At 44.9% G+C, this 115,343-nt stretch carries 99 protein-coding genes and 1 pseudogene (2 of these 100 only partly in view); 60 read left to right on the top strand and 40 right to left on the bottom strand.

Features of this window, described 5'->3' with window-relative positions:
- From EWM62_RS11420 to EWM62_RS11365, 12 genes are all read left to right on the top strand, one after another.
- Positions 1-17, top strand: partial view of a penicillin-binding protein gene (locus EWM62_RS11420; protein WP_129876799.1) — the final stretch only. The gene continues 2,074 nt to the left of window position 1, outside the view; only the last 17 of its 2,091 coding nucleotides appear in the window; its start codon lies off the left edge, out of view; its stop codon occupies positions 15-17.
- Positions 14-1,474 (top strand): UDP-N-acetylmuramoyl-L-alanyl-D-glutamate--2,6-diaminopimelate ligase, encoded by a 1,461-nt coding sequence (locus EWM62_RS11415; RefSeq protein WP_129876798.1) that lies wholly within the window; start codon positions 14-16, stop codon positions 1,472-1,474. The genes EWM62_RS11420 and EWM62_RS11415 overlap by 4 nt, the downstream gene beginning before the upstream one ends.
- A 51-nt stretch (positions 1,475-1,525) precedes the next feature.
- Entirely contained in the window at positions 1,526-2,767 is a 1,242-nt protein-coding gene (gene mraY / locus EWM62_RS11410) for a phospho-N-acetylmuramoyl-pentapeptide-transferase (protein ID WP_129876797.1), read from the top strand.
- Between the two features lie 78 nt (positions 2,768-2,845).
- The gene (murD, locus tag EWM62_RS11405) at positions 2,846-4,201 is read left to right on the top strand and encodes a UDP-N-acetylmuramoyl-L-alanine--D-glutamate ligase (protein ID WP_129876796.1); all 1,356 of its coding nucleotides are present in this window, start codon (positions 2,846-2,848) and stop codon (positions 4,199-4,201) included.
- A gap of 80 nt (positions 4,202-4,281) precedes the next feature.
- The gene (locus EWM62_RS11400) at positions 4,282-5,427 is read left to right on the top strand and encodes an FtsW/RodA/SpoVE family cell cycle protein (protein WP_129876795.1); all 1,146 of its coding nucleotides are present in this window, start codon (positions 4,282-4,284) and stop codon (positions 5,425-5,427) included.
- 72 nt (positions 5,428-5,499) lie between these two features.
- Positions 5,500-6,603 (top strand): undecaprenyldiphospho-muramoylpentapeptide beta-N-acetylglucosaminyltransferase, encoded by a 1,104-nt coding sequence (gene murG / locus EWM62_RS11395; RefSeq protein ID WP_129876794.1) that lies wholly within the window; start codon positions 5,500-5,502, stop codon positions 6,601-6,603.
- A gap of 51 nt (positions 6,604-6,654) precedes the next feature.
- Complete coding sequence (murC, locus tag EWM62_RS11390; RefSeq protein ID WP_129876793.1) at positions 6,655-8,010, top strand: UDP-N-acetylmuramate--L-alanine ligase; 1,356 nt, start codon at positions 6,655-6,657, stop codon at positions 8,008-8,010.
- On the top strand, positions 8,003-8,920 hold the full coding sequence (locus tag EWM62_RS11385; RefSeq protein WP_203235031.1) for a cell division protein FtsQ/DivIB: 918 nt from the start codon (positions 8,003-8,005) through the stop codon (positions 8,918-8,920). The genes murC and EWM62_RS11385 overlap by 8 nt, the downstream gene beginning before the upstream one ends.
- Before the next feature lie 4 nt (positions 8,921-8,924).
- Positions 8,925-10,274: a cell division protein FtsA gene (ftsA, locus tag EWM62_RS11380; RefSeq protein ID WP_129876792.1), complete on the top strand. Its 1,350-nt coding sequence runs from the start codon at positions 8,925-8,927 to the stop codon at positions 10,272-10,274.
- A gap of 211 nt (positions 10,275-10,485) precedes the next feature.
- Positions 10,486-12,084 (top strand): cell division protein FtsZ, encoded by a 1,599-nt coding sequence (ftsZ, locus tag EWM62_RS11375; RefSeq protein WP_129876791.1) that lies wholly within the window; start codon positions 10,486-10,488, stop codon positions 12,082-12,084.
- Between the two features lie 130 nt (positions 12,085-12,214).
- Positions 12,215-13,453, top strand: coding sequence for an aminotransferase class I/II-fold pyridoxal phosphate-dependent enzyme (locus tag EWM62_RS11370; protein ID WP_129876790.1), 1,239 nt, complete (start codon positions 12,215-12,217; stop codon positions 13,451-13,453).
- Between the two features lie 353 nt (positions 13,454-13,806).
- Positions 13,807-13,983 carry a histone H1 gene (locus tag EWM62_RS11365; RefSeq protein WP_129876789.1) on the top strand — a complete coding sequence of 59 codons (177 nt, stop codon included), beginning with the start codon at positions 13,807-13,809 and terminating at the stop codon, positions 13,981-13,983.
- 286 nt (positions 13,984-14,269) lie between these two features.
- Here the strand turns inward: EWM62_RS11365 and dapA are convergent, their stop codons facing one another.
- Positions 14,270-15,148, bottom strand: coding sequence for a 4-hydroxy-tetrahydrodipicolinate synthase (gene dapA, locus EWM62_RS11360; protein ID WP_129876788.1), 879 nt, complete (start codon positions 15,146-15,148; stop codon positions 14,270-14,272).
- A gap of 538 nt (positions 15,149-15,686) precedes the next feature.
- A complete protein-coding gene (locus EWM62_RS11355; RefSeq protein WP_129876787.1) occupies positions 15,687-17,525 on the bottom strand; it encodes a UbiD family decarboxylase in 1,839 nt (612 codons plus the stop codon).
- Between the two features lie 50 nt (positions 17,526-17,575).
- Between EWM62_RS11355 and EWM62_RS11350 the strand changes: the two genes are divergently transcribed.
- Entirely contained in the window at positions 17,576-18,028 is a 453-nt protein-coding gene (locus EWM62_RS11350; RefSeq protein WP_129876786.1) for a DoxX family protein, read from the top strand.
- Between the two features lie 313 nt (positions 18,029-18,341).
- Positions 18,342-19,181, top strand: coding sequence for a sulfite exporter TauE/SafE family protein (locus EWM62_RS11345; protein ID WP_129876785.1), 840 nt, complete (start codon positions 18,342-18,344; stop codon positions 19,179-19,181).
- An 11-nt stretch (positions 19,182-19,192) separates the two neighbouring features.
- Here EWM62_RS11345 and EWM62_RS11340 read toward each other — a convergent pair whose 3' ends face one another.
- Positions 19,193-20,035: an isocitrate lyase/PEP mutase family protein gene (locus tag EWM62_RS11340; protein ID WP_129876784.1), complete on the bottom strand. Its 843-nt coding sequence runs from the start codon at positions 20,033-20,035 to the stop codon at positions 19,193-19,195.
- Between EWM62_RS11340 and dctA the strand changes: the two are divergent.
- A pseudogene (dctA, locus tag EWM62_RS11335) lies at positions 20,036-21,360 on the top strand (C4-dicarboxylate transporter DctA).
- A 52-nt stretch (positions 21,361-21,412) separates the two neighbouring features.
- Here the strand turns inward: dctA and EWM62_RS11330 are convergent.
- Positions 21,413-21,913 carry a hypothetical protein gene (locus EWM62_RS11330; RefSeq protein ID WP_129876783.1) on the bottom strand — a complete coding sequence of 167 codons (501 nt, stop codon included), beginning with the start codon at positions 21,911-21,913 and terminating at the stop codon, positions 21,413-21,415.
- A gap of 192 nt (positions 21,914-22,105) precedes the next feature.
- The gene (locus EWM62_RS11325) at positions 22,106-22,888 is read right to left on the bottom strand and encodes a carboxypeptidase-like regulatory domain-containing protein (RefSeq protein WP_129876782.1); all 783 of its coding nucleotides are present in this window, start codon (positions 22,886-22,888) and stop codon (positions 22,106-22,108) included.
- Between the two features lie 257 nt (positions 22,889-23,145).
- On the opposite strand from EWM62_RS11325, the gene sucD reads away from it, so the two are divergent.
- From sucD to EWM62_RS11290, 7 genes are all read left to right on the top strand, one after another.
- On the top strand, positions 23,146-24,021 hold the full coding sequence (gene sucD, locus EWM62_RS11320) for a succinate--CoA ligase subunit alpha (protein ID WP_129876781.1): 876 nt from the start codon (positions 23,146-23,148) through the stop codon (positions 24,019-24,021).
- A 219-nt stretch (positions 24,022-24,240) separates the two neighbouring features.
- Positions 24,241-25,758: a serine hydrolase domain-containing protein gene (locus tag EWM62_RS11315; RefSeq protein WP_129876780.1), complete on the top strand. Its 1,518-nt coding sequence runs from the start codon at positions 24,241-24,243 to the stop codon at positions 25,756-25,758.
- A 322-nt stretch (positions 25,759-26,080) separates the two neighbouring features.
- On the top strand, positions 26,081-26,452 hold the full coding sequence (locus tag EWM62_RS11310; protein WP_129876779.1) for a methionine-R-sulfoxide reductase: 372 nt from the start codon (positions 26,081-26,083) through the stop codon (positions 26,450-26,452).
- A gap of 685 nt (positions 26,453-27,137) precedes the next feature.
- A complete protein-coding gene (locus tag EWM62_RS11305; protein WP_129876778.1) occupies positions 27,138-28,112 on the top strand; it encodes a ribonucleoside-diphosphate reductase small subunit in 975 nt (324 codons plus the stop codon).
- A 136-nt stretch (positions 28,113-28,248) separates the two neighbouring features.
- Complete coding sequence (locus tag EWM62_RS11300) at positions 28,249-30,624, top strand: ribonucleoside-diphosphate reductase subunit alpha (protein WP_129876777.1); 2,376 nt, start codon at positions 28,249-28,251, stop codon at positions 30,622-30,624.
- Between the two features lie 152 nt (positions 30,625-30,776).
- Positions 30,777-30,983: a cysteine-rich CWC family protein gene (locus EWM62_RS11295; RefSeq protein WP_129876776.1), complete on the top strand. Its 207-nt coding sequence runs from the start codon at positions 30,777-30,779 to the stop codon at positions 30,981-30,983.
- Positions 30,984-31,151: 168 nt separating this feature from the next.
- Positions 31,152-32,033, top strand: coding sequence for a hypothetical protein (locus EWM62_RS11290; RefSeq protein ID WP_129876775.1), 882 nt, complete (start codon positions 31,152-31,154; stop codon positions 32,031-32,033).
- A gap of 280 nt (positions 32,034-32,313) precedes the next feature.
- Here EWM62_RS11290 and EWM62_RS11285 read toward each other — a convergent pair whose 3' ends face one another.
- Positions 32,314-32,649 (bottom strand): hypothetical protein, encoded by a 336-nt coding sequence (locus tag EWM62_RS11285; RefSeq protein WP_129876774.1) that lies wholly within the window; start codon positions 32,647-32,649, stop codon positions 32,314-32,316.
- Between the two features lie 114 nt (positions 32,650-32,763).
- Between EWM62_RS11285 and EWM62_RS11280 the strand changes: the two genes are divergently transcribed.
- From EWM62_RS11280 to EWM62_RS11220, 13 genes are all read left to right on the top strand, one after another.
- On the top strand, positions 32,764-33,285 hold the full coding sequence (locus EWM62_RS11280; RefSeq protein ID WP_129876773.1) for a hypothetical protein: 522 nt from the start codon (positions 32,764-32,766) through the stop codon (positions 33,283-33,285).
- An 84-nt stretch (positions 33,286-33,369) separates the two neighbouring features.
- Complete coding sequence (gene fabG / locus EWM62_RS11275) at positions 33,370-34,113, top strand: 3-oxoacyl-[acyl-carrier-protein] reductase (protein WP_129876772.1); 744 nt, start codon at positions 33,370-33,372, stop codon at positions 34,111-34,113.
- A gap of 200 nt (positions 34,114-34,313) precedes the next feature.
- Positions 34,314-34,985 carry a hypothetical protein gene (locus tag EWM62_RS11270; protein ID WP_129876771.1) on the top strand — a complete coding sequence of 224 codons (672 nt, stop codon included), beginning with the start codon at positions 34,314-34,316 and terminating at the stop codon, positions 34,983-34,985.
- A gap of 188 nt (positions 34,986-35,173) precedes the next feature.
- The gene (locus tag EWM62_RS11265) at positions 35,174-35,857 is read left to right on the top strand and encodes a hypothetical protein (protein WP_129876770.1); all 684 of its coding nucleotides are present in this window, start codon (positions 35,174-35,176) and stop codon (positions 35,855-35,857) included.
- 261 nt (positions 35,858-36,118) lie between these two features.
- Positions 36,119-36,811, top strand: coding sequence for a hypothetical protein (locus tag EWM62_RS11260; protein ID WP_129876769.1), 693 nt, complete (start codon positions 36,119-36,121; stop codon positions 36,809-36,811).
- Positions 36,811-37,053, top strand: a complete 243-nt coding sequence (locus tag EWM62_RS11255; RefSeq protein ID WP_129876768.1) for a DUF3253 domain-containing protein — start codon at positions 36,811-36,813, stop codon at positions 37,051-37,053. The genes EWM62_RS11260 and EWM62_RS11255 overlap by 1 nt, the downstream gene beginning before the upstream one ends.
- A gap of 86 nt (positions 37,054-37,139) precedes the next feature.
- Complete coding sequence (locus EWM62_RS11250; RefSeq protein ID WP_129876767.1) at positions 37,140-39,281, top strand: vWA domain-containing protein; 2,142 nt, start codon at positions 37,140-37,142, stop codon at positions 39,279-39,281.
- Between the two features lie 143 nt (positions 39,282-39,424).
- The gene (locus EWM62_RS11245) at positions 39,425-40,270 is read left to right on the top strand and encodes an endonuclease/exonuclease/phosphatase family protein (protein ID WP_129876766.1); all 846 of its coding nucleotides are present in this window, start codon (positions 39,425-39,427) and stop codon (positions 40,268-40,270) included.
- Positions 40,271-40,363: 93 nt separating this feature from the next.
- Positions 40,364-42,370 (top strand): NAD-dependent DNA ligase LigA, encoded by a 2,007-nt coding sequence (ligA, locus tag EWM62_RS11240; RefSeq protein WP_129876765.1) that lies wholly within the window; start codon positions 40,364-40,366, stop codon positions 42,368-42,370.
- Positions 42,371-42,375: 5 nt separating this feature from the next.
- Complete coding sequence (locus tag EWM62_RS11235; protein ID WP_129876764.1) at positions 42,376-43,314, top strand: hypothetical protein; 939 nt, start codon at positions 42,376-42,378, stop codon at positions 43,312-43,314.
- A gap of 12 nt (positions 43,315-43,326) precedes the next feature.
- Positions 43,327-44,304: a Gfo/Idh/MocA family protein gene (locus EWM62_RS11230; protein ID WP_129876763.1), complete on the top strand. Its 978-nt coding sequence runs from the start codon at positions 43,327-43,329 to the stop codon at positions 44,302-44,304.
- A complete protein-coding gene (locus EWM62_RS11225; RefSeq protein ID WP_129876762.1) occupies positions 44,304-46,412 on the top strand; it encodes a M48 family metallopeptidase in 2,109 nt (702 codons plus the stop codon). Before EWM62_RS11230 ends, EWM62_RS11225 begins: the two co-directional genes overlap by 1 nt.
- Positions 46,413-46,431: 19 nt before the next feature.
- Entirely contained in the window at positions 46,432-46,941 is a 510-nt protein-coding gene (locus EWM62_RS11220; RefSeq protein WP_129876761.1) for a hypothetical protein, read from the top strand.
- A gap of 73 nt (positions 46,942-47,014) precedes the next feature.
- Here EWM62_RS11220 and EWM62_RS19480 read toward each other — a convergent pair whose 3' ends face one another.
- Complete coding sequence (locus tag EWM62_RS19480) at positions 47,015-47,188, bottom strand: DUF6496 domain-containing protein (RefSeq protein WP_183551407.1); 174 nt, start codon at positions 47,186-47,188, stop codon at positions 47,015-47,017.
- 154 nt (positions 47,189-47,342) lie between these two features.
- Here EWM62_RS19480 and EWM62_RS11215 point away from each other — a divergent pair, with 154 nt between their 5' ends.
- A complete protein-coding gene (locus EWM62_RS11215) occupies positions 47,343-48,437 on the top strand; it encodes an AI-2E family transporter (protein ID WP_129876760.1) in 1,095 nt (364 codons plus the stop codon).
- Between the two features lie 46 nt (positions 48,438-48,483).
- Here EWM62_RS11215 and EWM62_RS11210 read toward each other — a convergent pair whose 3' ends face one another.
- A complete protein-coding gene (locus EWM62_RS11210; RefSeq protein WP_129876759.1) occupies positions 48,484-48,789 on the bottom strand; it encodes a hypothetical protein in 306 nt (101 codons plus the stop codon).
- Between the two features lie 28 nt (positions 48,790-48,817).
- On the opposite strand from EWM62_RS11210, the gene EWM62_RS11205 reads away from it, so the two are divergent.
- Complete coding sequence (locus EWM62_RS11205) at positions 48,818-49,774, top strand: MBL fold metallo-hydrolase (protein ID WP_129876758.1); 957 nt, start codon at positions 48,818-48,820, stop codon at positions 49,772-49,774.
- 2 nt (positions 49,775-49,776) lie between these two features.
- Here the strand turns inward: EWM62_RS11205 and EWM62_RS11200 are convergent, their stop codons facing one another.
- From EWM62_RS11200 to EWM62_RS11185, 4 genes are all read right to left on the bottom strand, one after another.
- Entirely contained in the window at positions 49,777-50,373 is a 597-nt protein-coding gene (locus tag EWM62_RS11200; protein ID WP_129876757.1) for a tetratricopeptide repeat protein, read from the bottom strand.
- 100 nt (positions 50,374-50,473) lie between these two features.
- Positions 50,474-51,181, bottom strand: coding sequence for a 2OG-Fe(II) oxygenase (locus EWM62_RS11195; RefSeq protein WP_129876756.1), 708 nt, complete (start codon positions 51,179-51,181; stop codon positions 50,474-50,476).
- Positions 51,182-51,326: 145 nt separating this feature from the next.
- The gene (gene dacB / locus EWM62_RS11190) at positions 51,327-52,742 is read right to left on the bottom strand and encodes a D-alanyl-D-alanine carboxypeptidase/D-alanyl-D-alanine endopeptidase (RefSeq protein WP_129876755.1); all 1,416 of its coding nucleotides are present in this window, start codon (positions 52,740-52,742) and stop codon (positions 51,327-51,329) included.
- Positions 52,714-54,180: an APC family permease gene (locus EWM62_RS11185; RefSeq protein ID WP_129876754.1), complete on the bottom strand. Its 1,467-nt coding sequence runs from the start codon at positions 54,178-54,180 to the stop codon at positions 52,714-52,716. The genes dacB and EWM62_RS11185 overlap by 29 nt, the downstream gene beginning before the upstream one ends.
- Positions 54,181-54,329: 149 nt before the next feature.
- Here EWM62_RS11185 and EWM62_RS11180 point away from each other — a divergent pair, with 149 nt between their 5' ends.
- Positions 54,330-56,570, top strand: coding sequence for a sodium-translocating pyrophosphatase (locus EWM62_RS11180; RefSeq protein WP_129876753.1), 2,241 nt, complete (start codon positions 54,330-54,332; stop codon positions 56,568-56,570).
- Between the two features lie 68 nt (positions 56,571-56,638).
- Here EWM62_RS11180 and EWM62_RS11175 read toward each other — a convergent pair whose 3' ends face one another.
- Positions 56,639-56,872, bottom strand: a complete 234-nt coding sequence (locus EWM62_RS11175; RefSeq protein WP_129876752.1) for a putative signal transducing protein — start codon at positions 56,870-56,872, stop codon at positions 56,639-56,641.
- Between the two features lie 74 nt (positions 56,873-56,946).
- Here EWM62_RS11175 and EWM62_RS11170 point away from each other — a divergent pair, with 74 nt between their 5' ends.
- The 7 genes from EWM62_RS11170 to EWM62_RS11140 all read left to right on the top strand — a co-directional run bounded on the left by EWM62_RS11170 (position 56,947) and on the right by EWM62_RS11140 (position 61,984).
- Positions 56,947-57,225, top strand: a complete 279-nt coding sequence (locus EWM62_RS11170; protein WP_129876751.1) for a hypothetical protein — start codon at positions 56,947-56,949, stop codon at positions 57,223-57,225.
- A gap of 1 nt (position 57,226) precedes the next feature.
- Complete coding sequence (locus EWM62_RS11165; protein WP_129876750.1) at positions 57,227-57,649, top strand: DUF4348 domain-containing protein; 423 nt, start codon at positions 57,227-57,229, stop codon at positions 57,647-57,649.
- Between the two features lie 61 nt (positions 57,650-57,710).
- A complete protein-coding gene (locus EWM62_RS11160; RefSeq protein ID WP_129876749.1) occupies positions 57,711-57,917 on the top strand; it encodes a hypothetical protein in 207 nt (68 codons plus the stop codon).
- Positions 57,918-58,258: 341 nt separating this feature from the next.
- A complete protein-coding gene (locus tag EWM62_RS11155; RefSeq protein WP_129876748.1) occupies positions 58,259-59,779 on the top strand; it encodes an amino acid permease in 1,521 nt (506 codons plus the stop codon).
- 71 nt (positions 59,780-59,850) lie between these two features.
- Positions 59,851-61,023: an MFS transporter gene (locus tag EWM62_RS11150; RefSeq protein WP_129876747.1), complete on the top strand. Its 1,173-nt coding sequence runs from the start codon at positions 59,851-59,853 to the stop codon at positions 61,021-61,023.
- A gap of 4 nt (positions 61,024-61,027) precedes the next feature.
- The gene (locus tag EWM62_RS11145; protein ID WP_129876746.1) at positions 61,028-61,597 is read left to right on the top strand and encodes a MarC family protein; all 570 of its coding nucleotides are present in this window, start codon (positions 61,028-61,030) and stop codon (positions 61,595-61,597) included.
- Positions 61,598-61,648: 51 nt separating this feature from the next.
- Positions 61,649-61,984, top strand: a complete 336-nt coding sequence (locus EWM62_RS11140) for a hypothetical protein (RefSeq protein ID WP_129876745.1) — start codon at positions 61,649-61,651, stop codon at positions 61,982-61,984.
- 4 nt (positions 61,985-61,988) lie between these two features.
- On the opposite strand, the gene EWM62_RS11135 is transcribed toward EWM62_RS11140, so the two are convergent.
- The 5 genes from EWM62_RS11135 to guaA all read right to left on the bottom strand — a co-directional run bounded on the left by EWM62_RS11135 (position 61,989) and on the right by guaA (position 69,253).
- Complete coding sequence (locus EWM62_RS11135) at positions 61,989-62,390, bottom strand: glycosyl-4,4'-diaponeurosporenoate acyltransferase CrtO family protein (RefSeq protein ID WP_129876744.1); 402 nt, start codon at positions 62,388-62,390, stop codon at positions 61,989-61,991.
- Between the two features lie 275 nt (positions 62,391-62,665).
- The gene (locus EWM62_RS11130; RefSeq protein ID WP_129876743.1) at positions 62,666-65,071 is read right to left on the bottom strand and encodes an ABC transporter permease; all 2,406 of its coding nucleotides are present in this window, start codon (positions 65,069-65,071) and stop codon (positions 62,666-62,668) included.
- 237 nt (positions 65,072-65,308) lie between these two features.
- Positions 65,309-66,511: an RsmB/NOP family class I SAM-dependent RNA methyltransferase gene (locus tag EWM62_RS11125; protein ID WP_129876742.1), complete on the bottom strand. Its 1,203-nt coding sequence runs from the start codon at positions 66,509-66,511 to the stop codon at positions 65,309-65,311.
- Positions 66,508-67,560 carry an ABC transporter substrate-binding protein gene (locus tag EWM62_RS11120; RefSeq protein ID WP_162499829.1) on the bottom strand — a complete coding sequence of 351 codons (1,053 nt, stop codon included), beginning with the start codon at positions 67,558-67,560 and terminating at the stop codon, positions 66,508-66,510. The genes EWM62_RS11125 and EWM62_RS11120 overlap by 4 nt, the downstream gene beginning before the upstream one ends.
- 163 nt (positions 67,561-67,723) lie before the next feature.
- Positions 67,724-69,253, bottom strand: coding sequence for a glutamine-hydrolyzing GMP synthase (gene guaA, locus EWM62_RS11115; RefSeq protein WP_129876740.1), 1,530 nt, complete (start codon positions 69,251-69,253; stop codon positions 67,724-67,726).
- Positions 69,254-69,354: 101 nt separating this feature from the next.
- Here guaA and EWM62_RS11110 point away from each other — a divergent pair, with 101 nt between their 5' ends.
- Positions 69,355-69,882 (top strand): GNAT family N-acetyltransferase, encoded by a 528-nt coding sequence (locus EWM62_RS11110; RefSeq protein WP_129876739.1) that lies wholly within the window; start codon positions 69,355-69,357, stop codon positions 69,880-69,882.
- Positions 69,883-69,889: 7 nt separating this feature from the next.
- Here EWM62_RS11110 and EWM62_RS11105 read toward each other — a convergent pair whose 3' ends face one another.
- From EWM62_RS11105 to EWM62_RS11060, 10 genes are all read right to left on the bottom strand, one after another.
- Entirely contained in the window at positions 69,890-70,246 is a 357-nt protein-coding gene (locus EWM62_RS11105; protein WP_129876738.1) for a VOC family protein, read from the bottom strand.
- A gap of 47 nt (positions 70,247-70,293) precedes the next feature.
- Complete coding sequence (locus EWM62_RS11100; RefSeq protein ID WP_129876737.1) at positions 70,294-72,753, bottom strand: DUF5686 and carboxypeptidase regulatory-like domain-containing protein; 2,460 nt, start codon at positions 72,751-72,753, stop codon at positions 70,294-70,296.
- 138 nt (positions 72,754-72,891) lie between these two features.
- Positions 72,892-73,881: an L-glyceraldehyde 3-phosphate reductase gene (mgrA, locus tag EWM62_RS11095; RefSeq protein WP_129876736.1), complete on the bottom strand. Its 990-nt coding sequence runs from the start codon at positions 73,879-73,881 to the stop codon at positions 72,892-72,894.
- A gap of 107 nt (positions 73,882-73,988) precedes the next feature.
- Entirely contained in the window at positions 73,989-75,284 is a 1,296-nt protein-coding gene (locus tag EWM62_RS11090; RefSeq protein WP_129876735.1) for a bifunctional folylpolyglutamate synthase/dihydrofolate synthase, read from the bottom strand.
- A 109-nt stretch (positions 75,285-75,393) separates the two neighbouring features.
- Positions 75,394-76,203: an energy transducer TonB gene (locus tag EWM62_RS11085; RefSeq protein WP_129876734.1), complete on the bottom strand. Its 810-nt coding sequence runs from the start codon at positions 76,201-76,203 to the stop codon at positions 75,394-75,396.
- Positions 76,204-76,279: 76 nt separating this feature from the next.
- Positions 76,280-76,681, bottom strand: a complete 402-nt coding sequence (locus EWM62_RS11080) for an ExbD/TolR family protein (protein ID WP_129876733.1) — start codon at positions 76,679-76,681, stop codon at positions 76,280-76,282.
- Positions 76,678-77,391 carry a MotA/TolQ/ExbB proton channel family protein gene (locus EWM62_RS11075; RefSeq protein WP_129876732.1) on the bottom strand — a complete coding sequence of 238 codons (714 nt, stop codon included), beginning with the start codon at positions 77,389-77,391 and terminating at the stop codon, positions 76,678-76,680. Before EWM62_RS11075 ends, EWM62_RS11080 begins: the two co-directional genes overlap by 4 nt.
- A 50-nt stretch (positions 77,392-77,441) precedes the next feature.
- Positions 77,442-78,536 carry an HU domain-containing protein gene (locus EWM62_RS11070; protein WP_129876731.1) on the bottom strand — a complete coding sequence of 365 codons (1,095 nt, stop codon included), beginning with the start codon at positions 78,534-78,536 and terminating at the stop codon, positions 77,442-77,444.
- Between the two features lie 38 nt (positions 78,537-78,574).
- On the bottom strand, positions 78,575-80,383 hold the full coding sequence (locus EWM62_RS11065; RefSeq protein ID WP_129876730.1) for a porin family protein: 1,809 nt from the start codon (positions 80,381-80,383) through the stop codon (positions 78,575-78,577).
- 13 nt (positions 80,384-80,396) lie between these two features.
- Positions 80,397-83,531 (bottom strand): tetratricopeptide repeat protein, encoded by a 3,135-nt coding sequence (locus tag EWM62_RS11060; RefSeq protein WP_129876729.1) that lies wholly within the window; start codon positions 83,529-83,531, stop codon positions 80,397-80,399.
- 215 nt (positions 83,532-83,746) lie between these two features.
- Between EWM62_RS11060 and EWM62_RS11055 the strand changes: the two genes are divergently transcribed.
- A complete protein-coding gene (locus EWM62_RS11055) occupies positions 83,747-84,868 on the top strand; it encodes a DUF922 domain-containing protein (protein WP_129876728.1) in 1,122 nt (373 codons plus the stop codon).
- Here EWM62_RS11055 and EWM62_RS11050 read toward each other — a convergent pair.
- The 7 genes from EWM62_RS11050 to EWM62_RS11020 form a co-directional block, all read right to left on the bottom strand.
- On the bottom strand, positions 84,865-85,242 hold the full coding sequence (locus EWM62_RS11050) for a response regulator (RefSeq protein ID WP_129876727.1): 378 nt from the start codon (positions 85,240-85,242) through the stop codon (positions 84,865-84,867). The genes EWM62_RS11055 and EWM62_RS11050 overlap by 4 nt on opposite strands.
- Before the next feature lie 637 nt (positions 85,243-85,879).
- On the bottom strand, positions 85,880-86,782 hold the full coding sequence (locus EWM62_RS11045) for a nucleotidyltransferase family protein (RefSeq protein WP_129876726.1): 903 nt from the start codon (positions 86,780-86,782) through the stop codon (positions 85,880-85,882).
- Between the two features lie 64 nt (positions 86,783-86,846).
- Positions 86,847-87,962: a M42 family metallopeptidase gene (locus tag EWM62_RS11040; protein WP_129876725.1), complete on the bottom strand. Its 1,116-nt coding sequence runs from the start codon at positions 87,960-87,962 to the stop codon at positions 86,847-86,849.
- Between the two features lie 214 nt (positions 87,963-88,176).
- Positions 88,177-88,593: a GNAT family N-acetyltransferase gene (locus tag EWM62_RS11035; protein ID WP_129876724.1), complete on the bottom strand. Its 417-nt coding sequence runs from the start codon at positions 88,591-88,593 to the stop codon at positions 88,177-88,179.
- Positions 88,594-88,796: 203 nt separating this feature from the next.
- A complete protein-coding gene (locus tag EWM62_RS11030; RefSeq protein WP_129876723.1) occupies positions 88,797-89,330 on the bottom strand; it encodes a hypothetical protein in 534 nt (177 codons plus the stop codon).
- A 45-nt stretch (positions 89,331-89,375) separates the two neighbouring features.
- Entirely contained in the window at positions 89,376-89,936 is a 561-nt protein-coding gene (locus EWM62_RS11025; RefSeq protein ID WP_129876722.1) for a hypothetical protein, read from the bottom strand.
- 214 nt (positions 89,937-90,150) lie between these two features.
- Positions 90,151-91,692: an acyl-CoA carboxylase subunit beta gene (locus EWM62_RS11020; protein WP_129876721.1), complete on the bottom strand. Its 1,542-nt coding sequence runs from the start codon at positions 91,690-91,692 to the stop codon at positions 90,151-90,153.
- Positions 91,693-91,799: 107 nt separating this feature from the next.
- On the opposite strand from EWM62_RS11020, the gene EWM62_RS11015 reads away from it, so the two are divergent.
- The 5 genes from EWM62_RS11015 (at position 91,800) to EWM62_RS10995 (ending at position 96,282) form a co-directional block, all read left to right on the top strand.
- Positions 91,800-92,132, top strand: a complete 333-nt coding sequence (locus EWM62_RS11015; protein ID WP_129876720.1) for a hypothetical protein — start codon at positions 91,800-91,802, stop codon at positions 92,130-92,132.
- Between the two features lie 147 nt (positions 92,133-92,279).
- Positions 92,280-93,956, top strand: coding sequence for a SulP family inorganic anion transporter (locus tag EWM62_RS11010; protein ID WP_129876719.1), 1,677 nt, complete (start codon positions 92,280-92,282; stop codon positions 93,954-93,956).
- Between the two features lie 28 nt (positions 93,957-93,984).
- Positions 93,985-94,710 (top strand): carbonate dehydratase, encoded by a 726-nt coding sequence (can, locus tag EWM62_RS11005; protein ID WP_129876718.1) that lies wholly within the window; start codon positions 93,985-93,987, stop codon positions 94,708-94,710.
- A 136-nt stretch (positions 94,711-94,846) separates the two neighbouring features.
- Positions 94,847-95,572: a YoaK family protein gene (locus EWM62_RS11000; RefSeq protein ID WP_129876717.1), complete on the top strand. Its 726-nt coding sequence runs from the start codon at positions 94,847-94,849 to the stop codon at positions 95,570-95,572.
- Between the two features lie 41 nt (positions 95,573-95,613).
- Positions 95,614-96,282 (top strand): carbonic anhydrase, encoded by a 669-nt coding sequence (locus EWM62_RS10995; protein ID WP_129876716.1) that lies wholly within the window; start codon positions 95,614-95,616, stop codon positions 96,280-96,282.
- 236 nt (positions 96,283-96,518) lie between these two features.
- On the opposite strand, the gene pruA is transcribed toward EWM62_RS10995, so the two are convergent.
- A complete protein-coding gene (pruA, locus tag EWM62_RS10990; protein ID WP_129876715.1) occupies positions 96,519-98,156 on the bottom strand; it encodes an L-glutamate gamma-semialdehyde dehydrogenase in 1,638 nt (545 codons plus the stop codon).
- A 249-nt stretch (positions 98,157-98,405) separates the two neighbouring features.
- Between pruA and EWM62_RS10985 the strand changes: the two genes are divergently transcribed.
- Positions 98,406-98,666, top strand: coding sequence for a hypothetical protein (locus tag EWM62_RS10985; RefSeq protein ID WP_129876714.1), 261 nt, complete (start codon positions 98,406-98,408; stop codon positions 98,664-98,666).
- 267 nt (positions 98,667-98,933) lie between these two features.
- Here EWM62_RS10985 and EWM62_RS10980 read toward each other — a convergent pair whose 3' ends face one another.
- Positions 98,934-99,728, bottom strand: coding sequence for a hypothetical protein (locus EWM62_RS10980; protein WP_129876713.1), 795 nt, complete (start codon positions 99,726-99,728; stop codon positions 98,934-98,936).
- Positions 99,729-100,171: 443 nt separating this feature from the next.
- On the opposite strand from EWM62_RS10980, the gene EWM62_RS10975 reads away from it, so the two are divergent.
- From EWM62_RS10975 to EWM62_RS10965, 3 genes are all read left to right on the top strand, one after another.
- Positions 100,172-100,534, top strand: a complete 363-nt coding sequence (locus tag EWM62_RS10975) for a helix-turn-helix domain-containing protein (RefSeq protein ID WP_129876712.1) — start codon at positions 100,172-100,174, stop codon at positions 100,532-100,534.
- 116 nt (positions 100,535-100,650) lie between these two features.
- Entirely contained in the window at positions 100,651-103,428 is a 2,778-nt protein-coding gene (locus tag EWM62_RS10970) for a TonB-dependent receptor (RefSeq protein WP_238989332.1), read from the top strand.
- An 81-nt stretch (positions 103,429-103,509) separates the two neighbouring features.
- The gene (locus EWM62_RS10965; protein WP_129876710.1) at positions 103,510-104,967 is read left to right on the top strand and encodes a hypothetical protein; all 1,458 of its coding nucleotides are present in this window, start codon (positions 103,510-103,512) and stop codon (positions 104,965-104,967) included.
- Between the two features lie 80 nt (positions 104,968-105,047).
- Here EWM62_RS10965 and EWM62_RS10960 read toward each other — a convergent pair whose 3' ends face one another.
- The gene (locus EWM62_RS10960) at positions 105,048-106,343 is read right to left on the bottom strand and encodes a hypothetical protein (protein WP_129876709.1); all 1,296 of its coding nucleotides are present in this window, start codon (positions 106,341-106,343) and stop codon (positions 105,048-105,050) included.
- Between the two features lie 265 nt (positions 106,344-106,608).
- On the opposite strand from EWM62_RS10960, the gene EWM62_RS10955 reads away from it, so the two are divergent.
- Both EWM62_RS10955 and EWM62_RS10950 read left to right on the top strand, forming a co-directional pair.
- Positions 106,609-106,953 carry a hypothetical protein gene (locus EWM62_RS10955; RefSeq protein ID WP_129876708.1) on the top strand — a complete coding sequence of 115 codons (345 nt, stop codon included), beginning with the start codon at positions 106,609-106,611 and terminating at the stop codon, positions 106,951-106,953.
- Positions 106,954-107,171: 218 nt separating this feature from the next.
- A complete protein-coding gene (locus EWM62_RS10950; protein WP_129876707.1) occupies positions 107,172-108,893 on the top strand; it encodes a GMC oxidoreductase in 1,722 nt (573 codons plus the stop codon).
- Between the two features lies 1 nt (position 108,894).
- On the opposite strand, the gene EWM62_RS10945 is transcribed toward EWM62_RS10950, so the two are convergent.
- Entirely contained in the window at positions 108,895-110,229 is a 1,335-nt protein-coding gene (locus EWM62_RS10945; protein ID WP_129876706.1) for a rhodanese-like domain-containing protein, read from the bottom strand.
- Between the two features lie 462 nt (positions 110,230-110,691).
- On the opposite strand from EWM62_RS10945, the gene EWM62_RS10940 reads away from it, so the two are divergent.
- Positions 110,692-113,382 carry a valine--tRNA ligase gene (locus EWM62_RS10940; RefSeq protein WP_129876705.1) on the top strand — a complete coding sequence of 897 codons (2,691 nt, stop codon included), beginning with the start codon at positions 110,692-110,694 and terminating at the stop codon, positions 113,380-113,382.
- Between the two features lie 108 nt (positions 113,383-113,490).
- The gene (locus EWM62_RS10935) at positions 113,491-115,311 is read left to right on the top strand and encodes an ATP-binding protein (protein WP_129876704.1); all 1,821 of its coding nucleotides are present in this window, start codon (positions 113,491-113,493) and stop codon (positions 115,309-115,311) included.
- Here EWM62_RS10935 and EWM62_RS10930 read toward each other — a convergent pair.
- A protein-coding gene (locus tag EWM62_RS10930) for a type I restriction enzyme HsdR N-terminal domain-containing protein (protein WP_129876703.1) crosses the window boundary here: on the bottom strand, positions 115,308-115,343 show its 3' portion. The gene runs 423 nt beyond the window's last position; the window shows 36 of its 459 coding nt (coding positions 424-459); its start codon lies off the right edge, out of view; its stop codon occupies positions 115,308-115,310. The genes EWM62_RS10935 and EWM62_RS10930 overlap by 4 nt on opposite strands.

Below are 115,343 nucleotides of genomic sequence, written 5' to 3'. Positions count from 1 at the left end.
CCATAGAACTGCAATGAGATATTTGAGCGATATATTAGAGGGTGTAGCATTTACCGAATTACAGGGAAGTGCCGATGTGGAAATCTCCGCCGTTGTGTTCGATTCGCGCCAGGTGGTGCCGGGCTGCATGTTTGTAGCTGTTAAAGGCACCTCGGTAGATGGGCACGATTATATTGAACAAGCTATTAAGGATGGCGCCATCGCCATTATTTGCGAAGAACTCCCGGCCCACACAGCCGGCGAGGTAGACTTTTTAATGGTGGCCGATTCTGCCAAAGCCCTGGCAACGCTTGCAGCAAATTTTTACGAAAACCCATCATCAAACCTTAAATTGGTTGGCGTTACCGGTACAAACGGTAAAACTACCATTGCTACTTTATTATACAAGCTGTTTATTGATATGGGCTATAAATGCGGCCTGCTTTCTACAGTAGAGAACCAGGTGAACGGCCGTATCATCCCGTCAACCCATACCACGCCCGACCCGGTTGCCTTGAATAAACTGCTGAGCGATATGGTAGACGAAGGCTGCGATTATTGCTTTATGGAAGTAAGCTCGCACGCCATAGCGCAGCACCGTATCGATGGTTTAAGCTTTTCGGGCGGCATCTTCTCTAACCTTACCCACGACCATTTAGATTATCATAAAACATTCGACAGCTACCTGAAGGCTAAAAAAACATTTTTTGATAACCTGCCAAAAAGCGCCTTTGCGTTAACTAATGGGGATGATAAAAATGGTAATGTGATGCTGCAAAATACATCGGCACATAAAAAAACCTATGGTTTAAAAAGCATGGCCGATTATAAGGCCCGCATTATAGAAAACCAGTTTGGTGGCCTGCTCTTGAATATAGATAACGAGGAAGTTTGGTTTAAGCTGGTGGGTACATTCAACGCTTATAACCTTTTGGCGGTTTACGCCGCGGCTTTATTGCTGGAGCAGGACAGGTCGAAGGTATTGGTAAGCCTGAGCAAATTAACCGGCGCTGAAGGCAGGTTTGAATATATAGTTGGCCCTAACAAGGTTATAGGTATTGTTGATTACGCCCACACACCGGATGCTGTGCAGAACGTATTAAGCACCATCCACGATATCCGCAAGGGGAGCGAAAAAGTAATTACCGTTATAGGCTGCGGCGGCGACAGGGATAAAACCAAGCGCCCGGTAATGGCAAAAGTTGCCAGCGAATGGAGCGACAAGGTGATCCTTACATCGGATAACCCCCGCACGGAAGACCCTGCCCAGATCATAAAAGATATGGAAGCAGGTATCGACCCGGCCTTTAAACGCCACACCGTAAGCATTGCCGACAGGCGCGAAGCGATAAAAACCGCCTGCATGTTTGCGCAGCCGGGAGATATTATCCTGCTTGCCGGGAAAGGCCACGAAAAGTACCAGGAAATAAATGGCGTAAAAAACCATTTTGACGATATGGAAGAGTTGTCCGGTCAGTTTAATGAGATGAAGTAATTTGAGAATTTGAAAATGATAAGTTAATCTGTGAAATCATAACAAAAGCCAATGCTATATTACCTGTTTACCTATCTGAGCAAAAATTACAGTATCCCCGGGATAGGTGTTATGCAATACATCACCTTCCGGATGGCTATGGCGGTAATTGTATCGTTATTGGTAACCACGGTTTATGGCCGCAGGCTGATTGATTATTTGCGTTTTAAACAGGTAGGCGAAACCGTACGTAACCTTGGTTTAGAGGGCCAAATGCAAAAATCGGGTACACCTACAATGGGTGGTATCATCATTATTTTGGGTATCCTGATCCCTACGCTGTTGTTTGCCAAACTGGATAACATCTACATCATTATGATGCTGGTTACTACCATTTGGTTAGGCTTAATAGGTTTCCTGGACGATTATATCAAAGTATTTAAAAAGAACAAAGAAGGACTTGCCGGCAAATTTAAAATTACAGGCCAGGTAGGTTTAGCGCTGATTATAGGGTGGACGATGTACTTCCATACCAATATCACCATAAGGGAAGAAGTTAAGCTGCCGGTTCAGCACGATGTACCGGTCGATTTTCATATGCGTGGCGATAAGGCGATTTACACCCAGGATGTGAAATCTACCAAAACCACCATGCCATTTTACAAGAACAACGAGTTTGATTACGCCAAGGTACTTAAGTTTATAGGCCCCGGTTACGAGCATTATGCCCTGATGGTATTTATGCTGTTTGTGATCATCATTATAACAGCAGTATCAAACGGTGCAAATATCACCGATGGTATTGATGGCCTGGCAACCGGCACATCGGCCATTATAGGGCTTACGCTGGCTATTTTGGCTTACGTATCCAGTAATATATTTTTTGCCGATTACCTGAATATCATGTACATCCCCAACTCGGCCGAGCTGGTAATTTTTGCCGGCGCTTTTGTGGGGGCATGTGTAGGTTTCCTTTGGTATAATTCGTACCCGGCCCAGGTTTTTATGGGTGATACGGGCAGTTTGGCCATAGGTGGTATCATAGCGGTATTTGCCATCATCATCCGTAAGGAGTTATTGGTGCCGGTATTATGCGGTGTGTTTTTGGTAGAGAATCTGTCGGTAATTATGCAGGTAAGCTGGTTTAAATATACCCGCAAAAGATTTGGCGAAGGCCGCAGGATCTTCCTGATGGCGCCGCTGCATCACCATTACCAAAAGAAGGGCTTCCATGAATCCAAAATTGTAACCCGTTTCTGGATCATTTGCATCTTCCTGGCGATAATAACGGTGATAACGTTGAAGCTGAGATAAAAAAGTCCATGGTCCATAGCTAATGGCCCATGGCAAAAAAAAAATGTAAGATTAACTATGGTCTATCGACCATCGACTATGGACAACAAAACAGGAACAAACATCAAATTAGCCATCCTTGGCGCCGGCGAAAGCGGTGTTGGGGCGGCATACCTGGCCTTGCAGCAGGGGTATGATGTTTTTGTATCAGATTTTGGGCCGGTTGCCGACCATTACAAACAGCAGCTGCAGGACTGGAACGTGAAGTTTGAGGAAAATGGCCATACCGAAGCCGAGATCCTGAAGGCCGCCGAAGTGGTAAAAAGCCCCGGCATACCTGATAAGGCACCAATAGTGAAAAAGCTGGTAGAGAACAACATCCCGGTGATATCCGAGATAGAGTTTGCAGGCCGCTATACCAATGCCAAAATGATATGTATAACGGGCTCTAACGGTAAAACCACAACCGCCAGCCTTACCTACCATATCCTGAAGAACGGGGGCTTAAACGTAGGCCTTGCCGGTAATATTGGTAAAAGCTTTGCCTACCAGGTGGCTACCGAAAAGTTTGAATACTACGTACTGGAGATAAGCAGCTTTATGCTGGATAGCATGTACAGGTTTAAGGCGGATATAGCGGTGTTGCTGAACATTACACCCGATCATCTGGACCGTTACGAATACAAGCTGGAGAACTACGCGGCATCCAAATTCAGGATAACGCAGAACCAAACCGGCCAAGACCATTTTATTTACTGCGCCGACGATGCGGAAACAAAAAAGGTAATGGAAGGCAAATTGATATCGGCAAAACAACTGCCTTTCTCGATAGAAAAAAAGATTGAAACGGGAGCATATCTCGATAGCGATAACCTAATTATAAACGTACACCAACAACATTTTCAAATGTCAATAAACGAACTGGCCCTGCAGGGTAAGCACAACATCTATAACTCAATGGCATCTGGTATTGTTGCCAAAGTGCTTGAGCTGCGCAACGAAGCGATGCGCGAGAGCATGGGTAACTTCAGGAACATTGAGCACAGGCTGGAATCTGTTGGGAAGATCTCGGGCATCAGCTTTATCAACGATTCAAAAGCTACCAATGTAAACTCTACCTGGTACGCGCTGGAGAGCATGACCAGCGATGTGGTTTTGATATTGGGCGGTGTTGATAAAGGCAACGATTACAGTATGCTTAAGCAACTGGTTAAGCAAAAAGTAAAGGCCATAGTATGTTTAGGTAAAGATAATAAGCGCATCCACGATGCATTTGAAGACGATGTGGAAGTGATAGTGAATACATCATCGGCAGCCGAGGCGGCACAGGTGGCTTACCACCTGGCAACCAAAGGCGATACAGTATTGCTATCGCCCGCCTGCGCCAGCTTCGATCTGTTCAAGAACTATGAGGACAGGGGCAGGCAGTTTAAAGATGCGGTGAAGGAGTTGTAAGTTTAGATACAAGAAATTAGAGTCAGGAATCAAGAAGAAAAATCGGTGGAATCACATAATCGGTGTAATCCAAAAAACATATGAATCAAATACTCAGTAACGTAAAAGGGGACCGGTGGATATGGCTTATCGTCATCCTGCTTTCTATTTTATCACTGCTGGCTGTGTACAGCTCAACAGGTACCCTGGCATACATAAAAGGAAAGGCCAACGAAACATACCTGGTTAAGCATATGGCCATGCTTTTTGGCGGTATAGCTTTGATGTATATCTCGCACCGGATAGACTACCGTTATTACGCCGGTATCTCCAAAATACTGATGGTGATCACCATCCCTTTACTGTTATATACACTTGTATTTGGTAACCACGTTAACGATGCCAGCCGGTGGATCTCGATACCCGGTACGGGCTTAACCTTCCAGACTTCCGATTTGGCCAAGCTTGCGCTCATCACTTATCTGGCACGCACGCTATCGCGCAAGCAGGAAAATATAAAAGATGTAAAAAACTCATTTATCCCCATTATGGGCTCGGTTTGTTTGGTATTTATACTGATAGCCCTGGCTAACCTTTCAACGGCTTTGATGCTTTTTGGAGTAAGCATATTATTGTTAATCATAGGCCGGATCAGTATTAAGCAAATAGCAGTGGTTTGCCTGGCAGGGGCTATATTACTCACAGGGGTTATCATGTTAGGGCCTCGCCGCCAGACTTATATTTCGCGGATCCACGCCTTTATGCACCCGGAACTGGCTACAGCCGATAAATCGTTCCAGTCCGACCACTCTAAAATTGCCATAGCAACAGGTGGGGTTTTGGGCAAGGGGCCGGGTAACAGTACCGAGCGTAACTACCTGCCGCACCCATATTCGGATTTTATTTATGCAACCATTGTGGAAGAATATGGTTTAATAGGCGGTATAGCCCTGGTAGCTATTTACCTGTTTTTATTGTACAGGTGTATCAAAATTGTAACCAAAGCCCCCAAAGCGTTCGGTGCGCTGTTAGCCGCGGGGCTAAGTTTTAGCTTAACCATACAGGCATTTGCCAACATGGCGGTAGCAGTAGGCCTGGGGCCGGTAACAGGGGTGCCATTACCGCTGGTAAGTATGGGCGGTACATCCATATTGTTCACCAGCGTGGCGTTTGGTATCATACTATCGGTAAGCAGGGATATTGATGAACCAAAGAAAGTTGTAGTAGGGGAGATAAGCGTAGCGTAGATAATATTTCGGATTTCGAATTTTCGATTTCGGGTTTAAATGAAGCTTTTTAGAATTTAGAATTTTAATAAAATGTCAAAAAGGATCATCATTAGCGGCGGCGGTACCGGGGGGCATATCTTCCCGGCTATTGCTATTGCCAATGCTTTAAAAAAGCTCGATCCGGCTACCGAGATATTATTTGTTGGCGCCAGCGGCCGTATGGAGATGGAGAAAGTGCCGGCGGCAGGCTATAAAATTATTGGGTTGGATATACAGGGCATCCAGCGTAAATCGCTTTGGAAGAACGTGATGTTCCCTATAAAGCTGATGAGAAGTGTGCGTAAAGCGATCCGGATCATAAAAGATTTTAAGCCCGATGCCGCGGTAGGTGTGGGCGGATATGCCTCGGGGCCACTGTTATATGCCGCATCGTTAAGAGGGATCCCAACATTGATACAGGAACAAAACTCCTACGCGGGTATCACCAATAAATGGTTGGGCGCAAAGGCCAAAAAGATCTGCGTAGCGTTTGACGGGATGGAGAAATTTTTCCCCTTTGATAAAATTATTAAAACCGGGAACCCTATCCGCAAGGAATCGGTAAATATTGCCGGTAAGCATATGCAGGCGCTTGAACTGTTTAAACTGTCGTCGTTTAAAAAAACAATACTGATAACCGGCGGCAGCCTTGGCGCGCGCACTTTAAACAACAGTATACTGGCAGGCATTGATAAACTTATAGCTGCAGATGTACAGGTAATATGGCAAACAGGTAAGTTTTACCATAAAACCATTTCAGAACAATTAGGGCCAAATCATCACGAGAGTATTTACGTGGTAGAGTTTTTAAACCGTATGGACTTGGCTTACGCCGCCGCCGATGTAATTATATCAAGGGCAGGTGCAGGCACCATAGCCGAACTTTGTGTGATCAAAAAACCGGTGATACTGGTACCATCGCCAAACGTGGCCGAAGACCACCAGACCAAGAACGCCCTGGCGCTGGTTGAAGAGAATGCCGCCGTTTTTGTGGCCGATAGGGACGCCGAAACAAAACTGGTTGACAAAGTAATAGCATTGTTATGCGATAAGGACAGGCAAAAAAAATTAAGCAATAACATTGGTAAACTGGCCATGCCCGATGCCGATGAGGTAATTGCAAAAGAAGTTATCCAAATAACAAACAACAATTAGATGGCTAACCCTCCCGGATACTGGGAGGATAGCCTTTTTTGAAAAAGACAAATGGAATTAAACAACATAAAAAGAGTTTACCTAATAGGGATTGGCGGCATAGGCATGAGCGGCCTGGCGCGCTATTTCCACCATTTAGGCTGTGTTGTTTGCGGGTACGATAAAACCCACACCCCCCTAACCGACGACCTGCACAACGAAGGTATTTGCGTGGTGTTTGAAGACAGGGCCGATTGGATCCCCATGAGTTTCCAGGAGTTGGATGGGGATACGCTTATCATTTACACTCCGGCCATTCCAAAAGATTCCGGGATCCTCAATTTCTTCCGCCGCAGGGGCTTCCAGTTATACAAACGCTCGCAGGTGCTGGGTATCATCAGCAAAAGTATGTACACCATTGCGGTTGCAGGCACACATGGTAAAACCACCACATCCTGCATGATAGCGCATATCCTTAAGGATTCGGGCAAGGATTGTTCGGCGTTTTTGGGTGGCATATCGTCAAACTACCAAACCAATGTGCTTTATGGCGACAACAATATTGTTGTGGTTGAAGCCGATGAGTACGACCGCTCGTTCCTGACGCTGCATCCCGATATCGCCATCATCACATCGATGGATGCTGACCACCTGGATATTTACGGCGACCATGCTCATCTCGAAGAATCCTTTAAGCTGTTTGCTTCGCAGCTTAAACAGGGCGGCACCCTTATATACCATAAAGGGTTGCCATTGGGCAGCGGTCTTACCTACGCCATGAATGATGAGGCGCAAGCCATGGCCACCAATGTACGTATCGAAGAAGGTAACTTCTACTTTGATTTTAACGATGGCAGCACCAGTATCCCCAATATAAAAATGGGTATAGCGGGCTTGCATAATATCGAGAACGCGGTTGCGGCAATTGAAGCTGCCCTGCATGTAGAGGTGTCTGCTGAAGCCATACACGAGGCATTAGGCTCGTTCAAAGGCGTTAAACGCCGCTTTGAATACATTGTAAAAAATGAAGGACATATATACATTGACGACTATGCCCACCACCCCGAAGAATTAAGGGCGGCCATAACATCGGTAAAACGTTTGTATCCCGATAAAAAACTGACGGTTATTTTTCAACCGCACCTATTTACCCGCACCCGCGACTTTGCCGATGGCTTTGCCGAAGTGCTGGATATGGCCGATGAACTGCTGATGCTGGATATTTACCCGGCGCGCGAACTGCCGATAGACGGAGTGGATAGTGATATGATACTCAACAGGATGAAAATGTTGAATAAGCGCAAATGTGGAAAACAAGAAAGCATTGAAATTGTGCAGTTCGAAAAACCTGAGCTACTTTTAACAGTAGGCGCCGGCGATATAGACCAGTTGGTTCAACCTTTAAAACACGCGTTGCAAAATGTTTAAAAAACGTATATGGAAACCGCTTTTAATTGGCTTTGGCTGGCTTATCAGCCTGGCCGGCCTGGTGGTGCTTATGAGTTTTATCGAGGTTAAAAAGGCCGAGCTTACCTGCAAAAAAGTGAATGTTTACATCCCCGGCAACCAATATTTTATTGACAGGCAAGAAATTGACAACATACTGCAAACCACCAGCCATAACCTGATAGGGCGGCGGTTAGAGAATATTGATATCCACGGGCTCGAAAACAAATTAAAGGTTAATCCCTTTGTTGAGTTTGCAAAGGTATATATAGAGATGGACGGCACCCTGCAGGTTGAAGTGAGCCAGCGCCAGCCCATACTGCGCGTAATGAACCGCTTTGACCAGGATTTTTACGTAGACCAGCACGGGTTAAAAATTCCGCTGTCGCCAAACTTTACCGCAAGGGTATTGGCGGTTAATGGTTACATCGACGAGCTGTTTGCCAATAAGGTAGATTCGCTGCACACCGCGCTGGCAAAAGAGGTTTTTAAAACAGCCGATTTTATCAGGAAAGATTCGCTTTGGGATGCGCAGATAGCGCAGCTGTATGTAAACCAGGACCATGAAATTGAACTGATACCCAGGGTTGGCAACCAGCGCATTTTGCTGGGAAACGCCGACTCGCTGAGCACCAAATTCAATAACCTTAAAGTATTTTATAAGCAGGCTTTGCCTTTGGTTGGGTGGGATGCTTATAAGCTGATCAATATCAAATACATAAACCAGGTGATAGGGGTAAAAAACGAAACCTTGCTGGATTCGCTTAAGCGCCGCCGCGAGTTTATGGCCGACTCGTTAAAAAAGGCCCAGGTTAAACCCGATACAGCAAACATAAACTACGCGCCTGTTTTAACAGATACTACAGGTAAAAAGACATCTATTAAAAACTAATTATATGGACAAAAGTTCAACACAGGAAAAAAGTTCGCCAATTGTAGTAGGCCTGGATATAGGAACCACTAAAATTTGCGCGATAGTTGGCCGCAGGAGCAAAAACGGCAAGATAGAGGTGCTGGGGATAGGGAAGGCCGAATCGGCCGGTGTAACGCGTGGCATGGTATCAAATATTGACAAAACGGTACAGGGCATCTCTGCTGCGGTTGACATCGCGGGTACGCAGTCAAACGTCGAGATCAGGATAGTGAACGTGGGTATTGCCGGCCAGCATATAAAAAGCTTACAGCACAGGGGTTTAATTACCCGTAAGGATTTGAGCTCCGAAATAAGCCGTAAGGATATTGATAAGCTGGTTGAAGACATGTACAACCTGGTAATGCCCCCGGGCGAGGAGATCATCCATGTTTTACCGCAGGAGTTTACGGTAGATAACGAGCCGGGCGTAAAAGACCCTATAGGCATGGCAGGGGTGCGTTTGGAAGCAAACTTCCACATCATATCGGGCCAGGTAACCGCTATAAAAAACATTGTAAAATGCGTTAATAAAGCCAACCTGGAAAGCCAGGAGCTGATACTGGAACCTTTAGCCTCGTCGGAATCTGTGTTGAGCGACGAAGAAAAAGAAGCCGGTGTGGTGTTGGTTGATATAGGTGGCGGCACAACAGATGTAGCCATCTTCCACGAGGGTATTATCCGCCACACCGCGGTTATCCCCTTTGGCGGTAACAGCGTAACCGAGGATATCCGCGAGGGCTGCTCGGTAATGCGCAACATTGCAGAACAACTTAAGGTAAGGTTTGGATCTGCCCTGGCAGAAGAGAACAAAGAGAACGAGATAGTTTGCGTACCGGGTCTGCGCGGCCGCGAGCCGAAAGAGATCTCGGTTAAGAACCTGGCCTTTGTTATCCAGGCCCGTATGGAAGAAATTGTAGAGCATGTGTACTACGAGATCAAATCATCCGGCTACGAAAAGAAACTGATAGCAGGCATAGTGGTAACCGGCGGTGGCGCGCAGTTAAAGCACCTGACCCAATTAATTGAGTATGTAACCGGATTGGATTGCCGCGTGGGATACCCCAATGAGCATCTGGCTAAAAATGAAGTATTGCCAAAAAACACCTACGAAGAATTACAAAGCCCAACCTTTGCAACCGGTATAGGCCTGTTGATTAAAGGCATCCAAAAAATGGAGTATATGGGCATGGCGCAGGCACCGGCAGCAGCGGCTGTTAAAGCCGAAAAAGCCAAGTACACCGACGACCGTAAGTTTGGTTTGCTGGGCAAGATCCTGGAATCGGGCAAAAAATTTATTAAGGACGATATAAAGGACGAGGACTTTTTGAAGTAAGGGGAAGTGAGGCCCCCTCTAAATCTCCCCCGATAGGGGAGACTTTAAAGCCCTCCCCGAAGGGGAGGGCTGGGTGGGGCTGGATTTATTCACATCCATAAACTTTTCCACATTGTGCACATTTGTGGAAAAACCTTGTGGAAAAAGTCATAATATTACAATAAGAAAATCTATCTATTCACCAGAATACATATAGCTGAAAATAAGGATTATGCAGTTTGAGATGTTAAAGGAAAAATCGTCTATCATCAAAGTAATTGGTGTTGGCGGCGGTGGCGGAAACGCGGTAAACCATATGTACAGGCAGGGAATTACCGGTGTCGACTTTATAATTTGTAATACCGATGCCCAGGCGCTTGAGCTAAGCCCTATCCCAAACAAAGTTCAGTTGGGCGCAAGCCTTACCGAAGGTATGGGTGCCGGTTCGATACCCGAAGTAGGTAAAAACTCGGCCATCGAAAACATCGACGATATCAAACAGATGCTGGGCTCTAACACCAAAATGCTGTTTATTACAGCTGGTATGGGTGGCGGTACCGGTACAGGCGCAAGCCCTATCATTGCAAAGGCTGCCCGCGAGCTGGATATCCTTACCGTGGGCATCATCACAACGCCATTCTCTTTCGAAGGCAAACGCCGTAAAATGCAGGCCGACGCAGGTATGGAAGAGCTGAAGAAATATGTAGATTCTTTCCTGGTGATCTCTAACGACAGGCTGCGCCAGATCTTTGGCAACTTAACCCTGGGTTCGGCATTTGCACAGGCCGATGATATTTTAACTACGGCTGCAAAAGGCATCGCCGAGATCATAACATTGCCGGGCTATATAAACGTCGACTTTAAGGATGTGCGCACGGTGATGAAAGACAGCGGCGTATCTATCATGGGCAGTTCATCGGCCGAAGGCGAAAACCGCGCTTTAAAGGCAGTAGAAGGTGCATTATCATCTCCGCTGTTAAAAGATAACGAAATTGAAGGTGCACGTTACATCTTATTAAATATCAGTTCGGGCGACAAAGAAGTTACCATGGACGAGGTGAGCATTATTACCGATTACATACAGGAAGAAGCCGGTTTGGCTGCCGACCTGATATGGGGTAACTGCCGCGACGAAAATTTGGGGGATAAGCTATCGGTTACCATTATAGCTACCGGTTTCCAAACTAAAGACGAGCGCGAGAAAGAGAACAGCAACAAAAAGATAGTATCGATGCTGGTGCCCGAGAGCGAGCCATTGGTAAAACCGGTTAACGAATTTATTACCCCGGTTAAAGCTGATGCTGAAATGGATGCGCAGCCATATATGAAACTAAAGGATGAGCCAAAACAAACCGGCTTATTTGATCTGTTTGCACGTGCCGAAGAGCAGGACGCCGAGGATAACGTAGTTAAATACGACCTTAATGATGAAACACCTGCTGCCGAAGAACAGGAACCGGCTGAGTTTACCTTTAAGGTTACCGAAACGGTGATGAACTTTGAACCCGTTACCGCCCAGGTACAGGCCGAGCCAGAACCAGAACCGGAAATTGTTAATGCCGACGAGAACAAAACAGACGAATCGATAGAAGAGCAATTGCGCAAATCGCGCGAGCGTATCATGCGCTTGAAGGACCTGAGCATGAAATTACGTAACGGCAACATCCAGGAACTGGAGAATATCCCTGCTTATAAACGTAAAGAAATCGCCCTTCAGCAAACTCCCGCATCTGATGAAAGCCAGGTGTCGAGGTTCTCGTTACTGCCTGATAGCGACGGCAAAACAGAGATCAGGAACAACAATTCTTTTCTGCACGATAATGTTGACTAATTGATCTAAACCCATTATATGAAAGCCCCTCGCAACAATGCAGGGGCTTTTTTGTTATAACATCTTAACACGGTATTAACGGCTTTTTTTAGGCTGAATTTTACAAACATTTATATATAAAATACTCACTTTGGATCTGTTTGATAAGATAAACAAAAGCATGGGTGGCCCGATAGGGCAGCACCAAAAGTGGTCGCACGGATATTTTTCGTTCCCCAACCTGGAAGGCGAAATAGCCCCCCACATGATATTTAACGGCAAAAAGCAACTGGTTTGGAGCCTTAATAATTACCTGGGCCTGGCCAATCATCCCCAGGTACGCGAGGCCGACGCGCAGGCCGCGGCCGACTATGGCATGGCCTACCCAATGGGCGCCCGTATGATGTCGGGCAATACCCGCCAGCACGAAGAGCTGGAAGATAGCCTGGCTAAGTTTGTAGGCAAAGATGCAGCCTTCCTGTTAAATTATGGCTACCAGGGCATGGTATCTATTATTGATGCCATGGTTGACCGTAACGACGTGATCGTTTACGATGCCGAATCGCATGCCTGTATAGTTGATGGCGTGCGCCTGCACATGGGTAAGCGCTTTGTTTATAAGCATAACGATATCGAAAGTTTTCAAAAGCAGATGGAACACGCGCAACGTATAACTGCGGCAAGCGGTGGCGGCATACTGGTAATAACCGAAGGTGTGTTTGGGATGTCGGGCGCGCAGGGTAAATTAAAAGAGATCATATCATTTAAGGATAAGTATAAATTTCGCCTGCTGGTTGATGATGCGCATGGCTTTGGCACCATGGGCAAAACGGGTTCGGGCACACACGAGGCGCAGGATTGCATTGAAGGGGTGGATCTGTACTTTGGCACTTTTGCAAAATCAATGGCGGGTATAGGGGCCTTTATAGCCTCTGGTAACGAGATCATCAATTACCTGCGTTACAATATGAGGTCGCAAACGTTTGCCAAAGCCTTGCCAATGCCAATGGTTATGGGATTAAAAAAACGTTTCGAACTGTTAAAATCAAACCCTCAGCTGCGCGAAAACCTTTGGATAATTGCCAAAACGCTGCAAAAGGGATTGGTTGCACGGGGGTTTGATATTGGTGTTACCAACACCATGGTTACCCCGGTATTTTTGAAAGGCGAGCTTACCGAGGCCACCAGCCTAACCACAGAACTGCGCGAGAAGTACGGCGTATTTTGCTCTATTGTAGTTTACCCGGTGATACCTAAAGGTTTGATAATGCTAAGGCTGATACCAACCGCTATGCACACCCTGCAGGATGTACAGCACACATTGAATGCCTTTAGCGCGGTTTCGGCCAAATTGCAGGAGGGGCATTATAAAATGGCAATTGCATCATAATATAAATGTTATAACGTTATAAAAAACAGGTTTTACCTGCCCGGCTTTTTTTATGATCAACGAAAGTGCTGATTTATACGCTTTTAATAAAGAAAACGGCAAATATTTAAGTGTTAAACAAAATTGCTGCCTGTTAGGCAACAAATCGGCAAAAAATGTGGCGGTGCATTGTTTTTAGAAAATTTTGAAGGTGTTAAAACCAGCACAGTTTTAAACGCTAAAAACCACAAAATGTGGAAAAAAACCCCTTTAAAGGCACTATTTTTATGTATTAAAAGTTTTTATTTAAAAAAAAAACTTTAGATTAGCTTTAGTTAAAACATTAAACCTCAAAAATTAAAGGAGCATTCACAATGAAAAAATTTACTGAAGTAAAAGAACTGGTTGCATCACTGGAAGCTGATGCCGACAAATTTTATAACAAAGGTAACAGCGCTGCTGGTACCCGCGTTCGTAAAGGTATGCAAGACCTGAAAAACTTAGCGCAGTCAATCCGTCTTGAAGTTCAGGAAGCGAAAAACAAAGCGTAATAAAATAGTCGGAAAGGTTATTTTACTTTAATAAAAAATCCGGGTAGCCAAGGCTATCCGGATTTTTTTATGTTTGAAATCCACGATGTCATTTCGAACGAGCGTAGCGAGGAGAAATCTTATACGAGCAATAAGTAATTAACTATGCATATTGTGATGCAAGGCGTATAAGATTTCTCCTCACACTCTTTCACAATCCCACCCTTGTTCGTTCGAAATGACAGGTGGAGGTAAAGATATTGCCACGTCGCTACGCTCCTCGCAATAACGCGTGAGGCTAATTATATTACCCAATCAACCCTATTTGGTTCTTTATCCGCTCAACAGCATCAATGCTAACAGGTACCAACGGCAAACGCAGTGTATCACCGCATACACCCAAATGCTTCAGGGCCAATTTTACACCCGCCGGACTGCCTTCGGCAAACATTAGCCGGGTAAACTCTATCACGCTGTAATGCGCGGCCTGTGCGCCTTTAAAATCGCCTTTAAGGCACTTACGTATCATGTCGCTAAACTGCTTTGGTAAAGCATTACCCACAACAGATATTACCCCAACAGCGCCCATGGCGATCATTGGCAAACTTATCGGGTCATCGCCTGATATCACCAGGAAATTCTTCGGTTTATCGCGCATCAGTTGGTTAAGCAGCTCAAAGTTACCCGATGCTTCCTTAATGCCGATAATGTTGTTAAAATCGTTAGCGAGCCTTACTGTAGTTTCGGCATTAATGCTGCTGCCGGTGCGACTAGGTACATTGTATAATATAATGGGTAGCGGCGCGGCTGCGGCCAATGCCTTGTAATGCTGGTAAATACCTTCCTGTGTTGGTTTATTATAATGCGGGCTTGCCGATAGTATGGCATCGTAACCGGTTTTATCAAAAGCCTGCATTTCGGCAGCAGTTTCAAGGGTGTTGTTACCTGCAATACCTGCAACTAACAACACACGTTTATTCACGGTTTTGGCAGTAAAGGCGAAAATCTGCTTCTTTTCTTCCTTACTTAATGTGGCGCTTTCGCCGGTTGTACCAAGTGATACCAGGTATTCTACCCCGCCATCAATCAGGTGATCTATCAGCTTTTGTAAAGCATCATAGTCTACCTGTCCATCTGCCTGAAAAGGAGTGACCATTGCAACTCCTGTCCCGTGAAATTTGTTCATGTGCGTGAAATGTTATAAGGCTGCTAAGATAGTAATTAGTGATTAGAGGTTGGAGATTAGCGATCAGTTTTTTACGCTTGTCAGTCTGAGCTTATCGATGACTTGTGATTTGGGCGTTACCTTCGGCCCGGGCTATCCATTGCAACTCCTCATTTCAGGCGGCTGATAGAAGCCGCCTTGCATTCCGGGGTTTCCGTTTCTATCCCTAACGCATTTGTCTGAACCAAGATTTATAGAATTTAAGATAGCAGATACAATGAATGTGATGAACGGAACGTTAGCCCTCCTAATGCGGCATTAGCGCGTTGCGGATAGTACAGGCACTGCCTCAGTAAACCCTTTAATAGCGGCGCGGTTAAGTCGCGTGTTTTTTCTTTGGTTACTTTCTTTTTTGCGACAAAAAAGAAAGTAACATCCACTGACGGTTAATAAAGCAAACCCATTCCTAACGAAGAACTAATCGCCGCTTGTACTATCTAACAAGATTTCTCGTCGCTGCGCTTCCCTCGAAATGACAGGCGTTTTAAAGGGTGATATTTTAAATTACCCCATGCAACACCCCACCAATTTCACCCATTTTATCAACCAACTTCTCCACTTCCGGGTCGCGTTCCAGAACGGGGGCGTGGTGCGGTTTAATACGGGCATCTATCATCAGCGGGCCGTTACAGCCCCAGTGTTTATGTTCGGTAAAACTATTGATGCCATAAATATCGTGGCTTGGGTTGCTACGGGTAAAGGTTACCCATACAAAGTTATTTAGGTTTTGCGCCGTAAACGCTGCATCGTCACACAAAACCATCAGGGGTAAACCGCTTAATTCGTCTTCGGCCAAATGCTCCTGTAGTATCTCCAGCATCAATGGCATATCGCTGGTGCGGATGTTTTTCGGTACCTCAACGGCCAGTACGCCCGGCATCACCATTTTATAATCTACAAATGGGCGCGGCAGGGTAAATGATGCAGGCAACTCATTCCAAAGCTCGCGTTTAATATCGCCGGCAACGGTTATGGCTACCTTGCTGCCGCTGTTTAAGCCATCGCCGCTGTAATCGAGGGTGTCAATGGTAGTACGGGTATGAAAATGCAGGTCGCGGATAAGGTCGATGCGTTGCAGGATGTGTTTCAGGAAAGCGCCGATGTCGTTCACGTCCAGATCGGGGTTATCTTCTTTGGCGGCGATGAAAAGGTACTTGGCCAGGCTTAGTTGCCCCTTGCCTAAAATATGGTTGGCAATGGTTATAATTTCCTGCGGATGCCGCTCTTTTACATACGGCGTATAACGCTCGCTGCCAATGGCAAACAAAAGTGGATGTACCCCGGCAGCATCCACCGCGTTAACAGCATGCAGACCGGGGATCTCTTTTGGCAGGGCGCTGCCGGTGATCTCGTGGATCAATGCGCCAAAGCTGGTATCCTCCTGCGGCGGCCTGCCCACCACCGTAAACGACCAGATAGCATCCTTACGGTGATAAATGTTATGCACCTTCATCAGCGGAAAGGGGTGCGCCAGGCTGTAATAACCCAGGTGATCGCCAAACGGCCCTTCGGGCTTGTTTTCCATGGGCATAACGGTGCCGGTTATCACAAAGTCTGCATCGGCAGAGATACAAAAACCCTCGTCATCATAAAAATACCTGAACCTGCGGTTACCCAATGCGCCGCCGAAGGTCATTTCTGATAATCCCTCGGGCAGGGGCATTACAGCCGCTACCGGGTGCGCGGGCGGGCCGCCTACAAATATGCTCACCTTTAAGGGCTGGCCTTTTGCGTTGGCTTTGGTTTGGTGTACGCCAATGCCGCGGTGCAGCTGGTAGTGTAAGCCAATCTCTTTGTCCTGTATATAATCGTTACCCGCCATCTGGATGCGGTACATGCCCAGGTTGGCGTTCATAATGCCGGGCATATCGGCATCCTCGGTATATACCTGCGGCATGGTTACAAATGGGCCGCCATCCATAGGCCAGTTCACTATCTGCGGCAGCTGGCTCATTACCGTACGGCCAAAATTTATAGGTGCATCCCCGCGCACTTTCATGGGCAGGGACGATAACGCCGTTAAGGCTGTATTAGCGTATTTAAAAGGATGTTTTATAGCTTTTATGGGGTCGTTTTTGATGTCTACAAGCGTTTTTATCTTTTCCAGCGTATCTCTGAAAATAAAGCGCGACCTATCCAGCGTACCAAACAAATTTGACACCGCCGGGAACTTGCTGCCCTTTACATTTTCGAACAATATGGCCGGACCCTGATGTTCAAAAACACGCAGATGGATGGCTGCCATTTGCAGGTAGGGGTCAACCTCTTCCTTTATGCGGATGAGGTAGCCGTTTTGTTCAAGATCGGTAATGCAGGCCTGTAAGCTATTGTATCCCATTTAGCCCCAAAGATATTATACATTTTAATGTTTTTAACGATATTTAGCTAATGAAACTGCTTATAGTTTTGCTGGCTGTGTTTGGTGTAAGCTGCCTGGCCACATTTATTGCCGGCCACCCGGCCGATTATTACTTCTGCGGGAGGCTGGCTATGGGCGTAATGCTGATGTTCACCGCTACAGCCCATTTCAAATTTAACAAAGGCATGATGCTGATGCTGCCAAAGTTTGTGCCCTGCAAAAAGGCGGTTGTTTACCTGACAGGGTATATCGAAATTTTGGCCGGGATAGGCCTGTTAGTTAAAACGGTGCGCGGGCCGGTAGCCTGGTTTGTGATCTTGTTTTTGGTGATGTTGCTGCCCGCCAACATCCACGCCGCCCAAAATAAAGTGAACCTGGAGAAAGCCAATTATCACGGCAGTGGATTGAACTACCTATGGTTCAGGATACCGCTACAACTATTTTTTATTGCCTGGGTGTATTTCTTTGGGGTGATGCATTAGCATTTAGTAAGGAGGCCCCTCCGGAGCCGTAAGCACATTTTTTGATTTTCTATAAACAGGGTGCTCCTACGGAGCTTAAGCATATCGTCTAAGAAATTCGACTCCGGCGGAGTATCGTGTTTATAGATATATCATATCAATACACACATGGCCCCGTAGGTGCCACCTTGAACTACGGATCATTTTATTGCCAGATATATTTGGGGAGGTGATAAATTAAGCTGCCTGTAAAATAAGTTAGACGATAGATTTACTTCCTTTTAATCATTAAAAAAGTTATATTACTTTTGCTTTCTTAACTATTGCCAACCCTATGTCGGTACTTGTTTTTACGCTGATCATACTTGTCGGGGCTTATTTCGCGGGATTGCTGGGTTCGCTAACGGGGCTTGGCGGTGGAGTGGTTATTATCCCCTTGCTTACCCTTTTGCTTGGGGTTGATATCCATTATGCCATTGGCGCATCGCTGGTTTCGGTGATCGCTACTTCATCCGGTTCGGCGGCGGCTTATGTAAAAGAGGGAATCACTAATATAAGGCTGGGCATGTTCCTTGAAATTGCCACCACTATTGGGGCACTTACGGGAGCTGTAATTGCCGTATACATTCCAACCCAGTATATAGCCATTTTATTTGGGGTGATCCTTATCCTATCGGCACTGATGTCGTTACGTAAAAAAGCCGAGAACATACTTCAGGAGCCAACCTACCTTGCCGCTAAGTTGAAACTATACGGCAGCTACCCCGATGGGCAGGGAAACCAAATTAACTACGGCGTAACCCGCGTAAGCGGCGGCTTTTTTATGATGCTTTTCGCGGGTACCATATCGGGTTTACTGGGCATTGGCTCGGGCGCGTTAAAAGTGCTGGCCATGGATACCATTATGCGCATCCCGTTTAAGGTATCAACCACCACCAGCAATTTTATGATAGGCGTAACCGCGGCGGCCAGCGCGGTGGTTTATCTGCAGCGCGGGTATATCGATCCGGGGATATCCATGCCGGTAGTGATAGGTGTTTTGCTTGGTGCTATTACAGGATCGAAAATACTGGTGCATACCAAATCGTCGCGCTGGCTGCGTTGGGTATTTGCTATAGTAGTTACCTTTTTAGCCAGCCAGATGATCTACAACGGCTTAACCGGGAAAATTTAAATCCGTTCGGGTTACTTAAACATCTTATTCAATCTTTCGTACCCAATAGCATTATCGGCAAAACTGAACGAGCCTTTTTGCTGCAATTCCTGCGCGGCGGTGTAAAACGCGCCGTAAGCAACCCGCGCCAGTAGTGAACCTACGCTCACCCTGCGTACACCAAGTTTGGCCAGGCCATCTAATGTAAAAGCGGGGTTATTTACACTCAGCAAAACATTTACAGGCTTGGGCGAAACGGCCCTAACCACAGCATCAACTTCGGCAAGGGTACTTAAGCCCGGCGCGTAAAGTACGTCCGCACCCGCATCGGCATACGCTTCTAAGCGGCGGATGGTGTCTTTAAGGTTGGTACGGCCATGCAAAAAGTTCTCGGCACGGGCAGTCAGCATAAATGGATGCGGCAAACTGCGTGCGGCCTGTACTGCTGCTTTAATACGTTCTACCGACTGCTCAAATGCATATATGGGGTCGTCCTCATTCCCGGTGGCATCTTCAATAGAACAACCCGATAAACCAACTTTTGCTGCCAGCAGGATAGTTTCGACGCAGGCCTCAGGCTCGTCGCCATAACCATTTTCCAGGTCGGCGGCAACAGGCAGGGCGCTGGCTTCAACAATAGCGCGGGCGTTTTCCAGCGCTTCATCCCTGCTAACGCTGCCATCGCCATCGGGCCTGCCCAGGGCATAGGCCAGTCCGGCGCTGGTGGTAGCTAATGCTTCAAAGCCCAAACCGGCCAGCATTTTAGCCGAACCCGCATCCCATGGATTGGGAATTACAAAAAGCCCGGCGCGCTGGTGCAACTGTTTAAAAGTTTCGGCTTTGGCAGCATAGGAGGTGATTTCAGACGGGTTCATATGGACAGAGGTTTATTAAGGCAAGGTACAAATTTGCCCCATAGGGCTTTTCAGCTAAAAGTAAACTTGTATATAAATAATCGTATTATTGTTTTGATGAAACGCCTTATCACCAACCTAACCTTCCAGGTAATCGTCGCCATTATATTGGGTATAGTGGTGGGCCTGTACTTTAAGGAATTTGCGGCCACCGCGCAAATGATCAGCAAGATCTTTATAAGCCTTATTACCCTGCTGATAGCCCCCATTATTTTTTTACCATTGTATTGGGCATAGCCGGCATGAGCGACATGAAAAAGGTGGGCCGTGTGGGCGGCAAAGCGCTGCTTTACTTTGAACTGGTTACCACGCTGGCCCTTGTTATCGGCGTAGCCGTGGCCAATATTATAAAACCCGGCACCAACTTTATCAATAACCACGTGAAGGTTGACACCGCGAAACTTGCCACTTACGAAAAGGCCGCATCTGAAATGAAATGGGGCGATTTTATAACCCATATTGTGCCTGCCAACGCCTTTGATGCCTTTGCCAAAGGCGATATTTTGCAGATCCTTTTCTTTGCTATACTTTTTGGTTTCGGCTTAAGCCGGATGGGCGAGACCGGGCAATCGGTTATCAAAACATTTGATAAACTATCCAAAGTGTTTTTTAACATGATGCACATTGTGATGAAGGTTGCCCCAATAGGCGCTTTCGGCGGGATGGCTTATACCATTAGTACTTACGGACTGGCAACCCTTAAGCCATTGGCCTTACTGATGGGGTCGGTTTATTTAACCATGTTCCTGTTCATTTTTGTGGTGCTAAATATTATCTGTTACCTGTTCAAATTCAGCCTGTGGCAATATCTTAAACATATAAAGGAAGAGATCCTGATCGTGTTGGGCACTTCCTCCTCAGAATCGGCACTGCCGGGGATGATGGAAAAGCTGGAGAAATTCGGCTGTTCCAAATCGGTTGTAGGGCTGGTTATCCCGGCGGGATATTCCTTTAATCTGGATGGTACTACTATTTACCTGTCTATGTCGGTGATATTTCTGGCGCAGGTATTTAAGATCGACCTGCCCATCGAGCAGCAGCTTACCATTATCGGTATCCTCATGATCACCTCAAAAGGCGCGGCAGGCGTTACGGGCAGCGGCTTTATTGTGCTGACCTCGACACTGGCCGCTATTAAAATTATCCCGGTAGAAGGGGTAGCTATCCTTTTAGGTGTAGACCGTTTTATGAGCGAAGCGAGGGCTATCACCAATGTGATAGGTAATGGGGTGGCAACTATCGTGGTGGCTAAGAGTGAGAAGGAGTTTAGTGCCCCAGCCCCGTGAAAAAGATAATACAAATTATAGCAAATCCCAATCAGTTTAGAGGTAATAAATATTATTCATCACCTCTGATTTTTTTTAAATGATGAATGTCTTCCAAATCTTTTTTCCGGGCTGTTGCCTCTTTATCTTTCTTTAAATTATAGTAATCCATAAAATGAATTTGAGTTCCTTCAACTTCAATGGTCTCTTTACTTCTGTTGGCATCGGCAAACTTGATTTCAGCTTTAATTTCAGGTAAAATATCAAGCGTAAAATCATCAAGTTCGTACTTGAAAAATGATCTTTTTGGATTTGGATTTTGCTCGTTTTCAAACTCGGTAATATCCTCACCTAAATTTTTTATAACCTTTAAAATATTATAATAATTCTCGTAGGTGGGGTTATACCAAACATCTATATCGGGTTTATCTGTAATTTCTCCGTCTGTATTTATAGAGAGCCTATAGTAACCATTTAGCGCAACAGCAGTTCCCCCAACAAGCATGTATTGAACATTGTAGGTATCCAGCGCTTTACAAACGGCTAACAAACTATCTTTGAAATTCCCCTTCACATTTAGTTACTTAGACTTACTATTGACCTTCAATTGAGTTGTAACAGATTTAACGAATTCCTCAAAAGCATTATGTTTTTCTAAGCTCAACGAATAATTTACACTACTTCTTTCATGGGATTTCAGTTTTTCGAATGTTTCAAATTTTTTAACTGATTTCATTATTATATTATTTACGAGTATAAAGATACATCATTTTTTATAGCCATCAATTTCTTCCGTATCTGTTTGATACTTCGGTTTGGTCGGCTTGTCAGCACCGGGCTTCTCCTTAAATTTTCTGAAACTATCCTTAATGTAAAATATCAGGTTATAATCTGTCATTACATCTATCTGGGCAGGTGTGGGGCGGTATTCGTTCATGAAATCGTCCAGGGTATCGCCTTGAAGCCCGGTAATGCCACTTACCAGCTTGCGCGTAAAACGCTGGTTGGTATGGTCCTCGCGCTCGTAGCGCAGCATAGTTTGCTGTAAGCGGTATTCGGGTGTTTTCTTTTTACCTATCGATTTAAATAACGACAACAGATCGACAGACACCCAGGCAAAAGGCACATTGGTGGCGGTCGGCCGCATAATATCGGTAAAGGCCGGGCCTTTAAAGGCAAATTGTTTGGCAAATTGCTTACGGTTATTTACGCTGTCGCGGATGAAGTTGCGCTTAGCCACAATAGCCACCTCGTTGAGCCTGATGGATGCGGTTTCCAATTCTATTAGCTTTAACTGCCCGCTCCACGGGCTTATCGCTTTGGTATAGGGCTTATAGCCCATAGCCTTGATGCGCAGGGTATCGGTAACCTTTGTTATCCGCAGGGTAAAAGCGCCCTGCTCGTTGGTCATGGTGTTGGTGGCCGATGCCGAAACCACAATGTATTCGATAGGCTTGCGGGTTTTTTTATCCACTACAAAACCTGTAACCAGCTGCGCGCTGGCGTTAATACAAAGCAACAGCAGTAGTATGGATAACGGGTATTTCATCAGTATAATGCAGCAGCATAAATGTACGTGTATAAAATTGTTACCAACGGTGTTTAACACATTTTAACACAGGGGTAGTTCGTAATAGTACAACTTAGAACACCAAAGCTTTCGCGCCCTTTGTGTAAAATCTTCGTGTCCTTTGTGGTTAAATTCTGCCCAAACCCATAAGCCGAATGTAAATTTTGAAAAATTAACCCTTTAACAGGTTTGAGGGCGAATTTTTTTTAGCTTTGCCCTACAAAAATCAAAAGCCGATGAGCGTTCTCGTAAATAAAAATTCTAAAGTTATAGTACAGGGTTTTACCGGTAAAGAAGGTACTTACCATGCCGAGCAGATGATTGCTTACGGTACACAGTTAGTTGGTGGTGTTACACCGGGTAAAGGTGGCCAAAGCCATTTAGACAGGCCTGTTTTTAATACCGTTAAAGATGCGGTTGACCAAACCGGCGCCGATGTATCTATCATTTTTGTACCCCCTGCTTTTGGTGCCGATGCTATTATGGAAGCTGCCGAAGCGGGTATTAAAGTTATTGTATGTATCACCGAAGGTATCCCTACAAAGGATATGATAGCTGTAAAAGAATATTTAACCGATAAAGACAGCCGCCTTATTGGCCCTAACTGCCCCGGTATTATTACTGCGGATGAAAGCAAAATTGGCATTATGCCGGGCTTTATCTTCAAAAAAGGTAACGTTGGTGTGGTTTCAAAATCGGGTACGCTTACTTACGAGGCGGTTGACCAGGTTGTTAAAGCCGGTTTGGGTATCACTACCGCTATTGGTATTGGTGGCGACCCAATTATAGGTACGCCGACTAAAGAAGCTGTTGAATTATTAATGAACGACCCCGATACCCATGGTATTATTATGATAGGTGAGATTGGTGGTGGTATGGAAGCTGATGCTGCCCGCTGGATCAAAGAATTTGGTACGAAACCTGTTGTTGGTTTTATCGCCGGTCAGACCGCGCCTCCGGGCCGCCGTATGGGCCACGCGGGTGCAATTGTTGGCGGTGCCGATGATACAGCTGCCGCTAAAATGAAGATCATGCGCGAGTGCGGCATCCGCGTAGTAGAATCTCCTGCCGAAATTGGCGCTGCCATGGCAGAGGAATTAGCGAAGAAATAAAAGCCCCCTAACCCCCTGAAGGGGGAACAGGATTTGATATTAGGTTCCCGGTCAGTTTTGGCCGGGATTTTTTATTACAGCCCACCATGTCATTGCGAGAAGCGTAGCGACACGGCAATCTCGTCGCTTGTTTATTGAATACGACGAGATTGCCGCGCTATCGCTCGCAATGACATGTGGGGAACATTTCTTAAATTCGGTTCATACAAAATTACCGCCATGAAAAAGTACCTTACCCTTTTCCTCCTCCTATCCACCACCACAGCCTTCGCCCAATACAAACCCGCCACCTTTACCGACCCCGACAGGCTTAAGAAAATAGAAGCCACCTTCCCGGTTATAGATCAGCTTTATAAAGAGTATGCCGATCAAAACCACTGGCCGGGCATGGCTTATGGTATTTTGGTTGATGGTAAGCTGGTGCATACCGGCAATTTGGGTTATACCGATATCGATGCTAAAACACCGGTAACCTCTCAATCAGATTTCCGCATTGCCAGCATGACCAAAAGCCTCACCGCAATGGCTATCCTAAAGCTTCGCGATGAGGGTAAACTAAAACTCGACGACCCGGCGTACCTGTACATCCCCGAGATGAAGAACAATAAATACCTTACCAAAGATGCCGCCCCGGTAACCATCCGTCACCTGCTTACCCATGCAGCGGGCTACCCCGAAGATAATCCCTGGGGCGACAGGCAACTGGCCGTGTCAGACGCGCAATTGATAGACATTTATAAAAAAGGTGTATCATTTTCCAATAACCCAGGGCAGGGTTACGAGTATAGTAATTTGGGCTTTGCCACTTTGGGTTACATCATCAAAAAGGTATCGGGCAAAACGTACGAGCAATACATCACCGACAATATCCTGGAACCCCTGGGCATGGCGCATACGTATTGGGAATATACCCGGGTGCCAAAAGATAAACTTGCCCACGGTTATCGCTGGCTGGATGAAAAATGGGTAGAGCAACCCCTGCTGCACGATGGCGCGTACGGCGCCATGGGCGGGCTGATAACTACTATTGAGGATTTTAGCAAATACATGGCAGTACACATGAACGCCTGGCCTGCAAGGGATGATGCCGAAACAGGCCCGGTTAAGCGCAGCTCGGTGCGCGAGATGCAATACCCCTGGGATGTAAGCTATTTGAACGCTAATGCCCATACCACCACGGGCAGGCTTTGCCCAACCGTATCGGCATATGCGTATGGACTGCGCTGGGCTAAAGATTGTGATAACCGCGTGTATGTTGGCCATACCGGCGGCCTGCCCGGTTTTGGCAGCAACTGGAATATTTTGCCCGAGTATGGTATCGGCGTAGTTTGCTATGCCAATTTAACCTATGCCAACGCGGGCAGGGCTAATAGCATCGCTTTAGACACCTTGCTGGCGCTATCGGGTATAAAGCCGCGCAATATACCGGCATCAAACATATTAACCCAACGCCGGGATGAACTGGTGAAACTGCTACCCAACTGGAATAACCCGCAGGCTGCCGGCATATTCGCCGATAACTTTTTTATGGATTATTTCCCCGATAAGCTAAAGTCCGAAGCGCAGGATATTTACGCCAAAGCAGGCAAGATCATCAGCGTAGGAGAGGTGGTGCCCGAAAATAACCTGCGCGGGTATTTTATCATCAAAGGAGAGAAAGGCAACATTAAAGTATCGTTTACCCTCACGCCTGAAAATCCGCCGCTGGTGCAGGAGTATCATATTCAAGCCCCCTAACCCCCTGAAGGGGAAATTATAAACGCTTGTCTTTATTGCTGCCGCGAGCTTAGCGCAGCGTAACTCGTAGCATGCACAAAGTAAGCTTTCAGCTTACGTTCAGCTGAAAGCTGAAGCCATGCTACACCACGAGCTGGAAGCTCGCGGCAACGAATAATGACAAGGATTTTTTGAATGGTCAACACCGTGTAAACATCCTCTCCACAAACAAAACCTGCCCTCAAATTGTCGTATATTTATATAGAAAGAGTAGTGAAAGCGAAAGCTCAAATCACTATCCCGATAGCTATCGGGACAATAATTCAATAAATCACTAATTAACATGTACAATCAATTAACACCCGAAGAAGAATATATCATACTGCATAAAGGCACCGAACGCCCGTTTACCGGCGAATTACTCAACAATAAGGCCGAGGGCGTATACGTCTGCAAGCGCTGCGATGCCCCGCTGTACACGTCCGAATCGAAATTTGAGTCGCACTGCGGCTGGCCGAGTTTTGACGACGAGATAGCCGGGGCCGTTAAGTGGGAGACCGATGCCGATGGCCGCCGTACCGAGATCCTTTGCGCCAATTGCGGCGCGCATTTGGGCCATGTTTTCCAGGGCGAATACCTTACTCCAAAAAACACCAGGCATTGCGTAAACTCGGTATCCATGAAATTTGTGCCGGTTGACGAATTGAAAAAATAGGTCAGTACGACAGGCCTGTGAAGCTCCGAAATTGTAGATCCCTGCCGATTTTTCGGCAGGGATTTTTTTGTTTTCCACAAGTTGTTTTGTTAAATAATTTGTCACCCAATGTGAAGTTTTCGGCGCTTAAAAATAGCGTTTTTGAGGCCTTTTACCTAAGGCATTCCTTTGAGTTTTAGGGCTGTTGACAACCTGTTTATATCCTGCAAGGGTTTCCTGATTTTTATTTATCATCCATCGATATACCTGTTTTAAAAAAGATAAGGCCTTGTTTCCTAACCGCTTGAATTTTTTGTCATCGCACAATAATTTTTAGGGCGGGCATTAAAGTGTTTATAACTTATAGGTGATGTTAAAAACTTAGACTAACATCCAATAACATGTTGCCCTATCTTTGAAGAACAAGTTCTTTTAACGCTATCTATGTTATCGATATTTCTATCGCGACAGAAAAGAAGACCATGATAAAACATGGGCTAAAGTGCAACTAAAATAAATTTAGTAAGGATTAGTGAGGGTGTAAAAAGTGAGTAAATAAATGCGAAAAAGCAATTTTTTCGCCGTTTAGCAAAACACTCGCATGGTACACCTGTCTACTGTCCGCTCGATAGAAAAGTAACAGGCAGGGTTAAACAGGGGAAAGAATTTTAATACATCATATATAATAAATAAGGAACCGTTCGATATGGCAGAGGAAACAGAATTACTACTAAAGGAAAACAAAGACCGCTTTGTGATCCTCCCAATTAAATACCCCGCTATTTGGGAAATGTATAAAAAAGCTGAAGCCAGTTTTTGGACAGCCGAAGAGATCGACCTGTCGGACGATATGAAGCACTGGGAAAACCTGAACGATGGCGAGCGCCATTTTATCTCGCACATCCTGGCGTTTTTTGCAGCAAGCGATGGTATTGTAAACGAGAACCTGGCCATCAATTTCATGAGCGAGGTGCAACTGCCCGAAGCACGCTGTTTCTACGGTTTCCAGATCATGATGGAGAACATCCACTCAGAAACCTATGCCTTATTAATTGATACTTATATAAAGGACCCGGCCGAAAAAGACCGCCTTTTTCATGCTATTGATACTGTACCATGTGTAGGTAAAAAAGCGGAATGGGCCCTGCGCTGGATAAACAACGGAACCTTTGCCGAGCGTTTGGTAGCATTCGCGGCGGTTGAGGGTATCTTCTTCAGCGGTAGCTTCTGCTCTATCTTCTGGTTAAAAAAACGTGGCTTAATGCCGGGCTTAACCTTTAGTAATGAGCTGATATCGCGCGATGAAGGCTCGCACTGTGAGTTTGCCTGTTTGCTGTACAAAATGCTTGATACCAAACTATCAAAAGAGGCTGCAACCAAAATTATTACCGATGCCGTTGAGATAGAAAAAGAATTTGTAAGCGATGCATTACCGGTAAGCCTGATAGGCATGAACGCTAAAATGATGAGCCAGTACATCGAGTTTGTTGCCGACAGGTGGCTTGACGAACTGGGCTATCCTAAAGTGTACAACGTATCATGTCCGTTTGATTTTATGGAGATGATAAGCCTGCAGGGTAAAACCAACTTTTTCGAAAAACGGGTTGGAGATTACCAAAAAAGCGGCGTAATGAACAGCACTGCCGAAAGCAAGGCGTTCTCATTAGACGAAGATTTTTAGGGGAGAGGTCAGTTAGCTGATCAAAATCATAGAAATCTGTTAAATCGGTGAAATCCCGGTTCAAGACAACAATAAACTAACTAATTAAAAATAAAATACCCCCTGTCGGGTTGGCAGGGAATAAGGAGGTGGCAAAATGTTCGTAGTAAAAAGAGACGGAAGAAAAGAGTCGGTAAAATTCGACAAGATCACGGCACGTATCGAGAAACTGTGCTATGGGTTTAACCTGGTTGACCCTATTGACGTGGCAAAAAAAGTAATTGAAGGTTTGTTTGATGGTGTTACCACCTCCGAACTGGATAACCTTGCAGCTGAGACGGCAGCATCGTTAACCACCAAGCACCCCGACTATGCTTTGCTTGCATCGCGTATAGCGGTATCCAACCTGCACAAAAATACCACCAAGTCGTTCTCTGAAACCATGAAACGTATGTATGAGTACGTTGACAAAAAAACCGGTAAAAATGCCGCTTTACTGGCCGATGATGTTTACGAGTTAATTATGGCTAATGCCGATATCCTGGATAGCAGCATTATTTATGACCGTGATTTTGGTTTCGATTACTTCGGTTTTAAAACCCTGGAAAAATCGTACCTGTTAAAAATAGACGGTAAAATTGCCGAGCGCCCGCAGCACCTGTTCATGCGCGTATCGGTAGGTATCCACAAAGAGGATATCGAAAGCGCCATCAAAACCTACAACCTGATGAGCGAGCGCTGGTTCACCCACGCTACACCAACCTTGTTTAATGCCGGTACGCCAAAACCGCAGATGTCATCATGCTTCTTATTAACCATGAAGGACGATAGCATCGAAGGTATCTACGATACGCTTAAGCAAACAGCCAAGATCTCGCAAAGCGCGGGTGGTATTGGCTTAAGCATCCACAATGTAAGGGCTACAGGCTCGTACATCAGCGGTACAAACGGTACCAGCAACGGTATCATCCCAATGCTAAAAGTATTTAACGATACAGCACGTTATGTAGACCAGGGCGGCGGCAAGCGTAAAGGCGCTTTCGCGATATACCTGGAGCCATGGCATGCAGATATATTTGAGTTTTTAGACCTGCGTAAAAACCACGGTAAAGAAGAAATGCGCGCCCGCGACTTGTTCTACGCCCTTTGGGTATCTGACCTGTTTATGCGCCGCGTAGAGGCCAACGAAGAGTGGACCCTGTTTTGCCCGCACGAAGCACCGGGCCTGGCCGATTGCCACGGTAAGGAGTTTGAAAAACTGTACACCAAATACGAGAAAGAAGGCCGTGGCCGTAAAACCATTAAAGCGCAGGAACTTTGGTTTGCCGTGCTTGATGCCCAGGTAGAAACCGGTACGCCATACCTGTTGTATAAAGATGCTGCCAACGCAAAATCAAACCAGCAAAACCTGGGTACCATCAAAAGCTCGAACTTATGTACCGAGATAATGGAGTACACTTCTGAAAAAGAAGTTGCGGTTTGTAACCTGGCATCGCTGGCCTTGCCACGTTATGTAATTAACGGCGAGTTTGACCACGCTAAGCTATACGAAGTAACCTACCAGGCTACTTTAAACCTTAACAAGATCATTGATAATAACTTTTACCCGGTTGAAGAAGCACGCTACTCTAACCTGCGCCACCGCCCAATTGGGTTAGGTGTACAGGGCTTAGCCGATGCGTTTATATTGTTGCGTTTACCTTTTGAAAGCGACGAAGCAAAACAACTGAACAAAGACATATTTGAGACCATTTACTTTGCAGCCATGACGGCTTCAAAAGACCTGGCTATAAAAGATGGCGCTTACGATACCTTTAAAGGCTCGCCTTTATCAAAAGGTAAGTTCCAGTTTGATCTTTGGGATGTAAAACCGGAAAGCGGCCGTTGGGATTGGGAAAACCTGCGTTTAGATGTAATGAACCACGGTGTGCGTAACTCATTGTTAGTAGCGCCAATGCCAACCGCCTCAACATCGCAGATACTGGGTAACAACGAGTGCTTTGAACCATATACCTCAAACATATACACCCGCCGTGTATTAAGCGGCGAGTTCATCATCGTAAACAAACACTTGCTGCGCGATCTGGTGAACCGTGGTGTGTGGAACACTTCGATGAAAGACAGGATCATTACCGCAAACGGTTCTATCCAGGACATTGCCGAGATCCCGCAGGATATCAAAGACATCTACAAAACAGTTTGGGAAATTAAGATGCGTAACATCATAGATATGGCTGCCGATAGGGGTGCTTATATCTGCCAGTCGCAATCGTTAAACCTGTTCATCAACGCGCCAAATGCGTCAAAACTAACTTCGATGCACTTCTACGCATGGAAGAAAGGCCTTAAAACAGGTATGTATTACCTGCGTACACAAGCAGCATCGCAAGCGGTTAAATTTACCGTTGAGAACCAGGGCGGCGGCAAAAACATGGAGCCCGTTATACCGGAAGTGGTAGAAACCATTACCGACGAGATCCCGGCCGGCCCAACCTGCTCAATGGAAGAAGGTTGCGTTACCTGCTCTGCATAAACAGCCTAATTGTCGATAGACCATAGTTCATAGACCATAGTCATTTTTTATAATGGCTATGGTCTTTTTACGTTTAAGTGATACCGTTTAAAAGAATTAAAACTACTATTGTGCAGCTGCTATGAACCATGAACTATCAACCATGAACTGAGATGCTCACCTCCACCAAACACGAAATACTCCACTGCGACCGCTGCAGCAAGCCCTTTGAATGTAAAGCAAATTCATTCACCAAGTGCCAGTGCAGTACCGTGCAGCTAAGCATCAACGAGGTGCAGTACGTAAGCGAGCTATACGACGGCTGCCTTTGTGCTGCTTGTTTACTGGAGTTACAGAAGGAGTACCAGAAGTGGTTGTAGAGTAGGATTATTGTTATTTTGAAAATGGTGTAATAGTTTCCAAAACCTGGTCCGCTTAATTTCATAAAAATAACGGGTAACATCTTTCTTTTTTCGATTCCGTTTGAAGAAAAATAAATAACTTGTATATTAAGTGGCTCAACCAAACCACTTTATATTCTCAAACCAATGACATCAGCAGAAACCAAGCAGCACTATGAAAGTGTAAAATCATTTTTGATATGGGCGGTTGGTATAGCCTGTACGGTGATATTGTTGTTTGGGGGGTGGGTTACTTTTTTAACATTTAAAGACAGGGCAGAAATGCGGGCTGAATATCAATCAGACATTGATAGGTATAAAGAGAGTATGGCTCAGATGAGAGCAGAGGCGACAGCCAATCAAAAGGACATATTAGAAAGAGTTGAAAGAGAAGTTTCTTTTTTAAAAGAAATCTCAAAAGATCAGTTAGATAACATAAGTTCAGAGACTCGACAATCTGCAAAAGAACAAACAGAAAAAGAAATATCTGATATTTTTAAATCCGATAAAATTCAGACAATAATCGAAAAGAACGCAATTGGAGAACTTAAGGACAAATTACCAGCTACCATAGCAGAATATACGAAAAGACTGCCTAAAATATTGGAGGCAGCTAATTTTATGAGAGGTGGAGCTCCTGAAGGTGTCGCACTTTTAAAATCATATTTTACCTCAACATCCGAATTTGAACGAGCACAGTCGTTAAGCACATATCAAGATATTTACAACGATTATTACAAAGAATACGTTGATGTTAAGCAAGATCAATACATAAGCAAATTTAAAACGCTAAACGTAACGGTTTCCGCAATTCACCCAATCAAGGAGAATTTATTTCCAAAGGAAAAAGCAGATATAGATAACCTAATATTGTTAATGAAAATTATTAACGATTCAGATGTCGGCCCATCATATATGTTATATGAAAGGGCGCTTGCTATGAAGGCATTATCTTTTATATCAGGAAAGCCGTTCACCCCTTTTGAAACAGCTGACATGAACATATGGTATAAGGGTCTAAGAAAATAATAATATTGTTTGTCTAATGTTATTGTCACCAATAACATTTAGGCAGGTATTCGATATCTTATATTGCAGCATCAAGGCATAGGCCACGTGCGATTCCCTCCCAACGGGAGGGTGCAGGGAGGGGTTTATACGCCTTGTTCGTCAAACCCCTCCCTGCCGCCACACAAACCATCCGCACCCCTCCCAAGGGAGGGAATTATTAAATTTTCCGATAGCTAAAAAAGTCTCTCCGCTAAACAGCGGAGGAGATTTAGATGGGGCTAATCCCGGCCTATCAGCACTAACTTTCTCTCACATACACCTCGCCCTTATAAGGCTCAATAACCGAGTGGAAGCTGTACCCGGCTACATGCAGCAGGTAATAGGTCATGATATCGCACCAGCAGATCTCGTCATGAAACATGGGCACTTTCGGGAACTTGCCTTCCTGCCTGCTTTCTTCCTTGTTATAGTTGTACTCGCCGTCGTGCTTCACTATCCATTCCTTAAACAGGTCCATTTCAGATGGTTCCGAGAAAACGATCTTAAAGAAAGTTTCCTCGGTAACGTCCTTCAGGTCGTCGTTCATGTAATGGTGGTACTTATGGCGGTGGCGGATGATCTTGGCGGTTATCATAGTTAAGCTGTTGTGTAATAGGCTAACAAAAAATGGCCCCGGCCGTTTTAAATACTTTCTGCAAAAATAGAAATAACTAAATTGCTGCATTTTACTACTTTTATTAAAAACCTTATGATGAAAAGATACCTTACCCTGCTGCTGGTAATAGCCACATTTGCGCAAACCGCTTCGGCACAAATAACCACTAAATACGGCGATAATGTAAGCACCCTTGATGGTATCATTAAAGCCTTTTATGACGTTGTAACCGTTAAAAAAGGCGAAATGCCAAGCTTTGAGCGCGATAGCCTGCTGCACATTGCCGGTGCAAAAGTAGGCTCGGCAGGGGTGGATAAGCAGGGCAAGCAGCACTTCAACCTCATGCCGTTAAAGGAATATCATCGCCTGTCTGACGGTTATTTGGCTAAAGATGGCTTTTACGAGAAAGAGATCTCGCGCAAAGTGCAAAAGTTTGGCAGTATATACCATGTTTGGAGCACCTACGAGAGCCGTTTAACGGCAACATCGCCTGTTTTTGCCCGCGGTATCAACAGCATCGAGCTGTTTTATGATGGAACACGCTTTTGGCTGCTTGGGTGGTTTTACGATGAAGAGCGCAAGGATAACCCGTTACCTGCCGAATATTTAAATTGATAAGAAATAACGATTTTGAATTGCGGCACCTTTAGCGCATTCCGACTAAATAATTAACTTTGCCCTACGAACCATATATCAATTATGAAACTACTTGAAGGAAAAACCGCGCTTATTACAGGTGCGTCAAAAGGCATAGGCCGCAAAATAGCAGAGAAATTTGCCGAACATGGCGCTAATGTAGCCTTTACATACTTATCATCGGTTGAAAAAGGCCTTGCGCTTGAGCAGGAGCTGCAAAGCTTTGGCACGCAGGTAAAAGGTTACCGCAGCGATGCATCAAAATTTGACGAGGCCGAAAAGCTGATCAACGATATTGTGGCCTATTTTGGCACCCTGGATATTGTGGTGAACAATGCTGGCATCACAAAAGATGGCCTGCTGATGCGCATGACCGAAGAGCAATGGGACGAGGTGCTTAACGTAAACCTCAAATCGATATTCAATGTTACCAAAGCGGCTTCAAAAATTATGATGAAGAACCGTAAGGGTGTGTTCATTAACATGAGCTCGGTAGTGGGTGTGCAGGGTAATGCCGGCCAGGCCAATTACGCGGCGTCGAAATCGGGTATCATTGGGTTCTCCAAATCGGTGGCTAAAGAATTAGGTTCGCGTAACATCCGCACCAATGTGGTAGCGCCGGGCTTTATCCGCACCGAAATGACCGAGGTGCTTGATCCCAAAGTGGTTGAAGGCTGGGCCGCAGCAATCCCGTTAAAACGTGCCGGCGAAACCGAAGACGTGGCCAATGCCTGCGTGTTCCTGGCATCAGACATGGCAGCCTATATCACCGGGCAGGTGATACCTGTTGATGGGGGGATGTTGTAGTGTTAAGTCGAAAGTCAAAAGTAAAAATATAACACGTGCTGGTGGCGCTGTTTTGTCAGTAGTTGAAAATTGAAAGGATTGATTATTAACAACTTGCAAAAATAAGCCTGCATGCGCAAACGTGAACGTGAACATTTGGACAAAGCGGCAAGCACAAACTTGCCGCTTTTTTGGTTATATTGGGTTGATAAACCTGTCCAATGAAAAGGCTTTTACTCATCATTTTATTCATACTACCGTGTATTGTTTTTGCCCAAAAGAAAAGGCACTTTAAGGCGCCAAGGGTAATGCGCTACTACCCGGGCTATAACGACTGCGCTTACCAATACCGTTTTGATGCTGATGCGCGGCGCGCGTTCTTTCCCTTTTCAAAAGCTGCCCGGATCAGGCTTATCTCGTTTCACGAAGGCGAAAACACACCTATCTATATAACAGAACCGGGTGCCGCATACGTGCCGGATGTTATCCCCGCAGAAGATACGATGCAGGTATTTTCGCCAATGGCGAAGGATGACTTTTTTGTGAATTACTGCAGGGTAATGGAAATGCGCGATCTTTCGAAGGCGGCCGTAGATTCTTTAACTGATATTTTATATAACGTGGGCAGGAAACCCATCAAACTCCCTGACGACTATGCTAACCCCGGCGCGGCATGTTATTCGCCCGCCAATGCTATTTTATTTATGGATAGTAAAGGTAAAATAACGGAGTTTATCGAGATCTGCTTTCACTGCCATAGATATTATTACAGTTCATCAAAAACCCGCGAAATTGACTATTGCGACCAAAAGTGGGATATGCTTAAAAAATACTTTTTTAGCCAGGGGATAAAATTTGGCGTGGTAGACGAGGTTGATCCTGAAGCGAATTGAAATCGCATACAATTTTTTCCCGATAGAATTGGTGGCGCTGTTTTGTCACTTCTGTCTTTCTATACATTTGATTATCAGGCGTTCATGTTGTTCACGGTGTTAAAGTGGCGCGAAAATGAACACTTTCAAAATATTTAAGGCAAGCTTGGCTTGCTTTTTTAGTTATATTAGATTGATAAACCTTGTTTATGAAATCTTTCCCGGTGATTTTTATTGCGCTATTATTGCCCTGTCTTTTGTTTGGGCAAAACAGAAAGCGGTTGCCAAAACCGCAGATTCAACGTCCCTCAGAAGTAGAAAATCGGAAAGCAGAGCAGAACTTTCAATGCCTGTATATAAATAAATATTCGGCAAAAGAGCGCCTCTTGTTCTTTCCTTTTTCCATCGCCAGCAAAATTCAACTCATTTCTTTTCCAGCTACCAGATTACCAGATCCGGTTTATGGAAATGATGGTGAATTAATTGAAGTTGTTTCAGAAAATATAGATACTGTCGCGCTGATTACACCATTGGCACCCAATAAGTTTTCAATTAATTATCGTAAAGTAAAGGAGGAGAAAACCCTTAGTTCTGCAGGCATTGACTCATTAACAGATATTTTATACAATGTTGGGTATACACCAATCAAAAACTTAAACTATCAGATGACAGAGCAAGGATTATGTTACAATCCCCGGAACGCGATATTATTTATTGATAATAATGGCAACGTTACTCAATACATCGAGTTGTGTTTTCAATGCAAAGGTTACTACTATAGTTCATCTAAAACCAAATCGATTGAATATTGTGAACAAAAATATCGCTTACTAAGTACCTTTTTTACCAGTGAGGGTATCAATCACGGCACTATTGAACCAATTCCTAAATAATGTCCTCAATTCCCCAAACCATCCTAACTATGGCTGCCGAACGTGCGCCGGATAAAACGGTTTGCTCAAATTAAATTGCGTACGGTTTATTTCAAATAAATTGGTGGCGCTGTTTTGTCAGTACTTGAAAATTGAAATCATTGATTATTAACAATTTGCAAAAATAAGCCTGCATGCGCAAACGTGAACGTGAACATTTGCAGAAAGTGGCAAGCACAAACTTGCCGCTTTTTTGGTTATATTGAGTTGATAAACCTGAACATGAAAAAACTTTTGCTGGTTATTTTTACGATGGTACTATTACCCTGCCTTTTGCTTGGCCAAAACAGGAAACGATTGCCTAAACCGCCACCTTTGCCGCCTACAAAGGAAGAAAACATACTCGCGGAAAAACATAACAAATGCTTCAATTCGCATGAGTATAGTGCAATTAAGCGACGTAGCTTTTTCCCATTTGGTAATGCCTCAAGTATCAAATTAATTTCGTTTAAAGCCTACAATTACCCCAACCCGCCTGTTTATAATGAGGAAGGAAAAGATGCTGATACTGTGGAAAATGATAGAATGCAATTGTTAACACCTGTTACAAAAGACAGGTATTATCTTAATTTAAAAAAAGTAAAGGAAATTAAACAGGTAAGCCGTGCCGGGATAGATTTATTAACTGATATCTTGTTTAACATCGGCTATACGCCTGTAAAAAAGCTGGATTTGGAAATAGCGGATCCCGGCGCGAAATGCTACGAACCCAGGAATGCGGTTTTGTTTTTAGATGGTAAGGGTAACATTACGCAGTATCTCGAAATATGTTTTGAGTGCCGGCACCATTACTGGAGTTCATCAAAAGTAGGGTACATCGAATACTGTGAGGACAAGTATGAACTGCTGCGAAGGTATTTTTTAGCACAAGGGATAAAATATGGTGCAGACCCCAAGACCATCAACAATAATTAATGTCCAATCTACCTATTCCCCAAACTATCCTCACCATGGCTGCCGAACGTGCGCCGGATAAAACCGTTTGCCCGAGCGAAATAGCCCGCGCTTTATTCCCGGGCAATTGGCGTAAACATATGCAGGAGGTTAGGGATGCAGCTGTTGCATTGCAGAAGGATGGGAAGGTAACTATCACGCAAAAAGGGCTGCCTGTAGATGTTAACCATATCAAAGGGCCAATCCGGATAAAATTTAATTAGCCCCATTCCACAATAATTTCGCATTTTGCGGGTATGGATGTTATGGGCTTTAACTCACTATTCACCACTCACCACTTACCAAACTAATGTCGCTTACCTGGGGATCGGTTTCTGGATGGTGGGTGCCTGCCTGCCTGGCGCTGGGCTTACTATACGCCTGGCTCATGTACCGCAAACCGGTGCAATTGGGCAAAAGCCTGCGCTATACGCTGTTTGCCTTTAGGGCAGTACTGGTAAGTTTGCTGGCCTTACTAATAGTTTCGCCACTGGTGCGCTCTACCAGTTACCTGCCGCAAAAACCGGTAATATTGGTAGCGCAGGATAATTCGGAATCGATAAAGCTTTTTGCCTCGCCAGCCCCCTCTAATCCGATAGCTATCGGATCTCCCCCGATAGGGGAGACTTCAAATATTAATAACTCCCTCTCCGAAGGAGAGGGTTGGGGAGAGGCTTTATCCTCCTTAAAAACCCAATTGGGCGATGGCTATGAAGTGCACGAGTTTCACTTTGATAAGGATTTGAAGGATAGCCTGTCGGCTAAATTCGATGGCCGGCAAACCGATATTTCAAATGCCCTGCACCAACTGAACGAGCGCTTTGTGAACCGCAACATCGGCGCGCTAATTTTGGCTACCGACGGCCTATACAACCTGGGTGTCGATCCTCAATACGAGGCCCGCAACATTAAAACCAATATTTATACCATTGCCCTGGGCGATACCATCCCCCGCCGCGATCTGCTTATCGGCAATGTAAATTATAATAAAACCGCGTTCCTGGGTAACGATTTTGAGGTGGAGATCCTGGCCGAAGCATACCAAAGCGCCGGCGAAAATATACACCTAACCATTACCGAAGATGGCCGGCAGGTATATTCACAAAATATATCGGTAACCTCGGCGGCATTTAAAAAGATCATCCCGGTTAAGCTAAATGCCGATAAAAAAGGCACCCGCAAATTCACCATCAACCTGGCACCGGTTAAAAACGAATTATCCGTACAAAACAATACCGAAACCATTTACGTAGATGTGCTGGATGCCCGGCAAAAGATAGTGCTGCTGTACGATGGCCCGCACCCCGATATCAGCGTGATCAAGCAGGCTATCGAAAGCAACAAAAATTTCGAGGTTAAAACCAGCCTGGTAAGCGATATGGCGGCGATAAAAATGGCAGACTATAGTCTTGCTATTTTATACCAGCTATCCGCCGGTAGTTACGGCAAGCTTCAAAACCTGCTGCAGGGTAAAACCCCTGTATGGCACATCGCCGGTACGCAAACCGATCTGCAGGCTTTTAACAATGCGCAAAAAGCGGTAAAGGCAAACGCGGGTGGGCAGGAAGTACAGGAAACTTTTGCACAGCCGGTAAGCACCTTTTCGGCCTTCACGCTAACGGATTCTGCCCAGAACAAGCTAAGCAAGCTGCCACCTTTGGTGGCGCAGTTTGGCAGTTATGCGGCATCGTCAACGGCATCGGTATTGTTAAAACAAAAGATAGGTAATGTAGACACCAGTTACCCGTTGCTGGCTTTTAATAATGAAAATGGGCGCAGATCAGCAGTACTTACCGGCGAAGGCCTGTGGCGCTGGCAACTGGCCGAATACCGCGAATTTGGCAACCACCACGCCATTGAAGAGCTGTTGAGCCAAACCGTGCAATACCTAACCGCCAACGCCAACCGGCAGCGCTTTAGGGTTTATGCAGCTAAAAACATTTTCGACGAGGGCGAGAACTTGCTGCTCAACGCTGAGTTGTATAACGACGCTTTGGAGCTGATCAACACCCCCGATGTAAAAATAAACCTGAAAAGCCAATCGGGTAAAAACTATAGCTTCCTATTTACGCGCAGCGGGCAGAGCTACCAGCTAAACGCGGGTACCCTGCCGGTTGGGGAATATACCTATACGGCCACAACCAGCAACGGAAAGCAGGCCTTTACAGCAAACGGGCAGTTAACCGTTAAGCAGCTTAACCTGGAGGCCCGCCAAAGCACGGCTAACCACCGGCTGCTGCGCGATATGGCTACGCAATCGGGCGGGCAAATGCTGCTGCCATCACAAATAAATAAGCTGGCCGACCTGATCCGCAAAAACGAAAACATCAAAACCGTTGTTTATGAAGATAGGCGCTACAGCGACCTGATAGATGTGAAATGGGTATTTGTGCTGATACTGCTGCTGCTAAGCGCCGAATGGTTTTTAAGGAAACGGGAAGGGGAGGTTTAGATTAGTGATCAGTGATTTGTTAATTAGTGATTTGTTTTTCTCCGGTCATTGCCATTGGCTAAAGCCAATTAGTGGGAGTTAATTATTCCGCCCCATAAAATGGGACGGCAATGAATTTTATATTTGAACTCAATTCTACTACTATGAAAATAAAACTGACACTCATCCTGCTGCTGATCGCAACAGCAACATTAACCCAGGCCCAGCAATTAAATATCGGTACTTATAACCTGCGCTATTCTAACCAGGGCGATTCTACAGCCGGTAATGGCTGGGGGCAAAGGTTCCCATGGGCGGCAAAACTCATCCAGTTTCAGGACCTGGATATTTTTGGAACGCAGGAAGCAAAGTATCATCAGCTTACAGAGCTAACCGATAGTTTGCCCGGCTACAAATGGGTAGGCGCGGGGCGCGATGATGGCAAACACGGCGGCGAGCACTCCGCTATTTTTTATAAGGCCGACAGGTTCAGGATCTTAAAAACAGGCGATTTCTGGATGTCGACCATTACAGATAAACCTAACAAAGGCTGGGATGCAGCGTTGCCGCGCATTTGTACCTGGGCGCAGTTCAGGGAGTTAAAAACCGGGTTCACGTTCTACTTTTTCAACCTCCACATGGACCACATCGGCATAGTAGCCCGCCGCGAAAGCGCCAAACTGGTGCTCGAAAAAATTAAACAGATGGCAGGGGCATCGCCAACCATCCTTACCGGCGATTTTAATGTCGACCAAACGTCAGACAGTTACGCGGTTATCAACGACTCGGGTTTGCTGAAGGATAGCTACGTATTATCGCCTGTAAAACTTGCGCCGAATAATACTTTTAACGCTTTTGATGTGAACACCGCGGGCGATAAACGTATCGACCACATTTTTGTAAGCAAGCAGTTTAAAGTAAAACGCTACGGTATCTTAACAAACACCTACCACGGCCGCGCGCCTTCAGATCATTACCCTGTGGTAGCCATAATGGAAGTTGGCAAATAGTTGATAGATCATGGTTCATGGCAGGAGGCAATTTTGCCCTCAACTATGAACCATGAACTATGAACCATCATCTAAAAAAACTATCTTCGCTACATGTCGCCCCAAGAACAAATAAAGGCCCTTACTGCTGAGTTAAGACAGCACACTTACAACTATTATGTGCTGGCTATGCCTACCATTTCTGATTACGATTTTGACAAAAAGCTGGAGCAATTAAGTGCCCTTGAAAAACAATACCCCGAGTTTGCCGACCCCGAATCACCTACACAGGTTGTTGGCGGCGATATTACCAAGGAGTTTGTTACCGTTAAGCACCGCTGGCCCATGCTGTCGTTGGGAAATACCTATAACGAGCAGGAACTGGTAGAGTTCGACCAGCGCATCCGCAAGGCTATTGGCGATAATTTTGAGTACGTATGCGAGCTGAAGTTCGACGGCCTGTCCATGAGCCTTACTTACGAGCAAGGCAAGCTGGCGCGTGCCGTTACCCGCGGCGATGGCACACAAGGCGACGAGGTAACTACCAATGTGCGCACTATTCACAGCATTCCCAAAAAACTGGAAAAAGGTGGATACCCCGACCTTTTTGAGATCCGTGGCGAAGTGTTTATGCACCTTAAGGCTTTTGAGCGCTTAAACAAAGAGCGTGTGGATAACGGCGAAGTGCCTTATGCCAACCCCCGCAACTTTGCATCGGGTACCATGAAACTGCAGGACTCGGCCGAGGTGGCCCGCCGCCCGCTGGATTGTTTCCTGTATGGTTTGTACACCGAAAAAACCTTATTTAAAACCCATTGGGAAAGCCTGGAAGCTGTAAAGGAATGGGGTTTTCATGTAGATAACCATAGCCGTTTGGTTAGCGATATCAACGGTGTGCTGGAGTTTATTGCCAAATGGGACACCGAGCGGCATAACCTCAGCTACGATATTGATGGCATCGTTATAAAAGTAAACAACTATTCGCAGCAGCAGGAGCTTGGCTTTACGGCCAAATCGCCCCGCTGGGCAATATCCTATAAATTTAAGGCCGAACGTGTAGAGACCGAACTGCAGGCCGTTACCTACCAGGTGGGCCGGACAGGTGCCGTTACCCCGGTAGCCAACTTAAAGCCCGTGCTGCTGGCGGGCACAACCGTTAAGCGTGCCACCCTGCACAACGCCGACGAAATTACCGAACGCCTTAAACTGCACGAGCACGATACGGTTTATGTTGAAAAAGGGGGTGAGATCATCCCCAAAATTATCAGTGTAAACCTGGATAAGCGCAAGCCCGGCGCAAAGGCCATAGAATATATTACCCATTGCCCTGCCTGCGATACCAAATTATTGCGTACCGAAGGCGAGGCTGCCTGGTACTGCCCTAACGACGAAGGTTGCCCGCCGCAGATAGTGGGCAAAATGCAGCATTACATTGGCCGCAAAGCCATGAATATTGACGGCCTTGGCGACGAAACCATTAACACGCTGTATAGCCGCGGTTTTATACGCCACATCAGCGATCTGTATCACCTTCAGGATCATATCACCGAACTAAAACAGATGGACCGCTTTGGCGAGCAATCTATTAACAACATGCTGGATGGGATAGAAAAATCGAAACAGCAGCCGTTTGAAAAAGTGCTGTTTGGCTTGGGCATACGTTATGTTGGCGAAACCGTTGCCAAAAAACTGGTAGCGCATTTTAAAACCATCGACAACCTGATGGCTGCAACTGCAGAGGAACTAACCGCTGCCGAAGAAATTGGCGGCCGTATTGCCGAAAGCATTACCGAATATTTTGCCGATGAAAGCCATCGTCAGGAAATTGAAAAGCTAAAGGCCAGTGGCCTGCAATTTGTCGCCGAGGAGAAAGAATTGACCCTGGCCAGCGAAAAGCTAAGCGGGCAAAATTTTATCATCTCGGGCACGTTCGAGAAATTCTCGCGCGATGAGTTGAAGGACATCATCGAGCAAAATGGCGGCAAAATACTGAGCAGCATATCGGCCAAATTAAGCTACCTGGTGGCCGGCGAAAATATGGGGCCTGCTAAACTGGAGAAAGCCAATAAATTAAACATACCCATCATTAGCGATGACGAATTGCTGGCGATGTTAAGCTAACCTAAATGAAACGAGTAGCCTTATGTGTGGCCTTAATTGGTGTCGTTATTTGTTTAATTACAGGCTGCAAGTTTAAGGACCCATCAATTCCGGGGCATTCCGGGAAACCGATGTTATCGTTTAAAAAGGTAGAAGGCATTACTTTCACCGAGGTTCGCCGCCAGCAAAATGGATTATCTTTTAACGAGTACGGCTATCACCTATCGCCCGACTGGCGACTGCGTTTTGTGTCAAGCGATTCTGTAGCGCTTTACAGCCCGGTTAAAAAGCGATTTTTAAATTTTCCGCTAAGCTGCGGCATCGATTCTGTTTTCAATACCAACAGATCATTTTTGCGGATGAAACACATGAGCAAGGATAGTCTGGTTTTTGAGCTTCTTGAAGCGAAGGACGATTCGTTGGATATAAGGGGCACAAAGGTTTACATGTTATTTTACGCTGATAATTACATCAAAAACGTATTACATACTAACGCCGCTACCCTGCAGCGCAGCAACCGGAAAGATAGCTTATTTGTAAAGCAACTTATAAAAAGGGCCGATTCGTCGCTCACAAATGCCTTTGCAGCGCTAACCCCTGTACGGCTAACAAGCACAAGATCGTCAATCACAGTAAAAAAGAAAAAGACCATTGCCGACTTTCTTTTAAATAATTACAATACATCTGATGATTATATGAACCCTGTTTACAATATAACCATTAACAAAGCAGATAGCGATTTTGATTATGCGTTTTCGGCATATGTAGATAAAGAAGGCAAATTGATTTATAATACTCCTATAACGCCATTTACCGAAGGGAGATATAAACAGCGGTATGTGCGCCTGTCTAAAGCTATAATGAACACCTATCTTAAATTATACGTAAAAGTGCAACCGGGGCAAACACTTGGTGTGCCGCATACAACTTTGATCAGTTTGTACTTGCATGGAAAAAAATCATAAATATTTTATTAAATGACAGCAATTAAATGGGGCATTATAGGCTGCGGTAACGTAACCGAGAAAAAGAGCGGGCAGGCATACAATAAAATAGCCGATAGCAAACTGGTAGCTGTAATGCGCCGCGATGCCGAAAAGGCCGCCGACTACGCCCGGCGCCACCATGTTGATAAATGGTATAGCAACGCCGAAGAATTGATGGGCGACCCCGAAGTTAACTCGGTATCGATAGCTACACCGCCGGCCCAACACCTGGAATATGCTTTGCGCGCCATAAAAAAAGGCCTTAACGTGTATGTAGAAAAGCCGGTTACTCGCAACGCGCACGAGGCACAGCAAATGGCCGATGCCGTAAATGAAAGCGGGGCGAAGCTGACAGTAGCACATTACCGCCGCGCCTTGCCCATGTTTTTACACGTAAAAAGTTTAATTGATAACAGTGCCATAGGCGAGATCAGGACTGTACAAATTAGGATGTGGCAATACCCACGGCCAAAGCTGGAGGAGAATGCCCCGCCAAACTGGCGCCTGCAGCCCGAACTATCCGGCGGAGGGTATTTTCATGACCTTGCGCCCCATCAGCTGGACCTGATGCTGTATTTTTTTGGTGAGCCTGCCCAATCAACCGGTTATAGTTTAAACCAGGGCGGGTTTAGCCCGGCAGATGACCATGTTTGCGGGCAGATCGTATTTAAAAATAAGGTAGTGGTTAACGGCTCGTGGTGTTTTAATGTGGCTAAAAGCGAGGCGGTTGATAGCTGCGAGATCATCGGCACGAAGGGGAAAATAAGCTTTCCGTTTTTTGGTACGTTTGTTGCCTGCAAGAACGAGGATGGCGAAGAAACGGTGAACTTTACCCACCCCGAGCATATCCAGCAGCCCATGATCACCAAAATTGTAACGTATTTTAAAGGTGAAGGCCCAAACCCTTGTACTATTGATGAAGCAGTTGTTTTAATGAAAGTAATGGATTCGTTTACTATCTTTAAGTAATGAATACTAACCTAAGCTTGGCCTTTCCGCCTGTACCTGCCGGCGCGGATAAGGAAATACTAAAACCTTCGGCATCGTTTAACTCAAATGTGTATCGCTCAATTGGGGCGGTATTGTTTTTTATTATAACCTATATAGTGCTGCTTTTAGCTGTTGTTGGTTTAGCCATTGCATTTGGTGCGCTTGGTGTAGCTATAATAGCTGCTAAAGTAGGCTTCCTCACACTTGTTTTAGGTGCGGCGCTTATTGGATCGGGGATATTGCTGATATATTTTATTATCAAGTTTCTTTTTAAAAAACATGTTACCGATTACTCCGGGATGATAGAGGTATATGAAGATGACCAGCAGAAGTTATTCGCGTTTATAAGGCAGCTAACCAAAGAAACCAACGCGCCGTTTCCAAAGCATATTTTTTTATCTGCCGATGTTAACGCCGGCGTATTTTACGATTCCAGTTTCTGGAGCATGTTTTTCCCGGTAAAAAAGAATTTAAAAATAGGGCTGGGGCTTGTAAACTCGTTAAACATATCCGAGTTTAAAGCGGTTATGGCACACGAGTTTGGTCATTTTTCGCAGCGGAGCATGAAGTTTGGCAGCTACGTTTATAACATGAACAAGGTTATACACAACCTGCTTTATGATAATGAAGGGTATGGCCGGGTATTAAACTCTATGTCAAAGCTGCATTCGCTCTTTACCTTAACAGCCTGGATAAATATACAGGTGATCAGGGTAATACAGTATATCCTTAAACAAGTGTATGTTGTACTCAATAAAACGCACATGGGCCTCTCGCGCGAGATGGAATTCCATGCTGATGCAAGGGCGGCATATGTTAGCGGCTCTAATCAGGTTATTAGTTCGCTAAAACGGATAGAGGTAGGGCAGCTTTGTTATGATGAACTGTTAAATTATTGGAGCAGGCAACTCGAAAAAGATAACCGGTCGGATAATTTTTATCCTCAGCACCTGGAAATGATAAAACATTACTCGGTGCAAAACAAGCTTACTATTGATGCAAACGGGCTGCCGGTTATACCCAATGGTATTGATGTTGTAAACACAAGCCAGGTAGTAATAAACGATCAATGGTCATCGCACCCTTCAACTGCCGACCGTGAGGCGCGCCTGGCATCGCTTAACTTGCAAACTATGGTAATTGAGGATACGGCATGGTCGCTTTTTAATGAGGCCGGCGCCTTGCAGCAATTGCTTACAGATGATGTGTATTCGACCACATCGGCAACTGAAAAAACCGAAAGGATAGGCCTGGAAGTATTTAAAAGCGATTTTTTCGCAAATCCGGACCAATATAACCTTGATGATTTTTATAAAGGCTATTACGATGGCCGCGGTATAAGCCAGTTTGATGTAGATGAAGCGGTTAAGGAATTGGCTGCTGCTTACCCCCAAAAAATTGAGGAGCTATTATCAGCAGATAACACCGGCCTGCCAACTGCCATAGATAGGATGCAACAGGATATTAACGTGCTGCAAAGTATTGTAAATGATGGTAATAACATTAAAACATTTGACTATAAGGGAGTAAAGCACCGTGCCAGCGATGCTGCGGCTACCATGCAAGCTATTGAGCAGGAACGGCTGGCAGCAGTGCAGCAAATGGAAAAATTAGATAAAGACATTTTTATGTATTTTTACGGTATAGCTAAAAGTGATACTGATAAAGAATTGCTGGTAGCTAAATACAAAAAGCTGTTTAATGTGAATGACGATAGCCAGAATGATTACGAGTTATACACGGATGTGATGACCTATTTTAACAACGTATATGTAACCATGCCTTATGATAAGATCGAAGATAATCTGCACGACATTTACGCCCGGGAGGTGAAATTAAAGCCAAGGATGTTAGAAATATTGCAGGACGAGGAGAGCCTCGCATATTTTTCTGATGAGCAGTTAAAAGCGTTAAAGCATTATTGCACAACTAAGCTTACCTATTTTTCCGGCCGTAAATATGATAATGCCGCCATAAATGCTTTTAATGAAGGTACAGGTGCTTATATATTGGCTGTAACAAACCGAAATTTTCAAACAAAAAAAGACCTTTTAAGTTTTCAGGTAAGTGTGCTTAACAGCAAATAAAATTTCATAATTTAACCCGATGAAAAATCTTTTCATGATCGTTATTGTGGCGTTTACATTTACAGTAAAGGCATCGGCGCAAACTTATGAAGTGCCCAAAGATTATCATTTTAATAAACAGGAAGATTATGTTAAATACGAGCCTGATATTATTAAAACAGCCGACTGGATGATGAAGACCGCATGGGGAACAGAACCTTTAAAAACCGAAGCTGCAACACAGTTCCTGTTGATATGGGCACAAGGGACCCCGGATGTTGTTATTGAGTTAAAGCAAGCCATTATGGACCTCTCTGATGCTAACCCGCAGTTAGGGTTTATTTATATGTCGCAGTTCTCTAAATACGCCATACAGCACAAAGCCGATTTTGATAAAACAAAAGCTAACATGGCTGCACTGCGGGCGGTAATAACTAAGTATAATATAGAGCCAACCCATAAGCGCGATAATGATGTGGAAAGGTTGATGGACCTGGATAAGAACAATAGGTTAGAAACCTGGATAAGCAACGAATTTGCTTTTAACTAACATGCACCTGTAATAAATAAAACAGCAAAGCCCCCTTAATTTTCAGGGGGCTTTGCTGTTAACACGTGTTGTGTTACTTTTTCTTCGGCACTTTAGCGCCTTCTTTGCGGGCTTCAGATAAACCAATTGCAACAGCCTGTTTTTTGCTGGTAACTTTTTTACCGCTGCCACTTTTTAATTTGCCCTCCTTCATCTCGTGCATGGTTTTTTCTACCTTCTCACCTGCTTTTTCTGAATATTTTGCCATGGTAGTATGTTTTATTTATACCTAATCATAGCAAAGTGTTTGCCAAACTTGTGGCCCTCGTGGTGGTAAAGCCTGAAATTTGTTGCACATTTACATTGCTATTTAAAAACATATAATATAACCGTATGTTCAGCATTAAAATATCTAAAATAGTATGCCCACCAAAAAACTGATAGCCCCGTTTTACGAAAGATTAGCCCTGATATTGATAGGGTTTTGTGTGCTGGGTTACCTGGTGGTAATGGCCAAAGAGATCATCGACCCTATGATATTCGGGTTCCTGTTCGCGGTGTTGCTGCTGCCTGTTTCAAACTTTCTCGAAAAAAAGTGCCGCCTGCCCCGCAGCGCATCATCTTTTATATCTATACTGCTACTTGTAGGGTTTGTTGGCGGTATCATGTACCTGATAGGCGCCCAGATCTCGAACATTGCCAACGACTGGCCCATGCTGAAAAGCCAGGTAGACCAATCTATAATCAATTTGTCGGGCTGGGTGCAAAATGCTTTTCATATCAACACGCACAAGCAGCTAACTTATGTTAATAGCACAGCCGAAAAAATAATGGCATCGGGTACGGCAGTGCTGAGCACCACCTTCGGCGCGGTATCGTCGTTACTGCTTTTTTATGTATTTATACTGATATTCACCTTTTTTATACTGTTTTACAGGCGTTTGCTGTTCCGCTTTATTACATGGGTATTTAGCGACGACAACAAGGCCATTGTGGTTGATATCGTAGAGAATGTACAAAGGATATTGCGCCAGTACATTTTAGGTTTGCTGATAGAAATGGTTATCGTATCAGGGATGGCCATTGCCGTTTTTTACTTCATCGGTATAAAGTATGCAGCCTTGCTGGGGATAATTGTGGGCGTATTTAACATTATACCTTACATTGGCATTTTTACCGCTTTGCTGTTAAGCACTATTGTAACCTTTGCAACAGGTACGCTTAGCCAAACGGTCAGCGTATCGGTAAGTGTAATAATCATGCATGCTATCGATGCCAACTTTTTGCTGCCCGCGGTAGTAGGCGCAAAGGTACGGCTAAACGCGCTCATCTCTTTTATAGGCATTATTATCGGCGAGATGATATGGGGACTATCGGGCATGTTTTTGTCTATCCCGGTTATAGCCATCTTTAAAATCATATTCGACAGGATAGAAAGTCTTAAACCATGGGGATACCTGCTTGGCGGCGACTACGAGTACAAGGAAGCCGCGCAAAAGAAAATGAAGACGGAGTAGATGTTAGTGATTAGAGAATAGTAACCAGAGATTAGTTTACTCTGATTTATTTGATAAGCTGATATATGCGAATATACAAGGTAACGCCATAGGCCATCAGCACCAGCGTATTAATAACCAATAACCAGTTAAGATCCGTTTTACTGAATTTTTTGATGGAGCAGATAACCAGCAACGCTATAAAACCCAGTATCAGCAGGATAGGGAAGGCCAGTGTCCAGATGTGTTTGGGCGCCAGGTAAAGATGCTGCAACTTGGCGGTATCGCCCTGCAAAAAAGGTACAAGGGCAATCAGCAATAAAATAAAAAACAAACGGGTTACAATTTTAGCAGCTATCTGGCTGGTTTTCATTAGCGGCCAAATTAGTAAATTTGGCGTAATGAACCATCACCGTAAACTATCGCTATTTGTATTTTTACTGTTGCCCGTGCTGGCATTTGCGCAGGTTAAACCTGCTGCCTCGTTCCGCATTGTGCCATTGGGCGTTTTGGGCGGTGCCGATGAAAGCAACCTGTCGGCCTATATGCTGGCGCCAAAAGGATCGGACAGTTACATTTGTTTGGATGCAGGTACTATCCACACCGGGATAGCAAAGGCTATAGCGGCACATTCATTTAGCATCACGGCAGAACAGGTACTTAAGAAATACATCAAAGGGTATTTTATCTCGCATGCCCATTTGGACCATGTGGCGGGGCTGATCATGAATTCGCCCGATGACAGCACCAAAAATATTTACGGCTTGCAAAGCACCCTGCAAACCATCAAAACCCATTATTTTACCTGGGATAACTGGGCCAACTTTGCCGACAATGGCGAGGTGCCACAGCTGAAAAAATATCATTACAAAACGTTGGAGCCGGGAGTTGAAACCGGAATTGAAAATACCGGTATGCAGGTAAAGGTATTCCCTTTGAGCCATGCTAACTTAACCAGCACCGCTTTTTTGGTACGCAGCAAAGATAGTTATGTGCTGTATTTAGGCGATACCGGTGCCGATGAAATTGAAAAAAGCCAAAACCTGCACAACCTATGGGCCGCGGTTGCACCGCTGGTAAAAGCCCGTAAGCTAAAAGCGATAATGATAGAAGTATCGTTCCCGAATGAGCAGCCCGATAAAAGCCTGTTCGGCCACCTTACCCCGCGCCTGCTGATGAATGAAATGGCCGTTCTGGGCAAGCTTACAGGTGCATCTTTAAAAGGATTGAACATAGTGGTTACCCATTTAAAGCCGCCTTATAAAAGCATCGTCATGATAAAAACGCAGCTAAAAGCCGCTAATAAACTACAGCTGAATTTAATTTATCCGCAACAGGGTAAGGCGCTGGAATTGTAGGGCTATTTATCGTCGAGCAGATCGACGCAGTTTTTGGACAGCGCTTTTAAGCGACTGTTTAGGGTAGCCGCACCCTGCGTATCGCCCATATTTTTATAAAGCGATTTAATAAGCGATAGAGTATCGTCATTCGGGTCGCAGGCCTGGGATTTTTCGAGGTGGGGCAATGCTTTTTTTGCTGCCGCTGTGTATAAAATAGTGAGCCTTTTATTTTCGTTGATGTTTGACCGGGAGGCGTTAAGCTTTTCGCTCAAATCGTTTGCATCCTTCATATACAGGTAGCCTAATGCGCGCTGTACCACATAATAATCGGGTACTGCAGCATCAACTTTTTCGTAATACTCTATGGCCTTTACCGATTGCCCGTCGTTCTCGAAAAGGTTGCCTATAGAATAATAAAAACTGATGCGGGCGTTATCCTTCAGCTTATCCACATTAGGGATCAGGTCCTGCCCCAATGTTAAGGCCTTATCCGTTTCGCCCTGCAGGCGCGCCAGGTTAAAATCGAGGTATTGGTTATACACCTCGTCGGTGGTTTGCGCGCGGCTTGTTAATGCTGCGAATATGATAGACAGGATGATGAGCGATCTTTTGAACATAGGCGAATGATAATAACGGATGCAGGTTAATATAGTAAATATAACTATATGACAAGCCGGTACCCTGTTAGTTTAACGCCAGCGCGTTTCAAATGGTATATCAGGCAGCATCGTGGAAAATAATGCCAAGCGTATGCCGGTCGCCGCGGGTTACTTCGCTTACGCCGTGCTTCATATTAACGCGGTAGTAGCCCTTACTGCCCATTACCGGCCTGAAGTTGGTGGTAAACAGCAGCATATCGCCCTTTTTAGGGCTCAGCACCATTGCTTTCGATTGCATCCTGGGCCTTTGCTCAACCAGTACAAACTCGCCGCCGTCAAAATCCTTGCCCGGCTCATTCAGACAAACTACCAGCTGCATAGGGAAGTAAACCTCGCCATAAAGGTCCTGGTGCATGGCGTTGTAGCCACCTTGGTTGTACTTTAGTATCAATGGGGTTGGCCGCAACTGGTTATGCTGATGGCAAAGTTCCGTAAGCTCGTTCAGGCTGCCGGGGAACTGTTTATCGATATTCAAAACTTCCATCCATTTGTTGGCGATGGGCGCAATGTGCGGGTAAACCTGCTCGCGTAATTGCTGCACAACACCGGGCAGGGGGTAGCTGTAATATTTATACTGCCCAAGCCCGTAACCATGATGCTCCATCACGATGGTTTTGCGGTAGATATCCGCTTGTGCGTACAGGGATATCAAGGCCTCGCATTCTCCCGAGGATAAAATACCCGGTATTTGCGCATAACCTTTGGCATGCATGCTTTCGGTTACCTCCGTCCAGTTTATCTGCGAAATTCTCTGCTGTAGATCCATAATGATGAATGTATTATGATACAAATGTAGCCTGCTGTTGTTATTCGCAAAACCCGAAAGTTGCGGAGTTTAACCCACCATGTTGTTACAGCAACAACATAGTTTTTAACTTCTGTTCCCACTTCAGGGGGTTAGGGGGCTCCTCTTATTTCAACTCATTCAATACCCTAAACATTTTCTCCCTTATCCCACTGCCGGGGCCGTAATAGTTGTTTACCATAATGGAAAAACAAAGCTGGCGGCCATCGTGTGTTTGGAAACCGGCGTAGGCCTGCACGCTGTTGATGCTGCCGCTTTTCATCTTCATATCGTTGTAAACGGGCAGGCTTTCGTAAAAATCATTGAACCAGGCTTCTTTTTTGGCCGATTGCAGGATACGCGCCATGGTAGAGGTGGTGATCCTGTCCTGCGGGGATAAACCGCTGCCATCAAAAATATTCATCGATCGTTTATCAATGCCTTTTAGTTCCCAAAAATCCTTCATTACGTCCACACCATCAGTAGTTGAGGCCGGTTTGCCTGCTTTAAGGGCAATAGTAGCCAGCAATTGCTCGGCATACAGGTTCACGCTTTTTTGATTGAGCCAGTAAACAATTTTGCTTAGCTCGGGCGATAGAATGGTGGTAATGCTTTTGGTTGCCGCGGGTGCGATTTTACCCTTATCACCCAATATAACCGATGATGTTGGATTGCTGCTTACGCTGATGCCAATGCGTTTAAGCGTATCGGTAAGGCGCAGGGCGGCATCGTATGCCGGATCGGGGATGGCGGCGGCAATGCGTTTCTTGGTTTGGTCGATAGCGTAAGTGCCGCGCAGATACATTACCTTGCTGCCAAAAGCCGGCAGGTAAGAGTATGCCAGGTCGCCGGTTTTTGCCTCGCCGTTGGTTAGTTCGCTTTTATATTCCAGGTAACTGGTTGGCGGTATAGTACCCGATACGCTGACCGGGCTGCCAACACTACCTGTATTAAGGGTTATGGTAAACTGGTTTTCGCGCCAGCAAAGGCCTGCTATACCCGCGCCATAATAAGTGCCCAGGTCCTGCCAGATCCAGGCATCGGGGATCGACTGGTTTTTAAAAACGCCGTTATCCCCAATAATACAGCCTTTTATTTTTTTGATACCGGCTTTTTTAAGGGCGGTAACCATGGTATTTAAAACAACGCCTTCTTTGGTGGCAGCCCAGCGCCAGCTGCCCAAAGTAGGGTCGCCGCCGCCTTTAATGATGATATCGCCGGTAAGTGTGCCATCGGCGCTGATAGTGCCTGTATAGCCCAACTGGGTTTGGTACCGGTAATCTTTCCCTAAAACGTTAAAAGCGGTTATGCTGGTAACCGTTTTTAGGGTAGAACCGGGTGCCAGGCCCATATCCGGGTTGGCAGCAAATACGGTTTCGCCGGTTTTGGCATCCAGCACGGTTAACGATACCGAAGCATAACGGCACTGCTCGTCCTGCTGAAAACGGGTAAATGCCTTTTGTAAATTTTGCTGCAGGGTTTGTGCCCCTGCAGCATTAGCAATAAATAAAATATTAACTAACCACGTCCGCTTTATCCTCATTAGTTACGTTTCGTTGTGATATATAATAAATTGGAATGCCTATTAATACGATAATTAATCCCGGCCAGGTAAAGTCTGGCTTGTAAATAATTAATAACGTACAAAACGCCAGTCCCATTATAATGTAAATAGCAGGCAGTACCGGGTAGCCAAATGCTTTGTAGGGCCTTTCAGCATTCGGCATTTTTTTGCGTAAAATAAATATGCCGAATATGGTAAGCACATAAAAAAGCACCACCACGAAGGATATCATATCCAGCAGGTCGCCGTACTTGCCGCTTAAGCAAAGTATGGAAGCTACTACCGCCTGGATCCATAAACCAAACTCGGGTACATCATGTTTATTTAACGTGCCTGTCTTTTTAAAGAACAAGCCATCCTTAGCCATAGAGTAATAAACCCTTGAACCGGCCAATATCAAACCGTTGTTACAACCAAAGGTCGAGATCATGATCATCACCGCGATTACGATAGCGCCTTTACTGCCGAATATTACGTAAGATGCGGCAACCGCTACTCGGTCTTTATCGGCATTAACAATATCGTGCAAGGAAAGCACGCCGGTATAAACAATGTTGGCCGATACATAAATAAGGGTTACGATCATGGTGCCGAAGAAAAGGCTAAGCGCTACATCGCGCTTGGGGTTCTTCATCTCGCCGGCAATAAACGTTACGTTGTTCCAGGCATCACTGCTGAAAATTGAGCCTACCATAGCTATCGCGACAGCACCTAAAGCGGCGCTTATCGTGTAGTTTGTTGTTGTACCGTCTTTAGCCAGGCTGTGCATGTCCCAGGCGTTTGTCCAGTTGGCAGTCCAGATCTCACTTTTAAATGCCAGGAAACCGAAAATGATCAGTCCGAATAAGCTTAAAAGTTTGGTTAATGTAAAAGTGGTCTGGATCCACTTACCGCCCTTAACACCTTTTGTATTGATAAAGGTGAGCAGGAAGATAAGCACAATGGATACCAGTTGTGCAACACTTATACTAAGCGTTGGGCGTACTTCGCCTGCCTGCAAATAGTGGTTGTATGGTAATAAAATATGGTCCTCGCTAAGCTGAGGGATTAAATATGCCGCGAACTTAGAGAAAGCCACCCCCACGGCAGCTATCGTACCGGTTTGTATCACCGCAAAAAAGCTCCAGCCGTATAAAAAAGCTATCAGTTTGTTGTACGATTCCTTCAGGTAAATATACTGCCCACCGGCTTTTGGGAACATAGCGCTTAACTCGCCGTAGCTTAGGGCCGCGGTAAGCGTCATAAAACCGGTGATAAGCCAAACGGCTATCAGCCAGCCGGCCGAGCCTACGTTGCGCGTGATATCGGCGCTTACAATGAAAATACCTGAGCCTATCATAGAGCCGGCCACCAGCATGGTGCCGTCCAGCAGGCTTAGTTCGTGCTTTAATTTGGGTTGATCAGTGTCTTTTGTCATTAGGGTTTAGTTTAAACTACTAAACTATTCAAAAACTTTAAATTGACAGGCTATTGTAAAGAAATTAATTTACTATTTTGCGGCAACCAATTATATTTGCACGCTTTGCGCAAAAATAAATAGCACACTTAAAACACTAAATATAGAACATGGATCTTTTGAACACTTACTTAATTTATTTAATACCTGTTTTCGGACTGGTGGGCATAATCGTGATGGCGATAAAGTCGGCCTGGGTAACCAAACAGGAAACGGGCGATGCCTCGATGAACCAGCTGGCAGGCTACATAGCTGATGGGGCAATGGCCTTTTTACGCGCAGAGTGGAAAATACTAAGCTACTTTGTTGTTGTTGCAGGTATACTGCTGGCATGGAGTGGTACCACAGTGGCTACATCAAGCCCGGTAATCGCCATATCATTTGTTATCGGCGCATTCCTATCGGCCTTTGCCGGTTACCTGGGGATGCGTATCGCTACAAAATCAAACGTGCGTACTACACAGGCAGCTAAAACCAGCCTGGCACAGGCTTTAAAAGTATCGTTTACAGGCGGTACGGTTATGGGCCTTGGCGTTGCCGGTTTGGCAATTATTGGTTTAGGTTCGTTATTTATTGTTTTTTACCAGATGTATGTGGTAAACGTTACAGGCAGCAGTGTAAACGGCGAGGCTATGGCCAAAGCGCTTGACGTATTAGCAGGCTTCTCGTTAGGTGCCGAGTCTATCGCGCTTTTCGCGCGTGTGGGTGGTGGTATCTATACCAAAGCTGCCGACGTAGGCGCCGACCTTGTTGGTAAGGTTGAAGCAGGTATCCCCGAGGATGATGTGCGTAACCCTGCAACCATTGCCGATAACGTAGGCGATAACGTAGGTGACGTAGCCGGTATGGGCGCCGATCTTTTCGGTTCGTACGTGGCTACTATGCTTGCTACCATGGTACTGGGCCGCGAGATAGTATCTGCCGATAACTTTGGCGGTATTGCCCCGGTTTTATTGCCGATGGTTATCGCAGGTTTAGGTTTGATATTCTCTATCGTTGGTGCTGCCATGGTACGGATCAAAAAAGAGACCGACAGCGTACAGAATGCCTTGAACGTAGGTAACTGGACATCAATCGTTTTAACAGCCGTTGCTACTTATTTTGTAGTACAATGGATGCTGCCAACCACCGAAATGCACCTAACCCGCGACCTTGACGCTAATGGCGTTTTAAAAGCAGGTTCGTTAGTGTTTACCAAGAATGGTGTTTTTGGATCTATTTTGGTAGGTTTAGTGGTAGGTACCTTAATGTCTATCATCACCGAGTATTATACCGCTATGGGTAAACGCCCGGTGATGAGCATCATCAGGCAATCATCAACCGGCCACGCTACCAATATTATTGGCGGTTTGGCTATCGGTATGGAATCAACCGTATTGCCTATCCTGGTATTGGCAGCCGGTATCTACGGTTCTTACTTCTTCGCGGGTTTATACGGTGTGGCTATCGCCGCAGCGGGTATGATGGCTACAACAGCTATGCAATTAGCTATCGACGCGTTTGGCCCTATTGCCGATAACGCCGGTGGTATTGCCGAAATGAGCCAGTTGCCGCCTGAGGTGCGTGAGCGTACAGATAATTTAGATGCCGTAGGTAACACTACCGCTGCAACAGGTAAGGGTTTTGCTATTGCATCTGCAGCATTAACCTCACTGGCCTTATTCGCGGCTTTTGTGGGTGTAGCAGGTATCGAGCATATCGATATTTACAAAGCCAACGTACTGGCAGGTTTATTTGTGGGTGGGATGATCCCTTTCATCTTCTCGGCATTGTGTATTTCGGCAGTAGGCCGCGCGGCAATGGCGATGGTAGAGGAAGTTCGCCGCCAGTTCCGCGAGATCCCGGGTATTATGGAGTACAAGGCACGCCCTGAGTATGAAAAATGCGTAGAGATCTCAACCAAAGCTTCTATCCGCGAGATGGTTGCACCGGGCCTTATCGCTTTAATTACGCCAATCGTTATCGGTTTTGTATTCGGCCCCGAAGTGTTGGGTGGTTTGCTGGCAGGTGTTACCGTATCTGGTGTATTGATGGGGATCTTCCAAAGCAACGCGGGTGGCGCATGGGACAACGCCAAAAAATCATTTGAGAAAGGTGTTGAAATAAACGGCGAGATCTATTACAAAAAATCTGAACCGCATAAAGCATCAGTAACAGGTGATACTGTTGGTGATCCGTTCAAGGATACTTCAGGCCCGTCGATGAACATCCTGATCAAACTGATGTCTATCGTATCATTGGTTATCGCGCCGCACTTAAATACTGCCGATAACACCAACAAAATGATGCAGAAACAGGAAAAAGTACAATCAATGAATGTACATACTATCCGTGCTGATAAAAAGATCTAAGGATTTGAATAGAATGGAAAAGCCCTTCGAGTTTATCGGAGGGCTTTTTTGTGATTTTTTTCGTTTTATTATTCCTGAAAATCTTTTAAAAGTTCAATAGCCCTTTCCATGTCTTTATCAGATATCATCACCTTTACGGGCGCAACACCGCCTGCAGATACCTGCCAGGGTGCAATTGTTCCCATCAATCCATTTTCGATGAAAGACTCGATGCCCTCGTTTTCGAGCAGGAATTGAACTTCGGATGCATCGTTAAAACTCCCGGCATAAACCTGCATCATCGTATCATTATTGGTAGCCATAATTTGTGGTTTTAATTGAAATGCAATATCACAAAAAATATCCGTTTAATCGGGAAAGGTTTATATTAGGAGTGATGAAGAAACCGATTATCCGCTATATCCTCTACACCCTGTGCCTGTACGACCTGTATTTGTACTTGCCGGATCTGTTCGACGTGCTCAAAATAAACCTCGAACCTCCTACTTCAGATTACTTGCTTTACTTTGATGCCGCGATGTTGCTGATAGGAGGGGTTGTAACTGGAATTATATTGACGCGGACGGGTGGTAAGTTCAATAAAATTTTAGGTGTGGTGATGATAATGATGAATGTGATATTAACGCCCTGGTTTATATTTAAAGCAATACCCTGACATGAAAAGATCAATATTATTAATTGCCCTGCTTATCGGAATATTTTTAGGATGTTCCGATCCTTCCTCAAAAACTAACGTTACCAGAACAGGAAAATCTGGTGTTATAAAATCGGTTGATTTTGACACCTTTTTTAAAGAGTTTAAAACTGACTCGTTATATCAGTTAACGCATGTTAAGTTACCACTGGCTTTGTTGATAGTAGAGGAAGAGGGCACTATAACTAAAATGATTAACAAAAAGGATTTGAAATATTTAAAATTCCCGAATACCAAAGAAACTATTTATAAAAAGCATCAGGTAAATCAAAATCAGGTGATCGTTCAATACATGATTGAGGATACAGGCATTAGTGTAAATTATAATTTTGACCGGAGTAAAGGGCAGTGGCAGTTGGTTTTTATTAAAGATGAATCGGATTAAGCATTACGGCCTAATCAATAACGCTGTTGCTAATCCCCATCCTGAATTGTAGATTTGATATATGACGATAACAATAAATACCCAAAACGAAGAGGACCACCAGGCACTGGTTACTTTTTTAAGCGCCAATGGCTACGATTATCAAATTGATGATCAGGTAACACAATCGCCGGATGACCAAGCACCGCCAATAATTTTGCGTGATGGTAACGATGGCGCGTCAAATGATCCTGACCTCGACAATAGGGGGCCGATGAAGGTGTTTTAAGATGCTAACCCTGCGTTAGGGGTAGTAGCGGATACCGGCCCGAGCCTAAGGCCTGTGCACGTATGAGCGAATAACCCGGGCCGCAGGCAACGCCATACTTTATACAAAAGACTAAAAGTTAAAATATGAAGGATTTTATCTCTTACTACTGCACTTAGTGTTTTCAACCCTACAATTTTCGAAACATAACTCATTAGTAATCTCCTCATTCTCATAACTTTTATTCTGTAAAAATCATGCATACTGTTGTTACATTCTGCTCTTTAACTTTTCAATAAATTTAAGTACGTTTGGGGAAACTGATTTCAAGACTATTATAACTGATCTTATTAAATTAAAACATGAAGGTATTTGTAAAAAAATCTATTGAACAGCTAACATCTTCTGTAGATGCAGAAGGAAGCCTAAAGCGAACGCTTGGCGCCGGTAACCTTATTGCGTTGGGTATTGGTGCAATTATTGGCGCTGGTTTGTTTGTAAGAACAGCCGCCGCAGCCGGCGAGCACGCAGGCCCGGCAGTAACACTATCATTTATTGTTGCAGCTATCGGTTGCGCCTTTGCAGGCCTTTGCTACGCCGAATTTGCTTCTATTATCCCTATTGCAGGTAGCGCTTACACTTACGCTTACGCCACCATGGGCGAAATTGTTGCCTGGGTTATTGGCTGGGCTTTAATATTAGAATATGCGCTTGGGGCAGCAACGGTATCCATTAGCTGGAGCGAATATATCAATAAGCTTTTTGACGGGGCCATACCATACGAGTGGTGCCACTCGCCGTTAGAATCGATAATGGTTAACGGCACATCTGTGCATGGTATAGCTAACGTTCCGGCATTGCTTATCCTGGCGGTGTTATCGGCATTATTGATAAAGGGCACGCAGGAATCTGCTACCGTAAATGGTATCATAGTTTTCATTAAGGTAGCTATAGTATTGGTATTTATAGCTATTGGATGGCAATATGTTAACCCTGCTAATCACACACCATACATGATCCCTGCTAACGCGCCGGATGTTGTATTGGCCAGTGGTAAAACATACTCATATGCGCCGTTCTTTAATCACGGCTGGGGTGGTATTGTTAGTGGTGCAGGCGTGGTTTTCTTTGCCTTTATTGGTTTTGATGCCGTATCTACCGCAGCACAAGAAGCTAAAAACCCTAAACGCGACATGCCTATCGGGATCTTAGGTTCGTTAGTAGTTTGTACTATCCTTTACATCTTATTCTCGTGGGTGTTAACAGGTGTTGCACCTTACCAGGATTTCATGAAATCGGGTAAAGAGGCTTCGGTAGCTTACGCGATAACCACTTACATGCACGGTTATGCATGGTTATCAACTTTGGTTACTGTGGCTATCCTTGCCGGTTTCTCATCAGTTATCCTGGTGATGTTGATGGGCCAGTCGAGGGTGTTTTACACCATGTCGATGGATGGTTTATTACCAAAAATATTTTCAGATCTTCACCCAAAATTCCGCACCCCGTACAAGAGCAACATCATCCTGTTTATTTTTGTGGGCTTGTTCGCTGCATTTATACCGGGTAGTGTAGCCGGCGATCTAACCTCTATTGGTACACTGTTTGCCTTTATATTGGTATGTGTTGGCGTAATGTTATTGCGCAAAACAAACCCCGACCTGGTAAGGCCGTTTAAAACACCATTGGTGCCATTAGTGCCTATTTTAGGTGCTATTGTTTGTGCCCTTATGATTATTAGCTTACCGGGCGAAACACAGCTGAGCGCCCTTGTTTGGATGATAGCAGGTTTACTTATTTACTTTGGTTACAGCCGCAAACGCAGCAAGCTGGGTAACTTTGCAGATGTGCTGCCTACCGCTTCCGATTTCGAGAAAAAGTAATTTAATCATTACAATATTAAAAAGGTTCTGTGCAAACAGAACCTTTTTTGGTTTAAACCCTTTTGTAAGGAATGAAAACCAACCGCATACTTTGGGTGCTTGTATTTATTGCCATCATCAACTCTATGGGGTTTGGCATTATTATACCCCTGCTGTACCCATATGGTAAAAAGTTTGGCGTTACCCAGCATACCATCGGCCTGCTTACCGCGGCTTATTCTATAGCACAGTTTTTTGCCACGCCGGTGCTGGGCTCGTTATCAGATAAGTTTGGGCGCAAGCCTATACTGGTTATCAGCCTGATAGGCACATGCGCTTCGTTCATAATATTTGGGCTGGCCAACAGCATTTTTGTACTTTTTGCCGCGCGGATATTGGACGGGCTTACAGGTGGTAACATATCGGTAGCGCAGGCCATGGTATCAGATATTTCATCACCAAAAGAACGGGCAAAGAATTTCGGCATCCTGGGCTCGGCGTTTGGTTTTGGTTTTGTGATAGGCCCGGCAATTGGCGGGCTGCTCAGCACCTTCGGGATGAAAGTCCCCTTTTTCTTCGCGGCCGGCATCTCTATTTTAGGCGTGCTGTTAACGTTGTTTTTCCTGAAGGAAACCAACCAGGATAAAAGCGGTAAATCCAAGGGAAATAAACATCATTTTAATTTCGTATCACTTTATACCGTACTAAAAAAGCCGGTTATAGGCACCGCCATATTTACCGGGTTTTTATTAACCATGGCGCAGTTTACCATGCTGATAGGCTTCCAAACCTTTAGTGTAGATAACCTTAAACTTACACCTACGCAAATAGGATTGTTTTACGGTGGCTTTGGCGTAAGCGGTATACTGATGCAGATGCTGGTGCCGGCTGTAAAAAAAGTGATCCCGTCGCAGGCTGTGATATTGTTAATATCAACTATGTTTTGTTTGGGTATGATGCTCCTGGCCGGCTTTGCTACAGGCTTAGTGCTGTTCGCGATATCGGTTGGTATTTATGGGTTGTTCAACGGCCTGCGTAACCCCATGTTAAACGCCATTATAGCCGACCACAACAAGCCAAACGAGCGGGGCGAGGTAATGGGCATCAACCAGTCGTACGCCTCTATAGGGCAAACCTTAGGGCCTGTAACCGCGGGGCTTGTAACAGCTATATCTATACATAGCATATTCTTTTTATCATCTTTATATATTTTAATTGCACTTTTGTTTAGTATTCGTTTGATCACAAAAGAAAAACAATCCTAAGCTTATGCATCCACTTATCTTTAAAGAGGTATTATCTGTTACGATGATCCTTTTCGCCATTATCGATATCCTTGGCGCAATCCCTGTTATTATCCAGTTGCGCCAGCGCGCAGGGCATATCCAGTCAGAAAAGGCGAGCATTGCTGTATTGATATTAATGATCGCGTTCCTGTTTGTGGGCGATGAACTGCTGGCGGTAATTGGGTTGGATATCTCGTCCTTCGCGATAGCCGGTTCTATCGTGATCTTCATCATCGCGCTGGAGATGGTATTGGGTGTAAACTTTTTTAAAGAAGAGGTGCCCGAGTCGGTATCTATTGTCCCTTTGGCCTTCCCGCTGATAGCCGGCGCGGGCACCATGACCACGCTGTTGTCCCTTAAATCTCAATATCAAACACAAAACATTATAGTAGGCATTATTGTGAACACCCTGTTTGTTTACCTGGTGCTTAAGAACGTACAATGGCTCGAAAAACTTTTCGGTAAAACCGGACTGCACATCCTGCGTAAAGCTTTTGGAGTGATACTATTGGCTATCGCGATAAAACTTTTCAGGAGTAATAGCGGGTTGTAGGCGTAGCCCCCTAACCCCCTGAAGGGGGACTTTAGCGTTTAATAGTAAAGTATGGACGAAGGATTAAAAAATAAAGCATACCTGGAGGGGCAAAAGCTTAAGAAGGCCGGATATGACGACGAAGTTATTTTGGCCCGCTTAGATAAGCAGGGCATCCCGGAGCATCTGGCCAAACAGGTCGTAAAAAATTTGAACATCCAACGGCATGTTGAGATCGTAAAGGAAGAAACACCTGTTTACAACGCTGAGCTTATTAAAATAGGGTTGGGTATTGGCTTGGCAATTGTGTCGGCCATTATTTTCCCCGGACACATAATAATTCCTGCAGGATTAATTTTAGGCGGTATTGTTTTCGCGATAATCTCGAAAAATAAAATGAAAGGGTAATGGGTTAACCGTTATACTTCTGATTAGAAAAGACCCGTATCATCTTTATGATCCTCCGTTTGTTATACTGCTGAACAAGCACCGGGTATAAATTTGTAATGATATTTATAACGGCAAGCGGCCAAAATAACTGAGGACGAAAATTTGCGATTTCAATAACGCCCAGCAGCAAAAGAATAGTTATAAAGGCAGCCAAATGTATAATTTCCGAGCTTATTATTTCATTTCTTAACCGCACCAAGGCATCTAAATTAGCCTGTTTAATATTTAAAGTTGGGTTCAGTTTTCGCCAGAAACTTTTTACCAGGAATAGTTTGAAAAGCTTAACGCCAATAACGGCGTTTATTTTATCGCTGCTAATAAAATTGAAACGAGTTAGTGTGGAATAAACGGCTCTTTTCTTCAATATTATATTTACGATAAGCCCGACATTCCAGGATAAGATTATTATAGTTATAGAAAGGCAGATATTGAATAAGATCACTAAATAACAGATTGGTTGATGCGAGGGTAAAGTAAATAATAATTTGGTTAAACCCGGTAAATAACGCTCCATTTACGCGTTTTTAGCGATGGGTGTAAAACCCACCGCTAAAGTAAAGAAGCGTCGAGATTCGTGGCCGCAATATAGGTTAGCCCTAAGCAGTTCAAAAGCCCCCTCTTTCAGGGGGCCGGGGGTTCCTACTCCGCCCGCAAGCTCTTCACCGGGTTAGCCAGCGCCGCCTTTATGGTTTGCAGGCTTATTAATATCGCCGTTACTATCAGCAAGGCCACCACGGCTATAGCGAATGGTACGGCCGTTAAACTTATTTTGTAAGCGTAGTTGCCCAGCCAGTTGTACATCATCCAGTAAGCCAGCGGGCAGGCTATAAGGCCCGCGATGACCACCGTGCCCAGGAAATCCTTCAGAAACAATACCATTACATCCTTAACCGACGAGCCCAGCACCTTGCGGATGCCTATTTCTTTGGTGCGTTTTTGGATGCTTAACGATATTAACCCGAGCACGCCTAACAGCACAATAACAATAGCCAGGCCTGTGGCCACAAATGATGCTTTTTTAAGCTGGAGTTCGGTCTTGTACATTTTAGCGAGGGCCTCGTCCATAAAGGCATATTCGAACGGTGCATCAGCCATCACCTCGGCCCATTTCTTTTGCAGGGCGGCCAGGCTGCTTTCTATGTTGCCCGGTTTTAGCCGGATGGAGAAATAGCGGTAAAAAGGTGTTTGGTTTACGTTGATAAATGTGATAGGCAAAATACGCCCGCTCATGGCACCAAACTGGAAATCGGCCACCACACCGCAAATGGTTAACGGCGCTATGCCTACCGCGTTAAACTGTTGCCCAATAGCGTCCTTTGGCTGCGCGAACCCTAAAGCTTTTGATTGCGTTTCGTTGATTACCACCTTGCCCGAATCGGCCTGCATGTATTGGGGCTTAAAAAACTCACCGGCTTTTAGGGGAATGCCATACGCAGCCGCGAACTGGTTATCAGTTAATAATAGTTGCGATGTAAATGCCTGTGTAGGGTTATCCGTTTGTTTGTAAGCCTGCAGGTTGCCACTGTTGGCACCGTCCATTATTTCCCAGGATAAGGCTACCGAGCTTACCTGCGGCAACTGCGACAAGCGGTACCGCTTGTCTTCCATTTTTTGTACGCCTGCTTTGCTCCAGTCGCGCGGCAGTTGGGCGTACACCACGTAGTCCTTATCATACCCCAGGCTTTTACCGAAGAAAAGATTGATCTGTTTGGAGATAACGATGGCGCAAATGAGCACAACCGCCGCCGTACCAAACTGGAACGCGATAAGCGATTTGCGGAACACAACGTTATCCTTCACCCGGTCCAGCTTACCTTTCAGCGAGTCGATAGATTTAAGCGATGACAGGACAAGCGCAGGATAAAGGCCCGCCAGCAAACCAATTATTAGTGCCAGCAGTACCGGCAAAGCATAAAAATAAAGCGGGAACGAGAACAGCCCGGTGATATCAGCAGCCAGCAGGTCGGTGAAGTACGGCCTTGCAAGGGCGTATATACCCAAAGCAAATAATGTGGCTATCAACACCATCAAAACAGATTCGGTAAGGAACTGCCAGATGAGCTGCTTGCGCAGCCCGCCCAACACCTTGCGGATCCCCATTTCCTTCATGCGCTGCGATGAGCGGCTGATGCAGATATTTACAAAGTTGATAACCGCCATCAGCAATATAAAGAGCGCTATGGACGATAACGTGTACAGCATCTTTTTAACGGTGCCATTACCATTATTAATGTAAAACGATTTTAGTGGAACCAGGTAGGGGGTAAGGTTGGCCGTAATTTGCGGCGGCGCGTTCCTCTTGATCAGGCTTTTCATCGGCCCCGTAAGATCCTCGGGCTTAACACCTTTTTTTAATTCGATCAGGCCAACTATCGCAATGTTGTTCCAGCCGTCTAAGCTTCGCCCTAAAAATTTAGCCGCCGCGCCGGGTAAAAAGAAGGTGCTGTTGCTGCCATCAATAACGTTGGTAACCGAATTCTTTTTTAGTTTATCAAGCACACCGGTTATCACAAAATCGTGTTTGGTGCCGGTGAAACTTTCGATGGTTACCCACTCGCCCACAACGTCGGTCTTGCCGAAGTATTTTATGGCCATGTCCCGCGTTATTACGGCCGAAAAAGGGTCGTTTAAGGCCGTTTTTGGGTCGCCATGTAACAGCTTAAATCCGTAGGTGGTAATAAAGGTACTATCGCCCACCTGCAGGCTTTCGCGAAAGTGCTTGCTGCCTTTCGAAACATTGGAGCTTACGCCATCCCAATGGTAATAATTGGCAACCAGGTTTGGGTATTCGTCCTTAAGCGCTTTTGGCATAGGGGCCAGCGCGGTTAAGGGATAACCCTGGTTGGGGTCTTTCCATTTGCTTTGAATGATGTACTGGTTATCAGCGTTTTTAAGATCGTGGTTGATGCTAAGCTCGTGCCATACATAGGCGGCTATCAACAAGGTAAAGGCTATACCTACAGACAGGCCAAAGATATTGATAAGCGAAAAAAGCTTGTGTTTCCAGATATTTCTCCAGGCGATGGTAAAGTAATTGTGTAGCATAGGTAACCGGTTTTGTTGAAACTAAATTACCTGCTAACAATCAAGAACTGAAAAGATTAACATTTTTTAACTAATGCACTACATAACTATGTCATTGCGAGGCCTAAGGGTTGGGTGGTGATGGGAAGGGCCGCGGCAAACTCGTCATAAGCAGGGCGTTTATGCATGGCTACGAGGTTGCCGCGTCGCTACGCTCCTCGCAATGACATGGTTTTAATTCGCAATTACGCCATCTTACTATTCCAAAACTCCCCCGTTCGCTAACGGGGGCTGGGGGGCTTTAGCTGTTAGTCTCGCCACAAACATCGTATCAGCCTTGTTCTCATAACCCGTTAACACTTTCATTTCTTCCAGCTGCAAGCCCAGTTGCTTGGTGATGTAGGTTACCGCATCCTCGTTTTCGGCTTTGAAGGCTGAGCAGGTGATGTATATAAGTGGCTTGCCGGGTTTAAGGTGTTTGGCTACGTTGGTAACAATAGCTTGTTGCAGGCGTTTAAAAAAGTCGGTTTTATGCAGGTCGAACTGGCTGATCATTTCAGGCGTGCGGCCCCAGGTGCCCGAGCCGCTGCAGGGGGCATCGAGTATGATACCGTCAAATTCGTAGTTGTATAAAAGCTGCTCGTTGTTCTCGGTCAGGTTCATTACCTTTTTTTGGTACTTACGCAATCCTGCGTTTTGGAAACGCTCGTCCAGGTTGGCCAGGATAGATTCGCGGATATCAGATACTACCAGTTTAATATCCGGTTGAAGGCTGTGCAGCAGTAATGATTTACCGCCCGATGCCGCGCAGGCGTCCCACCAGCTATCCCATTTCTGGGGCTTAAGGTAGTTGGCCGTTTGCTGCGATGAAAGGTCCTGCACCTCGAACCAATGCTGTTTTGGGAAAATGGTTTCCAGTCGCGTGCCGTTTGGTAAGGCCAGGCAATTATTGCCTTCGTCCTTAAAAGTTACACCTGCTTTTGTCAGCTCGGCTTTTATCTGTGCTTCAAAACCTTTATTTACGCGGATGAACAGGTCCGGCTGAACGAAGAACGACTTTAAAAAGGCATCCTTATCTATCCCCGCCGAAAGGTGCTGCGTCCAGGGGAAAACATCCTCCAGCTTAAAATCGGGATAGGTAGCTTTTACCAGTGCTATTTTTTCATCGATACTAAAACCCACACAGGCAGCCCAATCGGGTTTAAAGTGCTGCAAAAAGGAATTGGATTGCGTATTGCAAAGAAACTCGGCCACCATTAGGCGGTCTTCCGGCGGTATATCAGGCAGGGCACGGCCCAAACGGAAGTAGTTGTAAATGAGCCTGCCGGCAACACGCCTGTCGGTTGATCCCATTTGTTTGTTTTGCCGGTAAAAGCCGGGTAAAAACTTGCCTAAAGGTGTATCGGCAGGGTATTCGCCCAATATCCGCTGAAAGGTCTTTAACTGGTTTATCGCTTTCATTTTACCCTTTTTAACTCAAAATCTTCGTATTTAAGGATATCTACATGGGTGTTTATCCAGCCTTGCCCCGGTTTCTTTATAAAATGAAAGCTATTGTGTATGCCGGTAAAATCCGCCAGGTCGGGTTTGTCCATGTCTTCGCCATCGGCTAACAGGTTGCCAAAATACATACCCTGGTCAAAGCCTTTTATGGCAAAATCGGTAGGCTCGGCGCGGTATGCGCTACGGTAGCTGCGTAAAAAGGTATTTGTTTCGGCGCTTTTGTAATCTATTTTATCGGTAGAAGTGATGTGTGTATTTAACTGTTGTAACAGGGCTGCTTTTAAAAAAACAAACCGCTCCCAGTTTGGGTGGCCAAATAATGTTACAGGATAATTTTTTGAAAGCTCAGCAAGCGACCTTAGCGTTACCATCAGGAAGGCCTGTTTGGTAGACGGTATCACAAAAACGTTTTGGTTGTTTGCCGATAGCTGTGCTATTAGCGCTGTTAAATTACCTCGCGCCACGGTTATGGTTACTACCTGGATCTTCCGTTTGCTAAGGCTGTCGATAGTGCGTTTAAACGGCGAGGTATATAACTTTTCCTCGCTAAAGCCCGAGGTAAGGATGAACACCTTTTTTGGCTTGATGTTTTTTACAATATAGGTTGCCGCACCCATAGCGTGATACTCCAGCGGCGGGGTCATGGTAATTAAATTCTGATTTTTATATGTAGCCGGCGATGCGGGCGACAATGGCGATACAATGGGCTTGCGGGCGGCGTTTAATACCGGGGTAAAACTTTTAATATCATCCGGGAAGATAGGGCCGATGATGAGTTCGCTGCTTTTTACCTTTGGGTTTAAGGCAAGGCTATGCGCCTGCGCGGCATCGCCCTTACTATCAAACAACTGCAGTTTGTAATTGGCGCCTGTAGCGGTTATCGAATCGAGCGCGAGCTTAAAACCCTGGTAATACTCTACAGACATATTGGCCATTCTTAGCCCTGAAGCTGTATATTTTTGGCCGGCAGCGGCATGGTCAAGCCCTAATGGAAGTATCAGTGACACGACAGACGCTTTAGCTTCGGATCTCCTGACCGGTTTTTCCGGAATTTTTTCAGTTTTATCCGGGATTTTTTCAGTTTTTGTTTTTACAACGGGTGCAGGTACAGTTCGTACCTTAGGCGAACATGCACCTATTATCAGCGCCGCTGAAACAAATATAAACCACTTATTCCCACTCAATTGTGGCCGGTGGTTTCGAACTGATGTCATATACTACCCGGTTAATTCCTTTTACGTTGTTGATTATCTCGTTTGATATTTTTGCAAGCAGGTCATAAGGTAAGTGGCACCAATCTGCCGTCATCCCGTCTAATGATTCTACCGCCCGCAGGCAAATTACATTTTCGTAAGTGCGCTCATCGCCCATAACACCTACCGATTGTACCGGTAAATAAATGGCGCCTGCTTGCCAAACTTTATCATAAACACCGCCACTGCGTAAATTGTTGATATAAATCGCATCGGCCTGTTGCAGAATTTCTACTTTTTCGGGTGTAACATCGCCTAAGATCCTGATAGCCAGTCCCGGACCCGGAAAAGGGTGGCGGCCTAATATATTCGGATCGATACCCAAAGCCTTACCGACACGGCGTACTTCATCTTTAAACAGCGTGTTTAGAGGCTCTACAACTTTTAGTTTCATAAAATCGGGCAAACCGCCAACGTTATGGTGCGATTTGATAGTTGCCGACGGGCCTTTTACCGAAACAGATTCGATAACGTCCGGGTAAATAGTACCCTGGCCAAGCCAGCTTACACCTTGTACCTCATGCGCGGCATCGTCAAACACCTCGATAAATACGCGACCAATGGCTTTACGTTTTTTCTCAGGGTCGCTAACGCCTGCCAGCGCATCATAGAAACGTTGCTTGGCGTCGATCCCCTTTATATTAAGGCCCATGTGCTGGTACGAATCCAATACCGATTGGTACTCATCTTTACGCAACAAGCCGTTATCAACAAATATACAATGCAGGTTTTTGCCGATGGCCTGGTGCAGCAATACCGCCGCAACCGATGAATCCACGCCGCCTGATAAGCCTAAAACTACCTTGTCATCACCCAATTTCGCCTTCAGTTCGGCAATAGTGGTTTCGATGAACGAATCAGGTGTCCAGTCCTGTGTGCAATGGCAAATGTCAACCAAAAAGTTTTGCAGTAATTGTTTACCGTCGGTACTGTGCGTAACCTCGGGATGGAACTGGATGCCGTAGGTTTGGGTGCCGGTTATCTGGTAAGCGGCAACTTTTACGCTATCGGTGCTTGCAATGATCTCAAAATCGCCGGCAATGCGGGCAATGGTATCGGCATGCGACATCCAAACCTGCGACCCTGTAGGCACATCCTTAAACAAGGGGTTATCCTGCTTTACAAAATCAAGGTTGGCACGGCCATATTCGCGGGTGCTTGATGCCAAAACCTCGCCACCATGGAAATGCGCTATGTATTGCGCGCCATAACAAACGCCCAAAATAGGCAGTGTTTTATGGTGTTTGATGAACTCGAAATGAGGTGCATCGTCCTGGCGTACAGAATACGGACTGCCGGAAAGGATGATACCTTTTACGCTTTGGTCAACTTCAGGAACTTTGTTAAAGGGATGGATCTCACAGTAAATATTGAGCTCCCTGACACGGCGCGCGATAAGCTGGGTGAATTGCGAACCGAAGTCAAGAATGAGGATTTTTTCTTGCATGGGCAAAGATAGGATTTTGAGCGGAAAAATGACGCAGGAAATTTAGATTTGGGAGTAAGAATTAGTATAAAAATCTATATTAGCCCTTAAACATCTGCGCTATGATAACGATACGCCTGGCGACCTTTAATGACGTGGAGGAATTACAACGTTTAATAGGCCTGTCGGTACGGGGTTTAAGTACAGATTATTACAGCCCAAACCAGATAGAAAGCGCCATAAAATATATTTTTGGTGTCGACAGCCAACTGATAAGTGATGGTACTTATTATGTTGCCGAAAAGGAGGGAATAAAAGTAGGCTGCGGTGGCTGGAGTAAACGAAATACCCTGTTTGGTGGCGACCAGCACAAAGATGTAGAAGATCCGCTACTCGACCCCTTAAAAGATGCTGCAAGAATGAGGGCCTTTTTTGTGCATCCCGGTTATGCCCGGCAGGGCATAAGCCGCCAGATAATAAAGGTTTGCGAGAATGCTGCAAAAGCACAGGGGTTTACCAGCTTTAAACTTGGCGCAACATTGCCGGGTGTGCCGCTGTACGAAGCAATGGGATACAAGGCAGTAGAAAGGGTTGATACTGTTATGCCTGATGGTGCGTTGCTTGGGATTGTAAAGATGGGGAAGGAGTAGGTGAACGCTAAACAATCGCCATCCCAAAAACTATCGTATTGCCATCTTCATCATTCACAGCAAAATCGCGCATGCCATAAACGCGGTCATCTATCGGGATATTTATAATTGCGCCTTTTTTTACGATACTGTCATAATAGGTGTCAATCTCATCGCAATCGATACAAACATGGGCACTACCGGGTGCTTTGTGCATTCCCTGATTTTTTGGGCCGCTTAAGTGAATGCAAACGACATCGTAGCTTAATCCCCAATAATTGCCAAACTCAAAATCAGGCTTAAAGCCTAAAACGTCAATATAATATTTACCTGCGCGGTTCAGATCGGATACATGGATAACAACGGTTGAGCTTAAGGCTTTCATGCTATTTACTTAATGATAATAAATATACGAATAGTGTTTAATTAACCCTAAAAACTCGCCCCGATCCTTATCGCATGGTTCACCCCGCCGGGGCTGTTATTAAACGATGTGCCGTACATTACTCTTAAACCAATATTGGTTTGGAAACCCATACCCACCTCGGTGTAGTTTTTTAACATAGGGGTGGCCAGGTAATTCACATTGATGATCTCCTGTAGCTTTAACTTGCGGATAAGCGGGATCATGTTGGTGACCAACCCGCTAAAGTTATGCTCTAAATGTCCCTCTAAATATTTGTCGCCGGTGCTGAACCGGTAGTAATCAAGCAGTAGGAATTTGCTGATGCCGCCCTCGTAAAACAAGATCTGGTTACCGCTGAAATGCCTGTAGTCGGTATAGTAGATGTTTTTGGTGTTAAAGAATTTACCCGCACCCACGTAGAACGATGTTTTACCGTAAAAGCCCATAGGGATATCCGTTTTGGAGATATCTGCCGATAACAGGTTGTAATCTGCATCAGACCCAAACACATTTTTTACCGCTTTAGTGAAGCTGACGCCAATAATTGGATACTTCGACGGGATATACCTTTTGCCGTTAGGATAGGTTTCGTAACGGTTGCTAAAATCATAAGTGGTGCGCACGTTAATTTTAAACGACTGGTTATCCGCAAACAAAGGCACATCTGCACCGGGACTAAATGGGTTATTTGAAGTAAACACGTGTCCCTTTGGGTGGAAGAAGCTGTAATCTGTAGTGTTTGACAGGTACCTGCGGTTTGCCCATTCGGCGCCCACGCTGGCCTGCCATCCGCCATAAATCCGTTTAGATAGGGTGGCCGCGGCATATTGTTTTTGGTAAAGCTTTTCAAAGTTCTGCCTGTTCAACAGGGTATAAGCCGTATTCATGAACGAACTGATGGGCTCGCGGTTGTTCATGTCTATCACATCGCTTCCGCCTGCCAAATTTAGCGTTGCCGAGCCAACAGGCATAGTGATACCACCGCTGGCATTGAACAGTTTATTGGAGAAACCATAACGCACCTTGCCATAAATGTTAAGGTAGCGGTTATTAACGCTATCGATCTGTTTGGTGAACGAGCCACCATAACCCAGCGCCAGCCCCTCAACCGTGTTGTAAGTTACCGAGCTTAGTACGGAATTTAAATTATAGTATTCGTGATCGTACCGGTTACGGTGGCGGTACCCGCCCAAAAGCAGTTTGCCAATACTAACCTTGTTGTTCACCTTATCCAGCGAATCCAGGTAAGGTTTCGATTCGCGTTTGGCGGCAAGCACGGCTTTCTTTTGGTAATCGGTTTTCTCTTCAGCAGTTAGGGGGATAGGCCTTTGCTGCTCCCAGTAAGTTGAGTCTTTTTTATTTACCCCTCTGGTGATGCGCAGCACCTCGGTAAATTGTTTTTCATCAAGCTTAGGGTCGATATCGTAATCTTTATACAAGGCGATAAAGTAGCCGCCAAGCTTAAAGCCGAACAAGCCGCCGGTAAACTCAAATTTGAGCGAGGCCGGCATCCACGCGTTGCCGCTCACCGGGAAAAACTGCTCGCTTACTTTAAGCGTATCTACAAAATTGATGTTGGCCTTTTTGGTGATAAACAGATCGAGGCCCTGGATGCGCCAGCTATCTTCTAAAATATAGATGTACCCGCTAAAGCAGGGCGCATAATCGTTACGTGGCATCACCCGGATCTTGTTGATGGTTTCGCCGTTCTCTACTGTAGTGCCCGCATATTTGTAGCGGTAATACGACAGCGCGTTATCCGCGATGGGAGATATAAGCGGGCGGTTACTTAGCCCTTCCCAGTTTTGCAGGTTGTCGTAAAAATTCACCTGCAGGTCTGATGCGCGGTTAAAGGTAAACGCCCGGTTACTGCCTGAAAATTTTGACGAGATGATCTCTTCGTGCACCTTATCAGGCTGCATAAAACTGTATTTCGATTGCGACTCCGACAGGTAAACAATACCCCTGCGGTTGGAGTCGAGTCCGTTTTCGCGGGCCATTTTCTGCACATCAAACCCTAAGAACTTTTTTGGCGCTGCCAGCAATTTTTGCAAACCCTTAATGTACACCTCGCAGGTGTAGGCGTTTACCTCGTGTAAATAGGTTTTGCGTTTTTTTATCGCCTTGCGGATGATGGCATAGGCAGGATCTTCGGCACCGGCGCGGATAGAAACCTCTTTTAATTGGTATTCTTCGGTCTTTAGGGTAATGTTAATAGTTTGGTTAATCTTCAGGTCCACCCGGCGGCTTTCCTGCCGGTAACCTAAGGCCCTGTATTGCACATCGTACTGGCCGGGCTTTAAATTTAGGGTGTAGCCGCCATCACTGTTAGCTGATGTGCCCTTGGTTGTGTTGCGAACATACACGGTTGCAAATGGTATCGCACTCCCGGCCTCGTCGGTTATTTTACCGCTGATGGTAGCCTCCTGCGCGAACAGGGCGGAGGTGAATAGTAAGAATAAGGCTATCAGAAGGGGTGATCTCATACGGATGGATAAAGCTAACGCTAAGATGAATAAACATTTTAGATGCGCCGTGTTAAATTTTGTTAAACAAAAAGGCGTATTTAGAAATAAATACGCCTTAGCGACCAAATGTACCTAACGGCACATCAGCATAAAAAACTATTTCAGGATCTGTTCTATCTTTTCCAGTTCGTCTACCGAAAAATTAATGTTATCTAAAGCTTTTAGCGAGTCTGCTAACTGCGCAGGTTTGCTGGCGCCTATCAATACCGATGTTACCCTGTCGTCCTTAAGTAGCCAGGCCAGCGCCATTTGGGCAAGCGTTTGGCCTCGTTTTTCGGCCATGGTGTTCAGTTTTTTTATTTTGGCTATTACTTCGTCGGTAACCTGGCTTTCCTGTAAAAAACCGGTCGATTTTGCCGCGCGCGAATCTTCGGGGATGCCATGCAGGTATTTATTGGTGAGTAAGCCCTGTGCCAATGGCGAGAAGGGGATACAGCCTACACCATCTTGTTCCAGCACGTCCAGCAACCCGGCTTCCGCATCGCGAACGAACATGGAATACTTTGGCTGATGAATTAAACAAGGCGTACCCAATTGTTTTAATATGGCAATGGCCTTCTCGGCTTCCTGTGCATTATAATTAGAGATACCTACGTATAACGCCTTACCCTGGCGTACGATTAAATCCAGCGCGGCCATGGTTTCTTCAAGCGGTGTTTCGGGATCCGGGCGGTGGTGATAAAATATATCTACGTAGTCCAACCCCATCCGTTTAAGGCTTTGATCAAGACTGGATACCAGGTATTTTTTTGAACCCCAGTCGCCGTAAGGGCCATCCCACATGGTGTAGCCGGCCTTGCTGCTAATGATCATTTCGTCGCGGTAACCGCCGAAGTCTTCTTTTAAGATCTTACCAAAATTGGTTTCGGCGCTGCCCGGGGGCGGGCCGTAATTATTGGCCAGGTCAAAATGGGTTACGCCGCTGTCAAATGCCAGGTGCAGGATGCTGCGGAAGTTTTCCATCACATCTACATGGCCGAAATTATGCCACAGGCCCAATGAAATGGCCGGCAGTTTTATACCGCTTTTGCCGCAGCGGCGGTATTGCATTTTGTTGTATCGTTCTTTAGCGGGTAGGTAGGTCATGTTGTTGGTTATCTGAACTCGAATTTATAGAATTAAAAGAATTTGTCGAATTTATACATTTCAATTCTGTTATTTCACAAATTCTTATTATTCCGGTTCAGACAGGCTCAAACCACTTCCGCTACCACAAAAGTACTACCCCCGACAAAAATCAGGTCTTTGTTAGCAGCCTTGGCTTGCGCGGCCTGCAGGGCAGCCTTTACAGACGGATAGGCATTGCCATGCAAGCCAAAACTCTCTGCTTTCTGCTTTAAGCTTTCAACCTCTAAACCGCGGGGAATATCCGGACGGCAATAATAGTAGGTGGCATTGGTTGGCAACATTGAAAGTACTTTGCTTATGTCTTTATCATTAACCATGCCTATAACAAAATGAAGATGCTGATATTTTAATAAAGCAATATTTTTTAGTACTTCGGTAATACCTTCGGGGTTATGGCCGGTATCGCAAATAGTTAGCGGGCTGCGGCTTAAAACCTCCCAGCGGCCATGCAAACCTGTCAGCGTTTTTACCTGTTTAAGGGCGGTTGCAATGTGTTCATCTGTGATATTAAAACCCTGCCTGCTCAGTTCATCTACGGCGGTTAAAACCGTGCGCACATTTTTTACCTGATAACTTCCGGGTAAGTCGAGTTGGATATGAAGAGCGGGGAGCGGGGAGCGGGGAGCGGTTATTTCCAAATACTCTAAACTACTTACTTCGGACTCACGATTTCGGACTCCCGCATTTACATCAGACGCAAACACCAGTCCGGCGTTTACTTCTTTTGCTTTATTGATAAATACCGGGGCAACTTCGGGCTGATACTCGCCTATAATCGCCGGGGTTTGCGGCTTAATAATGCCGGCTTTTTCGGCGGCTATCTTTTGCAGGGTATCGCCCAGTAGATTCATATGGTCCCAGCCTATGTTGGTGATGATAGACAGGAGCGGGGTGATGACGTTTGTCGAATCTAACCGCCCTCCCAGGCCTACTTCCACAATGGCGATATCTACCTGTTCGTTTGCGAAAACATCAAAAGCCAGGGCAACGGTCATTTCAAAAAAAGAGGGTTGGATCTGTTCAAAATCAGGGCGGTGTTTTGCTACAAAATCTATTACGGTTTGCTCGCTTATCATCGCACCGTTTATGCGGATGCGTTCCCTGAAGTCTTTAAGATGCGGTGATGTGTAAAGCCCTGTTTTGTACCCCGCAACCTGTAATATAGCTGCCAGCATGTGCGATGTTGACCCTTTGCCGTTTGTGCCGCCCACATGCACGCTCTTAAACTTACGCTCCGGATTATCCAGGATCTTTAATAGAGCGATGGTATTGGTAAGGTCCTCTTTATAAGCCGAAGCGCCCACCCGGGTAAAAAGCGGTAGTTGTGTGTAGAGGTAGTTGAGGGTATCTGAGTAGTTCATAGTTGATGGTTCATAGTTCATGGCCGAACTACTTGCATACAAATGTAGCACCGAAAGTTGATTTGAACCATTAGCCAACAAAATTTTACAATGAACTATAAGATATTGATTATTGTCGCTTAAACACAAAAGTTTGTGTATAAGTACGCTCTTCACTTACACTTGCAGAAGGGTTTACTTTTGCATTTAAAACAGCTTGAATGCACTTACTTACAACATCTCCTTGAATCGTTGTTGAACCCCGGGCGGCATTCGCAGATACAACATTACCATTTTTATCTATTCGAAATTCAATCACCACTTTACCTTCAACATTAGTGAGGTTAGGTTTGGCAGGAGGGCGTTCAAAGTTACGTGCGCTTAGTGCGTTACCGCCATTACCATCGCCCGTTCCATTATAGTTATTGGTAAGGGTGGTGCCGGTTGGCTTGCCCTGGTTGCCGGGGGTATTGCCGGTTCCGTCGCCTTCCCCGGTGCCATTGTTGGTTTTGCCTTTGTATAGGGCGTTTTGGTTAACCGTGGGTTTGGCAACTGTTTTGGTAGTTGGCTGTGTGGCTACGGTATTGCTTGGCTTATTGGTATTGGCCGCAACTTCGGGCGCATCATCGGTATTTTGAGTAACTACATTTTTATCGCTGTTGTCCACCTGCTGCTTTTCTTCGGTTGGCGGGGCAGGGGTTACTTTATCCGGTTTGGTGTTGTTGGCTTTTTCGGCTACAGATGGCTCCTCGGTGCTCATGTAATCGTCGCCCTGTCCTTCGTCAACCGTACCGTAGTTTACCAGGATGCCGCCTGTACCTTCCTCATGCGGCGGCGGGTTATGAAACACAATAAAATAGCACAAAGCCATTACCACACCAAGTATGATACCTGTGGCAGCAAATGCTTTCGGATAATTATTATCTTCCCTGTAGTCCATTTATTTAGTTATAGTAGCAGTGGCCGTGGCAGTAGCAGTTAAAATACTGCCGCTGCTGCTGCCTACTGCCACTTATTTACCCTTTCGGTTCTGTTGCCAGTACCAGTTTTATATTTAGTTTTTGCGCTATATCCATTACCTGTACTACGTCCTGTATGGCTACGGTGCGGTCTACATACAGCACAATGGTTAACTCGGTTGCAAGCGATTTATAGCTTTGCAGTGTTGGCTGCAGCTGGTCTACCGGTACCTGCTTTTTATCAATTGTATAGTTAAGGTCTTTATCTATAGATACATTGATGGTTTTTTTGGATACCGATTGCCCGCTTGATGATTTGGGCAGCATCAGCTTAATTACGTTGGGGTTGGTTACCGTTGACGCTATCAGGAAAAACAAAAGCAGGAAGAACATGATATCGTTCATGGCCGAAGTGTGTACTTCTGCTGATGCGCCTTTATGTCTTTTTCTTAAATTCATTTGCTTGGCTCTTCTAACAGGTCGATAAATTCAATGGCATCGGTTTCCAGTTTCAATATCACCTTATCAACCATCATATTTAAAATATGGTAGCATACATAGGCTATGATACCCACAAACAAGCCTGCTGCCGATGTTACCATTTTTACATATAAACCACCCGATATAACACCCATGCTGATGTTATCCGTTTTCGAGATATCATAAAAGATCTTAATTACACCAGCAATAGTACCCAGGAAACCAAACATAGGCGCTATACCGGCCACTATACCAATAATACCGATGTTTTTTTCAAGCTTGGCTACTTCCAGCTTGCCCACGTTCTCGATAGCGCCTTCGATATCCTTTATAGGGCGGCCTATACGCAGCAAACCTTTTTGCAGCATGCGGCCAAGCGGCGAATTACTGTTACGGCAAATGGCAATAGCCGATTGCAGATCGCCCGAGTGGATGCTTGAGCGTACCTGGGTCATCAGGTGCGATTCGTCTTTTGATGCCTTGCGGATGGTAAAGAAACGCTCGAAAAATATAACAAGGCCAAGCACGGCAAGTATCCCGATGGGAATCATTACCCAGCCGCCTTTTATCAACAGATCGCCAAAGCGTAGATCTTCTTCAGGTATTTTTGCCAGCTGCTGTGTAGCCTGGTTCGCGGTATCAATAAGTTTTGCGGTGGTATCTGCGGCAACCTGCAATAATAACATCATAGTTTTTATTTAATTCTTAGTGTATATGTAGCCCCTTGCGGGTGTTCTATTTATTTCAAAAATCGTATGTAAACTTGTTTTGGGGTTAGTTTACCCGTATTTAATATTTTATCCATTGCAGTATTAGCCTCGCCCGCTGATTTGTATGTCCCCAGCGATATATTATGCTTTTTACCCGGTACACCAAGTGCTATATGAGGCTCAAAACCCATTTTTTTGTACTTATCCATTTCAATGGTGGTCTTTTCCATTGTTTTAAATGCACCAGCTAATATTTCATAACGTGGCCCTGTAATATTATTGTTTACCACAGGCGGTGTTTTTGCAATAGTGTCTTTAACAGGTACTACATTTTTCACAGCTGTAGAATCGGTATCCGTTGGTAAAGTGGTTTTTACAGTATCTTCTACGTGGACGATCTTCGCGGCAATTACTGTTTCCTTTTTAGCCGTTTTTTTTGATTTAAACTGGTCCAGGTTAAATATTGATGAATCGTACCGGTTAACTAAATATACCACAAGTGCTGTAAACAGCGCTGCCAGCACAACAAAAGTTATAACCGACCTGCGCGACCGTTTGCGGGCCAGGTCAACCAGGTAAGCTTCGTGCTCTTCATCAGTTTCAAACCTAAGTTCATTACTATCCGTTTGTGGTACGGCTACAGGGGCTGCATAATCCGGTTCAACAGGTTCGGCAGGTGCATTTTCAGCAGGCGGTTCAACCTCTGCAGGCGCGCTGCCTAATTTATGCAAGGTTACCGGCTGATAGCCAAAAAAATCAGGATCGGTGCTGATATCGGTATTGGGTTTAAAAAACAGCTGCCCATCCTGCGTGTAAAAACAGCCCAGGTCTCCAAGCGGGGCTTCGCCCATTTGTGCCTGCAACTTTACGCTGTTTACAAATTTTTCGGTAAAGTATTTTGATGATGCCAGCGAAATGTTCTTTTTATCGGCAATATATTGCGCCAGTGTTTCGTCGTCTATCACCTGCGGGTCAAACTGTACGCTGTAGGTTGGCGGGTAAAACTTGCCCTGGGCCTCGTTATAATAACCATTTATACGCGTGTGCGCAAAATAGCCTAACCCCGGTACACTTACGTCTCCATGTTGCGCCAGCAGTTCGCTTATAAAATAGCCTACATCCATTCGCTAAAAGTACGGATAATTATAAAACATCAAAAAGCTTAAAACGCATAGCCTACCCCGCCAAATATATTAAACCCATAATTTGGATAATAAACCCATGTTTTACTATTTGCATTAAGGATATTGTTTGCCTGTACAAATACCGAAAGCTGTTTGTTAACTTTATAAGTAGCACCGCCGCTAAGGTCGGCAAATGATGCAACCTGGGTATAAACAGGGGCCGCGGGTGTGCTGCCGGTTACCAATAAAGGGTCTTGCGCGCTTCCGCGGAACATTAATGATCCGTTGATATCAACCTTATCGTTAATGTGGATGCTGGTACCCGCTGTAAGTACAAACTTAGGCAGGTTCCATGGCTGGGCTTCGGTGGCCATTTTGTAATCCTTAAACTCTACACGGCCATAAACGTTAACGTCCTCGCTCGCTTTAAAATCAAGCTCGCCGTTAAAGCCGCTTACACGGGCGTCGCCATTATCGTAAATTACCTGGTACTTGTTAAATGTGGCTGCAAAGTTGTTTACAAATAGCGGCAGGTTTTTTACGCTGTTGCGATAAATTGCCGCTTTAAAGCCAAGGCCGGGCGCTAATGTACCTTTCAGGCCAACAGTAATATCCAGTTTATCAACAGAATTTTTTAGGGTGATATTTTCGCCAAGGAAAGGGTTGATATCGGTAAAATCCTTGATAGATGCACGGTTGATATCGCCTTTGGCTTCGGCAAACAGGCGCACATATTTAGGTACAACCTGGAACTCCAGCTTTGCCGCCGGGAATATGTAAAACCGCGATGATACGCCAAACTCTTTGGCAATATTAACACCGGCGTCTATCTTATAATTCTCGCCCTGGAACTTGATGTACGGGTTTGCCCTTACAATACTGTTATTGTTAGAATAAGCCAGGTCTTTTTGCGTGGCAAAATCTAAAGATGCGCTTAAGCCGGCATAAAATTGTTTAACTGTTTTGTTTAAAAAACCACTAACTACAACATTGCTTTCTTTTGCGCTAAAGGCGTTGCTAAATACGTAGCCTTTAAATTTAGCGGCGTAGGTAAACGCATTTTCCTCATCCTTATAATTCTTGGCTATTTCGCCCTCGGCGCCTATATTATTAAAAACCTGTTTTGCAGGGTCAAAGGCAACGGGCGGGTTATCCTGGTCGATACCGTAAAAATAAGTTTGATGGCGGTTGTAAGTTAAACGGCCGGTAAGTGTGTTTTCGGCGTTGATGCTTTTACCAAATATTCCAACTTCCTGCCGGCTGTCGTTTTGCTTATTGATGGCGCTGCCGCCTTGTGCCAGGTGTTTAAAATAGCCGCCAACTTGCAGGGCTTCGTCTTTACCGTTGCCAAAGTAACCTTCGGCAAAAGTGGTTTTCATGCTGCCGAAGCCAGCCTTTACAAAGTTGTTAAGCTGTGCAGAGTCCTGCTCGGCAGGCCTTTTCATGGCTTCCAACTGGCGTATGTTGTTATCCTGTGCCAGTTTTTTATCAATGGGCGCGTAGGTAACAGGCGCTTTGTACAAAGTTTTATCTTCCAGGTCGGGGTTGCGGCGAATTTTTACCGCTTCGGCCAATACCGGTTTGTACGATGTGGTTACCACAATCTCTTCGGCAAGGCTGCTGTTGTTATTAGCAGGTGTATTGTTTTGCCCGCCTTTTTTGGTCGTATCGGCAGCAGGTACTTTAGCGGCTGCATCGCCCAGGGTTTTTGCATTGGCCTTTTGGGCAGCCGCGGTTTTAGCGGGCGGCTTTTTGGTTGTAGCTTTTTCCTTTGTTTGTGCGCCTGCAGGAACAAAGTATAATACCATTAATAAGGTAAGCAGTGTTAGGGTGTATCTTTGATTCATTGCTTGTCTCTTTCTATTGTTCTTTGTTTTCCTGTTTGGTTGGTTCGGTTGCGGCAGGCTCTGTTGCCGCCGGTTTTTCTTCTGCAGGTTTGGCCTCCTCCGGTTTATCCTGGGTGGCTTTTTCCGGCTCCAGTACAGCCATCTTCTGGCGTGCAGTAGTTAAAATATCATCGTCGCCTTTGTAGTTGTCAATAATACTTTGCAGCGTTGCCTTAGCCTGGAAAATGTCTTTTAAACCAACGTAGTTATCGGCTAATAAAATATAAGTTTTAGCTACCCAGTAATCATAGTTTGGCAGGTCCTTAACCAGGTCGAAACATGTTTTTTGCGATACCTTGTACTTGCCCTGCAGGTATTCAATATTGGCAATATTGTACTTGGCTTCGGCAGCGGCAACGGTTTTGGTGTTGGTAAGCGTGTAGTTAAGTTCTTTAACAGCCGCTGTGGTATCGCCCCTTTGCAGGTAAGCTTTACCGGCATATAAACCGGTCTTAAATTTCTCTTCCTGCGATGATTTTTCGTTATCGCGTACCAGCTTAACATATTTCAGCACATCATCGGGCATGTTTATCTGCGAGTAGCATAACAGGAGGTTATTTACCGCGAAGCTGTAATCGGCCTTGTACTCCGAGTTGGTTTCCAGCCTTTTCAGAAATACGATGGCATCGTTATATTTCTTTTGGTTCATATACAGCTTAGCCATGCTTATCAATGCTTTTTCGCTGTAAGCGCTTGTCCAATCGTTAAGTATCACGTTGTAATCAACCACGGCCGCATCGCTTTTGCCCAGGCTGGCTAAACTTTGCGCGCGGATAAACCGGCTTTGTTTTTCGTAGATCTGCTTGGTTGGGAATTTATCGAAATAGGCGTTCACCGCGTTTACCGTTCCCTGCCAGTCGCCTTTTAAATAAAGGTTATTGGCAGCGGTGTATAAAATGCTTTCCTGCTCGGCAGTGCTGTAGTTGCCTATCGATGTAGAGTTGGCGTAGTTTAAGAACGACGATGCGTCGCCTTTATCGGTATAAATTTTCTCTACCTGTTTAAGCGCCTGCTTGGCCTCGTCTGACGAGGAGTAATCTGATACCACCTTTTTAAACGATTCGGTAGCGGCATCATCATTGCCTGCATTATACTCAATTAAACCTATAGTAGTATAAGCGCGCGGTACATAGCTGCTGCGCGGATACTTTTGTATCATGGCGTTCAGGTCGGCCTTTGCACGCTCGCCATCGTTTTTAAGAAAGTAAGCGTAAGCTATCTCAAACGCGGCATCATCAGCATAATCCGAATTCGGGAACTGGCTTAGCAGGTCGTTCAGCGTGCTTATCTTAGCATCGGGCGAGCCTTGTAAACCTTGTATTATACCACGCTGAAATAAGGCGTATTGCTGCCCCTGGCTGTGGCGGGCAATAATGCGGTCGTAATTTTCTAAGGCGCTTCCGTAGCTCTTCATCGCGAAGTAGCTATCGCCCAAACGGCTTATGGCATCGTTTTCGGTGCTTTGATCTTTTACATCGCCGCGTAAAAATTTCTCGAAGTAGTTAGCGGCTTTACGGTACTGCTCATCGTAAAAAGCGGCATAAGCAAGCGCGTAGTTGGCAAAGTTGGCAACATCGGTCTCTTTGGCTTCGGGCATGGCCAAAAACTGCTCAAAGTTTTCAACCGACTCGGTATACTTACGTACCTCGTACATGGATTCGGCCATCCAGTAGAGTGTTAACGCCTGAATTTTGGTATCAACCGGGTTTTGTAACGATCGCAGGAAAATACCGATGGCGTTTTCAAAAGCGCGTTCGTTATAAAACTCCAAACCACGGAAATAGGTAACCTTTTGGTACGCTATCTGCGCACTTTCGGATTTATTGGGGATAGGCTCCAGTATCTCAACGGCTTCTTTGTAGTTTTTGGAATTTAATAAGGCTTCGCCTAATAATATTTTAACATCGGCGGTACGCGGAGACCGGGGATAGTTTTTTAAATACAGGCGTGTGGCTATCAGCGCATCGTTAGTAAAATCAAGCTCGTATGATAGCTTGGCGTATTCGTACAAGGCATCCTCCTGTAACTGCACATCGTAATTTAGTTTGGATGCGGTGCGGAAAGCGTTGCGGGCACTTTGCTTATTGTTCATTTTCAGGAACACATCGCCCAGCGTGTAACTACCGCTTTGGCTGTAATTATCGTTTTGGGCTACCAGCTTTTCTAACACCGTAGCTGCCTTGCCATAGTTACCTACTTTATAATAAGCGTAACCTATCTGGTAGCTATCCTGTGTGTTTTGGGTGCGGCCGTTATCGGCATCCTCAAAACGGCTGTAATATTCAACAGCTTTATCATAATTGGCCTTTGCAAAGTACGATGCGCCAATAATACGCAGCATTTCGGTCTCGTTCTGCTGTTTGGTGCTGTTAATGATAGGGATGGCGTAGTTAATTACATCATCGTAACGTTTATCTAAAAAGTAAACGGCGGTAATATAATATGGGTAGCTGTTCTGGTATTTCTTCGAGTTTTTTAACCGCTCGAAATTTACCAGCGCTAAATGATAATCTTTATTTAAGTAAGCGATGTAGGCAAAGTAGTAAACGGCATCATCGGTAAACGGCGATTTTTTATTCTTCACCTCGCCAAAAAGCAGCTGCGCGTTCTTATAATCGTTGGTTACAAAATAAGCGTAACCTTTGCGAAATTTATATTCGGTGTTTTGCGCGCCGTTAAGGTCAACCGCATCAACTTTGTTAAACCAAACCAGGGCCTCGTTGTACTTGCCCTGTTTAAAATACGATTTACCTACCTGGAAATAAGCCTGCTTGGTGAGCGGGTTTTCGGGGTGTTCTTTTATAAAGCGGGTAAACATGCTTTCGGCATCATCGTTACCAAGCTCTAATGCGCATAGAGCCTCGTAATATTGCGCGTTCTCTTTCAGTAAAGAAAGTTCCGACTCAAATTTTGATTGCTGGCCTGTTTTTAACTTTATTTGTTCAACTAAGCGGTATTGCTCGGCAGCGGCAGCATATTTACCCATAGCCAGCAGGTTGTTCGCGTTTTGATAGGTGCGATTTGTGTGGAACGATGGGTTTTGCTGCGCCAGCGTTGGCAGGGCTAAAAATACCGGTGCAATTAAGGTGATGTATTTAAGTTTGATCATAAAGCGCAATAATGATGGTGCTAAAATAGCTAATCGCAAAAATGCAATCCACATTAGTAATTAACAAATGTGGAAAAGCACTTTTTTTAAACGATGCCACTTATACCGATGGTATGCGTGTGGAAAACTTTAAATTTACACCCCGCGGCGTAGCGGTAATGTTTTGAAATATCTTAGAAAAAATAATTACCCGCGTAAAGCGTTTGGTTTGGGATATGATAAACAGAGCATTTGGAGTTATTTTGCCGGCCGTTTTGCTGGCCGTTTTGTGTTCCAAAAAAGCTGATGCCCAGCCTGTTACCTATATTGCTTTGCAAAACGAAGCTTTAAAGATAACCCCTAAGGAGTTTTATATAGCCGCTGTAGTTGATGAACGGAAAGACAACACTACTATTGGCAGCTTACAGCCCTATGTAAATAATGCTTCAGGTAAAAATGCAAGCGCGTATCTTATCGACTTGAAAGGTGGTTTTGCGGCTGTAAAAAACTTTATGAGCTACGCCCTGCCTGTTAATAAAAAATACCGGCCCATAATTATTAAGGTAAAAACTTTAAACGTTGCCGAAGCACCGGTAAGCGGCGGTGTTGTAAAAGGGAATATAAAGCTTTCCATGTCCTTCTATTTTAAACAAGACGAGGAAGCCGCCCATCTGGTTGATTATAATACCAATACTACTTACCAGCGCAGGCCGGGTACTGCGCAACAGATAGAACCTTTGTTAAAAAGCGCGCTTGGTAACGGCCTGGTATATTTAAATAACTGGATGAATATACATGCGCCGGGTAATATTAAACTGGCCAAAGGGGTTAAGGTAATGTTTACAAACTACACCGAGCCTGTAGAAGGGGATACCATTTATTACAATACAAACCGCCCTTTAAAATGGGCGGATTTTGCCGGCAAGCCGCAGCCGGGCAAATCAAACCGCGCTGCCGAAGTATTTGCCGGATTTGGATACAACCAGGATATGAAAATGGTTAACGGCATAGTGAACGTTACTTTAGCCCTTAAGGTTTATGCCCCCAAAAGCGCCTGCTGGGTAAATACAGATAATTTAAGCGATTATAACCTTACTCACGAACAGCACCATTTTGACATTGCCAGGCTGGTGGCCGAACATTTTAAGCAAAAGATAAAGGCTGAAGAATTAACGCCTGATAATTACGAGGCTGCAATTAATATGGCTTATATAGATGCGTTGAGGGAGATGGCCGCCCTGCAAAAACAATATGATGCCGAAACGGTACACAGTACAAACAGGTACCAGCAACAATTGTGGAACGCCCGAATTGATAAAGAATTAATTGAACTGGGAATAAGATCAAAAGCGCTTTAAGCTGCCGCTGATGATGAGCTTAGTTGTTTTTTTATTGAATTAAGCAATACGTTGATATCAAAAGGCTTTGCCACAAAATCATTCGGGCCGTTTTCCTGGTTTATAGTGCTGCCCACATTATGGCTTGCCGATATCATAATTACAGGGATGTTGTGTGTAGCAACTTCCTTTTTAACCGCCTTGCAAAGCTCGCGGCCATCTAAACTACCAAGCATAATATCAAGTAATATCAGGTCGGGGTGCTTGTCTCTTATGGTTTCCATAAAATGGTGCCCGTCGGCAAGGGTGTCTACTTTATAGCCCGAGTCTTCAAGTATAAATTGCAGCACTTCCAGTATATCGCGATCATCATCCACAGCTAATATCCGTCTCATATCTTTATTTCTAATAGGTATCCGTATGTTATTGATATACAATAGCAATACTTATACCAAAAATGAAAATAGTATGAAATTTTTATTGTTATTCCGCCTTCTTAAAAATGTACATCGATTTTTTGCAGTTGGCGCAGAAATACTTTTTTAGCGGTAAAAAGAAAAATAGCTTTTTTACAAGCCAGCTTCTGTGAAGCTGATGATGAAATAAATTGCCGCATTTTGGGCAATGTGTACTGGGGATTTTAGCTGAATGGCTCAAAACTGGTTCTATGCTACTATAACGTATTTTTAAATACGTTTTAAATTGTGATTTGGTTTGCTACGTAAATATTGCTGCTAAGCTAATTGTATTTGTTTAATGTTTTGATGTGTAACGTAAAAATAACAGTAGTGTTAAACCCCTTATTATTAAACAGGTACCCTAACCTTAGTGTAATGATAAAATTTCGGTATTAAGATAATGTAAATAATGTGATAACTTTTATCAAATATTGCGAAATATACCTGGCAGTTAAATAAAAGGTTATTAATAAGAAATATAACCGCTATCTGTTTAGTGAAAATTAAATTTCGCGATTATATATACCGGTACAGATGCCGCTTGTTAGCAGGGATCCGTACCGGTTAATTAAATTTAGCTCCAAAGGTTGCCTGGGTAAGTACCGTTCTCTACCAGTTCTGATATCGATTTTTGAACAATGGGCTTATCCTCTTTGTAAGTAACGCCAAACCATTTGGTAGCGGTAGGGATAACTTTAAATGATGCCGTACCGCTTTTGATCAGTTCGTCGGCTACTATCGGGATAAAAAATTCTGATTTCGGGTTGCTTTTATTGGCTTCAACAAACTTCCTGAACAACTCTTCGCTTTGCTTGAAAACCGCCGGTGTAAAACCCCAGAAATTCATAGATACACGGGTATCATTAGCTAAAGGGTGCTCGCCGGTGGTATCTTTGTATGCTACGCTGCCGTCTTCTTTAAAATACACCTCGGTACGCTCGGTTACTTCGGTCATGTTACCGTTCTCATCAACCGCGCAAACGCCGCGCGATACGGTGCCATGGTCTGATAAGGTTTTATCTATCTGGTAGCCGATGATGGCGTATTTATCGTCAGCAACTTCGGTAGTAAGGAACTTTGCCATTTTTTGGAACGCATCAAAACCGTAATAATCATCAGCGTTGATAACACAGAAAGGCTCGTTTACCTGGTTGCGGGCGGCCAATACGGCATGCGCGGTACCCCAGGGCTTTGCACGCTCAATTTTTTCGTGGATGCCAAAGGGCTCCAGGTCAAAATTCTGAAAAACGTAATCGGTTTCTATACGGCCTTTAAGTTTAGGCTCAAATATGGCTTTAAAGTTTTCGGCAAATTCTTCGCGGATGATAAAGCTAACCTTACCAAACCCGGCCTTAATAGCGTCGTATATAGAGTAATCGATAATGGTTTCGCCGTTTGGGCCAAAGCCGTCAACTTGTTTCATGCTGCCGTAGCGGCTGGCCATTCCTGCGGCCAAAATTAGTAATGTAGGTTTCATGTTAAAAGTAGGGTATAGATGTTTGTGTAATACACAATGTTAAACGTGTATAAATGTTTCAAAATTATTTAATGTACCTAAAGTCCTGGCCGTTTTGGATGTTCAACAAGCTTTCGTATATCAAACGGATAACGTTGTCAACATCCTCTTTGTGTATCATCTCAACTGTAGTGTGCATGTAGCGCAGTGGTAACGATATAAGGGCCGATGGTACGCCATCGTTTGAGTAGGCAAACGCATCGGTATCGGTGCCTGTAGACCGGCTTGATGCCTGGCGCTGAAATGGGATATTAGCTTTCTGTGCCGATTCTATCAGCAGTTTATTCAGGTTATTTTGCACCGCCGGGGCGTATGATATAACCGGCCCTTTACCGCAAGCCAAATCGCCCTGGGTTATTTTGTTTATCATTGGCGTGCCGGTATCGTGGGTAACATCGGTAACAATGGCCACGTTAGGTTTTATGCGGTGGGCTATCATTTCGGCACCACGCAGGCCAATTTCTTCCTGTACGGCATTTACTATATAAAGGCCAAAGGGCAGGGTAATATTATTCTCTTTTAACAAACGAGCAACCTCGGCGATCATAAAACCACCTGCGCGGTTATCCAGGGCGCGGCCTACGTAGTAGCGGTTGTTTAAAACCATAAACTCATCCTCGTAAGTTATTACACAACCTACGTGGATGCCCAGGGCTTCAACTTCATCCTTACTGGTGCAGCCACAATCTAAAAAGATATTCTTTAACGTAGGGGCTTCTTCCTTTTCGCCACCTAAACGGGTGTGGATAGCCGGCCAGCCAAATACCGCTTTAACAATGCCATTATCGGTATGGATGTCAACACGCTTTGATGGCGCTATCTGGTGATCGCTGCCGCCGTTGCGGATAACGTAGATCAAACCATCGTTGGTGATATAATTTACAAACCACGAGATCTCATCGGCATGGGCCTCTATGACTACCTTGTATTCCGCTTGCGGGTTGATAACACCAACGGCGGTACCATAGGTATCTACAAAATGATCGTCGATATATGGCTTTAAATAATCAAGCCAAAGTTGCTGGCCCTTCCATTCGAATCCGGTAGGGGAAGGGTTATTGATATATTTTTCGAAAAATGCTAATGATGCTTCGTTTACTATAGCCGGTTTTTGTTCGGCTTCAGGTTTCTTTTTTGCCATGTGTTGTATTAAATAACACTACCGGGGGTGGGTAGCCGCGACAAATATAATAAAGCTATTGAATATTAATAAATGTATATTAAACAGTTATAAAACTTATTCATTACTTAACATTTACTTTATAGTACAAGCGCACCTTTGCGTCGTAATAATCAGATCAGGTAATTAGTTAAAGTCACAAAGGTCAGTTTGCGCAAGGCAGGCTGATCTTTTTTTATGTTGAGGCGATACTTTTCTCCATTCTGATATAATCGACACCATTCTTATGGAACTCTGTGCCAACCTTGCTATAACCCAGCTTTTCGTAAAAACCGGTGGCCGATAACCTTGCATTGCACCAAAGCCTGGTGCCGTTTTCCCGCTCCGCAAAGGCGGTAATATAGTTTAATAATTGAGTGCCGAGTCCCTTCTTCTGCACCTCAGCCACCACGGCCAGTTTACGAAACTGCCAGTCGCTACCGTTTTGAAACAGCGACACTACGCCCACCAAAGCATTATCCTCAAACGCCCCAAAGTGGTAACCATGGTTATCCTCGTCCATCTCCATATTGTGCAGGTAATGGCCCGGGTACAATATATCCCTTCGCAAACGCCAGGTGAGGTGAGGGGTTATTTGTTCGATTGAGAGCATTTGAGGTAAAAGATTTTTTAATTGTGAATGATGAATGTTGAATTGCGAATATTGAAGTTTAGCTATGCCGTTGGCATTAACTGTCGCTACCGCATACGTCCCGCTTGTGGCCGCATGCTAAGTATACACTTTGCATTATGGACGCATGTTCGTTACCACCTAAATCCACAATCGAGGACGCTTGCGGTAGCATAGTTATTAAATTAAGGATTTACAAAATAAACTAAAATGTGCTCACCATCCTTAAAAAAGCCGATATAAGTATCATAGTCTTTATCCGGAATATCTCTGGAAAAAGATCGTTTAATGTCGGATGCCTTCCTCGCTATCATAACCTCGCCAAGTTCTTTACTCCCTACAATTTCGGGGTTTTTAAGCATGCTTTTATTGTGGTCAAGTGTATCTAAAAGCATTGTATAGTCTGCCTTAGATAGTTTTATAATAGAACACGAAGTGTAATCGCCATGAAAATCGGGGTAGGAGACCGTTTTATCTATTACTTCAGCAGATTTCGGAATATCTAATGACGTAACCTTTTTAAATTCATCAAAATAGAAACTATCTGTTGGATATATTGCTGTGTATATTTCATAGCTTAAAAAAATAAGAATGGTTGTTAACAATATGAACCAAACAAGCCATTTGCATTTTTTTGTTTTGATCCATTTATAAAAGAAATAGCCCACTAAAACAGGGACTGACAAGATAAATAAGAGTATCAAAAGGGCTAAAAGCATGGACATCTTAGATTTTTTTGGTCTTAGTGCTGATGAATTTACATGTCATTCCATTACAAATATATCTATCAATAGCTTATTGCCTTCGTGCCACCTTATCCAGCCGGTAGTCGGGTTTTTGCACTCACTTATATAACTGTTGCAAGGTTCGCTTTTATGTTTTGTATCCTCATCGTTATAAAAACAATCGTATTTAACCTTTAGCCAATCGCCTTTTAGTTTTACCGGGCAAAACATTTCTAAGCCTTTGGGGATGACAACTGTGTCGGCACTGCCGGGTGATATTCTTAAAGGCTGATCATTTACAGGCCTGCTGCCGTTCTCCGTAGTTCGCTTTACACCAAAAGAGCTGAGGATATACTTTTCCCAGGTAATAAAATCATAGCCTTTAACTCTCGGGAGATATTTAACATCTGCTTTCCCATTAAGCACCGTATAGACTTTTGAGGTTTGACTAAGGCAAACAAAATGCATAATGCCATAATCGGGCTTGTAAAACTTGGGGCATACCGGTGCGATATTCATATTATCGCCGTACATACTAACTTTAATATACCTGCTTGTAAGCAGGCTGTCATTAAATAATTCGACAGTATCGGCAGCCATAATCAAACCAATCCCTAACGAAGAAACATCATTACTATAGCTACAACTGTTTAATATGACAGGTTTTGAGCTTGCCACAATTTTAGCTTTGGGCTTTATGGTCTTAGGTTGGCTTTTAGGCTTACAAGAAAAAAAGGCAAAGCAAATGCAACAGTAAAATATTGCATTGCTAATCCTTTCAAATCTAACGTCGTACATCTAAAAACAATAATTTTTACAACGGAATATTCCCATGCTTTTTCTTAGGGTTGTTCACTACTTTATTCTCCAGCATTTTAAAGGCGTGGATCAGCTTTACGCGGGTTTCGGCGGGGGCAATTACCTCGTCGATGAAGCCACGTTCGGCGGCGCGGTAGGGGTTGGCAAAGATGGTAGCGTATTGCTCTTCCTTTTCGCGCCATTTGGCTTCCGGGTCTTCGGCGGATGTTATCTCGCGTTTAAAGATGATCTCGGCAGCGCCTTTAGCACCCATTACGGCAATTTCTGCCGACGGCCAGGCGTAATTCATATCAGCGCCGATGTGTTTGGAGTTCATCACATCGTACGCGCCGCCGTAGGCCTTTCGGGTAATAACGGTGATACGCGGCACGGTGGCTTCGCAAAAGGCGTAAAGCAGCTTGGCGCCGTTGGTGATAATGGCGTTCCACTCCTGGTCGGTGCCCGGCAAAAAGCCCGGTACATCTTCAAAAACCAGCAGCGGGATATTAAAGCTATCGCAAAAACGCACAAAGCGAGCGCCTTTGGTTGATGAATTGATATCAAGCACGCCCGCTAAAAACGCGGGCTGATTGGCCACTATGCCAATACTGCGACCGGCAAGGCGGGCAAAGCCCACCACAATATTCTCGGCAAAATCTTTATGCACTTCTAAAAATGATCCGCCATCTATCACCTGCTCAATCACCTCGCGGATATCGTAGGGCTGCGAAACATTCTCTGGCAGTATATCCGTTAATGCGGGGCGTTCCTCGTTATTTACCTCGTAAGGCAGGGCAGGGGCACGGTCCTCGCAATTTTGCGGCATGTAGCTTAAAAGCTTCTTGACGTTGTTGATGGCTTCTATCTCGTTAGCACAGGCAAAGTGGGTAACCCCGCTTTTTGTTGCGTGGGTGTTTGCGCCGCCCAACTCTTCTGATGTTACCTGCTCGTGTGTAACGGTTTTAACCACATTGGGGCCGGTTACAAACATGTAGCTGGTATGCTCTACCATCAAAATAAAATCGGTAATGGCGGGCGAATACACCGCGCCGCCCGCGCAAGGGCCCATAATGGCCGAGATCTGCGGCACTACGCCGCTGGCCATGGTGTTGCGGTAAAATATATCGGCGTAGCCGCCAAGCGATACCACACCTTCCTGGATGCGCGCGCCGCCCGAATCGTTAAGCCCTACAACCGGTGCGCCGTTTTTCATGGCCAGGTCCATTATTTTACAGATCTTTTCGGCGTGGGTTTCTGACAGGGATCCACCAAAAACGGTAAAATCCTGAGAGAAAACGTATACCAACCGGCCGTTTATATTACCATAACCGGTTACCACACCATCGCCGGGGTACTTTTCTTTCTCCATCCCAAAGTCGGTACTGCGGTGCGAAACCAGCATGCCTATCTCCTGGAACGAGCCCTCGTCCAGCAAAAAATGCAGCCGTTCGCGGGCGGTTAATTTCCCCTTTTTGTGCTGACTTTCAATACGTACAGCGCCTCCACCCTCAAGCGCCTGGTCGCGCTTTTTTTGTAATATCTCCAACTTTTTGTTCACAATGCGGTTTATTGGTAAAGCGATAAAATTAGTAATTATATTGTAAGATTAGCTTTAAACGCCATAAGGATACTTTGCTTTTGTAAAAAATCCTATCTTTGTAACGCATGGGAAACCGGATTTTCAAAAATTCATTAGCCGCATTGTTTATGGGCATCTTTATTGTAAAGATGGTTATATCTACTGCGTCGGTTTTTGTATGCATCGATAATAAAACGGTTCACGCGGTTATTATGCAGTTAGAGCATGAATCGAAAAACGAAAAGGAAAGCCCGGAAAAAGAATCGTTAAAAGAGAAGAAATTTTTTGACGAGAGCATTAACCACCTGGCAATTTACAGGCCTTTTATTATCGAAACCAATATACTGCACAACTTAGAAAATTCGCTTTACAAGCAAATTTACCACCCTTCGGTACCCACCCCGCCTCCCAACGTTTAATGTAAATAGCCGGATACTAAGTATCCGGTGAGCAATTGCGCGTCCCCTGTTTTTTGATACAGGCGGAAATACCATGTGCTGTTTTCAACCCGCTACCGGTGTTGTTTAACATGCTGTTTACTTAAGTTTCATTATAAAATTATTGTTATGCAAATCAAGCAAGGCGGCGTTACCGCCGGCGATCTTAACCTGAGAAAGTATTTTCTCGCTAAAAATTTAAAAAAGGATATACCTGCGGGGCTGGTAGTGTTCCTGGTTGCTTTACCCTTGTGTTTGGGTATAGCCCTGGCATCGGGCGCGCCGTTGTTTTCCGGTATATTGTCGGGTATTATAGGCGGTATAGTTATCGGCTCGTTAAGCGGCTCGCAGCTAAGCGTGGCCGGCCCGGCTGCCGGTTTAACTGTTATTGTATTAAACTCTATTGCCAGCCTTGGCTCGTTCGAGTCCTTTTTACTTGCGGTAATGCTGGCCGGTGCTATCCAGATCATACTGGGGCTGGTAAAAGCGGGCACTATTGCCAATTACTTCCCTTCATCCGTTATCGAGGGGATGCTGGCAGCTATAGGTATCATCCTTATCATGAAACAATTCCCGCATGCTGTGGGGTACGATTCGGATTTTGAGGGTGACGAAGGTTTTAGTCAGGCCGATTCCAACAACACCTTTTCGGGCATTATAAGCGCTTTGGCGAAAATCAATTACGGCGCGGTTATCATAGCCGGGGTTTCGTTATTGCTGATGATATACTGGCCGAAGTTTAAAAAACTGGCCATAGTGCCCGCGCCGCTGCTGGTTGTTGTTGCTGGCGTGATATTGGCTACCGTATTTAGCGGTACCGGGCTGGCGCTTTTAGATAAGCAATACGTACAAATACCCCTGGTAAACAGCGCCGGCGAGTTCTTCGGCCTGTTTAAATCGCCAAACTTTAGCGGCATAGGTAACAAACAGGTTTGGATAACTGCTGCCACCATTGCCATTGTGGCCAGTTTAGAAACCTTATTAAGCCTGGAAGCAGTAGATAAAATTGACCCTATTAAGCGTATATCGCCTACAAACCGCGAACTGGTTGCCCAGGGTGCGGGGAACTTAGTGAGCGGGATGTTGGGCGGTTTACCCATGACGGCGGTTATCGTACGTTCTTCGGCCAATGTAAACGCCGGGGCACGCACAAAAGTTAGCGCCGTTTTCCACGGTTTTTTACTGCTGATATGCCTGCTGGCCATACCATCGTTGTTAAATAAGATCCCGCTATCATGTTTGGCGGCAATCCTGTTAACAGTTGGTTACAAACTGGCAAGGATCAGCTTGTTTAAACACATATGGCATAAAGGGCTCGATCAGTTTGTGCCTTTTGTGGTAACCATTGTAGCCGTTATATTTACCGACCTGCTTATTGGTGTTGGTATAGGTATGTTGATTGGCGTGTTTTATATACTGCGTACAAACCTGCGTAACCCGTACTTCTATACCATTGCACCTAACGGCGAAAAAAACACCATCCGTATAAAGCTGGCCGAGGAAGTATCCTTTTTAAATAAAGCTGCCATACAAATAACGCTTACAGGTTTGCCAAAAGGCAGCGATGTGGTTATTGACGGATCGCAATCGCGCTATATAGACCCCGATGTGTTAGAGATAATACATAACTACAAGCATAATGCCTACACCAAAGGTATTATTGTGCAATTGCAGGATATAAAGGAGCGGTACGATATACCGCCCCTGAAAGATTTAATTTACAAACCAGATACATCAACCCTGCGGGAGGAGAGCGTTGAAGCTTCAACGGCCAGGGAAGATTTAGAAGAGGCTAAAGAGATTTAGGTTACAAATTATAAATAAAGAAATTACCATGTCGACCATAGAGAACAAAAACGGAAGCAAGCCGGCTGTTAATGCAGGCAGCATAAAACTGGCCCAAAGCGCCAGCTATAATAAATTAAAAACAAACAACAGCGAATGGGCTGCCAAATGTACTGCCGAAGACCCTGAGTTTTTCACCAAACTTGCGCAAGGCCAAAGCCCCGAAGTATTATGGATCGGCTGCTCAGACAGCCGCGTGCCTGCAAATGAAGTTACCGGTACTGCACCCGGTGAGGTATTTGTGCACCGTAATATTGCTAATGTATGCGTACACTCGGATATGAATATGCTTAGTGTATTAGATTATGCGGTTAACGTGCTTAAGGTAAAACACGTAATTGTTGCCGGCCATTACGGCTGCGGCGGTGTTGCCGCGGCTTTAAGCAACAAGCAATTTGGTATTATTGATAACTGGCTGCGCCATATTAAAGATGTTTACCGCCTGCACGCTAATGAACTTGACCGCATTACCGACGAAAAAGCCAGGGTTAACCGCCTGGTTGAGCTTAACGTTACCGAGCAGGTGTACAACATCTGCAAAACATCCATCATACAAAACGCCTGGATGAACCGTACCGACCTGGAAGTACACGGCTGGGTAATAGACATAAGCTCGGGCCTTATAAAAGACCTTGGTGTAAGCAGCAGCAACCCGCATAGCCTGGGTTATGTATACGAATTTGATAATAACACCGAAGCCGTAGCTGCACATTAATTTACCCCTATATTCTATCTATACATATGCCCCCGGTTGCATTGCAGCCGGGGTTTTTTATTTAGCGTTTTTTAATGGCTATAAAATTATATAAGTTTAAGCGCAAAACATCTTGCCTTATTTAACAACCACTTATATGCTCAGGCAATCAAAAAGCGACCGCACACTTAAAGAGAACCTGCTGCTGGCTTCGTCAACAGCAGTGGTATCGGGTATTACCAATGTGGTGGGCATGGTGACCTTCCTGGCGTTTACATCAAATATTACAGGGCATGTAGCCAACCTGGCCAAACACATAGTTGAGCAAAATTTTGCCGAGATCATTGTGTTCCTTATCTGGCTTTTCATGTTTTTTGCGGGGGCGTTTTTATCCAGCTTTATTATACGGTCGTGGGAGGATAAAAGCTATTACCGGGCGCACTCTATTCCCATCATCATCGAGATCGTTATCCTGCTGTTTGTAGCCATATACGGCCATCATTTTTATGATGAAACCCGTACCGAGCGCGAGATTGTGATTGCCGCCATCCTGTTCTCGATGGGGTTGCAAAACAGCATGGTATCCATTGTATCGGGCGGGTTGATCAAATCGTCGCACCTTACCGGCTTATTTACCGATCTGGGGGGCGATATATCCGACTGGTTCCATCCGAAGGCGACAAAAACCGAAGCCGTTAAAAATAAGATCTACATACGCTTAACCGTACTGGGATTTTACTTTTTAGGTGGTATAATTGGCGGATACTTCTTTAATTTGTATGAGTTTGCCATATTTTACTTTATACCTGTAATATTGCTTACCATTTTGTATTACGATGTGTCAGACATTGCACTGCACAAACTGATGCGCCTTTTTTCGTAAAAACAAGCGCCTGATTATTAAATATAAAAACAGCTGTCACTATGTCTAAATCTAATAAGCCCATACACGAAACCAACCACATTACGTACGCGAGCCTTTTAGAGGGCAACAAAGAATTTGTAGCCAATGCTTTAAAAGAAGACCCGGAGTATTTTACAACCCTTGCAAACGGGCAAAAGCCACCTGTTTTGTGGATAGGCTGCTCAGACAGCCGCGTACCTGCCAACCAGATAACCAATACCCAGCCCGGCGAGATATTTGTGCACCGCAATATTGCCAACATGGTAATACATACCGATATGAGCATGTTAAGCGTGCTCGATTACGCGGTAAATGTATTAAAGGTAAAGCATGTTATTGTAACCGGCCATTATGGCTGCGGCGGGGTACTGGCCAGCATGACCAACAAACAATTTGGCCTTATTGATAACTGGCTGCGCCATATAAAAGATGTTTACCGTGTGCATGCCAGGGAATTGGATGCTATTGAAGACGAAACCAAACGCGGCGACCGCCTGGTGGAATTGAACGTGGTTGAAAATGCAAACAACCTTTGCAAAACATCTATAGTGCAAAACGCCTGGGCAAACGGCCAGGAGCTTAATGTACACGGATGGGTATACAGCCTTGCAACCGGCGTTATCACCGATATGAAGGTAAGCACACACAACAACTCCAAAATGGATGAGGTATTTAGGTTTGAGAGGTAGAGTTAAAATATAAGAGTCAGGAGCCAGGAATCAGGAACCAAGAGTCAGGAACCAGGAATCAGGAAATAAACCGGTTTGTCATCCTGTGGAACGAAGGATCTACTCGCCGATATGCATATTCGCTTTGCATAGTTCGCTATTAGATTCTTCGCTATCGCTCAGAATGACAGGTGGGTAAATAAAAAGAGCCAGGATAATTAATATCCTGGCTCTTGATTCTTATAGTCTTGCTTCTGTTATTGTTCTTTCTGTAAAAACGGGTACCTGTAATCCGTCGGCGAGTCAAAGGTTTCTTTGATCGTTCTTGGCGATACCCAGCGCAGCAGGTTGATCATTGATCCGGCTTTATCGTTAGTACCCGAGCCTCGGGCGCCGCCAAATGGCTGCTGGCCTACAACCGCCCCGGTTGGTTTATCATTGATGTAGAAGTTACCCGCGGCGTTGCGCAGGCGGGTTGTAGCCTCGGCAATTGCGTAACGGTCTTGCGATAGTATTGCGCCTGTTAAAGCGTAAATAGACGTCTTGTCAACAATATCCAGGATCTTATGCCACTCGCTGTCTTCGTAAACATAAATGGTTAGTACCGGGCCAAACAACTCCTCGCACATGGTTACATAATACGGGTCGTTCACCTTTAATACGGTAGGCTCTATAAACCAACCCTGGCTTTTATCGTAACCACCACCGGCAACTATTTCAACGCCCTTATCTGCTTTAGCGGCATCAATATATTTAGCCAGTTTATCAAACGATACCTCGCTGATAACGGCATTAATAAAGTTCCCGAAATCTTCGGTAGGGCCCATTTTAAAGGTAGCCATTTCGCGTACCATATGGTCCTTAACATCAGGCCAAAGGCTTGCCGGGATATATGCCCTTGAAGCAGCCGAGCATTTTTGCCCCTGGTATTCAAAAGCGCCGCGTAAAAGCGCCACGGCAACCGCATCGGCATTGGCGCTTGGGTGGGCAAGCACAAAATCTTTACCACCGGTTTCGCCTACTATGCGCGGGTAGGTTTTGTATTTATGGATGTTGGTACCAATAGTTTGCCAAATGTGCTGGAAAACCTTGGTTGAACCTGTAAAGTGGATGCCTGCAAAATCGGGGTGGTTAAATACCACATCGCCAACTTCGGGGCCATCGGCGTAGATCAGGTTGATAACGCCTGCAGGCAAGCCGGCTTCAATAAGCACCTGCATGATCACGTTAGCGGCATAAACCTGCGTATCGGCCGGTTTCCAAACCACAACGTTACCCATCATGGCTGCCGACGATGGCAGGTTACCCGCGATAGCTGTAAAGTTAAATGGTGTAAGCGCGAACACGAAACCTTCCAGCGGGCGTTGCTCCAGGCGGTTCCAAACCCCTTTGCCCGATACGGGCGGCTGCTGCTGGTAAATTTCCGTCATGTACTGCACGTTAAAGCGCAAAAAGTCAATGAATTCGCAGGCTGCATCAATTTCGGCCTGGTAAGCGTTTTTGCTTTGGCCAAGCATAGTTGCCGCGTTTATTTTATAGCGGTAAGGGCCGGCCAAAAGCTCGGCGGCTTTTAAAAATATGGCTGCGCGCTGCTCCCAGGGCAGGTTTTCCCAACCGGCCTTAGCGGCCAGGGCAGCGTCGATAGCGGCAGTAACATGGCTTTTATCGCCATAATGAAAGGTACCTAACAAATGCTGATGATCATGCGGCGGGCGCAGTTCTACTAGTTTTCCTGTACGTACGTCCTTGCCACCAATATACATGGGTATATCAATTTGTTTTGAGCGGGCTTCATCTAAAGCGGCTTTAAGCGCTGCACGTTCTACACTGCGCGGGCCATAGTTTAAAACGGGCTCGTTCACGGGTGCCGGAACGTTAAAAAATCCTTTTAACATAGGTGTTTAATTTAGTGCCGCAAAGATAGGGGTTTTGAAATGGATGCAGGAATTGTATTGGGGAATTTACAGAGGGATGATGGGGGAAACCTGCATATTTGCAAATTGATTTGTAACGTAGGGTTGATAGGAATTAGATGTGATTGAAATAAACATCAAAACATTTTGATTTGTTTATTTAATATGTAATATTTGATACAACCTATTGTATTACAGTAACGTAATTACTTAAACTTTTATCATAAAATTATGGAACCTACTAATCCTTCTCAACCACAAATTATTATTGTAGCCAAACAAAAAAGTGTTGGTGTCGCGTTTTTACTGGCATTCCTTTTCGGGCCGCTCGGTTTACTGTACGCGTCGATACTGGGCGGTATAGTAATGTTTATCGCGGGTATAATACTTTTTATTGTTATCCCTATTATCGGCGGCGTTATAGCATGGGTAGGCTGCATTATTTGGGCCGTTATGGCAGCGCAAAATGCCAATAAAGTTATTGTAAGATAAATGCTGATTACGCTTAATTAACAAAAAAGGCCGGTACAACCGGCCTTTTTTATTAATATTGAAATTCGTAATTGATAGTCGATTCGCTGTTTGGTAGTTTTAGGGTTGACGATATTTTGTTAACCCGGTTGTTTACAATGTCGAAGTTAAAGCCATAGCCTTTAACACCTGCCCATCTTCGTAATTCCTGATGGCTTTAGGGAATTTTGCGGCAAGCTGCGCTATGCCGCCCACGCCAAAGTAAGCTCGCTGTATTATTGGTACACATTAATAATTGTAGTAAAAGGTATTGGTATCGTTAAAATCCCTTGTGTGTAAATTACTTTGGGTTTTGGATACTTTATTATTTTTAAGCGTAATATCAAAAGTATAGTTGCCTAAATCATCACTCCTGTTATCAGTGATTTTTATCAGTTTAGGGATCTGCTTTAATTTAGCTATTACCGCAGGCGAAAACAAGTGGTAGTAAAAAATGCCTTTATCAAACACCCATGGGTTTACATCAAATTTATCGTTATAGTTTATCACATTAAGGGTTTGGTAATAGCCGGTAGAATAGGTATTATCATCCTGCGTTATAATTGAAGTGAGGTTGCCTTCTTTGTCGTAACGGTAGTAATAATTTGTTTTTAAATAACCAAGCGGGGCCTGCTCTATGTAGTAACAAAAAATAACGAGCCCTTTATTATTATATGAATATTGGTATGTATTGGTACGTTTAAGGTCCGCGCTTTTATAGTTAAAGGTTTTCTTCACTTCTGATATATTACCGCCTGTGTAATTATCATATTTATAAGAGGTGCTATCATTGCCGGTTATACTTTTAATTAATCTGCCCTCGTCGTCATAGCTAAAAACTTCGGTATCGGCTGCTCCATGTGTTATGGATAACAGCCGCGAATTATCATCATAGGTAAACTCGTACAACGGAAGGTCGTTATCAGCCCGTAACGAAATGGATTTTACATCTTTCCCTTCGGGTTGTGTATGTAACTCTTTTTTACAGGATTGGATCAACAGGAAAGATAAGAGAGCAGGTAGTATAAGCTTTGCGCGGTTCATTTCAGCGCAATATACTAACGTTTATTAAAATAAGGTTTTTTTGCGATGACTTAACCGGTTATATGGCGACGAATAAACCAATTGGCCGATGTGTAAATCAACCATAGTATTAATAACCAAAAGTGTAAACTTTTTTCAGGACGGGTAAGGGTTTAGGTGAATTTATTAAATCCGAAATCGAAAATCTAAAATCAGGAGGTGTCCCATTCTGTCCCATTCAGAAACCAGTGGGACACCCCTTTTAAAATTTAAATATCTTATAGTCAAATATTTATGATTTTGATTTGACTATTTTTATACCGAAGTCAAATCGGTAAATAATTCATTATCAATAGATTGCATAAAAATTATCATTTGTAATATAATTAGTGGGACACCCGGGAAGAATGGATGGTTTTTTCACAAAAATGTACCTAATTCCTAAAAATGTTTATAATTGCAACATGTCTGACGAAGCAGTTGTAAAACGTATAAAGGTTATTGTTAAGGAGCATGGGGGGCAGCTTGCCCTTGCCAATGCTATTGGGGTTGACCAAGGTTTTATTAGCAAGGTTATCAACCAGAAACAGGATATCAGTTATTACCTTATCCGCAAGCTTTGTTTCCAGTTAAAGTATTCGCCCGAGTGGCTGATACTGGGCACCGGCGATAAAATGATCCATAAGCCCGATTCGGCCAAGCTGATAACCGAGATCCAGATGCTGCGTACCGAGGTGGATATCCTGCACGCCCGTATGCGCGCCTACGAACTGGAAATACAGGAAATTAAGCAGCACGACAATGCCGGGCGGCAAAAAGCTGGTTAATAGCGCATTCAAAAATCAGTTAACATATAATTAATATTAAGTAGTTGTTATGGTAATAAACGCATAACATTCAACTAACATGGGGGTAATAGTTTTGCGGTATTAAATTAATACACGTGAAAAAAGTTTTATCCGCAATAACCATTCTTATCGTTTTAAGCCTGAATGCAGGCAGTTTATTTGCACAAGGTACAGGCCGTATCTCGGGCAAGGTCATCGATCAAAAAACAAGCGAAACCTTAATAGGGGCCACCGTTAATATCGAGGGAACCACCAAAGCCGCCGCTACCGATGTAGAAGGCCATTATGTATTAAGCGGCCTTGCGCCGGGCAAATACACCATTTTGGTACGCTATATTGGCTACCAAAGCAAAACCGTATCTGATATCGAAGTAAAGGCAAACGGCAATACTCCGCTTGATATTACTGTAGCCCCGGCCGAATCGCAGGCGCTTAAAGAGGTGGTTGTACGGTCTACCTACCGCAAGGAGTCGGTAGGGGCATTGTACGCTATCCAAAAGAACAGCGTATCCATATCTGATGGTATCTCCTCAGAACTGATCAAAAAATCGCCCGACAGGAATACCAGCGATGTGCTGAAGCGCATCAGCGGCGCTACCATACAGGACAATAAGTTTGTGGTGGTGCGTGGCTTAAGCGACAGGTACAACACGGCATCGCTTGATGGCGCGCCATTGCCAAGTACCGAGCCTAACCGTAAGGCGTTCTCGTTTGATATCGTACCATCTAACCTGGTTGATAACATCATTATCAGCAAAACAGCCAGCCCCGATATGGCGGGCGATTTTGCAGGCGGCAGCGTACAGATCCTGACCAAAGATATCCCCGACGAGAATTTTGTAACCGTTGGCATTGGCTATGGCTACAACACCCAAAGCACCTTTAAAGATTTTAAAAGCGGCTACCGCAGCGCTATCGATTACTTAGGTTTTGACGATGGCACACGCAAACTGGTAAGCAACTTCCCTACTACCAGCCAGATAACTTTAAGGCAATTACCGGCCAAGCAGAACATCCAGGCCATTAACACCCTTAATAACGACTATAACGTTTACACTTCAAAGGCCCTGCCTACTCAAAACTACCAGGTAACCATTGGTAACGTAAAGGAAATTGGCGAGAATAAGAACCGCCTTGGTACTACTGTAGCGTTAACTTACCGTAACGCGCAAACCATAGTGCCCGATTTTATACAGCAGTACGATAACGTTGACTACCGCAGCCAGCAAAACAAATTCTCGACCAACGTTGGCGCCCTGGCAAATTTTGCCTACAGCTTTGGTAAAAATAAGATCACGTTAAAAAACCTGTACAACAGGGTTTTGGATGATCAGTTTACTTACCGTACAGGCCCAAACACCAGCAACTCATCAAACGATAACCGTTTTTATGCTTACGACCTGTTAGAGAAAGCCCTGTTTAAAACCACTTTAGAAGGTGAGCACGGCCTGGGCGAAAAAAGTTCGAAATTAAAATGGAACTTAAGCTACAGTAACATCCTTAACGACCAGCCCGATCAAAAGAAGGTAAACTACACCCAGCACAACGCAGGCGAAGATTTTGTTGCCCAGATAACCAATTTAAATAAAGAGAACGCCCGTTTGTTCTCGCATCTAAACGAAAACATTTACGCGGGTAAGGTTGATTATAACCTACCGGTTAACCTTTTCAAGCAAAGTACACTTAAATTGGGTTTAAGCTCGCAATACCGCGACAGGACCTTCGACGCGAGGTTTATTGGCCTGGTATTAAACACAAACGACCCTAATTCTGACGCGGTTAGGCTGCGCCCGATACAAACCTTATTTGGTCCAAATGCTATCGCGTCCGGCTTATATAACCTTGATGAATTGCAAAACCTAACGGATAGGTACACCGCCAATAGCACAACCAACGCGGGCTACGCCATGCTTGATAGCAAAATTGGCGAGCATGTTCGTATAGTGTACGGTTTAAGGGCCGAGAAATTCGACCTTAACCTGGTAACCAAAGATCCTACCGCTAAAGCCGTAAACCTGGATAACCTTGACCTGCTGCCATCGGTAAACTTTACTTACGCGTTAACTGCCAAAGCAAATTTACGGGCATCATACTACCGCACCATAGCCCGCCCCGAGTTTAGGGAACTGGCCCTGTTCTCTTACTATGATTATGAGTTACTGGCCAACCAGCAAGGTAACCCCGATCTGCAGCGCACAGTAATAGATAATGCCGACCTGCGTTACGAATTTTATCCCGCCGCGGGGCAAATATTTTCGGTATCGGCATTCTACAAAAAATTCCAGAACGCCATTGAGCCCCTGATACAGGACGAGAACTCGACCACGAACATCACCTACTTTAATTCAAAGTCGGCCTATGTATATGGCTTTGAGTTGGAAGCCCGCAAATCCTTAGATTTTATCAATAGCAGCAATTTCTTTAAAAACACTACCGCTTATGCAAACTTGTCTATAAACCGATCAAAGGTAACCAACCCTACCGATGGCATACCACGTTTAGAGAAGAGCCGCCCGTTGGTTGGGCAATCGCCATACGTGATAAACGCGGGCTTGCAGCATACCGAAATGAACAATAAATTATCTATCAACATACTGTATAACCGCCTTGGTGAGCGCATCTTCTTTGCAGGTGGCGGCAGGTTCTCCAGCATCTACGAGAAGCCGCGTGATATGTTAGATTTCCAGATCGGCTACAAGGTTATCAAAAGCCGCGGCGAGATCAAATTCAGCGGGAGCGACGTGTTAAACCAACGCTACAATTTTGTGTACCAGCTTGATGGTAAGCCGTATGCACCATCGGGCACGGGTACCACCTTTAAAAATTATTCGATGGGTTCAAACTACTCATTATCATTTAATTACACTTTTTAAATTAAGTTATTTGTTAAACGCCAGTTAATACTGGCTTAATACGGGTAGCCGTTCTTTGTTAAAAAATCGAGAGATATCAACATGAAAAAATCATTATTATTTTTAGCGCTTAGCGCAGTTATTATGGCAAGTTCTTGTACTAAAAAGGACGCCATCATCGACCCAATTGTTGACCCGCCAACAAACACGGGCAATACAGTAGAAATTAGCGGAGATATAGCTACCAGCACCACCTGGACCGCCGATAAAATTTACACCTTAAAAGGTTTTGTGTATGTTACCGAAGGTGCTACACTTACTATTGAGCCGGGTACCATCATTAAAGGCGATAAAGCAAGCAAAGGTACTTTAATTGTTACCAGGGGCTCAAAAATATCGGCCATTGGCACATCAACCAAACCAATTGTATTTACATCATCGTTTGGTGCAGGTACACGTACCGCGGGCGACTGGGGAGGTATTATCCTTTTAGGTAAAGCACCGGTAAACCAGGGCGATAACGTAAACATAGAAGGCGGCCTTGATGGTAAAGGTAACGATGCCAAATACAAACAGTACGGCGGCAGCGACGCTAACGATAACTCGGGTACGTTAAAGTATGTACGTATCGAGTACGCAGGTATCCCTTTCTCACCCGATAACGAGATCAATGGCCTTACAATGGGTGGTGTAGGCGCAGGTACTACGCTTGATTATATCGAAGTTTACCGCTCTGGCGATGACGCTTACGAATGGTTTGGCGGTACGGTAACAGCTAAACACTTATTAGCTATCGGTAGCTTAGATGACGACTTTGACACCGACTTCGGTTTCTCTGGTAAAGTTCAGTTTGGTTTAGCGCAGCGCTACCCAACCATTGCCGACGTATCGGGCTCAAACGCTTTTGAATCTGATAACGATGGCTCGGGTTCGGATAAAGCTCCGCAAACATCCGTTGTATTTGCCAACATGACCTTGTTAGGCCCGGTATTGCCTTCAACAGCAGCCCCAACATTGCCAACCGTTAATGCCAACTACCAGCATGCAGCGCAGATCCGCCGTAACTCGGCCGAAAGCATATTCAACTCGGTATTTGCAGGTTTCCAGGAAGGTATTTATATAGACGACTCTAAAGTTGCTACCGCAGGTGCAACATCAACAAATTTTACAGCGGGCCGCTTAGTTTTTGCTAACAATATTATTTATGGAAGTAACAAAAAGGGCAACGAAGTTAAAGGTGACAACGCTACGCAGAAAGCTATATTCGAAGCTACTTTACGTGCTAACAACACTTTTGATGCAGCCCAATATGCTGATGCTTTAATAAACGATCCGTTTAAATTCTCGTCAGACTTTGCTTTGCCGGGTACACCAGTATTCACAGTAAAAGCAGGCTCGGCTGCCGCATCAGGCGCGGTATTTACCGATGCTAAATTAGCCGACACATTTTTTGAAAAAGTTACTTATCGCGGCGCTTTTGGTACCGACGACTGGAGCGCAGGCTGGGCTAATTACAACCCGCAAATACTTCCTTACACCACACCGGGTGCTGTAAACTAATATACAATCAACTAAAATACAAAAGAGCGGCTATCCATATGGGTACCCGCTCTTTTTTTATCCTGATACCCGGTAAAAAATTACCTGTTATAAGGGTATTCGTTTATCCAGTGGAAGCCCCTGTTTAGCAACCTGAACCTGTTCAGGTCAAACTTTTTCAGGCGGATGGTTATAGAGTCATTCCTCATGGTACCTTTTAACAGCAATACGTCTTTAGCAGGGTAGCTATAAGTGTAATGTGCTTTGCCGGTGGTATCTGCGTAGCTATACATATCTATAGTATGTTTAAGCGTATCTATTTTAAAATCGTGTGTGCGGATGGTATCGTCGCTCATTACAACCCTGGCCCGACCTTCATAACTTACGGTAAGTTTATCCCAGCGTGTTGTATCGGTTTTTAACGGCGGTATAGTATCCTTGTTGCGTACAAAGCTTTGCACGTTATATATGCCGTATAACGGTGGTTTTTTAGCGGCATCGCCATATTGGCTCATCGCTTGCACATCGCCATAAAAATTCATGGCAACCGTATAAATTACCAGTATATATTTTACCGTTGTAAGGGTGATGTTCTTCCAGCGTTTTTTAAACGTATGCCGGCCTAAATTTGCCGGTGGCGCGGATTTGTTAAGGATAAAAAAGTTAGTAAGCCGTATAAAATCCTTGCTTAAAATGTACAGGCACATAACAACCAGCATGGTTGATAGCAGTTTAACCGGTACATCAAACGCATAATTAATGGCCATGATATTCCCGGCCACCACCAAACCTATAATAGCCCCAAGCGTAGCCGTACGGCGAAAGAATAACAGTACCCCGCAGATAAACTCTGCCAACCCGGTAAAGTAATTAAAACCGGTAGAGTAGCCCATGTATGTCCATGCCAGCCCCATTGGCGATGCAGTGCCAAAGGGCTGTATCAGTCTATCAGGTGTTGGCCCGGGGAATTGCAGCTTAATAATTTTTACGCAGCCGTAAGTAACCATAGTAATGGCCACGTAATAACGTACCAGCACTGTAAGCCAATAAAACATGTTATTGTAATTGCGGGCTTTCCGGTCGGCCAGTGTCCATATCAAAGTACCTGTTAACGCTAACACAATACCAAAAAGCAGCACTAAATAATCATACGTGGTATCGCCGCTGCCATTGGTAAAAACGCTGACGGGTTTGTCCAAATGAAGTATGTGGGTGCCTATCCATACTATCAATTTGTGTATGGGTTCAATGTAAACTTCGTATAGCTTATCAATGCCGGGTAAAACACCGTTGGGGTTTAAAATAATGTATTGAATAAAAAAGATAAAGAAAAAGCGCAATGATATCTTGCGGAGGGGCGACCAGTGGGCGGGTTCGGCGGCGGTTGTTGTTGTCATCAGTTTAAGGTTGGTTGCCCTAAAATAATAATAAACTGTTTATTTAAAAGTACTTAATACTCTAATTCATATATGGCAACGCAGCACGTACGGTTTTTATTTGAGGTAGGCACCTATGCTATACCCGCTTTATTTAGCTGCATGCTGCCTTTAAAAATGCCGTTTAATCAGGATGATAAAAAAGGTGTGGTTAATCCCCCCCGTTCCTTGCGGCAGGCCAATTATTTGGTACAACATTTGTTTTTGCTAAACAATAACATAGCCAATGATACCCATATTTTTTACCGTTGGAAACGAAAGGCCTGTGAAGGTTATCCCAAATACGCAGGCCCAGGTAGATGGGCACCAGGTATTAACATATACCTATAATATTTATAACGACGGCGGGTTTGACATCGACGAAGAAAATCGGCAGGAAAGCGAATTGCTGCTCGAAAAAAAGGTCGATCCCAATTACTTGGGCTATATCACCTTTGAAGACCCCGGTAAAATGTTTACCTACACTGCCGATGGCCGTGATGAGCTTACCACCCACGAGGTTGAAGAGATCATAGAGAATATAAGCCATTACCGCGACCATCCCGGTATGTGGAACATAGAGGGGGCTTAGTGTTTTTTAAGATGCCATGCATATACTTATGCTGAACCAATAACGGACTATACCCCGCCGCGCACCCTTCATAGGCTCATGGCTAACACCCTTTTCTTTTGTTATAGTGAGTTTGTAAAACCATCAGCCTCTGCGCCAACCTTACTTTGACATGTTTTCCGCGCCATTATTGCGCTTATCGCCAACAATTGCTAATTTCAGTTTCCAAATTAACTATAATGGCATATGTAAATTCAAACGAATTTGCGGCTAATACCTTTGATGCTATCGTGATAGGGTCGGGTATCAGTGGCGGCTGGGCGGCTAAAGAGCTTTGTGGCAAGGGGCTAAAAACCCTGGTATTAGAGCGTGGCAGGGATGTGGTACATTTAAAAGATTACCCCACAGCTACTAAAAACCCCTGGGACTTTCCGCACCGCGATCAAATACCGTTGGCTGTAAAGCAGGAAAACCCAATAGTAGACCGCTGCTATGCTTTCAGCGAAGCTTCCGAACATTTTTTTGTGAAAGATAAGGAACACCCTTATGTGCAGGATAAACCCTTCGACTGGATCCGCGGATACCAGGTTGGGGGCAAATCATTACTTTGGGCAAGGCAAACACAGCGCTGGAGCAGGTTTGATTTTGAAGGGCCTGCACGCGATGGTTTCGCGGTAGACTGGCCCATACGGTACAACGACCTTGCGCCATGGTATACTTATGTTGAACAGTTTGCAGGCATAAGCGGTAACCACGACGGCCTGGAAACCCTTCCCGACGGTGACTTTTTACCGCCATGGGAAATGAACGTGGTGGAGAAGGAGATACAGAAGCGCATAATGGCCGGTTATAAAGACCGCGACGTTATTATTGGCCGTTGCGCGCATCTTACCAAACCTAAAGAGGTGCACTTGCAGCAAGGCCGGGGCCAGTGCCAGGCGCGTAGCCTGTGCGAACGCGGGTGCCCGTTTGGGGGCTACTTTAGCTCTAACTCGTCAACACTGCCCTGGGCAGCTAAAACAGGCAATTTAACCCTGCGGCCCGATGCTGTGGTGCATTCCATTATTTACGACGAAAAAAAGCAAAAAGCCGTTGGCGTAAGGGTGATAGATGCGCATACCGATAAAGCCATAGAATATTCTGCGAAGATCATTTTTGTAAATGCCGCTGCATTGAACAGCAATCTTATCCTGCTCAATTCAACATCAAATCGCTTTCCAAATGGTTTAGGGAACGACAGCGGGTTATTAGGCAAATACTTAGCATTCCATAACTATCGCGGGTCGCTTACAGCAAGTTTTGATGGGCCGATGGATAGTTACTATTATGGCCGCAGGCCAACCGCGGTAATGATGCCCAACTTCAGGAACGTTTACAAACAGGAAACCGACTTTTTGCGCGGATACATGACCTTTTATACCGCCACACGCCCCGGCTGGGGCCATTTTACCGAAGGCGACCCGATTGGTGCCGGATACAAAGATGCCATAGCCGAACCAGGGCCATGGGGCATTTACATGATGATGCAGGGCGAAACCATCCCGAAGGCAAGTAATTTTGTACAACTGAGTAACGAGCAAAAAGATAAATGGGGCATCCCGCAGCTGCGTATATCGGTTGATTATGATGATAACGACGAAAAGCTGTTAAAGGATTTTTTGGTGCAGGGGGCAGAAATGCTGGCTAAAGCAGGTTGTAAAAACATTTCTGCAAATGATAGTAAACAGGCCCCGGGGCTTGATATTCACGAAGTTGGCGGCGTACGTATGGGGCGCGACCCCAAAACATCCTTACTTAACAAGTGGAACCAGCTGCATGCCTGCCCCAATGTATTTATAACCGATGGCGCATGTATGACCTCCACAGGCACTCAAAACCCCTCGCTTACTTTTATGGCTTTAACCGCACGCGCAGCAAATTACGCTGCCGATGCGCTAAAGAAGGGCGAGTTTAAGGCATAACCTACTTCCAGTCGTTTATGGCTTCACCAAGGTCATAAACGGGGACATTGGTAATTTCGGTCTCAATTATCCCTGCCGCTGCGGCCGACCGGTAGCCCGCCGCGCAGTGCACTACGATGGGTTTATCGGTTGGTATTTCGCCCACCCGCTCCCGCAATTCGGGTAGTGGGATGGTTAGGGCATTGATGAATAATTTGCCTGCCTTTATTTCGGCCCAATTGCGTACATCAACAATGGTATAATAGTTTGGGTTGGTTTTGAATTCAGCATATTTTAACTCTGGTGAGCGCTGATTAGCCGCTTCGGGTGCTAAAATAGCAGCGATTATATTTTTTTCGTACCCTATTTTGGCCGTTTTAGCTATCATTTGTTCCAATTCAACGTCGTTACCGGCAATTAAGTAGAACTGTTCATCCGGGCCGATAACCGAGCCCAGCCAGGTCTCAAATTTCTCGGCATCCTGCAGGTTGATGGAATTTTTTATATGCCCGGCCCGGTAAACATCTTTGGTACGGGTATCAATAATTAACGCGCCTTTTTCTAAAGGGATATCAGTTGCAGGGCGGGTTACCATGCCTATACTTTCTTCAAAATTTGGGGCGCCGGTTTTGTTCAGCTCAACATCATATCCAAAATATTTTGGCATAAAGGGCTGGTCGGCCATCAGGGTATTTACAAATGTCAGCTCGTCCATCAACTGCAGTGCGTAGTTTTCGCGCAGCTCTTTACCAATACTGGTTTGCAGGTCGGGGCTCATGCTTTTACCGCACAACGAGCCGGGGCCGTGGGCGGGGTAAACGGTGACATCCTGCGGCAACACCATCAGCTTTTCGCGGGTACTATGATACATTTGACGGGCCAGTTCCTCTTTTTTGGCAGTGATATTTCCCGCGTTCTCGCGCAAGTCGGGGCGGCCAACATCACCGGCAAAAAGCGTATCGCCGGTAAACACGGCGCAGTCGCGGCCTTTTTCGTCTTCCAGTAAAACACAAATAGAATCGGGCGAGTGACCTGGGGTATTAATAGCTTTTAGTTTGATATCATCCAGTCTGATCACGTCGCCGTCGTCGAAACTTTCGTGGGGGTAGGCGGCGCCTGCCAGTTTGCTCACATAAATAACCGCGCCGGTAGTTTGGTGCATCTCCAGGTGCGAGCTTACAAAATCGGCGTGGGGGTGTGTTTCTATCACCCCGGTAATATCCGCATTGTGCAAAGCGGCAAAATCATAGTAAGGCTGCGGGTTGCGGGCCGGGTCGATAACAACCATCCTGCCCGAGCGTATAATGGCGTACGAAGCATGCGCCAGGCCCTTATCGTAAAATTGGTGAACTATCATATAACGTGTCAGTGCCGCAAAGATATAGGTTTAGTTTAGAGTGTTGTAAACTTGAGTGTTAGAATGTTGTAAAGTTATTACCGGCATCCACTTGGTAATTGACACATTAGTACAGGGTTACTTGTAACCCATGAGGCTGATTTTTATCTGCAGGATGGCAAATAATTGTGCGGGGATGTTATTTGTTAAACCAGTTGATGACAACTGATAATCGCGACATTTTAATAAAAGCTGCCAAAAAACGATTCAAGGGCATTGTTTTCATGTCTGATGCTGTATTTATAACAGTATAAACGGCGATATGTAAAAATATTGTTGCTGATATTTAAATTGCTGTAATTTATAATTGTTCCATATAGTCTTGAGAGATTAGTGATTAGTTAATTGGAGATTAGTTATATAGCGCCGAACTTCCTAAATTACCTATTCCCAATTAGCGCCAAATAGTTATTTTTGCAGGCTATGAGTATTGCAAAAACCTATTCGCCCGCACAAGCCGAAGAAAAATGGTACAGTTACTGGTTACAGCACAATTTCTTCAGGTCGGTGCCTGATGAACGCGAGCCATATACCATTGTTATCCCGCCGCCAAATGTTACCGGTGTGCTGCACATGGGCCATATGCTAAACAATACCATACAGGATGTGCTGATACGCCGTGCCCGTATGAAAGGTAAAAATGCCTGCTGGGTGCCGGGCACCGACCACGCCAGCATTGCTACCGAAGCAAAGGTTGTAGCCATGCTTAAAGAACGCGGCATCAGTAAAAAAGACCTTACCCGCTCGGAGTTTTTGACCTACGCCCTGGAGTGGAAAGATAAATACGGTGGTATTATCCTTGAACAATTAAAGAAGCTTGGTGCATCGTGCGATTGGGAACGTACCAAATTTACGATGGACGAGGATATGAGCGAATCTGTGATAGATTACTTTGTTCATCTGCATAAAAAAGGCTGGATCTACCGCGGCGTACGCATGGTAAACTGGGACCCGCAAAGCAAAACCGCCGTAAGCGACGAGGAGGTTAACCGTAAAGAAGTTAATCAGAAGCTTTATTATATAAAATATGAGGTTGCGGGTGACGAAGAGCGTGTAGCGGATGAAGAACGCACCTCACACAACGCACAACGCAGCCAAAGCTATCTAACTATTGCAACTACGCGGCCCGAAACCATCATGGCTGATGCGGCTATCTGTATCAACCCTAATGATGAACGGTATACCCATTTGCATGGTAAGAAAGTTTTTATCCCATTAATAAACCGCGAGATCCCGGTGATACTGGATAATTACGTGACCATGGACTTTGGTACAGGCTGTTTAAAGGTTACCCCCGCGCACGACCTAAACGACTATGAACTTGGCCAGCGGCATAAGCTGCCTGTTATTGATATTTTAAACGATGATGCTACCCTTAATGAGAAGGCACAGATCCTGGTAGGGGAAGACCGCTTTGCCGCCCGAAAAAAAATAGCTGTGCTTTTAGAAGAAGCCGGTGCGCTGGAAAAAACGGAGGATTACACCTCACAAATAGGTTTCAGCGAACGTACCAACGCGGTTATCGAACCAAGGCTAAGCATGCAATGGTTTTGCAAAATGCCCGAACTGGCTAAGCCTGCTTTAGAATATGTTTTAAATGGAGATGTAAAGCTGATCCCCGAAAAATTCATCAACACCTACCGCCACTGGATGGAGAATGTTAGGGACTGGAATATTAGCCGCCAGTTATGGTGGGGGCAGCAGATCCCGGCGTATTACCTGCCAAACGGCGAGTTTGTAGTTGCCAAAACCAAAGAAGAAGCATTGGCAGAAGCACATAAAATCGACGCTTCACTTACTATCGAGAACTTAACCCAGGACGAAGACGTTCTGGATACCTGGTTCTCATCAGGACTTTGGCCAATGTCGGTTTTTGATGGGGTGCGCAACCCGGATAATGCCGAGATAAACTACTACTACCCAACAAACGATTTGGTTACCGCACCCGAGATACTGTTCTTTTGGGTGGCACGCATGATCATGGCAGGGCACGAGTTGCGCGGGCAAAAACCTTTCACTAATGTTTACTTAACCGGCATCGTTAGGGATAAACTGGGGCGCAAAATGTCCAAATCCTTAGGTAACTCGCCCGACCCGTTAGAATTGATAGAAAAATATGGTGCCGATGGGGTACGTGTAGGCATGCTGCTATGCTCTCCCGCAGGTAACGACCTGATGTTTGACGAAAGCTACTGCGAACAAGGCCGTAACTTCGCCAATAAAATATGGAATGCCTTTAAACTGGTAAAAGGCTGGGAAGCCGATGATAGCATCGCCCCGAATAACCAGGTAGCTATTGAGTGGTTTGGCAGCCGGTTTAACCAGGCTTTGGTTGATATCGAGAGCGATTTTAAACAATACCGTTTATCGGAAGCGCTGATGACAACCTACAAACTGGTGTGGGACGATTTCTGCGCCTGGTACCTGGAAATGGTAAAACCTGTTTACCAGCAGGGAGTCGAAAAACAAAAAATTGACCGGGAAACCTACAATGCAACCGTATCCTATTTCCAGGATATTCTTAAGGTGCTGCATCCTTACATGCCGTTCATCACCGAGGAGCTTTGGCACGATGAATTGTTTGGCACACGCACCCCGCTTGATTGCTGCATTGTTGCACAACTGCCAGTTATCGGGCAAATAAATACCCGCCTGGTTGCCGATATAGAAGTTGTACAACAGGTAATTGCCCAGGTAAGAAACACACGTAACGGTAATAAATTATCGCCAAAGGACGCGTTACCCCTGGCTATAAAAGCAAACTCTGCTATCAACTATAAAGAATACGAAGGCGTAATTAAACAACTTGGAAACATCACCGAACTGAGTTTGGTTGATGGTGCTGTTAACGGCGCAAACAGCTTTGTAGCGGGCACAGACGAGTTTTTTATCTCGCTGAATATAGAAATTGATGCGGTTGCCGAGCGTGAAAGGCTTGAAAAGGAACAGGATTACCTGATAGGTTTCCTGAGATCGGTAAATGCCAAATTGCAAAACGAACGCTTTATGGCTAATGCAAAGCCCGAGATAATTGAGAACGAACTAAAAAAGAAAGCCGACGCAGAGGCAAGGTTAAAGATAGTGGAGGATAATTTGCGCGGGCTGGCAGGCTAATTGCATAGTGTTAAGGCACTTTGCATCCTAAAATAATAAGTTATTGTGTATATTATACCGTTATATTTATTATTTTAGTTAACCTATTTAATACCGATTTAGCAACGAGTGGATTTTTTTAATTTCTCCATTAATAAGATACTTACCAGGGAACAGTCCATCCTCGACCAGGCCCGTATCCGTTTGCTATATTATGGTTTTTTACTTGCAATTGTAGGTATAGGGGCGTTATTCCTGAGCGTGTATCTTCAAAACCTGCGGGTAATGTCGCTTACATCGGGGGTTACGCTTTTGGTGGTTTTGGCTTTGTTTAAGTATCTTACTTACAAGCCGCACTGGCGCACCATATCGCATATGCTGCTTGTTATTGGCACCCTGCTAAATTTGGCTACGGTGTTTATTATTCTGCAGGATGTAAACATTATAACCATACAGATCATTATTCTTGTTATCGTTTTCAGCTTTTATATGCTGGGGCAAAACTGGGGAATGTTTTTCTCGCTGCTTAACTTATTGCCGGTATTGATATTTATGGTGATGCAGTATGATCATAATTATTACATAGATTTTTTTAAGCCCGAAAAGGCCGATCAGTCCACCACAATCATCGCTATTTTTGCCAATTTCATACTGATAATATTTATCCATAGCCACTTTTACACGGCGTTTTTAAAGAATATAAAACAGCTTAAAGATACCGGGGAAGAGCAGGCGGCGCTAAATATCAAATTTGAAAGGGCCATTGAAAAGGCCGAAAAATCATCGCAGGTGCAGTCGGAGTTTTTGTCGACCATGTCGCACGAGATCCGCACGCCGCTTAACGCGGTAATTGGCATGAGTAACCTGCTGCTGATGAATAACCCGCGGCAGGACCAAAGCGAGAACCTGGAGATACTGAAGTTTTCGGCCAATAATCTGCTTGCCATTGTTAACGATGTGCTTGATTTTAATAAGATAGAATCGGGCAAGGTAGTGTTCGAGAAGATCAAGTTTAACCTGGTTGAACTGATGCAGAACATCTGTGGAGGGCAGATCATAAAGGCCGAAGAAAAAGGCCTGATGTTTAAGCTGGATATAGACAGCGCTTTAAGGCGGAAAATAATATTTGGCGACCCAACCCGCCTTACACAAATTATATTTAACCTGGTGAGCAATGCCATCAAATTTACATCGCAGGGTAATGTTTGGGTACGGGCAACCTGTTTAGAAGACCGGCACAATAACATTACGATTGGCTTTTCGGTTAAGGATTCGGGTATCGGTATCAAAAAAGAAAATCTGGAAACTATATTTGAGCCTTTCACCCAGGAATCTATCACCACCACGCGCCAATACGGGGGCACCGGTTTGGGTTTAGCTATTGTAAAACGCCTGCTTGAGCTTCAGGGCCTGCAAATGCATGTAAGCAGTAAGGTGAACGAAGGGTCGGAGTTTTCCTTTAATATGGAGTTTCCGGTATCAACAGAAGTTATTCCTCAGCAAAAAGAACGTACAACAGAACCACAGCCACAGCAGCCAAACGTTATTGAGTTAGAAAATATGGGCAGCAGCCTGCGTATCCTCATCGCCGAAGACAACCCGGTGAATGTGATGTTGATGAAAAAGCTGTTCTCGAAATGGAAGATAGTACCTACCATTGCCGAAAATGGCGACCGCGCGGTAGAAATTGTGCAATACGGTAATTTTGATATTATTTTGATGGACCTGCAAATGCCTGTGATGAACGGTTTTGACGCATCTATGGAGATCCGCAAAATGCCCGACCCTGCCAAGGCAAATATCCCTATCATCGCCTTAACTGCATCAGCCTTATTTGACATCCGCGACCAGGTGACCAACGCCGGGATGAACGATTACGTGGCCAAGCCATTTAAGCCGGATGAACTGATGGAGAAAATTCAAAACCTGGTAGCCACTGTGGGCAGCTAAAGCTCTTTATAGCCGGGCAATTCCTCTATAAA

The organism is Mucilaginibacter terrigena (assembly GCF_004168255.1).
In the GTDB taxonomy this organism is placed as follows: Bacteria; Bacteroidota; Bacteroidia; order Sphingobacteriales; family Sphingobacteriaceae; genus Mucilaginibacter; species Mucilaginibacter terrigena.
This window is presented reverse-complemented; position numbering and strand designations above follow the sequence as displayed.

Excerpts from the sequence above, each read along its gene's own strand:
- EWM62_RS11125 (WP_129876742.1), bottom strand. The coding sequence starts at position 66,511 with ATGAAAGCGATAAACCAGTTAAAGACCTTTCAGCGGATATTGGGCGAA.
- EWM62_RS11105 (WP_129876738.1), bottom strand. The coding sequence starts at position 70,246 with ATGAAAGCCTTAAGCTCAACCGTTGTTATCCATGTATCCGATCTGAAC.
- EWM62_RS11385 (WP_203235031.1), top strand. The coding sequence starts at position 8,003 with ATGTTTAAAAAACGTATATGGAAACCGCTTTTAATTGGCTTTGGCTGG.
- EWM62_RS11185 (WP_129876754.1), bottom strand. The coding sequence starts at position 54,180 with ATGACAAAAGACACTGATCAACCCAAATTAAAGCACGAACTAAGCCTG.
- EWM62_RS11210 (WP_129876759.1), bottom strand. The coding sequence starts at position 48,789 with ATGAAAACCAGCCAGATAGCTGCTAAAATTGTAACCCGTTTGTTTTTT.
- murC (WP_129876793.1), top strand. The coding sequence starts at position 6,655 with ATGGAATTAAACAACATAAAAAGAGTTTACCTAATAGGGATTGGCGGC.
- EWM62_RS11255 (WP_129876768.1), top strand. The coding sequence starts at position 36,811 with ATGTCCAATCTACCTATTCCCCAAACTATCCTCACCATGGCTGCCGAA.
- EWM62_RS11130 (WP_129876743.1), bottom strand. The coding sequence starts at position 65,071 with ATGCTACACAATTACTTTACCATCGCCTGGAGAAATATCTGGAAACAC.
- EWM62_RS19480 (WP_183551407.1), bottom strand. The coding sequence starts at position 47,188 with ATGGCAAAATATTCAGAAAAAGCAGGTGAGAAGGTAGAAAAAACCATG.
- dapA (WP_129876788.1), bottom strand. The coding sequence starts at position 15,148 with ATGAACAAATTTCACGGGACAGGAGTTGCAATGGTCACTCCTTTTCAG.
- EWM62_RS11110 (WP_129876739.1), top strand. The coding sequence starts at position 69,355 with ATGATAACGATACGCCTGGCGACCTTTAATGACGTGGAGGAATTACAA.
- EWM62_RS10980 (WP_129876713.1), bottom strand. The coding sequence starts at position 99,728 with ATGAACCGCGCAAAGCTTATACTACCTGCTCTCTTATCTTTCCTGTTG.
- EWM62_RS11145 (WP_129876746.1), top strand. The coding sequence starts at position 61,028 with ATGCATCCACTTATCTTTAAAGAGGTATTATCTGTTACGATGATCCTT.
- EWM62_RS11035 (WP_129876724.1), bottom strand. The coding sequence starts at position 88,593 with ATGCTCTCAATCGAACAAATAACCCCTCACCTCACCTGGCGTTTGCGA.
- EWM62_RS11230 (WP_129876763.1), top strand. The coding sequence starts at position 43,327 with ATGACAGCAATTAAATGGGGCATTATAGGCTGCGGTAACGTAACCGAG.
- can (WP_129876718.1), top strand. The coding sequence starts at position 93,985 with ATGTCGACCATAGAGAACAAAAACGGAAGCAAGCCGGCTGTTAATGCA.
- EWM62_RS11025 (WP_129876722.1), bottom strand. The coding sequence starts at position 89,936 with ATGGCTGCCGATACTGTCGAATTATTTAATGACAGCCTGCTTACAAGC.
- EWM62_RS11400 (WP_129876795.1), top strand. The coding sequence starts at position 4,282 with ATGAATCAAATACTCAGTAACGTAAAAGGGGACCGGTGGATATGGCTT.
- sucD (WP_129876781.1), top strand. The coding sequence starts at position 23,146 with ATGAGCGTTCTCGTAAATAAAAATTCTAAAGTTATAGTACAGGGTTTT.
- EWM62_RS11270 (WP_129876771.1), top strand. The coding sequence starts at position 34,314 with ATGAAAAGGCTTTTACTCATCATTTTATTCATACTACCGTGTATTGTT.
- EWM62_RS11295 (WP_129876776.1), top strand. The coding sequence starts at position 30,777 with ATGCTCACCTCCACCAAACACGAAATACTCCACTGCGACCGCTGCAGC.
- guaA (WP_129876740.1), bottom strand. The coding sequence starts at position 69,253 with ATGCAAGAAAAAATCCTCATTCTTGACTTCGGTTCGCAATTCACCCAG.
- EWM62_RS10985 (WP_129876714.1), top strand. The coding sequence starts at position 98,406 with ATGGAACCTACTAATCCTTCTCAACCACAAATTATTATTGTAGCCAAA.
- EWM62_RS11180 (WP_129876753.1), top strand. The coding sequence starts at position 54,330 with ATGGATCTTTTGAACACTTACTTAATTTATTTAATACCTGTTTTCGGA.
- EWM62_RS11325 (WP_129876782.1), bottom strand. The coding sequence starts at position 22,888 with ATGAAATACCCGTTATCCATACTACTGCTGTTGCTTTGTATTAACGCC.
- mgrA (WP_129876736.1), bottom strand. The coding sequence starts at position 73,881 with ATGACCTACCTACCCGCTAAAGAACGATACAACAAAATGCAATACCGC.
- EWM62_RS10960 (WP_129876709.1), bottom strand. The coding sequence starts at position 106,343 with ATGACAACAACAACCGCCGCCGAACCCGCCCACTGGTCGCCCCTCCGC.
- EWM62_RS11045 (WP_129876726.1), bottom strand. The coding sequence starts at position 86,782 with ATGAAACCTACATTACTAATTTTGGCCGCAGGAATGGCCAGCCGCTAC.
- mraY (WP_129876797.1), top strand. The coding sequence starts at position 1,526 with ATGCTATATTACCTGTTTACCTATCTGAGCAAAAATTACAGTATCCCC.
- EWM62_RS11260 (WP_129876769.1), top strand. The coding sequence starts at position 36,119 with ATGAAAAAACTTTTGCTGGTTATTTTTACGATGGTACTATTACCCTGC.
- murD (WP_129876796.1), top strand. The coding sequence starts at position 2,846 with ATGGACAACAAAACAGGAACAAACATCAAATTAGCCATCCTTGGCGCC.
- EWM62_RS11170 (WP_129876751.1), top strand. The coding sequence starts at position 56,947 with ATGAAGAAACCGATTATCCGCTATATCCTCTACACCCTGTGCCTGTAC.
- EWM62_RS11350 (WP_129876786.1), top strand. The coding sequence starts at position 17,576 with ATGAAACTGCTTATAGTTTTGCTGGCTGTGTTTGGTGTAAGCTGCCTG.
- EWM62_RS10955 (WP_129876708.1), top strand. The coding sequence starts at position 106,609 with ATGATACCCATATTTTTTACCGTTGGAAACGAAAGGCCTGTGAAGGTT.
- ligA (WP_129876765.1), top strand. The coding sequence starts at position 40,364 with ATGTCGCCCCAAGAACAAATAAAGGCCCTTACTGCTGAGTTAAGACAG.
- EWM62_RS11075 (WP_129876732.1), bottom strand. The coding sequence starts at position 77,391 with ATGATGTTATTATTGCAGGTTGCCGCAGATACCACCGCAAAACTTATT.
- EWM62_RS11070 (WP_129876731.1), bottom strand. The coding sequence starts at position 78,536 with ATGGATGTAGGCTATTTTATAAGCGAACTGCTGGCGCAACATGGAGAC.
- EWM62_RS11080 (WP_129876733.1), bottom strand. The coding sequence starts at position 76,681 with ATGAATTTAAGAAAAAGACATAAAGGCGCATCAGCAGAAGTACACACT.
- EWM62_RS11200 (WP_129876757.1), bottom strand. The coding sequence starts at position 50,373 with ATGTTCAAAAGATCGCTCATCATCCTGTCTATCATATTCGCAGCATTA.
- EWM62_RS11280 (WP_129876773.1), top strand. The coding sequence starts at position 32,764 with ATGATGAAAAGATACCTTACCCTGCTGCTGGTAATAGCCACATTTGCG.
- EWM62_RS11055 (WP_129876728.1), top strand. The coding sequence starts at position 83,747 with ATGATAAACAGAGCATTTGGAGTTATTTTGCCGGCCGTTTTGCTGGCC.
- EWM62_RS11160 (WP_129876749.1), top strand. The coding sequence starts at position 57,711 with ATGACGATAACAATAAATACCCAAAACGAAGAGGACCACCAGGCACTG.
- EWM62_RS11000 (WP_129876717.1), top strand. The coding sequence starts at position 94,847 with ATGCTCAGGCAATCAAAAAGCGACCGCACACTTAAAGAGAACCTGCTG.
- EWM62_RS11235 (WP_129876764.1), top strand. The coding sequence starts at position 42,376 with ATGAAACGAGTAGCCTTATGTGTGGCCTTAATTGGTGTCGTTATTTGT.
- pruA (WP_129876715.1), bottom strand. The coding sequence starts at position 98,156 with ATGTTAAAAGGATTTTTTAACGTTCCGGCACCCGTGAACGAGCCCGTT.
- EWM62_RS10965 (WP_129876710.1), top strand. The coding sequence starts at position 103,510 with ATGAAAAAATCATTATTATTTTTAGCGCTTAGCGCAGTTATTATGGCA.
- EWM62_RS11315 (WP_129876780.1), top strand. The coding sequence starts at position 24,241 with ATGAAAAAGTACCTTACCCTTTTCCTCCTCCTATCCACCACCACAGCC.
- EWM62_RS11015 (WP_129876720.1), top strand. The coding sequence starts at position 91,800 with ATGGGAAACCGGATTTTCAAAAATTCATTAGCCGCATTGTTTATGGGC.
- EWM62_RS11195 (WP_129876756.1), bottom strand. The coding sequence starts at position 51,181 with ATGGATCTACAGCAGAGAATTTCGCAGATAAACTGGACGGAGGTAACC.
- EWM62_RS11100 (WP_129876737.1), bottom strand. The coding sequence starts at position 72,753 with ATGAGATCACCCCTTCTGATAGCCTTATTCTTACTATTCACCTCCGCC.
- EWM62_RS11225 (WP_129876762.1), top strand. The coding sequence starts at position 44,304 with ATGAATACTAACCTAAGCTTGGCCTTTCCGCCTGTACCTGCCGGCGCG.
- EWM62_RS11065 (WP_129876730.1), bottom strand. The coding sequence starts at position 80,383 with ATGAATCAAAGATACACCCTAACACTGCTTACCTTATTAATGGTATTA.
- EWM62_RS10950 (WP_129876707.1), top strand. The coding sequence starts at position 107,172 with ATGGCATATGTAAATTCAAACGAATTTGCGGCTAATACCTTTGATGCT.
- ftsA (WP_129876792.1), top strand. The coding sequence starts at position 8,925 with ATGGACAAAAGTTCAACACAGGAAAAAAGTTCGCCAATTGTAGTAGGC.
- EWM62_RS11290 (WP_129876775.1), top strand. The coding sequence starts at position 31,152 with ATGACATCAGCAGAAACCAAGCAGCACTATGAAAGTGTAAAATCATTT.
- EWM62_RS11250 (WP_129876767.1), top strand. The coding sequence starts at position 37,140 with ATGTCGCTTACCTGGGGATCGGTTTCTGGATGGTGGGTGCCTGCCTGC.
- EWM62_RS11060 (WP_129876729.1), bottom strand. The coding sequence starts at position 83,531 with ATGATCAAACTTAAATACATCACCTTAATTGCACCGGTATTTTTAGCC.
- EWM62_RS10995 (WP_129876716.1), top strand. The coding sequence starts at position 95,614 with ATGTCTAAATCTAATAAGCCCATACACGAAACCAACCACATTACGTAC.
- EWM62_RS11245 (WP_129876766.1), top strand. The coding sequence starts at position 39,425 with ATGAAAATAAAACTGACACTCATCCTGCTGCTGATCGCAACAGCAACA.
- EWM62_RS10940 (WP_129876705.1), top strand. The coding sequence starts at position 110,692 with ATGAGTATTGCAAAAACCTATTCGCCCGCACAAGCCGAAGAAAAATGG.
- EWM62_RS11340 (WP_129876784.1), bottom strand. The coding sequence starts at position 20,035 with ATGAACCCGTCTGAAATCACCTCCTATGCTGCCAAAGCCGAAACTTTT.
- EWM62_RS11030 (WP_129876723.1), bottom strand. The coding sequence starts at position 89,330 with ATGCTTTTAGCCCTTTTGATACTCTTATTTATCTTGTCAGTCCCTGTT.
- EWM62_RS11175 (WP_129876752.1), bottom strand. The coding sequence starts at position 56,872 with ATGGCTACCAATAATGATACGATGATGCAGGTTTATGCCGGGAGTTTT.
- EWM62_RS10975 (WP_129876712.1), top strand. The coding sequence starts at position 100,172 with ATGTCTGACGAAGCAGTTGTAAAACGTATAAAGGTTATTGTTAAGGAG.
- EWM62_RS11365 (WP_129876789.1), top strand. The coding sequence starts at position 13,807 with ATGAAAAAATTTACTGAAGTAAAAGAACTGGTTGCATCACTGGAAGCT.
- EWM62_RS11010 (WP_129876719.1), top strand. The coding sequence starts at position 92,280 with ATGCAAATCAAGCAAGGCGGCGTTACCGCCGGCGATCTTAACCTGAGA.
- EWM62_RS11205 (WP_129876758.1), top strand. The coding sequence starts at position 48,818 with ATGAACCATCACCGTAAACTATCGCTATTTGTATTTTTACTGTTGCCC.
- EWM62_RS11140 (WP_129876745.1), top strand. The coding sequence starts at position 61,649 with ATGGACGAAGGATTAAAAAATAAAGCATACCTGGAGGGGCAAAAGCTT.
- EWM62_RS11090 (WP_129876735.1), bottom strand. The coding sequence starts at position 75,284 with ATGAACTACTCAGATACCCTCAACTACCTCTACACACAACTACCGCTT.
- EWM62_RS11220 (WP_129876761.1), top strand. The coding sequence starts at position 46,432 with ATGAAAAATCTTTTCATGATCGTTATTGTGGCGTTTACATTTACAGTA.
- EWM62_RS11050 (WP_129876727.1), bottom strand. The coding sequence starts at position 85,242 with ATGAGACGGATATTAGCTGTGGATGATGATCGCGATATACTGGAAGTG.
- EWM62_RS10945 (WP_129876706.1), bottom strand. The coding sequence starts at position 110,229 with ATGATAGTTCACCAATTTTACGATAAGGGCCTGGCGCATGCTTCGTAC.
- EWM62_RS11305 (WP_129876778.1), top strand. The coding sequence starts at position 27,138 with ATGGCAGAGGAAACAGAATTACTACTAAAGGAAAACAAAGACCGCTTT.
- EWM62_RS11265 (WP_129876770.1), top strand. The coding sequence starts at position 35,174 with ATGAAATCTTTCCCGGTGATTTTTATTGCGCTATTATTGCCCTGTCTT.
- EWM62_RS11310 (WP_129876779.1), top strand. The coding sequence starts at position 26,081 with ATGTACAATCAATTAACACCCGAAGAAGAATATATCATACTGCATAAA.
- EWM62_RS11215 (WP_129876760.1), top strand. The coding sequence starts at position 47,343 with ATGCCCACCAAAAAACTGATAGCCCCGTTTTACGAAAGATTAGCCCTG.
- EWM62_RS11155 (WP_129876748.1), top strand. The coding sequence starts at position 58,259 with ATGAAGGTATTTGTAAAAAAATCTATTGAACAGCTAACATCTTCTGTA.
- EWM62_RS11355 (WP_129876787.1), bottom strand. The coding sequence starts at position 17,525 with ATGGGATACAATAGCTTACAGGCCTGCATTACCGATCTTGAACAAAAC.
- EWM62_RS11040 (WP_129876725.1), bottom strand. The coding sequence starts at position 87,962 with ATGGCAAAAAAGAAACCTGAAGCCGAACAAAAACCGGCTATAGTAAAC.
- EWM62_RS11285 (WP_129876774.1), bottom strand. The coding sequence starts at position 32,649 with ATGATAACCGCCAAGATCATCCGCCACCGCCATAAGTACCACCATTAC.
- fabG (WP_129876772.1), top strand. The coding sequence starts at position 33,370 with ATGAAACTACTTGAAGGAAAAACCGCGCTTATTACAGGTGCGTCAAAA.
- EWM62_RS11415 (WP_129876798.1), top strand. The coding sequence starts at position 14 with ATGAGATATTTGAGCGATATATTAGAGGGTGTAGCATTTACCGAATTA.
- EWM62_RS11345 (WP_129876785.1), top strand. The coding sequence starts at position 18,342 with ATGTCGGTACTTGTTTTTACGCTGATCATACTTGTCGGGGCTTATTTC.
- EWM62_RS11165 (WP_129876750.1), top strand. The coding sequence starts at position 57,227 with ATGAAAAGATCAATATTATTAATTGCCCTGCTTATCGGAATATTTTTA.
- ftsZ (WP_129876791.1), top strand. The coding sequence starts at position 10,486 with ATGCAGTTTGAGATGTTAAAGGAAAAATCGTCTATCATCAAAGTAATT.
- EWM62_RS11150 (WP_129876747.1), top strand. The coding sequence starts at position 59,851 with ATGAAAACCAACCGCATACTTTGGGTGCTTGTATTTATTGCCATCATC.
- murG (WP_129876794.1), top strand. The coding sequence starts at position 5,500 with ATGTCAAAAAGGATCATCATTAGCGGCGGCGGTACCGGGGGGCATATC.
- EWM62_RS11085 (WP_129876734.1), bottom strand. The coding sequence starts at position 76,203 with ATGGACTACAGGGAAGATAATAATTATCCGAAAGCATTTGCTGCCACA.
- dacB (WP_129876755.1), bottom strand. The coding sequence starts at position 52,742 with ATGAGGATAAAGCGGACGTGGTTAGTTAATATTTTATTTATTGCTAAT.
- EWM62_RS11300 (WP_129876777.1), top strand. The coding sequence starts at position 28,249 with ATGTTCGTAGTAAAAAGAGACGGAAGAAAAGAGTCGGTAAAATTCGAC.